This window comes from Aquirhabdus sp. (assembly GCF_046462495.1).
Taxonomy (GTDB): Bacteria; Pseudomonadota; Gammaproteobacteria; order Pseudomonadales; family Moraxellaceae; genus Aquirhabdus.
This window is the reverse complement of the sequence record NZ_JBKGVE010000004.1, coordinates 173014-288356: the sequence shown is the minus strand read 5'-3', so window position 1 is coordinate 288356 and position 115343 is coordinate 173014. Positions and strand designations below refer to the sequence as shown.

Annotated in this window: 98 protein-coding genes, 2 tRNA genes and 1 pseudogene (2 of these 101 only partly in view); 43 read left to right on the top strand and 58 right to left on the bottom strand. The window is 49.6% G+C overall.

What is annotated here, in order from left to right; translation table 11 throughout:
- Positions 1–640, top strand: partial view of a putative solute-binding protein gene (locus ACLHG7_RS04815; protein ID WP_410210387.1) — the 3' portion only. Its footprint begins 356 nt before the window's first position; the window shows 640 of its 996 coding nt (coding positions 357–996); the start codon falls outside the window, past its left edge; it ends in the stop codon at positions 638–640.
- Positions 641–685: 45 nt separating this feature from the next.
- On the opposite strand, the gene ACLHG7_RS04810 is transcribed toward ACLHG7_RS04815, so the two are convergent.
- Genes ACLHG7_RS04810 through ACLHG7_RS04795 form a run of 4 tightly spaced genes read right to left on the bottom strand, consistent with a single transcriptional unit; the run spans position 686 to position 4488 of the window.
- Positions 686–1588, bottom strand: coding sequence for an alpha/beta hydrolase (locus ACLHG7_RS04810; RefSeq protein ID WP_410209903.1), 903 nt, complete (start codon positions 1586–1588; stop codon positions 686–688).
- 26 nt (positions 1589–1614) lie between these two features.
- Positions 1615–2463 carry an SDR family oxidoreductase gene (locus ACLHG7_RS04805; protein WP_410209902.1) on the bottom strand — a complete coding sequence of 283 codons (849 nt, stop codon included), beginning with the start codon at positions 2461–2463 and terminating at the stop codon, positions 1615–1617.
- A 57-nt stretch (positions 2464–2520) separates the two neighbouring features.
- Positions 2521–2937, bottom strand: coding sequence for an SRPBCC family protein (locus ACLHG7_RS04800; protein ID WP_410209901.1), 417 nt, complete (start codon positions 2935–2937; stop codon positions 2521–2523).
- 54 nt (positions 2938–2991) lie between these two features.
- Positions 2992–4488, bottom strand: a complete 1497-nt coding sequence (locus ACLHG7_RS04795) for a flavin-containing monooxygenase (RefSeq protein WP_410209900.1) — start codon at positions 4486–4488, stop codon at positions 2992–2994.
- 206 nt (positions 4489–4694) lie between these two features.
- Here ACLHG7_RS04795 and ACLHG7_RS04790 point away from each other — a divergent pair, with 206 nt between their 5' ends.
- Both ACLHG7_RS04790 and ACLHG7_RS04785 read left to right on the top strand, forming a co-directional pair.
- On the top strand, positions 4695–5327 hold the full coding sequence (locus tag ACLHG7_RS04790) for a TetR/AcrR family transcriptional regulator (RefSeq protein WP_410209899.1): 633 nt from the start codon (positions 4695–4697) through the stop codon (positions 5325–5327).
- Between the two features lie 111 nt (positions 5328–5438).
- The gene (locus ACLHG7_RS04785; RefSeq protein WP_410209898.1) at positions 5439–6479 is read left to right on the top strand and encodes an SDR family oxidoreductase; all 1041 of its coding nucleotides are present in this window, start codon (positions 5439–5441) and stop codon (positions 6477–6479) included.
- Positions 6480–6549: 70 nt separating this feature from the next.
- Here the strand turns inward: ACLHG7_RS04785 and ACLHG7_RS04780 are convergent, their stop codons facing one another.
- Positions 6550–7647, bottom strand: a complete 1098-nt coding sequence (locus tag ACLHG7_RS04780) for a fatty acid desaturase family protein (protein ID WP_410209897.1) — start codon at positions 7645–7647, stop codon at positions 6550–6552.
- A gap of 59 nt (positions 7648–7706) precedes the next feature.
- Entirely contained in the window at positions 7707–8819 is a 1113-nt protein-coding gene (locus ACLHG7_RS04775; protein ID WP_410209896.1) for a ferredoxin reductase, read from the bottom strand.
- A 116-nt stretch (positions 8820–8935) separates the two neighbouring features.
- On the opposite strand from ACLHG7_RS04775, the gene ACLHG7_RS04770 reads away from it, so the two are divergent.
- Positions 8936–9616 carry a TetR family transcriptional regulator gene (locus ACLHG7_RS04770; RefSeq protein ID WP_410209895.1) on the top strand — a complete coding sequence of 227 codons (681 nt, stop codon included), beginning with the start codon at positions 8936–8938 and terminating at the stop codon, positions 9614–9616.
- Between the two features lie 32 nt (positions 9617–9648).
- Here the strand turns inward: ACLHG7_RS04770 and ACLHG7_RS04765 are convergent, their stop codons facing one another.
- Positions 9649–12258 carry a TonB-dependent receptor gene (locus ACLHG7_RS04765; protein WP_410209894.1) on the bottom strand — a complete coding sequence of 870 codons (2610 nt, stop codon included), beginning with the start codon at positions 12256–12258 and terminating at the stop codon, positions 9649–9651.
- A gap of 228 nt (positions 12259–12486) precedes the next feature.
- Positions 12487–13737, bottom strand: coding sequence for a lytic murein transglycosylase (locus ACLHG7_RS04760; protein ID WP_410209893.1), 1251 nt, complete (start codon positions 13735–13737; stop codon positions 12487–12489).
- Between the two features lie 262 nt (positions 13738–13999).
- Between ACLHG7_RS04760 and ACLHG7_RS04755 the strand changes: the two genes are divergently transcribed.
- Positions 14000–14614, top strand: a complete 615-nt coding sequence (locus tag ACLHG7_RS04755; protein WP_410209892.1) for a LysE family translocator — start codon at positions 14000–14002, stop codon at positions 14612–14614.
- Between the two features lie 41 nt (positions 14615–14655).
- Complete coding sequence (locus ACLHG7_RS04750) at positions 14656–15138, top strand: YchJ family protein (RefSeq protein WP_410209891.1); 483 nt, start codon at positions 14656–14658, stop codon at positions 15136–15138.
- Between the two features lie 9 nt (positions 15139–15147).
- On the opposite strand, the gene rpe is transcribed toward ACLHG7_RS04750, so the two are convergent.
- The 8 genes from rpe to ACLHG7_RS04710 form a co-directional block, all read right to left on the bottom strand.
- Positions 15148–15840 (bottom strand): ribulose-phosphate 3-epimerase, encoded by a 693-nt coding sequence (gene rpe, locus ACLHG7_RS04745; protein ID WP_114900276.1) that lies wholly within the window; start codon positions 15838–15840, stop codon positions 15148–15150.
- Positions 15841–15982: 142 nt separating this feature from the next.
- Positions 15983–16354: a 5-carboxymethyl-2-hydroxymuconate Delta-isomerase gene (locus ACLHG7_RS04740; RefSeq protein WP_410209890.1), complete on the bottom strand. Its 372-nt coding sequence runs from the start codon at positions 16352–16354 to the stop codon at positions 15983–15985.
- An 18-nt stretch (positions 16355–16372) separates the two neighbouring features.
- Positions 16373–17581 carry an MFS transporter gene (locus ACLHG7_RS04735; protein ID WP_410210386.1) on the bottom strand — a complete coding sequence of 403 codons (1209 nt, stop codon included), beginning with the start codon at positions 17579–17581 and terminating at the stop codon, positions 16373–16375.
- Positions 17582–18080: 499 nt separating this feature from the next.
- The gene (locus ACLHG7_RS04730) at positions 18081–19358 is read right to left on the bottom strand and encodes a dicarboxylate/amino acid:cation symporter (RefSeq protein ID WP_410209889.1); all 1278 of its coding nucleotides are present in this window, start codon (positions 19356–19358) and stop codon (positions 18081–18083) included.
- A gap of 304 nt (positions 19359–19662) precedes the next feature.
- A complete protein-coding gene (locus ACLHG7_RS04725) occupies positions 19663–19941 on the bottom strand; it encodes a peptidylprolyl isomerase (RefSeq protein ID WP_114900279.1) in 279 nt (92 codons plus the stop codon).
- A 29-nt stretch (positions 19942–19970) separates the two neighbouring features.
- Entirely contained in the window at positions 19971–20609 is a 639-nt protein-coding gene (locus ACLHG7_RS04720) for a LysE family translocator (RefSeq protein ID WP_410209888.1), read from the bottom strand.
- Positions 20610–20728: 119 nt separating this feature from the next.
- Positions 20729–22324, bottom strand: coding sequence for a flavin-containing monooxygenase (locus ACLHG7_RS04715; protein WP_410209887.1), 1596 nt, complete (start codon positions 22322–22324; stop codon positions 20729–20731).
- A 47-nt stretch (positions 22325–22371) separates the two neighbouring features.
- Positions 22372–23043, bottom strand: coding sequence for a TetR/AcrR family transcriptional regulator (locus tag ACLHG7_RS04710; RefSeq protein ID WP_410209886.1), 672 nt, complete (start codon positions 23041–23043; stop codon positions 22372–22374).
- 282 nt (positions 23044–23325) lie between these two features.
- Between ACLHG7_RS04710 and ACLHG7_RS04705 the strand changes: the two genes are divergently transcribed.
- On the top strand, positions 23326–23928 hold the full coding sequence (locus ACLHG7_RS04705) for a glutathione S-transferase family protein (RefSeq protein ID WP_410209885.1): 603 nt from the start codon (positions 23326–23328) through the stop codon (positions 23926–23928).
- 5 nt (positions 23929–23933) lie between these two features.
- Here ACLHG7_RS04705 and putA read toward each other — a convergent pair whose 3' ends face one another.
- Positions 23934–27656, bottom strand: coding sequence for a bifunctional proline dehydrogenase/L-glutamate gamma-semialdehyde dehydrogenase PutA (gene putA, locus ACLHG7_RS04700; protein WP_410209884.1), 3723 nt, complete (start codon positions 27654–27656; stop codon positions 23934–23936).
- Positions 27657–27810: 154 nt separating this feature from the next.
- On the opposite strand from putA, the gene ACLHG7_RS04695 reads away from it, so the two are divergent.
- From ACLHG7_RS04695 to ACLHG7_RS04680, 4 genes are all read left to right on the top strand, one after another.
- A complete protein-coding gene (locus ACLHG7_RS04695; RefSeq protein WP_410209883.1) occupies positions 27811–28278 on the top strand; it encodes an Lrp/AsnC ligand binding domain-containing protein in 468 nt (155 codons plus the stop codon).
- A 53-nt stretch (positions 28279–28331) separates the two neighbouring features.
- On the top strand, positions 28332–29075 hold the full coding sequence (locus ACLHG7_RS04690) for an SDR family oxidoreductase (protein WP_410209882.1): 744 nt from the start codon (positions 28332–28334) through the stop codon (positions 29073–29075).
- A gap of 87 nt (positions 29076–29162) precedes the next feature.
- Positions 29163–29654, top strand: a complete 492-nt coding sequence (locus ACLHG7_RS04685; protein WP_410209881.1) for a DUF1772 domain-containing protein — start codon at positions 29163–29165, stop codon at positions 29652–29654.
- A gap of 41 nt (positions 29655–29695) precedes the next feature.
- Positions 29696–30082, top strand: a complete 387-nt coding sequence (locus ACLHG7_RS04680; RefSeq protein WP_410209880.1) for a VOC family protein — start codon at positions 29696–29698, stop codon at positions 30080–30082.
- A gap of 157 nt (positions 30083–30239) precedes the next feature.
- Here the strand turns inward: ACLHG7_RS04680 and guaA are convergent, their stop codons facing one another.
- Positions 30240–31829 carry a glutamine-hydrolyzing GMP synthase gene (guaA, locus tag ACLHG7_RS04675; protein ID WP_114900288.1) on the bottom strand — a complete coding sequence of 530 codons (1590 nt, stop codon included), beginning with the start codon at positions 31827–31829 and terminating at the stop codon, positions 30240–30242.
- A 251-nt stretch (positions 31830–32080) separates the two neighbouring features.
- On the opposite strand from guaA, the gene gpmI reads away from it, so the two are divergent.
- Both gpmI and ACLHG7_RS04665 read left to right on the top strand, forming a co-directional pair.
- On the top strand, positions 32081–33676 hold the full coding sequence (gene gpmI / locus ACLHG7_RS04670; RefSeq protein WP_410209879.1) for a 2,3-bisphosphoglycerate-independent phosphoglycerate mutase: 1596 nt from the start codon (positions 32081–32083) through the stop codon (positions 33674–33676).
- 193 nt (positions 33677–33869) lie between these two features.
- Entirely contained in the window at positions 33870–35384 is a 1515-nt protein-coding gene (locus ACLHG7_RS04665) for a S41 family peptidase (protein WP_410209878.1), read from the top strand.
- Positions 35385–35434: 50 nt separating this feature from the next.
- Here ACLHG7_RS04665 and ACLHG7_RS04660 read toward each other — a convergent pair whose 3' ends face one another.
- A complete protein-coding gene (locus ACLHG7_RS04660) occupies positions 35435–36028 on the bottom strand; it encodes a hypothetical protein (RefSeq protein ID WP_410209877.1) in 594 nt (197 codons plus the stop codon).
- Entirely contained in the window at positions 36003–37514 is a 1512-nt protein-coding gene (locus ACLHG7_RS04655; RefSeq protein ID WP_410209876.1) for a sigma-54-dependent transcriptional regulator, read from the bottom strand. Before ACLHG7_RS04655 ends, ACLHG7_RS04660 begins: the two co-directional genes overlap by 26 nt.
- Before the next feature lie 380 nt (positions 37515–37894).
- On the opposite strand from ACLHG7_RS04655, the gene rsmH reads away from it, so the two are divergent.
- From rsmH to mraY, 6 genes and pseudogenes are all read left to right on the top strand, one after another.
- Positions 37895–38866 carry a 16S rRNA (cytosine(1402)-N(4))-methyltransferase RsmH gene (gene rsmH, locus ACLHG7_RS04650; protein ID WP_410209875.1) on the top strand — a complete coding sequence of 324 codons (972 nt, stop codon included), beginning with the start codon at positions 37895–37897 and terminating at the stop codon, positions 38864–38866.
- A complete protein-coding gene (locus ACLHG7_RS04645) occupies positions 38863–39348 on the top strand; it encodes a cell division protein FtsL (RefSeq protein ID WP_410209874.1) in 486 nt (161 codons plus the stop codon). The genes rsmH and ACLHG7_RS04645 overlap by 4 nt, the downstream gene beginning before the upstream one ends.
- Complete coding sequence (locus ACLHG7_RS04640) at positions 39345–41180, top strand: peptidoglycan D,D-transpeptidase FtsI family protein (protein WP_410209873.1); 1836 nt, start codon at positions 39345–39347, stop codon at positions 41178–41180. Before ACLHG7_RS04645 ends, ACLHG7_RS04640 begins: the two co-directional genes overlap by 4 nt.
- Positions 41181–41241: 61 nt before the next feature.
- Positions 41242–42855, top strand: a complete 1614-nt coding sequence (locus ACLHG7_RS04635) for a UDP-N-acetylmuramoyl-L-alanyl-D-glutamate--2,6-diaminopimelate ligase (RefSeq protein ID WP_410209872.1) — start codon at positions 41242–41244, stop codon at positions 42853–42855.
- 155 nt (positions 42856–43010) lie between these two features.
- Positions 43011–44453: pseudogene (gene murF / locus ACLHG7_RS04630) on the top strand (UDP-N-acetylmuramoyl-tripeptide--D-alanyl-D-alanine ligase); the annotation flags it as partial.
- 113 nt (positions 44454–44566) lie between these two features.
- Positions 44567–45649: a phospho-N-acetylmuramoyl-pentapeptide-transferase gene (mraY, locus tag ACLHG7_RS04625; protein ID WP_410209871.1), complete on the top strand. Its 1083-nt coding sequence runs from the start codon at positions 44567–44569 to the stop codon at positions 45647–45649.
- A gap of 79 nt (positions 45650–45728) precedes the next feature.
- Here mraY and ACLHG7_RS04620 read toward each other — a convergent pair whose 3' ends face one another.
- The gene (locus ACLHG7_RS04620; protein WP_410209870.1) at positions 45729–47351 is read right to left on the bottom strand and encodes a sensor histidine kinase; all 1623 of its coding nucleotides are present in this window, start codon (positions 47349–47351) and stop codon (positions 45729–45731) included.
- 45 nt (positions 47352–47396) lie between these two features.
- On the bottom strand, positions 47397–48032 hold the full coding sequence (locus ACLHG7_RS04615; RefSeq protein WP_114900810.1) for a response regulator: 636 nt from the start codon (positions 48030–48032) through the stop codon (positions 47397–47399).
- A 676-nt stretch (positions 48033–48708) separates the two neighbouring features.
- Here ACLHG7_RS04615 and ACLHG7_RS04610 point away from each other — a divergent pair.
- The 3 genes from ACLHG7_RS04610 to ACLHG7_RS04600 all read left to right on the top strand — a co-directional run bounded on the left by ACLHG7_RS04610 (position 48709) and on the right by ACLHG7_RS04600 (position 52478).
- Entirely contained in the window at positions 48709–49878 is a 1170-nt protein-coding gene (locus ACLHG7_RS04610; RefSeq protein WP_410209869.1) for a serine hydrolase, read from the top strand.
- A 355-nt stretch (positions 49879–50233) separates the two neighbouring features.
- Positions 50234–51910 (top strand): glutamate--cysteine ligase, encoded by a 1677-nt coding sequence (gshA, locus tag ACLHG7_RS04605; RefSeq protein WP_410209868.1) that lies wholly within the window; start codon positions 50234–50236, stop codon positions 51908–51910.
- 58 nt (positions 51911–51968) lie between these two features.
- Positions 51969–52478: a disulfide bond formation protein B gene (locus ACLHG7_RS04600; RefSeq protein WP_410209867.1), complete on the top strand. Its 510-nt coding sequence runs from the start codon at positions 51969–51971 to the stop codon at positions 52476–52478.
- Between the two features lie 163 nt (positions 52479–52641).
- On the opposite strand, the gene ACLHG7_RS04595 is transcribed toward ACLHG7_RS04600, so the two are convergent.
- The 9 genes from ACLHG7_RS04595 to ACLHG7_RS04555 form a co-directional block, all read right to left on the bottom strand.
- Positions 52642–53232 carry a YidB family protein gene (locus ACLHG7_RS04595; RefSeq protein ID WP_410209866.1) on the bottom strand — a complete coding sequence of 197 codons (591 nt, stop codon included), beginning with the start codon at positions 53230–53232 and terminating at the stop codon, positions 52642–52644.
- Positions 53233–53465: 233 nt separating this feature from the next.
- Positions 53466–53924 (bottom strand): hypothetical protein, encoded by a 459-nt coding sequence (locus ACLHG7_RS04590; protein WP_410209865.1) that lies wholly within the window; start codon positions 53922–53924, stop codon positions 53466–53468.
- A gap of 8 nt (positions 53925–53932) precedes the next feature.
- A complete protein-coding gene (locus ACLHG7_RS04585) occupies positions 53933–54184 on the bottom strand; it encodes a succinate dehydrogenase assembly factor 2 (protein ID WP_410210385.1) in 252 nt (83 codons plus the stop codon).
- A gap of 29 nt (positions 54185–54213) precedes the next feature.
- Complete coding sequence (locus tag ACLHG7_RS04580) at positions 54214–54918, bottom strand: ABC transporter ATP-binding protein (RefSeq protein ID WP_210009656.1); 705 nt, start codon at positions 54916–54918, stop codon at positions 54214–54216.
- A 14-nt stretch (positions 54919–54932) separates the two neighbouring features.
- Positions 54933–55805 carry an ABC transporter ATP-binding protein gene (locus ACLHG7_RS04575; RefSeq protein ID WP_410209864.1) on the bottom strand — a complete coding sequence of 291 codons (873 nt, stop codon included), beginning with the start codon at positions 55803–55805 and terminating at the stop codon, positions 54933–54935.
- A complete protein-coding gene (locus ACLHG7_RS04570) occupies positions 55798–56886 on the bottom strand; it encodes a branched-chain amino acid ABC transporter permease (protein ID WP_228254835.1) in 1089 nt (362 codons plus the stop codon). Before ACLHG7_RS04570 ends, ACLHG7_RS04575 begins: the two co-directional genes overlap by 8 nt.
- Complete coding sequence (locus ACLHG7_RS04565; RefSeq protein ID WP_114900307.1) at positions 56886–57815, bottom strand: branched-chain amino acid ABC transporter permease; 930 nt, start codon at positions 57813–57815, stop codon at positions 56886–56888. The genes ACLHG7_RS04570 and ACLHG7_RS04565 overlap by 1 nt, the downstream gene beginning before the upstream one ends.
- Before the next feature lie 235 nt (positions 57816–58050).
- On the bottom strand, positions 58051–60417 hold the full coding sequence (locus tag ACLHG7_RS04560; protein WP_410209863.1) for a GSCFA domain-containing protein: 2367 nt from the start codon (positions 60415–60417) through the stop codon (positions 58051–58053).
- A 306-nt stretch (positions 60418–60723) separates the two neighbouring features.
- Complete coding sequence (locus ACLHG7_RS04555; RefSeq protein WP_114900309.1) at positions 60724–60999, bottom strand: metal/formaldehyde-sensitive transcriptional repressor; 276 nt, start codon at positions 60997–60999, stop codon at positions 60724–60726.
- 95 nt (positions 61000–61094) lie between these two features.
- Here ACLHG7_RS04555 and dmeF point away from each other — a divergent pair, with 95 nt between their 5' ends.
- A complete protein-coding gene (gene dmeF / locus ACLHG7_RS04550; RefSeq protein WP_410209862.1) occupies positions 61095–62147 on the top strand; it encodes a CDF family Co(II)/Ni(II) efflux transporter DmeF in 1053 nt (350 codons plus the stop codon).
- Between the two features lie 62 nt (positions 62148–62209).
- On the opposite strand, the gene folP is transcribed toward dmeF, so the two are convergent.
- From folP to rlmE, 3 genes are all read right to left on the bottom strand, one after another.
- The gene (gene folP, locus ACLHG7_RS04545) at positions 62210–63058 is read right to left on the bottom strand and encodes a dihydropteroate synthase (RefSeq protein ID WP_410209861.1); all 849 of its coding nucleotides are present in this window, start codon (positions 63056–63058) and stop codon (positions 62210–62212) included.
- Positions 63059–63145: 87 nt separating this feature from the next.
- Positions 63146–65050 (bottom strand): ATP-dependent zinc metalloprotease FtsH, encoded by a 1905-nt coding sequence (gene ftsH / locus ACLHG7_RS04540; RefSeq protein ID WP_114900312.1) that lies wholly within the window; start codon positions 65048–65050, stop codon positions 63146–63148.
- A 221-nt stretch (positions 65051–65271) separates the two neighbouring features.
- On the bottom strand, positions 65272–65964 hold the full coding sequence (gene rlmE, locus ACLHG7_RS04535) for a 23S rRNA (uridine(2552)-2'-O)-methyltransferase RlmE (protein WP_410209860.1): 693 nt from the start codon (positions 65962–65964) through the stop codon (positions 65272–65274).
- A 281-nt stretch (positions 65965–66245) separates the two neighbouring features.
- On the opposite strand from rlmE, the gene yhbY reads away from it, so the two are divergent.
- Both yhbY and ACLHG7_RS04525 read left to right on the top strand, forming a co-directional pair.
- The gene (yhbY, locus tag ACLHG7_RS04530; RefSeq protein ID WP_410209859.1) at positions 66246–66569 is read left to right on the top strand and encodes a ribosome assembly RNA-binding protein YhbY; all 324 of its coding nucleotides are present in this window, start codon (positions 66246–66248) and stop codon (positions 66567–66569) included.
- 31 nt (positions 66570–66600) lie between these two features.
- On the top strand, positions 66601–68337 hold the full coding sequence (locus ACLHG7_RS04525; protein ID WP_410209858.1) for a dienelactone hydrolase family protein: 1737 nt from the start codon (positions 66601–66603) through the stop codon (positions 68335–68337).
- Here ACLHG7_RS04525 and ACLHG7_RS04520 read toward each other — a convergent pair.
- The gene (locus ACLHG7_RS04520) at positions 68306–68683 is read right to left on the bottom strand and encodes a hypothetical protein (protein ID WP_410209857.1); all 378 of its coding nucleotides are present in this window, start codon (positions 68681–68683) and stop codon (positions 68306–68308) included. The two genes, ACLHG7_RS04525 and ACLHG7_RS04520, sit on opposite strands and share 32 nt — an antisense overlap.
- A gap of 270 nt (positions 68684–68953) precedes the next feature.
- On the opposite strand from ACLHG7_RS04520, the gene ACLHG7_RS04515 reads away from it, so the two are divergent.
- Positions 68954–71788 (top strand): aconitate hydratase, encoded by a 2835-nt coding sequence (locus tag ACLHG7_RS04515; RefSeq protein ID WP_410209856.1) that lies wholly within the window; start codon positions 68954–68956, stop codon positions 71786–71788.
- A gap of 51 nt (positions 71789–71839) precedes the next feature.
- On the opposite strand, the gene ACLHG7_RS04510 is transcribed toward ACLHG7_RS04515, so the two are convergent.
- The 5 genes from ACLHG7_RS04510 to ACLHG7_RS04490 form a co-directional block, all read right to left on the bottom strand.
- Positions 71840–72883, bottom strand: coding sequence for an EamA family transporter (locus ACLHG7_RS04510; protein ID WP_410209855.1), 1044 nt, complete (start codon positions 72881–72883; stop codon positions 71840–71842).
- Positions 72884–72953: 70 nt separating this feature from the next.
- Entirely contained in the window at positions 72954–73742 is a 789-nt protein-coding gene (locus ACLHG7_RS04505; protein ID WP_410209854.1) for a crotonase/enoyl-CoA hydratase family protein, read from the bottom strand.
- 44 nt (positions 73743–73786) lie between these two features.
- A complete protein-coding gene (locus tag ACLHG7_RS04500) occupies positions 73787–74872 on the bottom strand; it encodes an AraC family transcriptional regulator ligand-binding domain-containing protein (protein ID WP_410209853.1) in 1086 nt (361 codons plus the stop codon).
- Between the two features lie 37 nt (positions 74873–74909).
- Complete coding sequence (locus ACLHG7_RS04495; RefSeq protein WP_410209852.1) at positions 74910–75671, bottom strand: SDR family oxidoreductase; 762 nt, start codon at positions 75669–75671, stop codon at positions 74910–74912.
- On the bottom strand, positions 75671–76459 hold the full coding sequence (locus ACLHG7_RS04490; protein WP_410209851.1) for an SDR family NAD(P)-dependent oxidoreductase: 789 nt from the start codon (positions 76457–76459) through the stop codon (positions 75671–75673). The genes ACLHG7_RS04495 and ACLHG7_RS04490 overlap by 1 nt, the downstream gene beginning before the upstream one ends.
- 329 nt (positions 76460–76788) lie before the next feature.
- On the opposite strand from ACLHG7_RS04490, the gene ACLHG7_RS04485 reads away from it, so the two are divergent.
- The gene (locus tag ACLHG7_RS04485; protein ID WP_410209850.1) at positions 76789–77466 is read left to right on the top strand and encodes a glutathione S-transferase family protein; all 678 of its coding nucleotides are present in this window, start codon (positions 76789–76791) and stop codon (positions 77464–77466) included.
- A 239-nt stretch (positions 77467–77705) separates the two neighbouring features.
- The gene (locus ACLHG7_RS04480) at positions 77706–78569 is read left to right on the top strand and encodes a metal-dependent hydrolase (protein WP_410209849.1); all 864 of its coding nucleotides are present in this window, start codon (positions 77706–77708) and stop codon (positions 78567–78569) included.
- A 110-nt stretch (positions 78570–78679) separates the two neighbouring features.
- Here the strand turns inward: ACLHG7_RS04480 and ACLHG7_RS04475 are convergent, their stop codons facing one another.
- A complete protein-coding gene (locus ACLHG7_RS04475; protein ID WP_114900320.1) occupies positions 78680–79258 on the bottom strand; it encodes an FMN-dependent NADH-azoreductase in 579 nt (192 codons plus the stop codon).
- 165 nt (positions 79259–79423) lie between these two features.
- On the opposite strand from ACLHG7_RS04475, the gene ACLHG7_RS04470 reads away from it, so the two are divergent.
- Entirely contained in the window at positions 79424–80359 is a 936-nt protein-coding gene (locus tag ACLHG7_RS04470) for a LysR substrate-binding domain-containing protein (RefSeq protein WP_410209848.1), read from the top strand.
- Positions 80360–80427: 68 nt separating this feature from the next.
- Here the strand turns inward: ACLHG7_RS04470 and ACLHG7_RS04465 are convergent, their stop codons facing one another.
- Complete coding sequence (locus ACLHG7_RS04465; RefSeq protein WP_410209847.1) at positions 80428–80832, bottom strand: OsmC family protein; 405 nt, start codon at positions 80830–80832, stop codon at positions 80428–80430.
- A gap of 119 nt (positions 80833–80951) precedes the next feature.
- Positions 80952–81818: a pirin family protein gene (locus ACLHG7_RS04460; protein ID WP_410209846.1), complete on the bottom strand. Its 867-nt coding sequence runs from the start codon at positions 81816–81818 to the stop codon at positions 80952–80954.
- A 295-nt stretch (positions 81819–82113) separates the two neighbouring features.
- Between ACLHG7_RS04460 and ppc the strand changes: the two genes are divergently transcribed.
- The 6 genes from ppc (at position 82114) to ACLHG7_RS04430 (ending at position 88464) form a co-directional block, all read left to right on the top strand.
- A complete protein-coding gene (ppc, locus tag ACLHG7_RS04455; RefSeq protein ID WP_410209845.1) occupies positions 82114–84822 on the top strand; it encodes a phosphoenolpyruvate carboxylase in 2709 nt (902 codons plus the stop codon).
- 166 nt (positions 84823–84988) lie between these two features.
- A complete protein-coding gene (locus tag ACLHG7_RS04450) occupies positions 84989–85462 on the top strand; it encodes a VOC family protein (protein ID WP_410209844.1) in 474 nt (157 codons plus the stop codon).
- A gap of 60 nt (positions 85463–85522) precedes the next feature.
- The gene (locus ACLHG7_RS04445) at positions 85523–86374 is read left to right on the top strand and encodes a YfaP family protein (RefSeq protein ID WP_410209843.1); all 852 of its coding nucleotides are present in this window, start codon (positions 85523–85525) and stop codon (positions 86372–86374) included.
- 146 nt (positions 86375–86520) lie between these two features.
- Positions 86521–86808, top strand: a complete 288-nt coding sequence (locus tag ACLHG7_RS04440; RefSeq protein WP_410209842.1) for an ArsR/SmtB family transcription factor — start codon at positions 86521–86523, stop codon at positions 86806–86808.
- 90 nt (positions 86809–86898) lie between these two features.
- Positions 86899–87648 (top strand): SDR family NAD(P)-dependent oxidoreductase, encoded by a 750-nt coding sequence (locus ACLHG7_RS04435; RefSeq protein WP_410209841.1) that lies wholly within the window; start codon positions 86899–86901, stop codon positions 87646–87648.
- 252 nt (positions 87649–87900) lie between these two features.
- Positions 87901–88464: a 1-acyl-sn-glycerol-3-phosphate acyltransferase gene (locus ACLHG7_RS04430; RefSeq protein WP_410209840.1), complete on the top strand. Its 564-nt coding sequence runs from the start codon at positions 87901–87903 to the stop codon at positions 88462–88464.
- Positions 88465–88584: 120 nt separating this feature from the next.
- On the opposite strand, the gene ACLHG7_RS04425 is transcribed toward ACLHG7_RS04430, so the two are convergent.
- On the bottom strand, positions 88585–89271 hold the full coding sequence (locus tag ACLHG7_RS04425) for a phage tail protein (RefSeq protein ID WP_410209839.1): 687 nt from the start codon (positions 89269–89271) through the stop codon (positions 88585–88587).
- Positions 89272–89853: 582 nt separating this feature from the next.
- Positions 89854–90354, bottom strand: coding sequence for a nuclear transport factor 2 family protein (locus ACLHG7_RS04420; RefSeq protein ID WP_410209838.1), 501 nt, complete (start codon positions 90352–90354; stop codon positions 89854–89856).
- A gap of 191 nt (positions 90355–90545) precedes the next feature.
- Between ACLHG7_RS04420 and ACLHG7_RS04415 the strand changes: the two genes are divergently transcribed.
- The 3 genes from ACLHG7_RS04415 to ACLHG7_RS04405 are packed head-to-tail and all read left to right on the top strand — an operon-like array spanning position 90546 to position 91981.
- Positions 90546–90899: an ArsR/SmtB family transcription factor gene (locus ACLHG7_RS04415; protein ID WP_410209837.1), complete on the top strand. Its 354-nt coding sequence runs from the start codon at positions 90546–90548 to the stop codon at positions 90897–90899.
- Positions 90880–91404, top strand: coding sequence for an SRPBCC family protein (locus ACLHG7_RS04410; RefSeq protein ID WP_410209836.1), 525 nt, complete (start codon positions 90880–90882; stop codon positions 91402–91404). The genes ACLHG7_RS04415 and ACLHG7_RS04410 overlap by 20 nt, the downstream gene beginning before the upstream one ends.
- Positions 91397–91981: a dihydrofolate reductase family protein gene (locus tag ACLHG7_RS04405; RefSeq protein ID WP_410209835.1), complete on the top strand. Its 585-nt coding sequence runs from the start codon at positions 91397–91399 to the stop codon at positions 91979–91981. The genes ACLHG7_RS04410 and ACLHG7_RS04405 overlap by 8 nt, the downstream gene beginning before the upstream one ends.
- Positions 91982–92179: 198 nt before the next feature.
- Here ACLHG7_RS04405 and ACLHG7_RS04400 read toward each other — a convergent pair.
- From ACLHG7_RS04400 to ACLHG7_RS04350, 11 genes are all read right to left on the bottom strand, one after another.
- A tRNA-Glu gene (locus ACLHG7_RS04400) sits at positions 92180–92255 on the bottom strand.
- Between the two features lie 36 nt (positions 92256–92291).
- Positions 92292–92367, bottom strand: a tRNA-Ala gene (locus ACLHG7_RS04395).
- A gap of 59 nt (positions 92368–92426) precedes the next feature.
- Complete coding sequence (gltX, locus tag ACLHG7_RS04390) at positions 92427–93950, bottom strand: glutamate--tRNA ligase (protein ID WP_410209834.1); 1524 nt, start codon at positions 93948–93950, stop codon at positions 92427–92429.
- Positions 93951–94061: 111 nt separating this feature from the next.
- Positions 94062–94856, bottom strand: coding sequence for a YfaP family protein (locus tag ACLHG7_RS04385; RefSeq protein ID WP_410209833.1), 795 nt, complete (start codon positions 94854–94856; stop codon positions 94062–94064).
- Entirely contained in the window at positions 94846–96585 is a 1740-nt protein-coding gene (locus ACLHG7_RS04380; protein WP_410209832.1) for a DUF2300 domain-containing protein, read from the bottom strand. Before ACLHG7_RS04380 ends, ACLHG7_RS04385 begins: the two co-directional genes overlap by 11 nt.
- Positions 96586–96589: 4 nt before the next feature.
- A complete protein-coding gene (locus tag ACLHG7_RS04375) occupies positions 96590–101266 on the bottom strand; it encodes an alpha-2-macroglobulin family protein (protein WP_410209831.1) in 4677 nt (1558 codons plus the stop codon).
- Positions 101191–101940 carry a DUF1175 family protein gene (locus ACLHG7_RS04370; protein ID WP_410209830.1) on the bottom strand — a complete coding sequence of 250 codons (750 nt, stop codon included), beginning with the start codon at positions 101938–101940 and terminating at the stop codon, positions 101191–101193. The genes ACLHG7_RS04375 and ACLHG7_RS04370 overlap by 76 nt, the downstream gene beginning before the upstream one ends.
- A gap of 30 nt (positions 101941–101970) precedes the next feature.
- Positions 101971–103932, bottom strand: coding sequence for a DUF2138 family protein (locus tag ACLHG7_RS04365; RefSeq protein ID WP_410209829.1), 1962 nt, complete (start codon positions 103930–103932; stop codon positions 101971–101973).
- A 278-nt stretch (positions 103933–104210) separates the two neighbouring features.
- On the bottom strand, positions 104211–104537 hold the full coding sequence (locus ACLHG7_RS04360) for a chaperone modulator CbpM (protein ID WP_410209828.1): 327 nt from the start codon (positions 104535–104537) through the stop codon (positions 104211–104213).
- Positions 104538–104590: 53 nt separating this feature from the next.
- A complete protein-coding gene (locus ACLHG7_RS04355) occupies positions 104591–105598 on the bottom strand; it encodes a DnaJ C-terminal domain-containing protein (RefSeq protein ID WP_410209827.1) in 1008 nt (335 codons plus the stop codon).
- Positions 105599–105693: 95 nt separating this feature from the next.
- Positions 105694–107460 (bottom strand): NAD-dependent malic enzyme, encoded by a 1767-nt coding sequence (locus ACLHG7_RS04350; protein WP_410209826.1) that lies wholly within the window; start codon positions 107458–107460, stop codon positions 105694–105696.
- Between the two features lie 183 nt (positions 107461–107643).
- On the opposite strand from ACLHG7_RS04350, the gene ACLHG7_RS04345 reads away from it, so the two are divergent.
- The 5 genes from ACLHG7_RS04345 to ACLHG7_RS04325 all read left to right on the top strand — a co-directional run bounded on the left by ACLHG7_RS04345 (position 107644) and on the right by ACLHG7_RS04325 (position 113078).
- Positions 107644–108138, top strand: a complete 495-nt coding sequence (locus ACLHG7_RS04345) for a GNAT family N-acetyltransferase (RefSeq protein WP_410209825.1) — start codon at positions 107644–107646, stop codon at positions 108136–108138.
- Between the two features lie 371 nt (positions 108139–108509).
- A complete protein-coding gene (gene pgaB / locus ACLHG7_RS04340; RefSeq protein WP_410209824.1) occupies positions 108510–110480 on the top strand; it encodes a poly-beta-1,6-N-acetyl-D-glucosamine N-deacetylase PgaB in 1971 nt (656 codons plus the stop codon).
- A 9-nt stretch (positions 110481–110489) separates the two neighbouring features.
- Complete coding sequence (gene pgaC, locus ACLHG7_RS04335; RefSeq protein WP_410209823.1) at positions 110490–111779, top strand: poly-beta-1,6-N-acetyl-D-glucosamine synthase; 1290 nt, start codon at positions 110490–110492, stop codon at positions 111777–111779.
- The gene (gene pgaD, locus ACLHG7_RS04330; RefSeq protein WP_410209822.1) at positions 111772–112194 is read left to right on the top strand and encodes a poly-beta-1,6-N-acetyl-D-glucosamine biosynthesis protein PgaD; all 423 of its coding nucleotides are present in this window, start codon (positions 111772–111774) and stop codon (positions 112192–112194) included. The genes pgaC and pgaD overlap by 8 nt, the downstream gene beginning before the upstream one ends.
- Before the next feature lie 248 nt (positions 112195–112442).
- Positions 112443–113078: a CC0125/CC1285 family lipoprotein gene (locus ACLHG7_RS04325; RefSeq protein WP_410209821.1), complete on the top strand. Its 636-nt coding sequence runs from the start codon at positions 112443–112445 to the stop codon at positions 113076–113078.
- A gap of 66 nt (positions 113079–113144) precedes the next feature.
- Here the strand turns inward: ACLHG7_RS04325 and ACLHG7_RS04320 are convergent, their stop codons facing one another.
- Together ACLHG7_RS04320 and parC are read right to left on the bottom strand one after the other, a co-directional pair.
- On the bottom strand, positions 113145–114815 hold the full coding sequence (locus tag ACLHG7_RS04320; protein WP_410209820.1) for a long-chain-fatty-acid--CoA ligase: 1671 nt from the start codon (positions 114813–114815) through the stop codon (positions 113145–113147).
- A 300-nt stretch (positions 114816–115115) separates the two neighbouring features.
- Positions 115116–115343: the 3' portion of a DNA topoisomerase IV subunit A gene (gene parC, locus ACLHG7_RS04315; RefSeq protein ID WP_410209819.1), read on the bottom strand. 1989 nt of this gene lie beyond the right edge of the window; only the last 228 of its 2217 coding nucleotides appear in the window; the start codon falls outside the window, past its right edge — the gene reads right to left on this strand; it ends in the stop codon at positions 115116–115118.

Sequence of the window (115343 nt, the reverse complement as noted above, 5' to 3'; positions counted from 1 at the left end):
ACTTGCCCCCGATATGGTCTATAAGAACTATGAAGTTGCAGGTGTAACGTCATACGGTCCTGCTTATATTATGATTCGAGACCGTAAAATTAATTCCCTCATGAAAGCTACCGGAATCAAGTTTGGCGTGTATGACTACGATAAAGCGGAAGCCCTCATGGTTGAAAAGATGGGGGGACAGCCCGTTGCCAGTGATTTAATGAATATTGGCGGTAAGTTTAACAATGGACAGATTGATGCATTGGGCATGCCTGCCATTGGATTCCGGCCCTTGGAACTGGCTAAAGGACTCGGGACTAAAGGGGGTATATTCCGCTTCCCTGTGGTTCATGTCACATACGACATTATCATTCAAAAAAATAAATTTCCTGACGGCTATGGTCAAAACAGTCGAAATTGGGTCGTGGGACTGATTGGTCGCACCTTTGAGACAACCAACAAAATCGAAAAGAGTATTGACCCTAAATATTGGGAAGAACTCCCGGCCAACGATAAACTCGGCTACATCAAATTGATGCGTGAGGCTCGCATCAGTCTGACCAATCAAGGTTTTTACGATAAGAAAATGATGGGGCTACTTAAAAAAGTACGCTGTGCCTTGGACCCAAGCAGCTTTGAATGTTCTTTGGCGGGAGAGTAAGTACGCTCAAGCACTTACTGATTGATGATGATCCTAGAGGCCTCATCACCCTCCCATATATTGCTTAACAAACACTGCGATCTGATCCACTGCACGATCAGCAACAGGTAAAATTGCATTAAACATTTGAAAGTTATGCCACATACCATTAAAAATCTGGCAATCCACATAGACCCCCGATATCCCTGCATACTCAGCCAGACGCAGGGCATCATCCAGCAATATCTCCTCACTACCCGCCTGAATCAGTAAAGGTGGGAGTCCATAGAGATCGGCAAAAAGTGGCGAGATACGAGGATCACATGTCGCAATCGAATCGCGATAGCCATCTGACCCTCGCTGCAAGGCATATTTGGTCAACATCGGATCGCGTTTTTTTAAAGTCGTGATGGACCGTGCGCTCAGCGTCATATCCACATATGGTGAAATCATGAACAGCGCGGCAGGCAACGCCAAACCTTGATCACGGAGATTCACGGCAAGACTCAGTATGTGTGCACAGCCTGCTGAGTCACCACCTAACACGATATGCTGCGGTTTATACCCCAAAGTAAGCAATGCACGATACGCCGCCACCCCATCATCCAGTGCGGCAGGATAAGGATGCTCAGGAGCCAGTCGGTACTCCAGCATATAAACGACCGCTTGTGCACGTGCCGCTAGCTCTGCCCCTAAGGCACGATGGGTCTTTGCCGAACCGGTAAAAAAAGCACCACCATGGAAGTGAAGAATAACTTTGTTTGTTCTTTTCTCTGGACTGAGACGTTCGGCGCGGACACCACCTAGGGTCACGGATTCCACTTGCACATCACTACGAACCTTAAACAATTGCGCACTGTGCTCCATTCCACTTCTTAATACCGTAACAGGAAGTGGTAAAAGACTAGGCAACTTAAAAGAAAGTCGTAAGCCTGCTTTGATGGCTTGAAGTGCAAGATTGTTTTTCATACGGTTCTTCTTAGTAGTAGTAAGCTTTATTTTTTGACCGCAAGCTTGGCTATACGCTGCTCATAACCCGCATGCGCTTTATGATCCAAGTTGGTCAGGATTCGATTGTCCCCCAGTATACGACGACCACGTTCCTGCAACCAGCTGGGTACTAACCCATAAAGTGCATGGGCCGTCTGCAAATAGTCCGGTACCGCGACCATCAAGCGGGGTTGACGGACAGCATTCACCACAGCTTGTGCAACCTCTTGCGGACTCACTGCTGGGATACCGCGACCCGCATCATCTGTGCCAGAGGCTAACTCCGTGGTCACTTTAGAGGGCATGATGATGGTGAAATTCACCCCCGAACCACGATTCTCTGCAGCGACAGCTTCAGTCATCCCAACTACTGCAAATTTTGTTCCCGTATACACTGCGGCACCAGGAATCGCAAAACGCCCAGCCAGAGAGGCGATATTAACGATATGCCCGCGATGACGCGTCAGCATCCCCGGTAACGCCAGTTGCATCCCATAGAACACGCCGCGAAAGTTGATGTCGATCTGCGCCTCGGCAAGCGCTGGATCTTCATCGGTAAACGCACCCATCGGCATAATACCCGCGTTGTTCACCAATACATCGATCGGTCCCAATGCAGTCTCTGTAGCATCCAAAAATGCGACAAAAGACTCGCGGTTACGCACATCCAGCCGTGCAGCAAAAATGCCGAGACGCTGAGCTTCTTTCTCAGCCAGCGCAACATCGATATCCCCGATACTGACTTTTGCACCCGCAGCAAGCATAGCTTCCGTGATCGCAAGTCCAATCCCGCGCGCGCCGCCCGTAACGGCAACCACGGCCCCTTTCAGATTCAATGCCTTAGTGCGTGCCATATCAGTTTCCTTAGAATTTATAATGTTATTAAAAAACCTACCATTGATTACTAGCTCTTACTTCAACCGTTTTAAACCCAGTGTTAAACCCAGTTTCAGAACTTGCTGAACGGCCGCACCCACGAACGGCAGCGATGAATCATATTTAATCCGCCAGACCACCTGTGAACCCGAAGCGGTTTGATCAAAAACCAATGCCCCGATATGATTTTTGAGTGGAGCGCCGCCGCGACTAATCCGATAATCTATCGAACGATTCGGCTCAACCGCCACTACCGTTTCTTCAACCGTGAAAGGCCAAAGTCCCATACGACGTACCGAGCCAGCACCATTGATCTCGTCATTGCCATTGATCACACGTTTAACCGGAATACCCAGTACCCGCCCTAGCTGATTGTGGTCGGACAAGGTTTGAAAAATCGCTTCAACTGGTTTTTGATAATTTTGAGTCACTTCGACGAAGTACTTTGTCATGGCTTTCTCCAGCATCGTTGGCTGTAAGGATGAATCAATTGAATGAGGATTTATTTACTTGACGTCATAATCCGCAAGCTGGACGTGATGCAATTTATGTTTGATCACAAGTCCATACTCCGGCCAGACAAAATGATTACGACCTGCATCATCTAAATAATAACTTTTACAGACTTCAGGACGGATCGGCATCCGTTCGAGCAATTTGTCGATACGGGTATTAAAGTCATCTTGGACGTTTTTTTTGACTTCAATCCGTTTAATCCCCACGTCATGAATCGCCTTAATGGCTTTTGAGATATAGACGGCCTGTTGCTCCGCAGTCCACATGACTGAGCCTTGTACATTATTGGAGTTCGGGCCCAGCATCATGAACATATTGGGAAAGCCGTGGATTGCCATGCCTTGATAGGCACGCGGCTGCCCTTGCCAAACCTCGCTTAGCGTGTGACCGTCTGCGCCTTTAATGATGCGATAAATTGCAGGTTCCGCCACCGCATAACCCGTACCAAATATAATGGTATCCACAGGATATTCACGGCCATTGTCAGCAACCACACCGCTTTCGGTAATGTGTGACAAACCTTGAAAGACCACATGGACATTCGGTTTCGCAAGAGCCGCATACCATTCATTGGAGAACATCGGGCGCTTGCAGCCCAGCGTATGATCAGGAATAAGCTTCTCACGCATCCCAGGATCGGTGATGGAACGACGGATGTTATACAGACCAATGGGGTGTGTTGCTGCACGGAGTACACGCTCGCGCATAAAGATGGGTAGTGATGGCTCCAGTCCCAGTAACGCGGTTTCTCTGACTAATTTTTGTACTACTGGAATCTTTTTGAAAATCTGACTCACCACCTTCGGCATCGCAAAATCAGGCTTAGGTAGCACCCAGGATGGCGTACGCTGAAAGCTAATCAGGGTTTTGACCTTGGGCTGTATTGCAGGTAAAAACTGAATTGCCGAGGCTCCACTACCAATCACTGCAACGCGTTCCCCCGTCAGATCATGTTCATGATTCCACATCCCCGAGTGAAAAATCGTGCCTTTAAAACTGTCTTGACCCGGGAAAGATGGCATTTTAGCTTCGCCGATAAAGCCCGTTGCCGACACCAATATCTTGGCAGAGTACGCATCACCTGCCGTGGTCGTGATCTGCCAGCGCTCGGCTTTGCTATCCCAGTGCGCGTCATTAACTTCAGTGTTTAAACGAATGTGATCGACGATCTCGAACTGATGCGCAACATCTTCCAAATATTTCTGAATCTCCGCCTGCGGCGCATAAGTGCGCGACCAGTTCGGATTAGGCGCAAAACCCAGTGAGTACATTTCACTTGGAACATCACAGCGTAGACCCGGATAATCATTGAGTGCCCATGTGCCACCAATGCGACTCGCCAGATCCAGAATCACGGTATTGGTGATGCCAAGCTCCTTGAGCTTGATACAAGCGCTGAGTCCTGAGGGTCCTGCACCGATGATCAGTACATCCACAGGCTGGGGTGATGTTTTTTTAGGGCGTACCGCTTTACTACTCGCAGTCATGGATTTACTCCGGTGGATCCAATAATCAGTTTCGATCAGGACATCTTGCTGTGCTCAGCAATCAATGTCATTCACGCAAATCACCATAATGTCACTTGATCTGGAACATCAGACCAATTTCGGAACAGTTAATCAGTTTCGGAATGATGTGTCAATTTTATTTAACAAGGGTCGCCATTCCATCTACAATCAGCTATGATTCCCTCATGAACGATACCCCCACCCTCTCTCGAGCCGAACGCAATCGCCTGCAACTGCGCGCGGATATCATCCAAACCGCTTTTGAAGAGTTCTCTGCCAAGGGCTACCACCAGACTGCCATTTCCGATATTGCGAAACGGCTGGGCATCGGACATGGTACGTTTTACCGCCACTTTGAAAATAAACGCGATATCCTTGAACACGTGATCAATGATGTCAGTGCCAAAATCATCAGTGCGCTCTCAGCGGAAAACGCACCCACCGCAGTAGCCACTCTTGAGGGTTATCGCGAGCAAACGGCGCGTATCGCCAAAAGCCTCACCGCCATTTTTGCGGAAAACCCCGGCGTTGCCCGATTGATCCTTTTTGAAGCGACCTCCATTGATGAAGAGATGACCCAGCGCTTGCTCAACCTGTTGGACTGGGGCGGGCGCCTCACGGCAAGCTATATGGAAAATGGCGTAAAGTTAGGCTTTTTCCGTGCTGACCTTGATACTGAAGCGACGGGGCATGCCGTTATTGGGATGATTCTGATGAGCGTTGTGCGATTCTTGAACACGCCGGATGATCGTGAAGCGCAGAAGAAATTTGGTGATGCAATCCAGCGTTTGCTGGTTGATGGCGTTGCACGACGGTAAGGCTTAAAGAACTACCCCTTATATGTCATATAGATGACTCATCTATCGCGTTAAACTGCGGTGACCTACACAAAATTTATAATGCCTTAAACTTATTTTTGGGAATCAAGTATGAGCACCATTTTGGTCACCGGTGGTTCGGGTTTTATCGCCAATCACATATTGATTCGGCTACTCAGTCAGGGACATCAAGTTCGCACCACCGTCAGAAACATCAACCGCGCAGCCGATGTCCGTGCCATGATCCATGAAGGCGGCATCGATCCTAATGAGGGTCTCTTTTTCTTTGTCGCAGATCTTGAACAAGATCAGGGCTGGACAGAAGCCGTGGCAGGCTGTGATTACGTACTGCATGTCGCATCACCTTTTCCTGCTCAGGCCCCTCAAAACGAAGACGATCTGATTATTCCCGCACGCGAGGGCACCCTGCGTGTGCTCCGCGCAGCACGTGATGCCGGTGTCAAACGCGTCGTACTCACCTCGTCTTTCGCAGCGATTGGTTATGGTCATCCCGAGCAGAGCTTGCCGTTTGACGAAACCACATGGACCAATCTAGATAGTCCACATGTCACGGCTTATGCCAAATCAAAGACCATTGCAGAACGAGCGGCTTGGGATTTCATTGCCCAAGAAGGTGGCAACCTTGAACTGTCGGTCATTAATCCAGTCGCCGTATTCGGTCCGGTTTTAAGTGCAGACTACTCATCGTCCATCACTCTGATCTATAACATGCTGACTGGCAAGCTTCCCAGTTGCCCCAAACTCTATTTTGGCAGTGTGGATGTCCGGGATGTGGTGGATTTGCATCTGCATGCCATGACTCACCCCGCGGCAAAAGGAGAGCGCTTTATTGCGGTTGCTGGCAATTTCCTGACGATACGCGAAGTGGCGCGGATGCTTAAATTGGGTTTGGGACATGCCGCAGACAAAGTACCCAGTTCAGAGTCACCCAATTGGCTCGTACGTTTAACAGCGTTGTTTAATCCTACCGTCAAACAAATTTTGCCGGAGCTCGGAAAATTCAAAAATGCCACCAGTCTCAAAGCTCAAGAACGCCTAGGCTGGCAGCCTAGGAGCAGCGAAGTAGCTATCATTGCTTCGGCACAAAGTCTGATCCAACTGGGACTGCTGAAGAAAACCAAACCGAATTAACACCCATTTTATCCACCATAAAGAATACCGCGACTGATCGCGGTATTCTTTATGGCAATGACGCTCTGGCTTAAGCAGCGGTCATATTCGGGAATAATCCCACATGCTTCACTTTCGATGGGAACGCGTGACGCAAAATTCGCCAGCCCACTTGGGCATATTGACGGATAAATGAGCCTTCATTGTAGTGCTGATCATAGCGCTTACAGATGTCTTTGATATCAACCGATAACGACTCATAGCGCCAAGCAGGGATATCAGGGAACAGATGATGCTCAATCTGGTGGCTCAGATTACCCGACAGAATATTAAATATCTTACCACCCGTCAGGTTGGATGATCCCCTAATCTGACGCATATACCAATGTCCGCGGCTTTCATTCCTGAGCACATTTTTTGAGAAAATCTCGACATCCTGAGTAAAGTGACCACAGAAAATAATCGAGAAGGTCCAGACATTACGCATGCCATTAGCCACAAAATTACCGGCAAAGACCGGCAAAAACATCGGCCCAGCCAGCGCAGGGAACACCACATAGTCTTTAAGCAATTGGCGAATCATCTTTTGCTTGGTGGGTTCAAATTCCTCTTTAAACTGATCAACCGAGGTTTTACCCTTGAACAATAATCCCAGTTTCAGCTCTTGCATCGCCACGCCCCACTGGAACAAGAGTGCAAAGATCACCGCATAAATCGGCTGCCCCAAAAAGAACGGTTTCCAGCGCTGCTCAGGGAACAAGCGCAGCACCCCATAGCCCACATCATCATCTACCCCTTTGATATTGGTATAGGTATGGTGCATATAGTTATGAGTTTTACGCCAGTGATCACTGGTGCCGACAATATCCCATTCATAGGTTTTACCATTCAGCGTTGGATCGCCCATCCAGTCATATTGACCATGCATGACATTATGGCCAAGTTCCATATTCTCAAGGATCTTCGACACGCCAAGCACTGCTGTACCTGCGACCCATGCGGGTGGAAAAAAGCTAGCCATCAGGAGCGCGCGACCTGCGGCGTTGCTATAACGCACCGCCTTCACAATCCGACGGATATATTTGGCGTCTTTCTCACCGAGATCTGCCAGCGTGCGGGCACGCAGAGCATCAATCTCTGCGGCGAATTGGACTAGCTCTTCTTCACTTAAATTTCTGCTTAATGACATAATGGATTCGCTCTTCGCCTAATTTTATGATTCAAATGTTGTAATAGTTCATCGCTGGGTTACAGATCCAGTGTGAGGTCAGAACATGCACTACTGACACAGATCCGCACACTGTCGCCCGCCTCGGTATGACGATCTTTCGTCAGGACATGCTCCGTGGTTCCGGCTTGTTTGATACAGGCACAGGTATTACAAATGCCCATGCGGCAACCTGATGCCGGTTTTAATCCTTGCGCCTCTAGCGCAGCAAGCAGCGGCTGGCCCACGGGAACACTGACTGTGCGATTGCTGCGCGTTAACTGGACATTAATGTGTGCACCATCCATCTCTGCCAGTAGTGGTAAGCTAAATGCCTCACCATAAAAACCATGTGCCTGTGCTTCGGTCAATTCTCGAGCCTGCTCAACAAATCCCGCAGGACCACAAGCATAGACAATCTGTTCATCCAGATCGCTGACCAGACTTGCAAATAATTCCGCGTTAATACGTTCATTCAACTCATGCGGTTGAACACGATCTTCCTGGGTTAATGCGTAATGAACACTAAAATTGGGATATGCCTCGGCCAGTTGGTTGAACTCCAGAGTGTTACATAGTTCATCACGTGTCTGCGCCCAATAGACTAAAGTCAGTGACCCTACAGCCCCTTGCGCCGCCCAATGACGCACCAGACTGATAAACGGGGTAATGCCACTACCCGCCGCTAAAAACGTATGCTTCAACTGCTGATCAGAGAGCGTCATGGCACCAAAGGCCTCGCCCACCTCAATCACATCACCGATACTTGCTTGATCAATCAACCAGTTACTCACCTTACCACCCGTCATGCGCTTGACGGTGATGGTGAAGACACCTTCCTGCTTCGGGATAAAACTTGGACTATAACTGCGACTCAACCGTACGCCATTAATCTCAGCCACGATATTGACGTGTTGTCCCGCCAAGAACGTCTGGACATGGCGATTAGGTTTTAGAGTTAGCGTGACGGCGTCTTTTGCCGCCGTTTCTTTCGCGACAATCCGCGCCAATGGACGCTGCCATGACCATGCAGCGTTTAAATGACTCGCCCAAAAATCAAAGGTGGTAGGCGAGAAAACAGACTCAATAACGGATTGGAGCAATGAACTGTTTTGGATGTTCTGATTTTGTTTTGGAATTATCTGTTGATTCAATTTTATCAATCCTCATGCGATTACCAATTATTATACACATGTATAGACAATCGTAAACTAATTTGTTTATTTTATGTTTATAATGTGACATCTCCATGACTCAACCGTAGACATTTATGCTGTCACCTGCACCCGTAGCGACTGATCCATCGACCGCTTTATTGGCAACTCCGGCGACACTGCCGCGTGTGCCACAAGGGCGTAAGGCTGTGATTTCTAGTGATGAATTGATCGCGGCTGCCCTCAAGTTGGTCGGGCCGCACCGCAGTATTTCGACCATTAGTCTGCGCGAAGTCGCACGAGAAGCCGGCATAGCCCCCAATAGTTTCTATCGTCATTTTCGTGATATGGATGAGCTCGCCATCGCACTGATTGAACTGGCGGGTAGTTCTTTACGTAAAATTTTCAGCGAAGCGCGTCAGCACAAATCGCTAGAACCCAGCATCGTACAAATCTCGATTAGGATTTTTATGGATCAACTGCACAGTGGAGATGGTTACTTGCCAATTCTGCTGCGCGAAGGAAAAGCAGGATCTGCGGAGTTTAAAGAGGCGGTTGAACGTCAGTTAGTGTTCTTTGAAGATGAACTACAGCAGGATTTAATCCGCATTGATCAGGCCAATGGCAGCAGCATGTATCAACCTGCACTTGCCGCCCGTGCGATCACACGATTGGTCTTCACCATGGCTTCAGTTGCCATGGATCTACCACCAGTTGAACAAGAAGCACGCATGTCAGAAACCATTGCGATGATACGCATGATTCTAGAAGGCGCACGCGCTTTGGCGAAGAAATAAGTTTCTCCGCCAAAGCGCGTGCCTATAGTCAATTAGAACTTATAGCTCGCACCCAGTGTGATGAAACGGCCACGAGGATCATATAAGGATGAATCAAAATACGGCGCACTGGCATCCCACGACGGTTTTTGATTCAGCAGATTCTGAGCTGCCAAGGTCAGCGTTGTATTTTTAATCCCGGTATACGCGATACTGAGATCAAAGGTCGTGTTACTTTTAACACTCGTTGGAAAATCATCTTGACGCGCATCTTCATCAATCTTATAACCGCCCGTGTAATACCAGCTTAACGTACTGGAGACATCGTGGTAATCCCACGTCAAGGCGGTCGTCCCACGCCACTTCGGTAGTGCAAAGAAAATATTCGTTCCGGTCGCATCAACTGCATCCAGACCCGCAGCACGAGGCTTCTTATAACTGAGTACGGATGTCCAACCACCTGACAAGGAAAACTTGCCTAAATCACCGGTATGTAAAATCTGACGCAGATTAAAATCTAACCCCGACGTAGTCAGAGAACTCTGATTCTGGAACTGGTTATATACCGTCTGGAGATGACCTTGTGCATCACGCTCAATACGACCGGGATACAGATCAGGATGCTGCACGATATAACTGTCACTATCCTGCCCAATCACATCAGTTTGATTAATACGATAGAAATCTACTGACAAACTGGTATTCACCCAAGGCGACAATACCACACCAAAATCAAAGTTTTTTGAGCGCTCTGGCTTGAGTTTTGGATTAGAGGCAATGATCCCAGTATAGCTATGCGGCTTGTTTGGGGTCACTGGATCATAAGGGTCGACGGCGGAACTATAGCCTACCCCTGAACTGTTAGTGATTTCAAGCAAGGATGGCGCACGGAACCCCCGCGAAAGCGTACTGCGCAGCAGCAACCAATTGGTAGGCTGATAACGCAAGCTCAGTTTTGGTGAAAAAGCAGTTCCAAAATCGCTGTAGTGATCTAAACGACCCGCGACATTGGCTTCCAACGTCGACAATAAAGGGACTTTAAACTCGCCATAGGCCGCTGAAACATTGCGCGATCCACGTGCAATACTGATTGCGGGGCGCAGTTCAGTTCCCGAAAGAATAGCAGTCGAGGTATTGGCATTGATAGATTCATTACGGAATTGAACGCCACCAGCAAAGCCTAAATCACCCGCAGGCAAGGTCAGAATAGGTCCGGTAATCGTCGCATCCACCGAGTTCAAACGCGACACTGCAGGGCGTAGCGTGATCAAACGCAATGCGTCGACTGCACTGCTCGGGTTATTGGTTTTGGTAAAATCATAGCCGCCATCCGCAAGCAATTGCTGAAAGACATAACGATTGCCAAAGTTCGTGACACTTTCCTGCAAACGACTTTCGGAATGTAATGCCGAAGTATCCCAATCCCAATTGCCAACACTGCCTTTGGCGCCGACAAGCACACGCCCAAACTCAATGCTATCGGTTTTATTTCTTAAGCCGACATCCCATAAGTTGGTCGTGATCGGAGTCGGCTGCCCATAAGGATTAGCCGGATTGCCAACCGGTAAGGTCGTATTAATATTGGTGAGACTTTGGGTGGCATTATTCCATGCCCGTAGCCCTGTACCAACCGACAAAGGAGGCCCAAAAACAAAGCTGGTATTACTATGGCTATAGAGCAACTCACTATAGGCTTGTACCTGATCATTGATTTGCAAAGTGCCATGTAAAAGGGCATGGTAGCGATTAATACTCGGCATCAGCGTATTATATTCCGCAGGATTATAGGCCCAAACATCGCCTTGTTTACCGGGAGAGACTGCACTCCATGGGACACGCTGCACCGGACCTACGGCATGAGCAAAGCCTTGGGTTTGATCATTGTTATAGAAGTTGGTCACATTCCAATTCAAGCGCCCGCCTTGCTGGTTGCGATAATCACTATCTTTTAAATAACTCACATCACTTTGGTCTAACTGATCGCGCTGCTGACCGTCGAGCGAAAAGAAGATATTGTAGCCATCTTTATTCAGATCGCCCTTTCCAGCGAGAATATGATAGTCACGCTCAGTTTGCCCCGTCCCACTGGCGGATCGACTGGCACTGCCACCGACTTCCACCCCTTGATAGTTTTTCTTCAAAATGATGTTGACCACCCCTGCAACAGCATCAGAACCATAGACAGCTGAAGCGCCATCTTTCAGTACTTCTATTCGCTCTACAGCAGCGAGCGGCAAGGAGTTAATATCGACAAAGGTGTGCTGTTGATCATAGGATGTCGCATAGTTTGCAACACGCTTGCCATCCAGTAAAATAAGCGTACTCCCCTGACCCAGTCCACGGAGTGAAACGCCTGCCGTACCTGCTGAGAAACTCCCCGTTAGGGTCTCATCAAAGCTATTGCCTGAATTCGCAGAGACTGAGCGTAGAATATCGGTTAAATTGGTTTTTCCGCTGGCATGAATTTGCTTGGCGGTAATCACTTGCACAGCGCTAGCGCCCTCTTTTTGTACACCGCGAATGTTTGATCCAGTGACCACGATTTGCTCTACGGGTTGATCATCCTTAGGTTTGGATGGTGGTGCATCGCTGGCCTCTTGAGCCGCAGCGATTTGAGCCGCGAGCAACGAGATGATCGTTGCAGCGAGTAAATTTAATTTCATGATGACAATCTTTCTTAAAAAAAGGCGGATAAAAACAAAGACCTTTCAAAATGAAAGGTCTCGTCAATGGATTGTGTTTGAATTATGGAGAATTACTTACCGAATGGTAAATAATGATTTTAGATGCCGATATACGCAGAAATGGAAAACGCACCAAAAAAGATCATCAAGCATAAAAAAAGAGCCTTATAGGGCTCTTCTCCAATTACACTTTTTGGATTCTGATGACTAGGAAGCAGGTTGTTGTGGCGGCACCACCACCTTCTTCGGTTCTGCACGCAGTGCCTGCAATATCTTCTGACCACCACGACCATTCACAGTTAAACCCAGACGCTGCTGCTCTGTGCGAATTGCTTCACGGGTTTTATCCCCGATCATGCCATCAGGTGCGCCAATGTCGTACCCCTTGGCCAGTAGCAAGCTTTGAATCTCTCGACGCTCGGCACGCGAAGTACCCGCATCATCTGTGGGCCATGGCGTAACAAAGGGTACACCGCCGCGCAGACGATCTGACAAATGCGCAATGGCCAACCCATAGCTCTCTGCGGCGTTATAACCATAAATCGCATCGAAATTTTTAAACACAAGGAACGTCGGACCATTAATCCCTGCGGGGGACATGAGACCTGCAGAGGATGAGTCACTGAGGCCACCTTGCACCAGTGGTGAACCATCGATACGGGTGAAGCCACGATCAGACCAGATGGAAAGCGCACGCTTATTACGCCGACCTTCACCATCCGCACTAAAGCCAGCGGGGACCTTCACCTCAAAACCCCATGGCTGCCCCGTCTGCCAACCGGCTTTTTTCAGGAAATTCGCGGTCGAAGCCAGCGCATCGGGCACACTGTCAATCAGATCACGGCGTCCATCGCCATCAAAATCGACCGCAATGCGTTCAAAGGTTGAGGGCATAAATTGGGTATGTCCAAAAGCGCCTGCCCAAGAGCCTTTGAGGCGATCCGCAGAAATACTGCCGGATTGCAAAATGCGCAGTGCGGAGAAAAACTCGGAGCGAAAATAAACCTGACGTCGCCCATAGCAACTCAGCGTGCCAAGCGCCTGCACCAGAGGGTATTTTCCTGAAATATCACCATAATTACTTTCCACACCCCAGACTGCAACCACGGTCGCAGGATCAACACCATAAGTCGATTGTACTTTCTTGAGCACATCGGCATATTTGCTGAGCATCTTTTGGCCTTGCGCTACACGTTCATCATCGACCAAGCCAGACAAATAATCCCAGATGGGCGTACTAAACTCGGGCTGATAGTTGAGCTTCTCGATCACGCTTAGGTCGGGCTCCAAGCCTTCGGTATAACGACTATAGGTTTCATTGGAAACTCCTGCGGCCTTTGCAGCGCCGCTGAGTTGCCCAAGGCAGGTATTAAATTCAGGGTCTGCATAAACCTGCACGCTCGCCGTCATCGCAACGAGCAAACCGCTCGCCCAGATGGTGTTTTTGGTCAATACCATGAATCAGTCCACATTTTTGATCAACATAATGCAACCATAACACGCGTAAGACACCAGTATCATGATCTGATCGAACGACATTGTTTAATTTTGGCAAAGTTGGAGTATCACCATGTGCTTGAGGATTTAACGACGATCCGTGCCATTATTCTTCAGCATCCATCGCAGAATGATTTCTGCATATATTTTAGAAATCCTGTGCCAAAAGCCTTCTCCACAGGCATAATCCGTTGTCTCTTTGGTAAAAAATCCTGATCCTGCTATGACCGAGCTATATCTGGCTATGGTGCTGTTCGCCTTCTCGACCAGTATCACTCCCGGCCCAAACAACATGCTGATTTTAAGCTCTGGACTCAATCATGGGGTCAAGCGTAGCTTGCCGCATCTGCTCGGCATCGCCTTTGGCTTTCCGGTGATGATCATTATGATCGGCATAGGCCTCGGCACCCTCTTTGAACGCCTCCCGATCCTGCATGAAATCATCAAGGTGCTTGGGGTGCTTTACATGCTGTATCTGGCGTGGATGATTGCGACTTCAAAGCCAAAGGATCTTGCCATCAGTCGTGGTAAACCGATGGGATTCTGGCAGGCATTTTTCTTTCAGTGGGTCAATCCCAAAGGCTGGATTATGGCGCTCGGTGCAATCGCGGCGTATACCTCACTGAGTCACGACATGATTGTGCAAGCGATGATCATTGCCTTGGTATTTTTACTGGTGGGGCCACCTTGTACGGCGTGCTGGCTATTCTTAGGGGCCAGTCTGAAGCATCTTTTGCAAAAACCGCATCAACAGCGCATCTTTAATATCACGATGGCGTTATTATTAGTCGTCTCGATTGCACCTATTATTCAAGAGTTAATCATGAAATGGTTCTAGATCGATGCCGTCTTATTTTTCACAACTGATCGCTCATCACTATGCTGACCTGTCCATGTAATCCCAATCATCTGCTTAGTCACTGCTGCGGCGTCTATCATGCGGGCACACCTGCCCCGGATGCAGAGCGCTTAATGCGCTCGCGCTATAGTGCCTATGCACTAGGTCTCATTGATTATTTAGTCGCGACCACGCTGCCCGCGCAGCAATCTTTGATTGACCGTGCGGGGATTGAAGCGTGGTCAACCCGCAGTACGTGGCTGGGTTTGAGCGTTGAAAATCACACCGCGCTTACCGATAAACGCCATGCGACGGTCACTTTCACTGCGCGTTGGGCTGAAGACAAAGCGCCTGATGCCGCGGCAAGAGCGGTGACACATCGCGAACAATCAGGCTTTGTCAAAATTGCGGAGCGTTGGTATTTTCTGGACCCTACAGCACCGCTCAAAATGGGCCGCAATGACCCATGTCCTTGTGGGTCGGGTCAGAAGTTCAAGAAATGCTGTGCAGCTTGGCTGGAGTAAGACCCCGCATTAATCGGCTTTAGGTGTACCGACCAGCGCCAGTTCAGCACGCATGGCGTCAATCACAGTTTTATAATCAGGCTGATTAAAGATCGCGGAGCCTGCCACAAACATGTCGGCACCCGCTTCAGCAATCGCACGAATATTTTTCACATTTACCCCGCCATCGACTTCCAGACGAATATCGGTACGACCACTTTGCTCGATTTTTTGGCGGGCAAGACGTAACTTGTCCAGCGTACCCGGAATAAAGCTTTGCCCACCAAAACCGGGGTTCACACTCATTAAGAGCACTTGATCAACCTTATCCATCACGTAATCAAGATAATGCAGCGGCGTTGCTGGATTAAACACCAAGCCCGCTTTTGCGCCACCTGATTTGATCAATTGCAATGAACGATCAATGTGATGAGAGGCTTCAGGATGGAAGGTGATGATGCTGGCACCGGCCTCTAAAAAATACTCAATCATGCGGTCTACAGGTTCAACCATCAGATGCACATCAATCGGTGCGGTGATCCCGTAACTCCGCAGCGCGGTACAGATCATCGAACCAAAGGTCAGATTCGGCACATAATGATTGTCCATCACATCAAAGTGCACCACGTCAGCACCCGCCGTCAAAACACGCTCGACATCTTCGCCTAAACGTGCAAAATCAGCAGACAAAATTGAGGGGGCAATCCAATAAGGTTGAGTCATAGCAAGCTCGGAGATCAGGATCTAGATCGGGAAATGATGAGCGACACACTAACAGAAAACACCGCGATTGGGGAACCAATACGCGGTGCTTTTCAGGTCTTGATGGATGATTGCTGTGCAGTTGACCGATCCTCTTGATAGGTTAACGCAGATGTGGATTGATCACCGCTTTGGCATATGACTCTGCTGCAATCTCCGTAATCTCGACACACAGTTGTAAATGCGCTGCACGATATCCGACAAAAATACCATTCAGCTCATTCAGCAGCCGCTGCGATAGCGCCTGCTGAACCTCCAGCGTCCGACCTTTTAAAATTGAAAGCGTGACATGAACAAAAGCACGAGCTTCCAATCCCGCACCCACTTGAAATATCGCAAATGGGATAGCACGACTCTTGATATCGACCTCGTCAAACAAACCCGATTCGACGAGTGAGAGATTCAGGTTGTTCAATGCATCTCTCACATCAGCATCAGTTAAGTTATCCGTATATTCAAGCGTCAAATGCGGCATAAACAATCACCCACTCCATTAATGCGATGCCACAGGCTGGGCTTCGACAGTCTTGGGCAAACCACGACCGAAAGAGACTACCGTCACCAACGCCAAGAAAGCAAAAGCACCACCCATCCACATCACACTGGGAATATTTAAATGATCAACCACGCCGCCGCCAAGCAACGAACCCACGGCTATCCCAACTTGGAAAGTTGATACCACAATCGCGGCTCCACTTTCCATCGCTTCAGGCGCTGCGGCAAACATCCACATGTTCGCACAAACTGGTAAACCACCAAACGCTAACCCCCACAGTGCAATGGTTAACACGGCACCGAGTGTAGTCACTCCAAATAAGGGGAAAATCATCATCGCTGCACCCATGAGGAGCACCACGACAGCAAAGGTCTTGCGAATATCACGTGATGCCGCCATACCCGCCAAGATATTACCGACCACGCCAGCCAGACCATAGACCAGCAACAGTGTACTGATCAGCTCAGCATGAAAACCTGAAATAACTCTAAAGAACGGTGTGACATAGGTATACGCTGCAAAATGTGCGGTAACCAAAAAGACCAGACCGAGTAAACCGACACGTGCATATTTATGACGGAAAACATGAGGCAGATCGGCGAGTCGCACTGCTGTTGTCGCGGGCAAGGATGGCAGCATCAACAACTGACCGAGCAAGACAATCGCGCCCAAAAGTCCAGTGATACCAAAAGTTGCCCGCCAGCCAAAAATATCACCAATCCATGTTCCTAGCGGCACACCAAACACCGTTGCCATAGTCACACCGGTAAAGATGATCGAAGATGCGCGTCCCATGGATACGCCGGCTGGCGCCAGTCGACCACTAAGCGCAATCGCTGTGGCCCAGAAGCCACCAATCCCGATCCCTAGCAATAAACGGCCAATGACTAGGACGGTAAAGTTCGGTGCAAATGCAGAAACAAGATTAGCGACTACCATGAGCAAGGTCAGTAAACACAGTAAGATACGTCGATCCAGCTTACCCACAGAAACAGTAACCAACGGTGCGGCAAAAGCGGCAATAATCCCCGGTGCGGTGACCATCAGCCCCGCTGTGCCTACAGAAACATGTAAATCAGCTGCCACGCTAGACAGTAAACCCACAGGCAAAAACTCACTAGTAACCAGTGCAAATGCACCAATCGCCACAGACAATAGCGCAAACCAAGATTTTAAAGTTGCTTTAGGCGGTGCATCGATGGCAATGCCGCCATCCGTAGGAATCGCCAATTCGGCGCCATGTTGAGGTGTCGTCACAAGAATCTCCAACCGCGCAAGATGTAAATAAATAAAGGAGGGATGAACATGATCATTTTTATAATGATCATCACAGAATATTGCAACTTTATGCCGAGGAATCAGATTCGTCAATCTTTTATATATTGACCGTTACAAATATAAACGTTGCAAATTGATGACATCACGAACAACTTAAAATCTGCGACCTAAATATCCGGCATTAACTGATCGCACACAGGTGCAGTCAAACCATACATTTTGATACGTTCAACCTGTCGCGATAATATCTCTGGCGGCAACGTATGCAAAAGAAAACGGACTTAACAAATTAATCCAAACGGATAAAACAAAGCAGCATGATAACAGGATAATCAGAACAATATATTTTCAAAAGCTGAGATCGAAGGCTTCAGCAGAAATAAAAAAGAGCGATAAATCGCTCTTTTTTATTTGCACCAGACTCAAATCAAATCGCATCAATCCCCGTTGGGTGCTTCAGTTCTTTATCGAGCTGATCATGATCCAGCTCCTTGGCCCATTTGGCAACCACTAAGGTGGCTACACCGTTGCCAATGGTATTGGTCAATGCACGGCCTTCAGACATAAAGCGATCAATACCCAAGATGATGGCCAGACCCGCCACAGGTACACCGCCCACTGCCGACAGAGTCGCCGCCAGAACAATAAAGCCACTACCCGTTACGCCCGCCGCACCTTTAGAGGTAAGCAACAACACCGCAAGTAAAGTCACCTGCTGCAGAATGGTCATTGGTGTATTGGTTGCCTGCGCAATAAACACTGCAGCCATGGTTAGATAGATCGCCGTGCCGTCTAGGTTAAAGGAATAACCGGTAGGGATCACCAAACCGACCACGGATTTCTGTGCACCCAGCTTCTCCATCTTGATCATCATACGAGGTAGAACCGACTCTGAGGAGGATGTTCCAAGCACGATCAACAGCTCTTCTTTAATATAGTTCACAAAGCGCAAAATACTAAAACCATGTGCCCGCGCGACAATGCCTAAGATCACAAAGATGAATAATAGACAAGTGATATAGAAGGTGCCCATCAGCTTCGCCAATGGCAACAGGGAGCCAATACCATATTTACCGATGGTAAACGCCATGGCACCAAAAGCACCAATAGGTGCCAACTTCATGATCACCGTGACGATAGAAAACAGTATTTTAGAGAAACTTTCAATCAGTTCAAAAATCGGGTTTTGACGCCCACCCAGATGCTGCAAAGAGAAGCCAAACAAAATCGCAATCAGCAGAACTTGCAGAATCTCACCTTTGGCAAAGGCATCGACCATAGTACTGGGGATGATATTCATGAAGAAATCGGTGGTGGTCTGCATCTTGTGCGGATCGGTATACGCAGCGATCCCATGCGTATCCAGCAGCGCGACATTAATATTCATGCCCTCGCCTGGTTTGATCACATTGATCATCACCAGACCCACAACCAGCGCCAGCGTACTCATGATCTCAAAGTACAGTAGCGCAAGACCACCTGTCTTCCCGACCTTTTTCATATCCTCCATACCCGCGATGCCAAGGACCACGGTACAGAAGATGATCGGTGCAATCAGCATCTTGATCAGTTTAATGAAGCCATCACCGAGCGGCTTCATCGCAGCGCCGGTTTCAGGCACGAAGTGACCGAGCAACACGCCCAGACAAATCGCAAAGATCACTTGTACATAGAGTGATTTATAAAACTTCTTGCCGCTCGCCATAACTCACTCCTTGACGCGATATCATTCCATTTTTATTGGTTAAATCATTCATAGAACCAGAATCCTGATTCGAGCACATTTCTCAATGTGGTATTCGGTATAGATGCACAATCTTTATGATTGCTTGAGAGACCATCCCTGCACTTTGATTTCGTGAAAACCAAATCGGGGATTGGACAAATAAGAAGCTGAATTATGCCGTGACTTTTTGCATAAATTGCATATGAATATCAGTCTTATTGTAAAAGAATACCTGATTTCATGGCCTAGGTGGTCAACGAATCACGGTATCTACGACTAAAGTCTAATAGCGGAATTTGATCTCAACCAAATGAAAACCGAACTGGCTTTTGACCGGACCATGAACCACATGCTCCGCCTTGGTAAAGACCACTTGATCAATCGGACGGACCAATTGCCCTTTACTGATCTCACCCAACTCCCCGCCGCGCTTGGCTGAGGTACAGGTCGAATGCTGCTTGGCGAGCTTAGCAAAGTCCTCTCCAGCGGCTATCCGTGTTTTGAGCTGCTCACACAGCACACGATCCTTGACCAAGATATGACGGACGATGGCTTTGGCCATAAAAACACTCGAAAAGATGAAGAAAAGAATTAAGCCATTTTACGCTGTTCGATCAGCAAGCGTAATGCCAATCCCAATAACACAATCCCCATCACATAGCGCTGAATCATGAGCCAAAGCGGATTTAAAGCAAACCAGCGTGCAAGGCCAGCTGCAGTCAAGATCACGGTCAGATTGACCATAAAGCTCACCCCAATTTGGGTGAATCCCAGCGTCAGACTCTGCGTAAAGACCGAGCCTTGTTGTGGGGAAATAAACTGGGGCAAGATGGACAGATAGAAGATGGCAATTTTAGGATTTAAGAAACTGGTCATAAAACCCATGAGCCATAACTTGGGACGTGAATCAGGGGCTAAATCCCGTGCCTCAAAGGGTGACTTGGCATTCGGCCTCATTGCTTGCCAAGCCAGCCATAGCAGATATCCAGCACCTAACCATTTCAAGATGATATAAGCAATCGGAATCGTCAGGAATAACGCAGTCAAGCCAATCGCTGCGGCAAACATATGCACCAAGAACGCCGTCACGACGCCAAACAGCGAGATAATCGCGGCATTACGTCCCTGACAGATGGATCGCGAGAGCAAATAGATCAAATTGGGTCCCGGTGTAATCGCCATGATCAAGGCTGCGCCGATAAAAATAAACCAATGGTTCAACTCAATCATCGACGATGACTCACTTTAAATGCCATATGTGTCGTGAACATAGCATAAGCATGAATCGCCAACAATGAAAAACCGCCACACTCAGGTGACGGTTCATTGTCATATCCGCTTAAAAATACTTAGGCCGTCAATGCCATCCGCGCAGTGCTCAAGTGATCTTTGAACGTTGCTTTAACGGGCTGACCATCTTGACCCACCAATATGTAACTGGATGGATTAAAACGCAGGATACGCATGCGGTATTCCGCATTGAAGCCAGGGTAAAGTGTGTTGTTACGACCATTCGGGCTCAAGTACCAGCTTGCACAACCCGATTTCCACACCGTGTGTTCGCTACGCTGGTCCATGATTTTCACAAACTCGGCTTCAACTTCAGATTTGACAGTGATGTATTTCAGTTGACGGGCGCGGCGCAGCTCAATCGCTTGCCAGACATAATCAATCTGCGCTTCGGAGTAGGCAATCACTGAAGTATGACCGGGACCGGTAAAGGGACCGACGAGGAAATACAGGTTCGGGAAACCATGCGTGGTGATACCGTCAAACGCTTCAGCACCATCCTTCCAGCGTTCACCCAAAGACTCATTGTTTAAGCCGCGGACTTCAAACGGGGCGCCAGTACTCCGTACCTCATAGCCGGTTGCAAAGATGATCACATCCAATTCATAGTGCTTACCATCTACTGTCTCAATACCGGTTTCGGTAATGCGTTTGATACCGTGATCTTCCAGTGTCACATTGTCGCGTTGCAGTGTTGGATACCAGTCGCTAGAGACCAAGACCCGCTTACAACCAAACTTGTATTTTGGGGTCAGTTTTTCACGCAGTACGGGGTCTTTCACTTTACGTTCAAGATAACTGTGCGACATCTTTGCAGGAAAGGATTTGAAGGCATCGTACTTTAAGATCAGGAACGGCGCAGTGGCTTCATTGATCCAGTAGTTTTTCAGACGATCCACTCTCATCTTAAGGGGATTTTCACGACTGTCTTTTTTTTCGGCATCCGTTCGGTCGCGATTCGGACGTGGCATAATCCAGTTCGGGGTACGCTGAAATACAGTCAGATGCGCAACTTTCGGTGCAATAGCAGGACCAACTTGTACACCGGTTGCGCCAGTGCCAATCAGCGCAACGCGTTTACCAGTAAGATCAACACTATGATCCCAGCGTGCGGTATGAATCTTGATGCCTTTAAAATCATTGATGCCATCGATCTTGGCCACAGATGGCTCCGCAAAGGGGCCGGGTGCAGCAACCACATTCTTGGCGCGGACGATTTCGCCGCCATCCAATGTCAGCACCCACTCACCGGCAGCCTCATCAAACTTGCCGCTCACGACTTTAGAGTTAAATTGGATGTGCGGGTACATCCCGTATTTCTCTGCGCAAAAACGGATATAACTAAAGATCTCACCTTGATTGGCATACGCATTGGACCACTCAGCAGAAGGCTCAAAAGAGTAGGAATACAACGCTGACTTCACATCACAGGCACAGCCTGGATAGGTGTTATCACGCCAAGTACCACCGACTTCGCTGGCTTTTTCAAAGATCTTAAAGTTGGTAATGCCTGCTTTTTTCAGACGAATACCCATTCCTAGCCCAGAAAATCCGGTCCCAATCACCGCGACTTCCAGAACTTCTGCGGGTGACACTGATTTTGCTGGAACGGACTTTCTTGCGGCCGGCTTCTTTCTTGGTGTTGTGCTTTGCATGGTCGTGCTCACTGGTTAATCTTTAGCGATGGCGGAATGCCGTCAACTCAGATGACATCTGCTGGGATGGCCGCCCAGAGCGGCATGAGGTGTTGCAACTTGTCTTTGGGGATACTCATGATCAAACTCCCAATCGTATATTGCGTGCACATTTTTGCGGCCTCAATCGGGGCTGGCGTACCTTGTAACACCATCCGGTATCCCAAGTGCTGCACCATCCCGATCATGGCATCGGACATATCACGATGACTGCCGATCTTCAGTAAACCTGCGCTTTCTGCATGTTGATAATCCTGACTCAGCGCCGCAGCTACTGCATCACAAATCTGCCAATACAGCGCCTCAAATCCAGGAATCGCTGAGAAGCCTGAGCGAAATACCGATAAGGTAATCTCCTTATGCTTCATCAGCGTTTCAAAAATCAGGACATAGATCTGCTGCGTGGCCATGATGGATTCCAGTGGCATTTGTAAATTCACACCACGACGCACCTGCATCACACCACTGTGCAGCTCGGTGAAAACCTCATTGATGATATGCAGAAATAGCTGACTCTTGTCCTCAAACTGACCATAAAACGCACTCATCCCCACGCCTGCATTCTGGGCGATTTCGGCGACTTGCGTGCGCGCAAAACCTTTATCCGAAAACAACTGCTTGCCAGACGCGATCAGCGCCTGCCTTGTTTCTGCCAGTTGTGCTTGGGTGCGACGTGCCATGACTGAGTCTGCTTGATCAATGGGTCTAAACATATGGAATATATATTCCAATTAATTTTAAGTGTTGTCAACTGCTTTCGTCGAGATCATTTAATGATCATAGCAGCCGTATGATAGTAAAGGGTTTATAGTTATAAAATATGCAGAAGATCATGATAACGATATGCATATCCGTCATAAAACAGACAACAATTTTGCTCTAAAATGCATGTCACACTGCCATTAGAATCAGTCTGAACACCCGTCTAGCTTCCTCAAAACTGATCTCAACAAGGAATGATCATGCCCAAGCTCTACTACACCCCGCTGTCTGGACACAGTTATAAAGTGCGTTTGTTATTGTCTTTTTTGAAGATATCTTTTGAGCCTGCAGTACTGGATTTCAGCACGGGCTATCACAAGAGCCCGGAGTATCTGCAGATCAACCCTCTCGGACAAGTGCCGCTCTGGGTGGATGGTGAGGTGGTGGTGCGCGACTCACAGGCGATCTTGGTTTATCTTGCCCAGCACTATGCCGATCCGGCTTGGTTACTGCCCACCGATGCTTTAGAACTCGCCAAGATTGTGCAATGGCTATCGGTTGCTGCCAATGAAATCACCCATGGTCCAACCCAAGCGCGCGGCTACTGGCGCAAGCAACCCAGCACCATCGATATTGATGCCGCGACAAAACGCACCCATGCCATCTTAAAGATCATCAATGACCATCTCGCGACACGCCAATGGCTCGAACTCGAACGTCCAACCATCGCGGATGTCGCCTGCTTCCCCTATATCTCGCTGGTTCATGAAGGCAAAGTGTCTCTGGATGACTATCCGCATGTGCAGGCATGGATAGAGCGTTTTAAACAGATTGATGGCTATATCCCATTAGTCTCGGCATAAAAGCCTCATCCATTCTGGGCAGTATCCGCCTGCAACATCATGAGGCTGGCATTACCGCCTACAGCGGTCGTGTTGACACACAGTGCCCGTTCGATCATCAGACGCCACAGTGGAATGGGGCCATAGGTCGTCGTCTGCTGATATGATAGGAGGTGACCTGTTTGCTCAGATAGGCAAAATATTGTCTCTGCAAGCGACGGCGTGAGCGGGGTATCACTTAAGATTAGCCCAATGATCGCGGAATGATCAGACTCCAACCGAATGGCGCTCTGAAGTGATGGTGGTAATGCTTTTGGCAATAAGGCTTGGGCTGTCGCATCCAGCACGGGGGTATTGCCCGTGAGCAACACGGCAAGCAACTGGTTGATCAGTGTAGGCAATGTTGTGGCATGACAGAGAATGGCACCCCGCGGAACAAAAGATAAGGTGTTTTGCTCCCCTGTCGAGCTCACAAGCCCGAAAGACGTACCGAGTAGACTCGTCCGCTGATAAGCGGCGATAAAATTGAATAATACCGGGTCTAGAGCCCTGACCCACAGCTCTAGATCACCCAAAACACTGTGCTCCACAGCGCTTTGATCTTTGATCACGGCAGCATGATGCGTACACACCTCAGCCGCACTAGACCGCTGTAAGCGTTTGAGATACAGCGGCCCACCCGCTTTGGGTCCTGTTCCAGATTTGCCTTCACCGCCAAAGGGTTGCACCCCAACCACCGCACCTACAATATTGCGATTGATATAAATATTCCCGACATGGGCATGTTGCACCACATCCTGTATCATTTGATCAATCCGTGAATGCACGCCCATCGTTAGACCAAAACCGCTGTTGTTGACCGCCTGTACCACGTCAGGCAATTGATCCCGCTCATATCGCAAGATATGCAGCACTGGACCAAAGACCTCGCGCTTGAGCTCTGCAATCGTATCGATCTCAATCAAGGTCGGTGCGATGAAAAAGCCGTGCTGGCAAGATTCTGGTAAATCCTGCTGCGTCACGACTTTGCCCGCCGCACGCTGTGCTTCAATATAATCCCGTAAATCACGCGCGGCATCGGCATCAATCACCGGACCAATATCCACGGCCAATTGATCAGGACGACCGATTTGTAGCTCTTGCATCGCCCCTTTTAGCATCGCTACGGCCTGATCAGCAATGTCCTGCTGTAAGCACAAAACCCGTAGCGCTGAACAACGCTGACCCGCGCTGTCAAAAGCGGATACCAACACATCCTGCACCACTTGTTCAAGCAGTGCACTGGAGTCAACGATCATGGCGTTCTGCCCGCCAGTCTCGGCAATGAGCGGAATATCACGCCCTTCTTGCACGGCACGCTGGGTCAGTGTGTGATGAATTAACTGCGCCACCTGTGTCGATCCGGTAAAGACCACACCATCGACTCGTGAGTCTGCGACCAACGCCGCACCAATGGTTTCACCGTGCCCCGGTAGCAACTGTAATGCATGGGCAGGAATGCCCGCTTCATGCAGCAAAGCCACCGCACGAGCAGCCATCAGCGGCGTTTGCTCGGCAGGTTTTGCTAAGACCACATTGCCTGCTGCCAGCGCGGCACTGACCTGCCCAACAAAAATTGCCAACGGAAAGTTCCATGGACTGATACAAACCACCAGACCCAAGGCCTGTGGGTTCGTTTCCGCCTCAAACCGTGTTTGTGCCGCATAATAGCTTAAGAAATCAACCGCCTCGCGCACTTCATCCACCGCATTGGCCCACGTTTTGCCCGCTTCACGAATTGCCAGCATACAGAGCTCAAGACGATGCTGCTCAAACAAATCCGCCGCGCGTTCAAACCATGCGGCACGACTTTTCGGTGCTTGCTGCGACCAATCAGTCTTTGCCTGCTCCGCAATCGTCAGTGCTTGCTCAACATCGGAAAGCGTTGCATCAACCACCAGCCCCACCACATCACGACGATCCGCTGGGTTATAGATGTGCTGTCCGTTAGCCTTACGATCATTTTCCAAAGTCGGGAATGCCTGCCATGATTCACTCGCACATATTGCGGCATGGTCAGCAAGATCACGCAAGACGTGTTCATTACTCAAATCCAGCCCCGCAGAGTTTTTCCGGGCTGGCGCATAGAGCGCTTTGGGCAATACGATCTGCGGGTGCGGTTGACCATTCAGCAGTCGCGCTTCATTAAAAGGATCTGCGATTAAATCCTCTACCGGAATTTGCTCATCGACGATTTGATTGACAAAAGAGGAGTTCGCGCCGTTTTCCAGTAAGCGCCGCACCAGATATGCCAGTAGCGTGCGATGCGATCCAACTGGGGCATAGATACGACATGGTCGATCAAGATGATCGCTACCAACCACCTGATCATAGAGCGTTTCTCCCATGCCATGTAGGCATTGGAACTCATAATTCTCAATACCTTGTGACTTCGCCCACTGATAAATGGTCGCAACGGTATGGGCATTATGGGTAGCAAACTGGGGGTAGATCAGATGACTGGCATCCAAAAGTTTCTGGGCACAGACCAGATAGGACACATCGGTATGCACTTTACGAGTAAATACCGGATAACCAGATAGCCCATCGACCTGCGCCCGTTTGATCTCGGCATCCCAGTACGCCCCCTTCACCAGACGGATCATCATTTTCCGTCCACTGCGCTTGGCGAGATCAACTAAGTAGTCGATCACATAGGGACAGCGCTTCTGATATGCCTGCACCACAAAGCCTACCCCAGCATAACCCGCGAGCGACTGATCAAAAGCAACCCGCTCCATCATTGCCAGCGACAGCTCCAAACGATCCGCTTCTTCGGCATCAATATTCAGACCAATGTCATAGCTTTTTGCCAACCGCAGCAATTGCAATAAACGCGGCAACAATTCTGCCATCACCCGCTCGTGCTTAGCGCGGCTGTAACGCGGATGCAGCGCAGAGAGCTTGACCGAAATCCCCGCCCCCTGCTGTATGCCACGTCTTTGGGAAGCCTGCCCAATGGCATGAATAGCTTCCTCATAGGCGGAAAAATAGTACGCTGCATCCTCTTTTGTTAGCGCGGACTCACCCAGCATATCGTAAGAATAGCGATAACCCCGCTCCTCCTGAGCTTGGCTATTTTGTAAAGCCTCCTCAATGGTTTGCCCCAGTACAAACTGATTGCCCAGCATCCGAATCGCCATGGCAACCCCACTGCGAATCAAAGATGCACCCCAACGGGCGACCGCTTGGGTCAATAAGGTCTTTAGCGTCTGCTCGGGAGGAGTGCGCACAATCCTGCCTGTAACTAAGAGCCCCCATGTCGCGGCATTGACAAACATCGACGAGGATCGCCCCAGATACTGCTCCCAATCCGCTGGCCCAATCTTATCCGCGATCAAGCGATCCACCGTACGCTGATCCGGAATACGCAGCAGCGACTCAGCTAGACACATCAGTGCAATGCCACCTTCGGATGACAAGGCGAACTGATGCATCAGCGCATCAATCCCTGAAGCATGCACCCGCGCCTGCCGCACGGCCAGCACCAATCTTTTGGCCAAAATCTGACTATCAATCCGAGTAGGGTCACTGATTTGCTCTTGTGCAAGTAATGCCTGAACCGCTTCGGCCTCAGGCATGCGATAGGTCGCACTAATGGCCTGTTGCAGGCTACACGGAGCGGCCTGAATATCGGATTGCAGGGAGGAAAAGAGCACTGAAAAATCAGAGGATAACGGCAGTGAAGATTGAGGGTCTGGCTGAGGCATGGTCGGGAACTCAAGTGCGCGGCGGGGCGCGAGAGGATGATGAAATATGCTTTAGATTCTAGAGACGAAACCCCTATATTAATTCTGTAAATATGCGCTTATATTTGAATTTAATTTGACTAAAACTCTTTCTACCAAATTATATTCAGATGAGATGCCCCTCATGCTCGATAAAGTGAATAAAAGAATTCTCACCGAACTTCAGAACGACGGACGGATGAGTAATATCGATCTTTCCACCAAGGTCAACCTCTCCCCCGCCGCCTGTCTAGAACGGGTTAAACGCTTGCAAGAAGCGGGCTATATCATGCATTACAGCGCACATCTAAATCCCAAATTATTAGATGTCTCGCTCTTAGTCTTTATCGAAGTCGTACTCGATCGTACGACTTCCGATGTCTTTGAAGAATTTTCGCGAAGTATTCAGGATATCCCTGAAGTGTTGGAATGCCATATGGTGGCCGGCGGCTTTGATTACTTAGTGAAGGCTCGTGTCAAAGACATGGATGCCTATCGTGATCTACTGGGCAAGACGCTCTTACAGTTACGCGGCGTACGCGAAACTCATACCTATGCGGTCATGGAAGAAGTCAAAAATACGACTAAACTGCCGATCAAATAGTTAACATCAAACCATCATTTCACGTCATTGCTCTCACTCAAGGAGGATCTCTTATGTCTACCCCTAATACTCTCAAAACTGCCATCGTCACCGGTTCCTCCCGTGGCATTGGTCGCGCGATTGCCTTGCGTCTGGCGCAAGAAGGCTATGCCGTCGTGGTCAACTATGCGGGGCGTGTTGAGGAAGCTGATCGAGTTGTCGCTGAGATTCATGGACAAAGTGGCCAAGCGATTGCGGTACAAGCCGATGTCTCTAAAAAAGACGATTGCATCCGTTTATTTGCCGAGGCTGAGCATGCCTTTGGACAAGTTGATGTTCTGGTGAATAGTGCAGGTGTCTTTCACCTAGCGACTATCGCTGCGGCTAGTGATGAGGACTATCACCAGACCTTTAACATTAACGTGCTGGGTACGTTGAATACCATGCAACAAGCGGCGTTACGCTTACGCGATTTTGGTCGTATCATTAACTTTTCCACCAGCGCGATAGCCATTGCCCGTCCGGGTTATGGTTTGTATATCGCCTCTAAAGCCGCTGTTGAACAACTGACTCGGGTGATGGCTTCCGAATTACGGGGTCGGAATATCACGGTTAATGCCATCGCACCGGGGCCCGTCGCCACCGAAATGTTCCTATCGGGTAAGAGTGATGAGTTGATTCAGGAGTTTGCCAAAATGCCACCGCTGGAGCGTTTGGGCGAGCCTGAAGATATTGCCGGTGTAGTAGCGTTTTTGGCGGGTGCCGATGGTGCTTGGATCAATGGGCAAGTGTTGCGGGCAAATGGCGGATTGGCTTAAAAGATAAGGCATAAAACCGACATTGTTTTGTCTTTAATTTGCTCTACACTGTGTGTCTAATAAGAGTGATGCGCAGTGGAGGTCAAAATGACAATCATCGATAAAATCATCTTTCCATTTACCTTGTTTGGCGCACTTGGTTCGGGTCTGGTTGCGGGAATCTTCTTCGCTTTCTCCAATTTTGTGATGACCGCTCTTGCACGCATCCAGCCCGTAAGTGGCATCGCAGCGATGCAATCAATCAATATCGTTGTGCTTAATCCGCTATTTATGTTTATCTTTATGGGAACGGCGCTAATTAGCATTGTGTTCATCATGCTTGGATTCACACCTTGGCGCTCTCCGAATGCCGTCTGGCTTGGTATCGCAAGCGTGTTGTATTTAGGCTGCTTCATCATCACTGCAACCGTCAATGTCCCACTTAATGATACTTTAGCTGCGGTTGACCCAAACAGCGTGGGCGTTGTAGAAACTTGGCGTAATTATGTCGAGAAATGGACACTGTGGAATCATGTAAGGACGATCTGTTCATTGGCGGCTTCAGGAGCGTTTGTGATCGCCATTTGGACGGAGAAATAGATCATCACATTAGCTGACCCTACTCAATTGCGGAGACTCAAATGAAACGTGTAACCGGTATTGGCGGTATTTTCTTTAAAGCCAAAGACGCAGCAGCGCTACGAGGTTGGTACAAAAGACACCTCGGAATCGATGTCCAAGCGTGGGGTGGCACAGCATTCACATGGACCGACGATCAAGGTCAACCGGTTGCTGGATCAACCGTCTGGTCGATTGGATCACTGGATAGCGACAGCTTTGCACCCAGCATCGCCCCCTTCATGATCAACTACCGCGTAGACGATCTCCACGCATTGGTGAAGGTTTTACGTGACGAAGGTTGTAATGTGCTGGAGAAGATTGACGAATCCGAATATGGCAAGTTTGCTTGGGTGATTGATCCGGAAGGGAATAAGGTGGAGCTGTGGCAGCCGCCTATCGGACAATAATAAAAAGCCCGCAAGGATGCGGGCTTTTTTATGATTTCAGGCAAGACGCAATGCATCTTGAAATCCCTTCATTGTAGTTTGAGCATCAAACGCTCTGCCGCGGGCATAGCCCTTGGCGTAAATCTGGCTGGAGGCAGCGCCTCCAGAAACCCCAGATTTACTCCCATTCAATCGTCGCTGGTGGTTTGCTCGACACGTCATACACCACACGGGATACTTCAGCGATTTCGTTCATGATGCGGTTGCTGATTAGCTCCACCAAATCGTAAGGCAGATGAGCAAAACGCGCGGTCATAAAGTCGATGGTTTCAACAGCGCGGAGCGCAATGACCCATGCGTAACGACGACCATCACCCACTACACCAACCGACTTCACGGGTTGGAATACCGCAAAGGCTTGTGCCGTTTTGTCATACCAGCCGCTCTTACGCAGCTCTTCCATAAAGATCGCGTCGGCACGGCGCAGGATATCGGCATACTCTTGTTTGACTTCACCCAATATCCGCACGCCCAGACCTGGACCTGGGAAAGGATGACGATAGATCATTGCATGCGGCAGACCCAATGTGGTGCCCAGCTTACGCACTTCATCTTTAAACAAATCACGGAGGGGTTCAACCAAGTCAAAGTTCAGATCCGCAGGCAGACCGCCCACGTTATGATGCGACTTGATCACATGCGCCTTGCCTTGCTTGCTAGCAGCAGATTCAATCACGTCGGGGTAGATGGTACCTTGTGCAAGGAACTTCACGCCATCCAGCTTACGTGCTTCTTCGGCAAAGACTTCGATGAACACACGACCAATAATCTTGCGTTTGGCTTCTGGATCAGTCACCCCTGCGAGTTCTGACAAGAAGCGATCTTGCGCATTAGCACGGATCACTTTCATACCGTGATCGCCAGCGAACATGGTCATCACATCATCACCTTCGTTCAGACGCAGCAGACCGTTATCCACAAACACACAAGTCAATTGATCGCCAATCGCTCGGTGCAACAGCGCGGCAACGACTGAAGAATCCACACCGCCAGACAGACCCAAGAGTACTTTTTCAGAGCCGATCTGAGCGCGGAGTTGTTCGATACGGAGGTCAATAATATGTTCAGGTGTCCACAGACCGTGCGCACCACAGATGTCGATGACAAAGCGCTTTAGAATCGCTTCGCCTTGCTTGGTATGTGTCACTTCGGGATGGAACTGCACGCCGTAGAAATGACGCGCTTCATCGCTCATCGCTGCAATCGGACAGGTCGGTGTGCTGGCGTTTACGGTAAAGCTCGGTGGCAAAGTATTCACTTTATCACCATGACTCATCCACACATGCAATGTGTTTGGCTCGTCTTGAATATCTTTAAACAGGCCATCCGCTTGTTCGATTTTAACATCTGCACGCCCAAACTCATGCACCAGACCATTTTCAACCGAGCCGCCCAATTGCTCCGCCATGGTTTGCATGCCGTAGCAGATCCCGAGCACAGGCACACCGAGATTGAAAACCACTTCAGGCGCACGTGGGCTGTTATCCGCAGTCACGCTCTCAGGACCACCAGACAGAATGATGCCGTTTGGATTGAAGGCACGGATGTCCGCTTCATCCATATCATAGGCATACATCTCAGAGTACACACCGGCTTCACGCACACGACGTGCGATCAGTTGGCTGTATTGCGAGCCAAAATCAAGAATCAGGATACGGTCTTTGGTGATGGTCGTTGCGGGAGTAGTGCTATCGGCGGGACTGGTCATAAGGGCGCTTTATTCGGGCTAAATATAGGACGCGGCATTTTAGCAGTTTTTTCACACAAAACGGGAGTGTAAGCGACCTAAATCACTTCGATTCGAGAGGTTTTCTCATTTACAACTCTTTAACCGACGAACTTTACCCAATCTGCATCGGCTTAGCGTAAAATAGCACCACTTATGAATGATCTTTAGTATCGCCTTTCAGCGCATGATGACGACTGAATATTTTTTGATAGTCCTATTAGAGCCTAGTTATGACTGCTGCCTTAACCACAGAAACGAAACCTGAAGCCCATACAGAAACCACAACAACTAAAAAAGTTCCGCATGTCTTGGTGATTTTAGATGGCTTTGGTCATCGTGATGAGGTTGCAGACAATGCCATCCTTGCGGCAAAAACACCGCATATTGATGCCATCAAAGCCAAACACCCTCATGGTTTGATCTCTGGTTCTGGCGAAGACGTCGGTCTACCTGATGGTCAAATGGGCAATTCAGAAGTCGGTCATATGAGCTTGGGCTCAGGACGTGTGCTGTACCAAGACTTCACCCGCATTGCCAAAGATATCCGCGAAGGAACTTTCTTTGAACACCCGGTACTGACCAAAGCAGTCGATGATGCCTTGGCAAACAAAGGCGCCGTGCATGTGATGGGCTTGCTATCTGATGGCGGCGTCCACTCACATGAAGATCACCTCGTCGCCATGTGTCAGTTGGCCGCGCAGCGCGGTGCGACCGTGTATGTCCATGCCTTCTTGGATGGGCGCGACACCCCGCCAAAAAGTGCGGATAAATCACTGGCCAAGATGCAAGCGGCACTGGATGCGGTATCAACCCCTGAACATCCAGCGCGTATCGTTTCCTTGTGTGGTCGCTACTATGCGATGGATCGCGATGAACGTTGGGATCGGGTTGAATTGGCGTATCGTCTCTTGACCGAAGGCGTCGCAACCCGCCATGCCGATACCGCCGAAGCTGGACTTGAGCTGGCCTATGCGGCAGATGAAAAAGATGAGTTTGTAAAACCGACCAGCATTGGCGCACCCGTTCATATTCAAGATGGCGACAGCGTTGTGTTTATGAATTTCCGCGCCGATCGCGCGCGCGAACTGACCCGTGCATTTGTCGAAGATGACTTTACTGGCTTTAGCCGTAAAGCGCGCCCACAGCTTGCCAGCTTCGTGATGCTGACCCGCTACTCGGCCAAGATCAACGCACCAATTGCCTATCAACCGCTTGAAACGCATAACTCACTGGGTGAATACCTATCAACACTGGGCAAAACTCAACTCCGCATCAGCGAAACTGAAAAATATGCCCATGTCACTTTCTTCTTCAGCGGCGGTCGTGAAGATTTGTATGACGGTGAAAAACGCATCTTGATCAAATCACCCGATGTCGCCACTTATGATCTCAAACCTGAAATGAGTGCGTTTGAAGTCACCGATGAACTAGTCGCCGCAATTGAATCGGGTGCGTATGACGTGCTGATCGTTAACTTTGCCAATGGCGACATGGTCGGTCATACCGGTGTGTTTAGCGCAGCAGTGAAAGCGGTTGAAGCCTTGGACCTGTGTGTGGGCCGTGTCTACGATGCCGTAATCAAATCACACGGTCATATGTTGATCACAGCCGATCACGGTAACGTTGAGCAGATGATGGACTATGACAGTGGTCAGGTGCATACCCAGCACACCACCGAACATGTCCCGCTGATTTATGTTGGAGATGAGCGAGTTCAGGTTCGCACGGGCGGTATTCTTGCGGATGTAGCACCGACCATTCTAACCCTGATGCATTTGCCGATCCCTGCTGAGATGACCGGGAAAACGCTCCTTACCCCTGTGTGAACATGACCACTAAACATGCCTAAATTGTTTTGATTGCAGAGTACGCATTGAAATTGAATACGATTTAGGCATAAGCTCCAAGGGTCGCATGCTTTTGCATACCAGCGGTCATGCACAAAATATAAAAACCCTGGGGATGACCTGCTTTTAGAGAGGATGTCGACCCTATTCATTTTTGGGATGAGTGTTATCCATGATTTTGTTCGATGTGAATGATTTAACGCCATCCAATGAACAATATTTGACGTCCGTACCTCCCGTCAACACGGTGCCCGCAAAGCATAGTGCGGTAAAGCTCGCCCTTGCGCTCTCCCTCATACCGACCATTAATCTGGCATTTGCAGCACCCGCAGCGCCGACCACGACTACAACACCAATCTCTTCAAACACTGACGTGGACAATCACCCCCTGCCGATTGATGCTATGCGCCGTTTTGTCGACGTCTATGAAAAAGTACGCCAAAACTATGTGGAACCGGTGAATGATGATATGCTGTTCGATAATGCCTTAAGCGGACTACTGAACAAACTCGACCCCTACTCTGATTATTTAGATGCAAAAACTTACGATGCCATCGTCGATTTTACCGATGGTGAGATTGGACAAACTGGCCTCAGCATCAGCCCCGTCAACAATCCAGAGACCACCGATCAAACCACACCCGTCGGCACGCAAAGCGCACCACAGTGGCAAATCACCGCAGTACCTAAAGGCTCTCCAGCCGCCAAAGCAGGCGTACAAGTCGGTGATATCCTGCTGAAAATTGAAGGGAAAAGCGTTAAGACGTTGACCCAAAGTGATATCGAACAACAGTTGCGTGGTCCGCGCAATAGCGCTGTGCGTTTATCTGTCATGCAGCCTGGACGCCATGCGCGTGACATTCGCGTGCTATTGGCCATCCCAGAAGATAATGCGGTCAAAACCTTTATCCAGCCTAATGGTCTCGCCGTTTTACAGCTCCGTGCCTTTCAAACGCAGACTGGTGAGCAAATCAGTGAGTTCCTTGATCCGCTCTTTAAATCCGGCAAGTTAAAAGGCATCGTGCTCGACTTACGAGACAATCCGGGGGGGCTACTGACCTCTGCGATTGAAGTCGCCAACTATTTCTTGAATGATGGACTCATCGTCTATACCCAAGGTCGCGGTGAGCCGGAGAAATACTATCGTGTGGTAACTGCGGAACGCTATCCCGCGATTCCGGTCTCGATCCTGATTAATCACTATTCGGCATCGGCGGCAGAAGTGCTGACCGCCGCACTACGAGACCACCAACGTGCTACGGTATTTGGAGTGACCAGTTACGGAAAAGGGTCTGTACAAAAGATCTGGCCGATCGGCCAAGGACGCGCAATCAAAATGACCGTGTCACGCTACTTTACGCCCAATGGCCGCATGATTGAAGGTACAGGTATAGACCCTGATGTGATGATCCCAGAAGCGGAAAGCAAACCGATTAAGAGTACAGGCGATATCATCGACCCCAAAGACATTGCGCTGCAACAAGTCATCACTACGCTCGCCACCTCGCTCAAACTGAATGCACTGCCTGATGGCAGCAAAAAAGCGGATACTAAGGCCAGCGAACCCGCCAAGCCACTGCCTAAGCTTGTACCCACCAATATGGCCAATGGCAAAACGATGAGCCTTACTGGTGCACCCAAAACCCGCAGTAGCAATACACAGCCCGTCACTGAAAACGTTGAATAATAACGAAAGAGCAGACAAGTCGTTTTTTTATTTTTGACAACCGACCTGATCTACAGTGGGTTCGCCGCGCAGACAATTGCCAGATCCGCTAAAAACTTCATATTTTCATCCAGCTTTGCCGAAGCAGCCACATCCAGACGGGTTGCAGGCAAATTAGCAAGGCTTTCTGCCTGACGGTATTGAACACAGCTTGCTGCAATCTGATTCGCCAGTAGTTGGGCATTCGCCGCGCCCATATGTGCGGATGCCGCAAGCGCAGTACGTCCTTGCGACTCATAGAGTTCTGCGGCGGTTTGAAAGAGCTCGGCTGAGTGCTGATAGCCTTCGGTGGTTGCAGGTGGGGTTTGTAAATCTTGATAGCGTTTGGATTTATAGAGTTCAGCCAGCGCCCAATTGGCCTTGGCCTGACCGATCACATCCCCCGCTTCGGTATAGCCGTGCAGTGCACTTTGCAAGAAATGCTCAGCGGAATCGATATGCGCCGACTGGGCAAATCCAAGACCCTGATGCAACTGCTGATCCGCGGTCATCGGCTGTGGTGCTTGGCACGCCGTCAAGGCGAACATCAACGCAAGGCAAATCCCTCGACCAGCGACAGACACTCGTGCAAGCTTAGAATTAGGCGCTTTGGATTTCTTCATCATCGATATCGTCTTTATCAAGATCAGTGCCCAGACCCAGCTTCTTCAACCGGTAGCGCAGTGAGCGGAAAGACATGCCCAGTTTTTTGGCGGCGGCTGTTCGATTCCACAAACTGGCATCAAGCGCCTGCTGAATAATATGACGCTCAATATCTTGCAGATAAACCTCAAGACCTTCCGGCGGCAGATTTTTTAAAGAGGGGATCGCGGAAATCGTTGCAGCAGGCACACCACCATAGACCGCATTGCCCGTCGACACCTGACTGAGACTCGATAGACCCGAAACATACGAATCACTTACATCAGAAACACGCCCAATCTCTGCCAACTGATACGCGGCATTCAATTTCAAATGCTCAGGCAAAATCATGCCGTCATCACATAACGTCAGTGCGCGCTCCAGCGTATTTTGCAGTTCACGCACATTGCCTGGGAAAGCATAGGTCAGCAATTGCTGTTGTGCGGCTTTGGAAATTTTGGGCGGGGTGATGCCCCAGTCAGCACACAAACGCTGTAAGAAGGTATCTGCCAGCAACAAGATATCGTCGCCACGATCGCGCAATGGTGGGACTTGAACTTCAATGACATTAATACGATAGAACAAATCCTGGCGAAAGCCGCCTGCATTGACCTGTGCCTGCAGGTTCTTATGCGTGGCACTGAGCAAACGGATATCAACTGGAATTTCAGTCTGGGTACCAATCGGACGGACTTTCTTCTCTTGAATAGCGCGCAGCAGCTTGACCTGCATCGCCAGTGGCAGATCGGCAACTTCGTCCAAAAACAAAGTGCCACCATTGGCCGATTGAAACAGACCCAATTTATCTTCGGTGGCGCCAGTAAAACTGCCTTTTTTATGACCAAAAAATTCGCTTTCCATCAGTTCCGCAGGGATCGCACCACAGTTCACGGGAATAAAAGGACCGCTACTGCGTGGACTGAGCAAATGAATCAGACGCGCAACCACTTCTTTACCCGTTCCCGACTCACCGCTGATATAGACGGGCGCCTGTGAGCGGGCCAGCTTGGTCAGGGTGGTGCGCAGAGCCAGCATGACGGGCGCTTTACCGATCAGCAAACTCTCACTGAGCTGCGCTTCTTCATTGGCTGCAGCTGACGGTGCATTGACTTGCAATGCCCGCTCGACCAACACTCGTAACCGCGCCAGTTCCACTGGCTTGCTGACAAAATCAAACGCGCCTTTTTTCAAGGCATCAATCGCCACATCCATACTGCCATAGGCAGTAATCACGGCAATCGGCATATTGGGGTAATCACGCGCAACTTCACTGACCAGACTAAGGCCACTGCCATCAGGTAAATTCAAATCGGTGAGACAGAAATCAAAACTCTGCTTTTTCAATAAGCGTTGGGCATCTTTCAAGGTCGATGCCGTTTCTGCATCCACACCCATGCGCAGCAAGGTCAAGCGCATCAGCGTCAGCAAATCTTCTTCATCATCAACAATCAGCGCTATAGGACGTGTCACAAGAGAATCCTTTCAAAATAGAGTTTAGCCAGCACACATCACTGTGCGCACATGAAACGGCTATGGGGATAGCATCACCCAATGATCAGGCAATAGACGATATCCCCGATGAATATCGATATCCCAGCATGCTAGTGCATTTTATTTTAAACATGCAATCAATTTTTAACGCGCAATTTTAACGGAAGTGTCTTGACGCACCATCTGTCGCTGCGATAATGCTAGATTGTGTGACATGATACGGAGACTCATCCGTGCACATTCGCTATTATGGGTAATACAATATCGTGATCCACATCACAGGGTCAGGGTATTCATGGCGCGATTTCGCCCCTTGACTTGAAGTCACACACCATTTTTCTCAAAGGTAAGACAACCGCATGACAGAGGCAACAACACCGGCAACGACGACATCAAGCGAGTCAAGCGCCCATCTGTCAGTGTTACTTCATGAAACCATTGATGCCCTGCTGGCTGATCGCACCAGCGGTGTCTATGTAGATGCCACGTTTGGACGAGGTGGACACACCCGCGCACTGTTAGCAAAACTGGATGCAAACAGTCGTGTACTCGCCTTCGACAAAGATCCCGATGCACAGGCTGAAGGCGCACGCCTTGCTGCTATCGATCCTCGCCTGACGATGATCCATGCCAGTTTCTCCGACTTAAAAGCACAACTCCAAAAACTTGGTATTCCGCATGTCGATGGCATCATGGCCGATTTGGGCGTGTCCTCCCCCCAACTCGATGTTGCGGAACGCGGCTTTAGCTTTATGAATGATGGTCCACTCGACATGCGTATGGACAACAGCCAAGGCATCACTGCTGCCGATTGGCTCATGCAAATTGAAGAGTCGGATCTTGCCGATGTGCTCTATCAATATGGTGATGAACGCCATAGCAGACGCATCGCACGCGCGATTAAACTCGCTGGCCGTATGGAAACTACTGCTGAACTGGCTGAAGTAGTCAAGGTCGCCCACCCCAAATGGGAAAAGCACAAACATCCTGCGACACGCAGTTTTCAGGCGATCCGTATCGTGATCAATCGGGAACTGGCCGATTTAGATTTATTTTTACCGCAAGCGGTGGAGAGTTTAGTTGCGGGTGGACGCCTTGCCGTGATTAGTTTCCACTCGCTGGAAGATCGCCGCGTCAAACAGTTCATACAGCTTGCCTCTACCGCCAGTATCGAGAATTCAAGCTGGACACCGATGCCGCTGATTACCAAGACCAAAACTTTAAAGAAAATTGCACGTATCGCGCCCTCCGATGCCGAAGTTGACGCTAATCCAAGATCACGCAGTGCTTGGCTACGCGTCGCGGAACGCACCGATGAGGCGATCACATGAGTACAGCACGCCCTATGTCGACGAATCCTAGCACCCCTGCCAAAAAGACACCTGCGAATGCAGTTTACCAGCCTCGTATTGCCTTATTCGATGCCGTATTAGTGTCGCTACTGGTTGCAGGGATCATCGGCAGCGCGCTGAGTGTGGCGTTTCAAGTGCATGCGACTCGTCAAGAATTCAAAGTTTTACAAAAATCCAAGCAAGTGCGTGATCAACTTGAGGTGGAATGGGGTCGTTTATTGATTGAACAGCAGACCTTTGGCGCTACGACCCAGATTGGCAGTCGTGCCGTGATTTACCTGCATATGTTTTCACCGCCTGCCAGTCAAGTGATGACCGTGGACATGACTGATCACAACGCACAGACTACGGCACAGTTTTCCAATCCAGACAGTAAAGTCGTTGCCGCACCAGAATCGGCAGCCGCAGCAAACTTGCCCCCCGAGTCTCCACAGCCTACAGCGCAAGGAGACATGCCATGAAATCACCTGTAGTCGCATCACGGCGCACCGCCAATCGCCCCAGCAGTGTTTCACAGCGTTCAACCGTTGAGCGGGACAGTTGGCGATTCCGTATTCTATGGGGCGTTACGATTTTCATTTTTGTGCTCGTTATCGGACGTGCATTTCTGCTGCAAGTTGTACAGCACAAATTTTTGCAGGCCAAAGCCGATGCCATGGTCCTGAGTGTGGATACCATCCCCGCCCACCGCGGCATGCTCCTTGATCGTTTTGGCACACCGCTCGCCATCAGTACTCCGCTGACCACGCTGTGGCTGGACCCGAAGGAATACTTGCAACAAAAAGCAGAGATGGAAGACACTCAAGCCAAACTGCGTAAAGACCCGAACAGCAAATCGTTAAAACTGAAACTGCCCAAGACCAACTTCGATCTGGGGGCACTGGCGTTGGCGGTCGGTATTGATCCGAATCAGTTGAATGCCCAAATCCAAAGCAAACCCCGCTCACGCTATCTGTCGCTCAAGCGCCAGATGCGCCCGGAAGATGCCGATGTGGTGATGTCACGCAAATTCCAATCGGTCTACAAACAAACCGATTATCAGCGTTACTACCCACAAGCCCAGCCTAATGCGCAAATCCTCGGGCTCACCAACCGTGCTGGCAAAGGCATTGAAGGTCTTGAGGCCAATTTTGATGAGGCATTAACCGGTCATGATGGCAAAATGCGTGTCATGCATGACAAACAAGGCAATCGCATCAAAGATGTGGATCTGATCGAATCCGAACGTCCGGGTGAAGATGTCAAACTCAGTATTGACGGGCGTATTCAATACATCATGTATCGCGAGCTTGCGGCTTCAGGCATCGCCAATAATGCCCGTTCGGCCACCGCAGTTGCGCTCGACCCACAAACAGGTGAAGTGCTCGCCATGGCTAGTTGGCCGTCTTATAACCCCAACGACCCTGATGGCTTGAACAACAAAGACGCCATGCGGAATCGTGCGGTGATTGACAGCTTTGAACCGGGTTCGACCATGAAACCGTTCACCATTTCAGCAGCACTCGAATCAGGTAAATACCAACCCTTTACCCAGGTCAACACGTCGCCAGGCTCACTAACGATCGCTGGGCACACCATCCATGACCACGGCAACAACGGTATGCTGGACTTAAAGGGCATCATCGTTAAATCCAGTAACGTCGGTGCGGCCAAAATCGCCTTGTCACTCCCCAGCAATACCTTGCCGCTTTTTTATGAGCGCATCGGATTTGGTAAAAAAACCACACTCGGCTTTCCCGGTGAAAGCCGCGGTTTGATTCTGCCCGAAAAACTGTGGAATCCAGCCGAAGTTGCCACCATGTCCTATGGCTACGGGATTAACGTGAGTCTCATCCAACTGGCTCAAGGCTACGCCACGATTGCGGCGGGCGGTGTTCAGCACCCCGTCACCTTGCGCAAAGTTGAAGGAACTGCACCGGGCAAGCGTCTGTTTGATGAGAAAATTGCTTCTGAAGTCATCACCATGATGGAAGGGGTGACTGCACCGGGTGGTACCGCCAAACAAGCTGCGATTCCAGGCTATCGCGTTGCGGGTAAAACCGGAACGGCACATAAATTGCGTCCAGATGGTCGCGGCTATTCTGAAACCGAATATCGCGGACTGTTTGTCGGTCTAGCCCCTGCCAGCCATCCGCGCATCGTCATCGCGGTCGTGGTCGAAAACCCCGTTGGGCAATATTATGGCGGCTTGGTCGCTGCGCCGATTTTTGCCAAAATCATGACCGAATCCTTACGCCTCATGAACGTCCCCATGGATAAATCACTGGCGGTCGAAAAAAAAGCGGGTAAGTAAAGCTGGGAAATAAGCATAGCAATCATCGTGTAATGATCGGATGAGTGAACAGGAAAGCATGATGAGTAATGAGATCCAGAAGCAAGAACATCAGGCCGCAACTGAAGGGGTACTCCTCTCAGCACTGCTGGAAACTGGCCTCTTGCCAGAACCCTTAAACCCTGAGCTCGCCAAAGTCCGTATTCAATCCTTGGCGATTGATAGCCGTCAGGTTCAAGCGGGTACACTGTTCTTCGCCATCAAAGGCACTGCACCCACTGCAACGCTTGAAAGCTTGCACGGCAAGATCGCAACGTTCATTAAAAGTGCACTGGATCACGGTGCGGCGGTGGTCTTATCAGAGGTCAAACCCGATCTTTTGGGTCTGCAGGCGTCACAAATCATCTACGTTCCTCATTTGCGTCAGCATATCGGTGCCATCAGCAAACGTTTTAACCAATTGACGCGTCCTGTGCAAACCCCACTCCGGGTTGCTGCCGTGACGGGCACCAATGGCAAAACCACCGTGACCAGGCTACTGGCCGAACTCCTAACCCTTTCAGGACAACGCAGCGCGGTACTCGGAACCACAGGCAACGGTATCTTGCCCAATCTCGTTCCGTCCAGCCACACCACCGTCGATGCCCTACAACTGCAAAATAAACTGCATGACTATGCCGAGCAAGGTGCAATCTTTGCCTGCTTGGAAGCCAGTTCACATGGTCTAGAGCAAGGTCGCCTTGCAGCCACCCCCATTGAAGTCGCCATCTTTACCAATCTGACGCGTGACCATCTGGATTACCATGGCACCTTTGAAGCCTATGCTGCAGCGAAGGCGATCCTCTTTGATCCGGCACACTTTCCCGATTTAAAATACGTGGTGATCAATGCCAACGATTCTGCCAGCGAGCGCATGCTCAGTAACTTATCGACCGATATCGTGGTCTGGCGTTACGCCACCAACCTGTCGAATGCGGAAAGCAAACCTGATTTCTATGTCTTAAGCTCAACCTTCAGTCTAAAAGGTGCCATCCTTGAGGTGCAAACACCGTTTGGGATAGTCACACTGCATAGCCCACTGCTCGGTCGTTTCAATGTTGCCAACTTATTGGCGGCTGTGGCTGGTGCTTTGGCATTGGGTTTAACGTTGCCAGAAATCGTCAGTGCCGTGCCCCAGATCGTTGGTGCAGCGGGGCGGATGCAACTCATTGCAGATGAATCACTGTTGTTGATTGTGGACTATGCTCACACGCCCGATGCCATCACCCAAGTATTGGCAAGCCTTAAACCCCATACCGCAGGCTCACTCACCTGTGTTTTTGGCTGTGGCGGGGATCGGGATCGCGGCAAACGTCCACTCATGACCCGTGCTGCACTAGAGGCGGCGGATCGTGTCATCGTCACTTCAGATAATCCACGCACTGAAGCCATCGATGCCATCATTGCCGATATGCTGCATGGCTTAAGTGCGGCAGAGCTTGCACGAATTACTGTTGAACCTAATCGCCGACAAGCCATCCAGTTGGCAGTACGGGATAGTCATGCCGGAGATGCGGTTGTTGTCGCCGGAAAAGGGCACGAGGACTATCAAGAAATCGACGGTGTCCGCCATTGGTTTGATGATGCCGTTGAGTTGGCTCAGGCACGACAAGCCCTGCTTGCATTGCCGAACACATCAGATGCAGCTCAAAATTAAACCATGATATAAAGCCTGAACGGATAAAATCACAAAATACGCGAGAAGTCGTCCAACCCAAGACTAGCAAAATAGGGGCTAATCAAGGACAATTCAGACCTATTAGATAAAAGCGATTCAGATATTTTTATTCTTTTTGAGACGATTGATTTTACATGACAGACTTATCAACGCCACCAGATACTTTGCCGCTTTGGACGGCTACAGCACTCGCAGCAGCGACTGGCGGCACATGGCATGGACTACAGCCAGATCATACTCCTTCAATCGCTCGTATTATTTCCAATACCCGTCAAATTCAGGCACAAGATGCATTTCTGGCACTGATCGGTGAACGCTTTGATGCGCATGACTTTGCACAGGATGCTATTGCCAAAGGTGCAGTAGCACTGATTGTTTCACGCCTGATCCCGGATGCATCCGTACCGCAACTGCTGGTCGATGATACCCATCTGGCCTTAGGCCGTGCAGGTGCAGCTAGGCGGGCATCCTTCCCCACGCTGCAGACCACCGCACTCACGGGTTCGAGTGGCAAAACTACCACTAAAGAAATGCTGGGCAGTATCCTGCGCGCCCATTCAAGTAGCGCGGAAGTATTGGTCACTCGGGGCAATCTGAACAACGATCTGGGCGTACCCATGATGCTGCTCGAACTGACGCCACAGCATCAGTACGCGGTCATGGAGCTCGGTGCCAATCATCTGGGTGAAATCGGCTATACCACCGCCATGGTTAAACCCCATGTGGCTGGCGTACTGAATATCGGCACCGCTCATGTCGGCGAGTTTGGCGGACGCGCGGGTATTGCGCGCGCCAAATCAGAGATTTTTCTAGGCCTAGATCGTGATGGCATTGCCATCATCCCTGCACAAGGGGATTTTCATGACGTCATTGCTGAAGCCGCGAAATCGTTTAGATCGATTCGCTTTGGCGGAGATGCCGGCAATAGCGACGTTTATGCCAGTGATATCCAGTTGCTGCCGACATCCAGTACCTTTACCTTAAATGCTTCACTGTCGACGGATCAGCAGAGCATCACTGTCCATCTGCCTTTTGCCGGTGCACACAATGTTGAAAATGCCCTCGCCGCAGCCGCATTTGCACAGGCGTTAAATATTCCGCTGACCACCATTGCCGCAGGTCTGGCAGAGGCACAAAGCACCAAAGGTCGCCTGAATTTTATTCAGCATACCTTAGCCGATACCCAACTGACCCTGATTGATGACACCTATAACGCTAATCCCCATTCGATGCGTGCAGCGGCTCAGGTTCTCACCGCACAGGCAGGCGCACGCCTTATGGTGTTGGGCGATATTGGAGAGCTCGGTGACAGTGCGGCCACGGAACATCGTCTACTGGGTCACGATCTCGCCAAGCTGCCATTGGATGCTGTGTTTGCTGTCGGTCAATTTGCACAGGATACGACTACCGATATTCAAGGCAGCCCGGTTCAGACTCAAGCCTTTACCAATAAAGACCAACTCTTTGTCAGCCTCACCGAATGGCTTCAGCAACAGCGCGATGCCAAACAAACCCAAATTACGATCCTGTTTAAAGGATCGCGTTCCACGCAAATGGAAACGCTCATCACCTCTCTTGAGACGTTCTTAAATGAAGAGCGTTTACAACAAGACTTAAAACAAGAGCATGACTTGCCGGCGACTTCGCCCAAGCACCTGACAACCGACCCCGCTGTAACGGAGACACGCTAATGTTACTTTTGCTGTTTAATTTTTTGGGGCAATTCCAACGTACTTTTTTAGTCTTTGATTATTTAACAGTTCGTGTCGTGTTTAGCATCCTGACCTCTTTAGGTTTAAGCCTACTGATTGGTCCCGCCATGATTCGCCGTCTGCATGCCCTGAAATATGGTCAAGCCGTGCGGAACGATGGTCCACAAACCCATCTGGTCAAAACTGGTACGCCCACCATGGGCGGGATCCTAATTTTATTCAGCATCGCGGTGAGCACCTTACTGTGGTGTAATCTGTCTAATCCTTATGTCTGGATTGTGCTTGGTGTGATGGTGGTCTTTGGTACCGTCGGCTTTATGGATGACTGGCTCAAGATCAAGCATAAAAATCCCAAAGGGCTATCCGCCAAGAAAAAATACTTCTGGACCTCGGTGGGTGCTCTGGGTGCAGGGATCGCCTTGTTCTATCTGGCCAAATCCCCAGCCCAAACCGATCTGTTGCTCCCCTTCCTCAAGAACTACTACATTCCTCTCGGTGCGGGTTTTATTATCTTCACGTATTTGGTGATTACGGGCAGCAGTAATGCCGTTAATCTCACCGACGGTCTAGATGGCTTGGCGATTATGCCTGTAGTGCTGGTCGCAGCGGGTCTTGGCGTCTTTGCCTACCTATCAGGCAACGTTGGATTTTCTCATTATTTGCACATCCCTTATATCGCCGACAACAGTGAGCTGGTGGTGATCTGTGCGGCAATGGTCGGCTCTGGGCTTGGCTTCCTCTGGTTCAACGCTCATCCCGCGCAAGTCTTTATGGGTGATGTCGGTGCGCTGACCTTGGGTGCGATGCTTGGTGTGATCGCGGTCATGGTGCGTCAAGAAATGGTGTTGGCAATCATGGGTGGTTTGTTTGTTGCCGAAGCCATCTCAGTTGTACTACAAGTCGGTTCCTACAAACTGCGTAAGAAACGTGTGTTTCGTATGGCACCGCTGCACCATCACTTTGAAGAGCTGGGCTGGCCTGAGACCCGTGTGGTCGTGCGCTTCTGGATCATTACCATCATGCTGGTGTTATTGGGTCTGATGACCTTAAAGTTCCGCTAAGAAGCCCAACCTGCAAAACTTGCGTCAACAAAAAAAGCCTACTCTCTCGTAGGCTTTTTTTTATGCGCAACTTGCGTTTCTATACGCCAAAGGAGATACGAAAACATGCGCCTTTCTCTTGGGGCACACACCATAAGGACGCGCCATTGGCCTCGCAAAATGCCCGCGACAGATAGAGTCCCAACCCCGTCCCGCCTGACTCCGTGGTGAAGAACGGCTCAAATAAAGAGCTTGTCACATGCGCAGGAATGCCTCCGCCTTGATCCACGACATCCAACATCACCAAACCCGACTCCAAGGTTTTGACTCGGAACAAGACTTTGGGCTGTTCATGTTTTTTACTGCCATGATGCAAGCCATTATTGACCAGATTGGTCACGACCTGTTCCAGTTGCATCGGGTCAAAGCTGACATGAAGTTGCGTAACCTCGGGGTCCAACAGCTTGATACGCAGTTGTTCCGCACTATAGGTCTGTGAATTAATGCGCTCAGTGGTATTGGGAACGAAATCGCGACAGAACTCATTTAACCACCCCAAAAGCTCAATTGTTTGCGGCTGGGAGGTATTACGTCGGGACAATTGCAAGATGTCCTCGATCATACGATTGAGGCGTACACTTTGCTTCTGAATCATGGCCAAGAGCGCGCGCTCATCGGGCTGAGTAATCGTCTCGGTCAAGAGTTCACCCGCCTGACTAATCGCGGCTAGAGGATTACGAATTTCGTGCGCGATACTTGCAGTCAAACGTCCGAGTGATGCCAGTTTCAATTGCTGAGCTTGCTGATTGGCTCGACTTAGATTTTCCAGAATTACCACGGTGGGTGCGGTTTGCATGGGCTTGATGTGTTGGCTAAGTACGGTCTGGTCAAGGGTAATCAACTGTACGCTGAGTGCTACCCCTTTTTCATCCGCAACCATGATAAATGGCGTGAATTGTTCGCGGGACAATGCCGCATTGATCTGCTGATCCAATACCGTGGACAGTTGCGACAGGGTCCAGCCTTTTTCTGCATCTGGCTGGTGTAGCCATTGGCGCGCCGCATCATTGATCAGCATGATGTCCTGAAACTGATCCAGAACCAGAATCCCAGTATGCATCTGCTGAATAATATGCTGATTGATCGCTTGAAACTGGGCCGCATGCTCGCTCTGGATCTCCGCCTCTCGCTCAACCACTCGCAGACGACGCGTAATCAACTGTCCAAGCAAGGATGTCGCCACAAAACTGACCGCCAACAGTCCAACTGAACTGGCCATTTGCAACTGGCTGCCTTGCAGTAGGGAAAAGTACAACTGCTGGTAAATGACGGCCAGTGCAGCGAGCAGCGCAATCACCATCGCACGGCCTTGCGTAAGTAAAACACTCGCCGCCATCACCACCACCAGATACAGCATGGACAATTGCAGACTCGGTCCACCATTGGCATACAGCATCAAGGTCATCGCTGTGACATCGATCACCAGCATTAAAAAGAGCTGGGTATCCTCATAAACGGGCCAGTAACGCAGCAACAAATAGCCCAGCAGTGTCGCAACGCAATAACTGGTTATGGTTTGCAGGTAGAGTTCAGGATCATTTGCACCGAGAATCGAATTATTTTGCGCCAGCAGAAAAAGCATGATCAAGAAAAATGACAGCGCAATCCGATAACAGGCATAAATAACATTGATACGCTGTTGAGGCACACTTGCAGACGGCATAGACATCACCGAAGAATGAATAATAGAATCAAGTCCGACTGATGTTTACGGCGTGATCAACCGATAGCGCATCGCCAGATGGGTCAGTTTCACATCACTATCAATCTGCAGTTTCTCAAAAATGCGGTAGCGATAGGTATTTACCGTTTTAACACTGACGAACAAGCGATCGGCAATCTCTTGCGCGCTGACACAGTTCACCACCATCATGGCGACTTGCATCTCACGCTCAGACAATAAATCGAACGGTGAGTTTTGTTGATCAGATAAATAACTCGATGCCAACTGCTCAGCAATATCCGCACTGAAATATTTACCACCCTGCATAACTTTACGAATGGCGCGCACCATTTCATCAAGCGGTGCGCCTTTGGTGATATAGCCACTGGCGCCTGCTTTGAGTAATAAAGAAGGATACGGTTCTTCACTGAGTCCACTGACCGCCAAGACTTTGATGCCTGTGACCGATTGAATCAATCGCCGTGTCGTTTCTACGCCACCAATGCCGGGCATGTTGACATCCAGAAGCACGACATCAGGTTGATGCTGACGCGCAAGCTCAATGGCCTGCTCACCAGATTCCGCCTCACCAACCACCTGAATCTCCGGGGTATCCACCAGCATCCGGCAAATGCCAGTGCGTACCAGTTCGTGATCATCTACCACTAAAACTTTGATCAATTGTGCCTCTCCATTTGCATGACTTTCAAATACCGCCATTTTTGATGAGCTTGTATTGATCAAAATGACCCTGTTTAGACAGTCCATTGTGAACAAATCGGCTGTTTCAAAAAATTATTGTTCTAATCGGATTTCTTTGTTTATCCCAGACGCAATATAGCACCACCATCCATCAATTATCTATGCTATCGCCGACTTAATCCGCATGATTTAAGTGGTGTAACGATACAATCCATGACCTCGCGTTTACATGTCATCTGCTTAAATCATTTCATGATGTATTATTTTGCAGATTGTAGTTGATATTCGACTCAGTTGTATGCTATTTAAGCAGCATTAGATGCGATTTGTTTCATGAAACAAACATTGTGTAAAAGTGCTTCATGTAACAATACTGATTAAACGTCTCTCCCGCGGAGGCGGCAGCAAAAAACGCAAGACAGCGCAACGTGCGCTCAGCGTTTTTTTTGTGATGGATCACAACATAATCTGATGACGTAACCTATACACCTCACCAGCAGAGTTCATGAATGGAAGTCCCTATTCTGTCGGGCTTCATACTGCATTTTCTGGTGCTAGACACTTGTTTTTAATTGATTAGACGGAATCTATAGAGTAAGAGCAGATCAAATGTGCGGCGACCTATAGATGATGTTTTTGCAAGGAACTGAAGCCCATGAACACGCCTTTATTGCAAGATGCAGCAACACTTCCGGGCAGTATTGCTGGTCAACTCATTGATCGTGGTCAAATCACGCGCCCGTTGCTCCGTGGCACTGTAGCCTTGGGGCTAATCTCTTGGCTCTTTGCAGCACAAGCACACGCCAACTTACAGATTAGCCAAAGTACGGTCCATCCAACGGCTGCGAACAATGGTCAGATCACGTGGTCCGATGATTCCAATAGTCGTGCCAGTCGTCTGATGCATAACGACAGCGATGAAGATGATGATTCACCGCCAGCCAGTTTAACGGTTGATATTCGCACCCTACCCAAAACACCCGTCAGCCGATCTGGATCGCTATCGGGACTGATCGAGAGCGTACGCGACAAAGTCACAGGCAATACCAGCGATACACAAACCGCACTGTCATTGAATGCCAATGCTGCGCTGGTAATGGACAGTAATACCGGTGAAGTGCTGTATGGTAAAAATGTGGACCTCGTCCGCCCAATGGCCTCAATCACCAAGCTGATGACCGCGATGGTCACCTTGGATGCACGCATGCCGATGGATGAAAAAATTACCCTGCAGCCTGAAGACTTTGAAGGACCGAAAAGAGCCAGCTCAAGTCTACGTCCTTTCCAGACCTATAACCGTGCAGAAGTGTTGCTGCTTGCACTGATGAAGTCTGAGAATCCCGCCGCTGCAGCACTGGCACGCACCTATAGTCAAGGTCGCACCAGCTTTATGGCGCATATGAATAGCAAGGCCAAGACTTTGGGCATGAACACCGCATTCTTTGGTGATCCGACTGGTCTGGACAACCGTAATTCAGCCTCACCGCGCGACTTGGCAAAAATGGTGAAAGCCGCTTATGAGTATGAAGTGATTCGTCGCTTTAGTACCACAGCTGAGCATGATTTCTTCAATGACAATGGCATCCTGCATGCACGCAATACCAATGCTCTGGTCCGCGAAGGACAATGGGATATCGGTCTGTCCAAAACTGGATATATCAGTGAAGCAGGTCGCTGTGTCGTGATGCAGGCTCGTGTTAACCAACGTCCCACAGTGATCGTGCTGATGGATGCCCAATCCTCACAAGGACGCACGGGCGATGCGAACCGCATCATGTCTTGGCTGGGTAATATCTTCCAAGGCAATGCGTCAAACGCCAATTAAGACCTCGTCAAGCTTTAACACGTCTAGCTTCATCATCTTGGTGAGGCTAGACGCTTCTTCTAAAAAACACCTTCATAAATAAACACTCCCTCTCTATTTTCATGCGCATCACCTTGCATTCATTCCCATCGCCTCAAAATAAACCATGTAGTACACTCGTTTGAGACTATCCGTAAAGTCGCCAGTGTAATATGCTTTGCAGTTCTAGATGTTTAAACGATTTGATAACAGTCGCATGAATCCTTTGATCAGAAGCGATTGAATGCTTTCACCTTTGCCTTTAGGCATGCATGATCCGATTGGTCTGATTCAGACCAGACTGGACGATATCCATGAACACGATGAGTGAACCACAATGAGTGAATCGATGGCCAATCAGACCACCACAGAACAATCACCGATTATTCCCCAGTGGCTAAAGCCTGAACACCTCAAAGGCATGAAACGCGGTATCGAAAAAGAATCGCTACGTATGCAAGCCAATGGTCATGTCGCACAGACCGATCATCCTGCACAACTGGGCTCCGCACTCACTCATCCACGGATTACCACGGATTATTCTGAAGCCTTGCTGGAGCTGATTACACCGCCTTGCGACACGCCGCAAGCCGCGCTGGATTGTCTACGCGATTTGCATCAGGTCACAGCACAAGCATTGCCTGAAGGAGAAACCCTCTGGCCACTGTCCATGCCGTGTATGCTGGATAAAGACGAGGAAAAGATCCGCTTAGCCGCCTATGGCTCATCGAATTTGGGAAAATTTAAAACCCTTTACCGTCGAGGCTTGGGTGTGCGCTATGGTCGTCGTATGCAGACCATCGCCGGGATTCATTATAATCTCTCCTTCCCCACGACCTTATGGCAAGCATGGCAGCAAGAACTGGCAATTCATCCTGTCAATACCAATCCGACTTATGATGCCGAATGCACTCCGGCATCAACAACACCTCTATCCCTGCAAGACTTTGCCAGCGAAAAATATTTCGGTTTAATCCGTAATTTTATCCGCATGACACCGATGGTTATTTATTTGCTGGGTGCCAGCCCTGCGGTTTGTGCCTGTTTCTTAAAAGGCCGTGAGCATCATTTGCAGCAACTGATGGATGGCACCTTGTACTTACCCTACGCCACAGCGTTACGAATGGGCAAACTAGGCTATCAAAACAATGCACAGCGAAGTCTTGGCATTCACTATAACTGTCTGCGGGCGTATGTCGCGGGACTCAAGCGGGCAATTGGTGATGTCTACCCCCCATTCACCACGCTTGGACTGGATGATGCACAAGGTCAACCGCTGCAAATTAATGACCACATTCTGCAGCTTGAGAATGAATACTATAGCCTGATCCGTCCTAAGCAAATTGCTGAAGCCGGTGAGACGCCCTCTGCCGCATTAGCAGCACGCGGCGTGGCCTATGTCGAACTGCGTGCCGTAGATCTGGATCCGTTTACCGATGTCGGAATCAGCTTGGCGACCGCCAGCTTCTTAGAGGTACTTGCGCTGTACTGCCTGCTCTCACCGAGCCCGCTCTTGCTATTTGGTGAAGAAGAACGCATCGCGCGCAATCAAGCACGCGTTGTGGATCAAGGACGTCTGGCAGGTTTGGCCGTCGAAACAGCAACTGGTGAAGAAGTGTTTAGCACGTGGGTTGCTCAGCACTTAAGCGCCATGCTGCCTGTCGCCGCACTATTGGATAGTGCACACGGCGGGAGTGACTATCAAGACAGTCTGAAGGTTATGCAAACCCGTCTGGATCATCCTGAGCAAACCCTGTCGGCGCGTGTCTTGGCCAAAACGGAATCCAAAGGCATCTGGCGCTTTGGCTACGAACTGGCTCAACAATACGGCACCCAGTTTAAAAATCTTCCCCTACCTGAATCGGTCGCGGCGGAATACGCAGAGTTCGCAAAACAATCAAGAATACAACAGAATGCCATCGAAAATAGCGATACGATCAGCTTCCGCGAATATCTTGAACGCTGGCGTACTGTGCCCGTTTCTGACGCTGAAAAGATCGTGCAGAATGCTTAATTGCACGCTTAACCTTTAATCCGTAATCGATGCATTCGTATTTTTGAGGACTACCGCTATGGCCCGACGCAGCACACAGGGACTGAGTTATCGACGTGTCAGCTTTGGTCTATTTTTAGCCAGCGTTGCGGGCATGGGTTTCGCGCTCTATCTTCAGCATTTCCAGCATCTTGATCCCTGCCCGCTGTGTATTTTTCAGCGTATCGGCTTGATGATCATGGGCATCGTTGCGCTGATTGCCGCGCTACACAACCCCAAGAGTCTATTTGGCCGCCGTTTCTATAGTCTGCTCGCCACACTGGGCATTTTATGGTCAGTAGGTGTTGCTGGGCGTCATGTTTGGCTACAGCACTTGCCGCCACAAGATGTCCCCGCCTGTGGTCCTGGCTTAGACTACTGGCTACAGGTCTTCCCACTGCAAAGCGTTGTACAGAAAGTACTCCATGGTTCGGGTGAATGCGCCAAAGTGGATTGGACATTACTCGGCTGGTCCTTGCCGCATTGGGGATTGCTGTTCTTTACCGGATTATTGCTCATCAATCTTTGGCAACTGACCCGTCGTAGCTGATACATATTTTTTATCGCTCCCTGAACATAAAAAAACCGCCCAAACAGGACGGTTTTTTTATGGCTTATAGCTCTGGCCTCAAGTCAAGCTCATCAGCAATCCAGACTTGAGGAATTACAGCCCCTCACCGCAGAGAGGACAAAGTAGCCAAAGCCTCAACCGCTTATTTACCAAACAAACCACCGAGCTGACCTAAGATCGCACCGATTTCATTGTCTGCGGCACCTGCGGTTGAGGTATCGCCATTCGGTGTTAATTGATTGATCACATGGGGCAGCAGTGAAGCCAGTCCATTTTGCACGGCTTCCGGGCTCACGCCAACTTGTGAGGCAACTTGTGCAATTTGATCCGCACCGAAAACCTGACCCACCGCTTGTGGATCAACAGGGTGATTCTCACCACCGCCAATCCATGATTGCGCTTGAGCACCTAGGCCTGAATTAGACAAGGATGACAGTACATTACCGATACCGCCTTGTTGCTGTACCCAGCCCAAAACCAACGGTAATAACGCAGCCAGTAACTGAGGACTGTTACCCCCTAGACTAAAGCCACCACTTTGACCATCCGCTTGCGCAGGTTGTTGTCCGCCACCAAGCAAACCACCCAATAGACCACCTAAACCACCTCCGCCAGCCTGTTGCTGTTGTCCGCCCAGCAAACCACCCAGTAAGCCCCCTAAACCGCCCTGTTGGCCGCCTTGTGCAAGCGCTTGCTGTGCAATTTGACCGACTAATCCGTCTAACATTCCCATGATGATCGTCCTATTATTTCGCTCTCAAAGCGGTATGAATAATGATTGGCACAACAATGACCGTCTGCCAAAACGTGTTGCCCTAGATGCATATTGCAAAATCACTGCAATCTACAAAGCGCTAGTAAGAATGTTATTGCGAGGAAATACAACAGAAATTTGGTATGAATTAGTAACAACAAAACGATAACTACATCACACTATATGCAATAATTCGTTTCTTCGATGCTTGATCAGTGCTTTGGCTGATCCATCTCCAAAGGCATCCAAAAGCGTGCCAGCACCATCAGGCGTCGCCAATCATCAGCACACACTTGATCACGCCAGATCACCCAATATCTGATTTGACGTTTAGACGAGGTCTGCATCCTAAACCCAAGAAGCATCACCCAGCCCACGCGGTGTAGACTGTGCAAATCTCCTTCTTCTTTATCTTCTGCCAATGGGGCCTTAGACAGCACCGTCACCCAGCGCCAAACGTGACGATCCATATGAATCAGTTGTACAATCCGTGGCTGATGGTTATCAACATGATAGGTATAAAAAGCATAACCCGCCAATCCCAACAAAAGAACTACTTTGGCTAAAAGAGGTAATGCGCTCAAAAGACCGAGGAGCGCCACAGCTAAAAACGCCACAATCGTCACCCCCCTCTGCATCTTGCTGGGCTGAATCGTGGCGTTGATTTGCATGGAGTGGCTTAAGCTCTCAGCGATTTCAAACGGGCAATAATCGCGGTCAAACTGACTGGCGGTTCAGTAACATTCATAAACCAATCGAGCAAATCAGGATCTTCCTGATCGATCAGTTCTGAAAATGCTGCTTTCTCCGCGCTATCGGCTTGCAAAAAATGCTCACGCACATAAGGATCAAAATAATAATCCAGTTCTTTCAAGCCGCGTCTAGCGCGGTAAATCACTTTACGATCTGCAAGATTAATTTCCGCAGGGATCTCTGAATTGCTGACATCTTGATTCGACATTACGCTTCTATTCCTGCACCGAGATAAGCCGCTTGGACGCGGGCATCATGTAATAAATCTTGTCCTGTACCACTCAAGGTCATTTCACCATGTTCCAGCACATAAGCGCGGTCTGCCAATTGCAATGCCCCGCGCGCATTTTGCTCAACCAACAGGATGGATAAACCTGTTTCTTTGAGCTCTGCCAAAGTCTTAAAGATCAACTCGATCATGAGTGGCGCAAGCCCCATAGAAGGTTCATCCAGCAACAACAACTTGGGGCGCGAAAGCAACGCACGGCCAATCGCCAGCATCTGCTGCTCCCCGCCCGATAAAGTTCCCGCCAATTGGTCGCGGCGCTCTGCCAAACGCGGAAAGCGTGCAAAGATGGATTCCAGCTCACTCTCGCGCCAATCATGCAGATAAGCACCCATTTGCAGATTTTCCAACACGGTCATTTTAGAAAAGACACCGCGCCCTTCCGGTACCAGTGCCAAGCCCTGACCGACACGCTGGTGACTGGCAAGCGTACTGATTTCCTTGCCTTGATAGATCACCGAACCCGTAGAGGGCACCAAGCCTGCCAAAGCATTCAAAGTCGAGCTCTTACCTGCGCCATTGGCGCCAATCAGACAAACCAGTTCGCCTTGATTGACTTCAATATTCAGACCCTGCATCGCATGGATGTTGCCATAGCGGACGTGCAAATTACTTACACTTAACAGTTTTTCATGTACGCTCATGATGTCGTTCCTGCGTGATCATCTTGTAGAGAGCCCTGTGTCGTCTCGGCGATGAGCTTCGCCCCTTTTCCCGAGTTTGGCATATCATCACCGCCTAAGTAGGCCTTGATCACCCGCTCATCACGGCGGATCTCTTCTGGGGTGCCGTCTGCAATCTTCTCACCAAAGTCCAGTACACTAATGCGCTGACAAAGACGCATCATCAATCCCACATCATGTTCAATCAGTACGATTGTCATGCCATCGACATGCAGACGACGAATCAAATCTTGCAGTTGTGCGGTCTCGGTGGGATTCATACCCGCTGCAGGTTCATCCAGTGCAAGTAAGCGCGGTTTAAGCGCCAGCGCCCGTGCAATCTCCAAACGACGCTGATCCCCATAAGACAAGGTGCGCGCAACGCGGTCCGCGACATCTTTGGATAAGCCCACATATTCCAGCAAGCGATAACCTTCTTGGCGAATCAAGCGCTCTTCACGTCTTGCTGCAGGAGTCCTGAGCACGGCACCAATAATCCCGGTTTTGGTTTGGCTATGTTGCCCGACCATGATGTTTTCCAGCGCCGTCATTTCACTGAATAAACGAATATTCTGAAAGGTTCGTGCAAGTCCCTTCACCGCCAACACCTGTGGACTGGTTTTCAGACTTAAGGATTCGCCATCAAAATTGAAGCGGCCGGAGTCGGCCTGATACATGCCAGTCATCACGTTAAACAGCGTCGTTTTACCCGCACCATTGGGACCGATCAGACCATGTATGGTGCCTTGCTGAACGCTTAAACTGACATGTTTTAACGCATGTACACCGCCAAAGGATTTATTGATCCCTTCAAGCTGGAGTAGCGGTTGATGTAGGCTGGGATTAGTCATGATGGAACTCCTCTTTGCGGCGACGCGATGGCAGTAAGCCCTCGGGTCTAAAGAGCATCATGCCCACTAGCGCAATACCGAAAATCAGCATTCGCACATTGTCTGGATCGACCACTTGGCGTCCAAACAGCGCCTCTTGCAATGGATGGATGACTGCACGTAGCGCTTCTGGAGTCAGCGTGAGCAATACCGCACCCAAGATAACACCAGCAATATTGCCCATACCGCCGAGCACCACCATACACAGCACCATGATCGATTCCATCAAACCAAAGCTAGTCGGATCGATAAAACCTTGAAAGCTGGCAAACATCCCACCCGCAACCCCGCCAAAACTGGCACCCATCGCAAAGGCCAGTAGCTTGATATTTCGAGTATTGATGCCCATCGCCTTAGCCGCCAGTTCATCTTCACGAATCGCGACCCATGCCCGGCCAATGCGGGAGTTTTCCAGACGCATACACACGCCGATGATGATCAGCACCAGAATTAAAAACAGGTAGTAATACAGATAAGCGCCGTTGAAATGCTGGCCAAAAAGATCAAAACCCGAACCAAAGGAGTGACCAAAGAAGGCGAGATTATCAATTCCACTGATCCCTTGTGTACCATTGGTGATATTGACAGGACGATCCAGATTTTGCATAAACAAACGCACAATCTCACCGAAGCCCAAAGTCACGATCGCTAAATAATCACCACGCAGCTTTAAGGTCGGTGCGCCCAAGATCGCACCCGCAAGACCGGCAAAACCCGCGCCTATCGGAATCAAGAGCCAAGGCGAGACATGGATATTTAAATGTGGCGATGCCAGCACGGCTACCATATAGGCACCCAGCGCATAGAAGGCGATATAACCAAGATCAAGTAAACCCGCATAACCGACGACGATGTTCAAACCCAGCGCAAGCATGCAGTACAACAGCGCATAGTCCGCTGTCCGTACCCAAGAAGGTCCCATCAGACCCAATGCGAATGGCAAAAGGATCAATGCCAGCGTGAGGATAAAAAATGCCGATTTCTGTTTGACCGAACGTGGCTTCATTTTTTTCGGTGCTAGTGTGTCATTGATTGTTGTCATTATGCGCGCTCCGACTCACGTTCACCCAGTAAGCCCGAAGGACGCACCATCAGTACCGCGATCAATACGATAAAAGCAAAGATATCTTTGTATTCACTGCCCATCAAACCGCCAGTCCAATCCGATAAATAACCCGCCCCCATCGCCTCGATAATCCCAAGGACAAAGCCACCCAATACTGCACCACGAATATTGCCAATACCGCCTAATACCGCCGCAGAGAAGGCCTTTAGACCGAGCAAGAAACCCATAGTAGCACTGGCCTGACCATAGCTCGCGGTGTACATCACCCCCGCTAAACAGCCAAGGCCTGAACCCAGCATAAATACGCTGCTGATGATGCGATTGACATTGACACCCATCAGCGCCGCTACACGATCATTCTGTGAGGTGGCACGCATGGCACGTCCTAGACGGGTTCGCTGTACGAGTATCCAGAGACCAATCATAAGTACAATTGACAGCACAAAAGTACCCATCTGATACGCGGTAATGCGAGCACCCAGAATATTAAACGGATCGCTGGTCAGTACTTCAGGGAAACGCTGATAACCGCGTCCCCAGATCATCATCGCCAGATTCTGCAATACGATGGACACACCAATACCCGTAATCAACGGTGCAAGACGCGGCGCACGGCGCAGAGGCCGATAAGCAATACGCTCAATACTAAAACCAAGTAAGGCACAGACAGGCAGTGCAAGCAGGACAGCAACCACGAGAAGCAGATAAGGCGGAATGCCTAAATTTAAACCAATTAATGTCGTGAGAATCGTAACCGTGGACATTGCGCCCACCATCACCACGTCACCATGTGCAAAGTTGATCAAACCGAGAATCCCATAGACCATGGTATAACCCAGTGCAATCAATGCATAAATACTGCCAATAATCAAACCATTAGCAAGCTGTTGAATGAAAATATCCACGAATACTTGAATTCCTAAAAACGTATAGGGCGATCATCTAAACGATCAATTAGAGCTATTTTAAAGCATGAAGTATGCCGTTTTTATTGAATTCGCGATATATAGATTGTTTTCTATTTTTATAACTGACCATTTGGTTTTATTTAAGAGATCAATATGGATGCCGATGTCATTGAAAAACCGCGCATCATGGATGCGCGGTTCATATCCGAGAACGACAATTCAAACGCTTATCTCAACGATCCAACGCCTCTTCATCACAGACAATCGAGGCAAGTCGGGCATTCTGCTCCAGCAGTTCCTCACTAAAGGATTTAGCATGATGCGTAATGTCCGATTGCTCAGTAAGAACCGAAGCAATAGAAGGCGCATCGCTTGCATAGTGCTGCAGGAAGAGCCGCATCACATGCTCCACGCCTTCCGGTTTCACCGAACGCAGATCACTTTCAAAATACTCACCGCGGGTGTAACTGCCCGTGATGATCTCATAAGACGGAAAGTATTCGCACATGCTGTGCTGCAATGAGATTTCTTCGGCAGCTGCACGGAGCGCTGACTTACTATAGGTTGTGGACACCAGTACGTGGCGGTCCTCATAGGTCGCAATCAATGGCACCGGTGAAACTGTAATTAGCATTTTGGCTTTGGGATTAACACCCAGCAATCGACCAATAAAGCCCTTCAGGTCGGCAACGACATCAGCGACTTGGAAGTTAACAAATTCATAGCGTGTCGTATCCATCTCACCCGCCACAACCCCAGGCGCTAAAGGGAATACTGCACCATCGGTTCGACTTTGCCATGACTCGGTCAGACCCAGTGTAAAGACCAGCACATCAAGACTTTCAAACATATCGCGTACCGAAGCAAAATGCTTCTCGCGGTCAGCGTTTAGATCTTCTATCGATGTAAAACCTTCGGGCTCAACTTGCGGCCTAAACGGATCAACCAGCTTGCCATCATCCCGCACCCAATAACTTTCTTCTGGCGTGTAATGACCATACGCACGATCAAACAATTGCAGCAATTGTCGTGCCGTATAGATATTGCCGAAACGCGCTGAGAATACCCCATAATTACGGCGCTGGGCTTCATCGGCAGTCAGATCAATTTCAGAAAGATCACCCTTTTCACTGATGAAGTAATTAAAGCCCTTCTTCTGCAATGTGCGTGAGATGTGCTGAGCAAAACAACTGCCGGCAGTAGCCACTTTATCTTGGCGATCAATTTTAAACCCTGAGCGCAGCACAGGATCAATCGTATGCATAGCTGACTTTTCTATGGCGAGGCGCCAAGCAGAATCAACATCCTTCATGGCGGGTCGTTCTATCGCACGGCGCCAGAATTGATAATCCGCCAAACCTCGATAAGGATTACCACTCGGTGCAAACACGGGTGGTGCTTCACTGTGCACAACGTCCACGCTTACAGTCGCCTCAACCACAGGCTCTATAGCTTCTGTACGTGGCGCTGCATGTAGGTTCGAGGCAAATTGGGCTAAATTCTCAAAGCGAGCGTGACTAAAACTATCGCAGGTTAAATCATCGCGATTGAAGGTCTCAAAAATCTCAAAAGAACCGTGGACAAACTCTTCAAGTCCCAGCATATCCACTTGGCGACCCGCAGCGTTGCCACGTTTAAAATGCAGCGAAGTAAACTCAGGTTTCATCCCGAGCGCACGGCCAATTTCAGGATAAACCGGCCATGCCGTCAAACTGCCGAGGTCATCTTTAATATAATCTTCCACATACGGCAGCGTGCTGATTCCTTCACGCGCAAGCGCAGCCCGTGCTACATCCGCCAGCACAAATAATTTAGGATGATTCATGGTATGCATCCAGCAACCACGCTTCGACCAATTGGCAATATGGTCGCCCAGTGGAATCCCACAGCGCTCCCACTCATTATTCAACCATGCAACCGACGCATCCCAATAGTCAAAGAAACCGAGCGCTTCATAGACATCGGGGTTGTACAAACTAATGGTTTTTTCAGGACTAAAGCCATTTTTCCAGCTATAAAAGGCCAGCGATGAGCCATATGGACCGATAGGACTGGGTACATGATAGCCTTCACGGTGAATATGCACGCAATCCGGCTGGAACGCATTGAAGATCACGATGGGCAGGGCTTTGCTTTTTTTACGGATATCTGGATAGTACGCTTCAATCAGATTGACCGTATCCCAACCAGACTGGACCAGCACCAGATCGGCTTCCATGAAATAACTGATATTAAACTGCCCCATACGGAGGCCCTGTAAAAGCTCGGGCGTATGGCAATAGAATTTGGTCACAACTTCGGTTGAGATATAAGGCATGAGTTTGGCCATACCGCGTCCATGACAGTTGCCAACCACGACAATACGCATCTTACCCGGCGTATGCCAAAGCTCATCTTCATTTTCGGCTACGGTATGAAAGTCTGCGACCCCTGAGCCGACATTATTACGAATCTTATATTCTTCGGATTGCATCAAGAGATTGATGAGAGAACCTTCATCAAAATTCTGCATATGAGTGGCAATGACTGCAGGAGACTCTGGCAGTCTTCCCAACATAAATCGATATGCCCAGTTGACGGCTTCTTCACTTAACGCCATGTTAATACCCCAAAATATTAATTCGGCGCTTAAGCTCACACAGAGTCCTTTGTCTTTAGAGCCTAATTACGCAGAATGACTAATAAAATTTTCTTAGATTTAATTGTTTTTTAATGATTAACCTTAACCATCTATCTCCACTTGTATCATGACAATCTCTGATAAACAAGTCCGATTTTCAGCTTCTTTGAAACACATCTTGATTCCTGTAAGCCATGATCTGACCATGCATCAACTTTAAATTAAACGCGTCATGCGCTGAACGAAACATCCAGCATGACTTAGAACATTTAGCGCCTATCCGGCTTATTTTAAATACGACTTCAAAATGCCTACAACCTGCTCCACCTCAAGCTGGCGCTGCTCAGTCGTTAGATCATCAACCCCTAGATGCTCACGAATATGTCCATCCAGCACCTCAACCATCAGGCCATTGGCGGCACCCCGAATCGCAGCGATCTGCTGAAGAATTTCAATACATTCAACTTCTTGATCAAGGACTTTTTCAAGTGCTTCGACCTGACCTTTGATCCGGCGAATGCGGGTCATGATTTTCTTTTTGTCATGGATCGTGTGGGGCATAGCAACCTCAATTAAGTTTCATTATACTAGGGGGGAGTATATACTCGAACGCCTAAATTCGCGACTCTCCCCTCTACCGCTTTGGAGGCATAACCATGCCAGCACCGCTATCATCGCATCATTCGCATGAGACAGTCACGTCCATACAACACGCTCGGCCCAAAACCTATTCATTCAACATCAGTAACCCCATGGCCGAAAAGAAAATTAAATGGGCGGTGATCCTAACTGCGCTAATGATGGTTGCAGAAATCGCGGGCGGTTATGTTTTTAATTCGATGGCGTTGCTGGCCGATGGCTGGCATATGAGTACCCACGCGATGGCTTTGGGGCTGTCGATGCTGGCTTATGTCTTGGCAAGGAAGCTCTCGCAAGATGCACGCTTTACCTTTGGCACGTGGAAGATTGAGATTCTTGCCAGCTTTACCAGCTCAATCCTATTGATTCTGGTTTCAGCATGGATGCTATTTCAATCCACCGATCGCCTGCTCGCCCCAACACCGATTCGCTATGATGAAGCCATTTTCATTGCCATCATTGGACTTGCGGTCAATCTCATTTGTGCTTGGCTGCTCAAAGATAACCATAGTCATGGGCATGGCTCTTCACATGATCATGGGCACGGACATGACCATGCATCGCATCACGATCATGACTTGCATGGGCATGCATCGCATGGCGGCAACCACGATCTGAATCTGCGCGCTGCTTATATCCATGTCATCACCGACGCTGCAACATCTGTGCTGGCCATCATCGCTTTGATCGCGGGTAAACTTTGGGGCGCGAACTGGCTTGATCCGGTGATGGGTATCATCGGCGGCATCTTAGTGGCAATCTGGTCATACGGCTTGATTCGTGACTCTGGACGCATTCTGCTCGATGCGGAAATGGATGCGCCTGTGGTTCGTGAGGTCATCGAAGTGATTCAGCACAGTCCGATCCCCGCCACCATCAATGACATCCATGTCTGGCGCGTGGGCAAAGATCAATATGCCTGCGTCTTGAATCTCTGTACTGATCATATTGATGCCAATTCAGATTATTTCCGTAAACAGCTCAGCATTCATGAAGAACTGGTGCATATCATCGTCGAGGTCAATCAACCCTTGATCAATAATGAGCAACATCTCCATCCTCATGCATAAGCAATAAGCCATAAAAAGCCTGATTCATCATGTATCAGGCTTTTTTATGCGTTCAAATCCAATCAGGGTAACTGACTAAAAACGGACAGCATCTCAACCGTCGCCCGTACATCATGAGTACGGATGATCGACACCCCCTGCTGGACACCGAGCAATGCCGCACCCAGACCCGCATAGATCCGCTCATCCACAGCGGCACCATTGAGAATCTCACCCAGCACCCGCTTGCGCGAGATACCCATCAGCATCGGCAGTTCTAAAGTATTCAGCTTCCAGATTTCATTGAGTAGTTGCAGGCTCTGCGGCGTATCTTTGGCAAAGCCAAAGCCCATATCAATAATGAGGTTATCGGCCAGAATCCCGGCGGCAAACGCCTCTTCGATGCGAAAAGACAGCTCGGTATGCACCTCACGCGTCACATCATGATAAACCGCCAGATCATTCATGGTGGCTGGCTCTCCACGCATATGCATCAGGATCACAGGCAGTTTTAGCCGTGCCGCTGTCTCCAGTGCGTTGGGGCGGGTTAGAGCCCGCACATCGTTCCAGATCGTTGCCCCGGCGTCTACAGCCGCACTAAATACCTCCGGACTACTGGTATCAATCGAGATGATCGGATCAAAACCTTGAGTAAGCGCCTCCACTAAAGGAATCACCCGATCCAGCTCTTCTTGCACCGACACTGACGTAGCATTCGGTCGCGTCGATTCCCCACCAATATCAATAATACTCGCCCCTTCACTCAGCATTTGTTCCGCATGCTTAAGCGCAGTATCTAAATGATTAAAGCGTCCACCATCTGAAAACGAGTCAGGCGTAACATTCAAAATGCCCATCACCTGTGGACGCGAAAGATCAAGCGTATGCTTGCCACAGTGCAGAATACGTTTAGGTAAAGGGTGCAGTTTCATCTCAAAGTTCCTTTTTTATAATCTAAGCCATTTTATAAAATAAAAAGCCCTCGTTTTCACGAAGGCTCTTTGATCACATCTTCAAGATTACATCGCTGGTAGCGGGGGCGGTAAAACCGCACCTTCTGGTGGGACTACAGTGACTGGCACAGGGTTAACTGGCTCATATACTTTAGGCTCACGTGGCTTACGCCCTTCCATGATGTCAACCACTTGATCACGATCAATGGTTTCCCATTTCAGCAAGGCTTCCACCATCACTTCAATCTTGTCTTTGTTGGCTTCAATCAGATCACGGGCAACAGTATATTGCTCTTCCAAGATTTTACGAATCTCTTGATCGATCAATTGCTGTGTTGCTTCGCTGACAGAACGATTACCGATCTTGCCAAAGTAACCACCATCTTGTGAGTCATCTTCGTAAACCATGATGCCGAGTGCATCGCTCATACCGAACTTGGTGACCATTGCACGGGCGATTTTGGTCGCACGCTCAAAGTCGTTTGAAGCACCGGTTGATTTCTGATTCACAAACACTTCTTCAGCAATACGACCACCAAACAGGATCGACAGCTCATTCAACATCTTGTCTTTGTAGTTGCTGACTCGGTCGAACTCAGGCAACTGCCAAGTCACACCCAGTGCCCAACCACGCGGCATGATGGTGACTTTATGCACTGGATCAGTGTTTGGCAGTAGCTCTGCAACCAAGGCATGACCCGCTTCGTGATAAGCGGTATTTTTACGCTCATCTTCACGCAGAACCATCGACTTACGTTCTGGGCCCATGAATATCTTGTCTTTGGCATCCTCAAAGTCATGCATATCGACCGTGTTCTTGTTGCGACGTGCTGCAAACAAAGCCGCTTCATTCACAAGGTTTGCCAAATCCGCACCACTCATGCCTGGCGTACCGCGTGCAAGCACTTTGGTTTCAACACCCGTGGCTGAAGGCAATTTCTTCATGTGAACGTTTAGAATTTCTTCACGGCCTTTAATATCAGGCAAGCTCACCGCAACTTGACGGTCAAAACGACCTGGACGCAGCAAAGCTTTGTCCAATACGTCTGCACGGTTGGTCGCAGCAATCACGATCACGCCTTCTGAACCTTCAAAACCGTCCATCTCAACCAACATCTGGTTCAGCGTTTGTTCACGCTCATCGTTACCGCCACCCATACCTGAACCGCGATGACGACCGACTGCATCAATCTCATCGATAAAGATGATACATGGCGCATGGCGCTTGGCTTGTTCAAACATATCACGCACACGTGATGCACCAACACCGACAAACATTTCGACGAAGTCAGAACCTGAAATCGAGAAAAACGGTACTTTCGCTTCGCCAGCCACTGCTTTTGCAAGCAAGGTTTTACCGGTTCCCGGTGGGCCAACCATCAGCACACCGCGTGGAATCATCGCACCCAGACGTTTGAATTTAGTCGGATCACGTAGGAAGTCCACCACTTCAACCAATTCAGCTTTTGCTTCATCACAACCTGCGACATCGGCAAAGTTCACTTTGATCTGATCTTCAGTCAGCATCTTGGCTTTGGATTTGCCAAAGCTCATCGGACCACGACCGCCGCCGCCGCCCGAACCGCCGCCTTGCATATTACGCATAAAGAACATGATCAACAGGATGATCAACAGTACAGGAAAACTGGCCACCAGCAGTTGCATCCAAACGCTTTGACGTTCTGGAGCCGCACCTTGGATTTCCACTTTCTGTGCAGTCAGACTTGGCATCAGCGCATTGTCAGCGATACCTGGACGCACGGTTTCGAAAGGGGTCTTATCCTTGCGCTCACCCGTGATGCTCTCGCCATCAATCTTAACGCTCTTGATTTGCCCTGCGTTAACCGCAGTCACAAACTCAGAGTAGCTCAGAGGATCGGGCTTCTTTTTGTTCTCGAAATTGCTGAATACCAGCACGACAATGCCAATAATCACCAACCACAGTACTGTATTCTTGACGATATCGTTCAAGGCTTTTCCACCTATGGTTACTTAATTAAATAAAAAAGTCAGTCAAACTTTTTCAAACCTACACTCATCATTTGTTTGACTTACATTAACGTGATTACAGTCCAGCAACAACCTTATTCCGTGGTCATTACGTCGGATTTTGTCACGTTTTGTACATCTACGCGTTACATAACTTCACAATTCTATTGCTACCAATCGTCCATTACGGCAACTCAGATCCATCAATCTTCGGCATCCATCGCATCAGATTCGGCATCGTTTGATTTGATCGCGCTGACCTTCCGCCCTTGCGCAAGCAAATACACTTCAGGTGAGCGTGGACGTGAAGCCTTCGGTTTGACCGCTTTAATGACCGTAAACTCTTTAAAAATCGACTTCCGGTACTCATCAAAGCCTTCACCCTGAAAGACTTTTACCAGAAACTGACCTTTTTCATCCAGCACCTTGCTGGCAAAGTCGAGCGCCAATTCGCATAGATACATCATGCGCGGCTGATCGACAGCACTATTACCTGATGTATTGGGTGCCATATCCGAAATTACAATGTCTACTCGTCGGCCATCTAAGATTTCGAGCAATTTATTAAAAACACTTTCTTCACGAAAGTCGCCCTGTAAGAAGGTCACCCCGCCCAGATGATCCATTTCTAAAATATCCGATGCAACAACCATACCGCGCTCACCGGTCAACTTGGCAGCGATTTGCGACCAACTACCTGGTGCCGAGCCCAAGTCCACCACAGTCATGCCGGGCTTAATCAATTTATATTTTTCATTGACCTCGAGCAGCTTATACGCTGCACGTGAACGGTAGCCATCCTTATGGGCTTGCTTCACATAGAAATCATCCAAATGCTCACGCATCCAAGCCTTACTACTTTTGGACAGTTTGTTATTGGTAATACGAGTTGCCATGTGTTGCGTTCCATTTGAATATACGGGTGCTTTGCTGCGCTGGGCTAAAAACAGTCAAGAGTTGGTTTTTAAATGAACAGCGCAAATTGATGCAAAAACAACGAAAAAATTTTGTGATATTTGTCTATTTTAAGCCAAAAGTCGTTTGGATGCTTGATTGATGTGATGATCTGTCATATTTAAGCGCGTTTTTAAGCTACAATAGGCATCACTTATTTTTTAAACGATTCTTTTGCCTCACAGCAAGGATCGGTTGTTTTACATACTACAAAGGTTTTGCTATGCCCGCTCTTACCACTCATGAACGCAAACGCTTACGTCGCATTGGGCATGAACTCAGCCCCATCGTGATGATCGGCAACCATGGCCTGTCGGATGGTGTCATTGAGGAGCTCCGCCGTGCATTGGCTGACCATGAGCTGATCAAGGTTAAAGTCGCTGGCGAAGACCGCGAACTGCGCCAAACGCTGATCGACAGTGTGGTTGAAGTCAGTGGTGCAGACGTTGTGCAACAAGTCGGCAAAATCATCCTGATGTTTAAAAAAGCCGAAAAACGCAATGTTCATCTTTCAAACTTAGTCCGCTTTGCGCATTTGGATGATTGATCTTAAGAGTCTATAGATTAAGAGTGTGATGATGATGTGGAATGCTTTGTCTCGCCTATTCATCATCGGTTTACTCAGTACCCTATCCTGTCCTTTAGTGCTTGCTGCAATGCTAGACCCTGCTGAAGTTGATCGTAACGCCAGTGCACTTCAAGCGCAGTTGCCCAATGTGCATGAACGTATCCTCCAGATTCCGATGGATGATCCATCCGTCAAGCTACAAACCACAGTCTATACCCCAGATGGCTTAGGGCCGTTTCCACTGGCGATCATGAATCATGGCAGCAGTGGCTATAGTGATCCGCATAAGCAGGGACGCTCACAGCTATCGTATGCGACGATTTATTTTCTGTCGCGCGGCTATGCAGTCGTGCAGCCAATGATGCGCGGATTTGCTGGATCAGGGGGGAAAATCCCCGCCGTTGGGTGCGATATCACCGCAGCCATGGTGAACAATGCGCTTGATATCCAGCGGGTGATTAATTATCTCGGCACAGCCCCGCTTGCAAGCGTCCACATCGACACCAGTCAGGTGATCGTTGCGGGGCAGAGCTTTGGTGGCTATAACACGCTCGCAGTGGGCACGCTAAATATCCCAGCGGTTAAAGGCTTGGTCAATTTTAACGGGGGTCAGGGCTTTCGAGGGTGTCAAGATAAACAAGAGAATGTGGTCAATGCGGCAGGCTACTACGCCGCACGCACCCAAGCACCCTCCTTGTGGTTCTATGGTAGCAATGATTCTCTGATCAAAGAGGAGGAATGGCGTGCTGCCTATCACCGCTACACTCTGCTCGGTGGCAAGGCAACTTTAGTGCCGTTTGGCAATTTTTTTGATGACTCGCATAATCTGCTGGGTCATAGTGAATCGATCGCTATTATTACCCCGCCACTGGATGCTTTTTTAAAGCAGGTGGGCTTGCCCTCAAAGATCAAGTTTGCGAATTACTTGCCGATGGCAACGCCAGATGGCACTCCTTCATTGAATGGGGCTGCTGTGCCATCGCCTAGCCATTTCGCCGATCTGCATGATCTAAAGGCCGTGCCCTTGGGTGCGACCGCCGAATATCAGCGTTTTTTGACTCTGCCAAAGCCGCGCGTCTTTCTGATCGGTGAGAACAATAGTGTGAGCGTGATCAGCGGTGGCTATAACCCGCTACAGTTTGGTCTCGACAAGTGCCAGCAGAACGGTGTTAAGTGCTGGCCGTATGCCATTGATGATCAGGTGGTGTGGGTACGACCTATATTGACTCCAATTCCACCAGCCAGTCACTTTGCAGATATCAAGGACGTCAGTGCGGTTCCGATCCCGGATAATGCACGGAGCAACTATCAAAAATTTCTGGACTCGCCTCTGCCCCGTGTTTTTATGATCAGCAAGAATGCCATCTCAGCCACGAGTGGTGGGCTTGATCCTCTGGGTGCAGCATTAAAAGCCTGTGAGCAAAAGCAGATGCAATGCTGGCCCTATGCGGTGGATGATCAAGTGGTGTGGGCACCGACGCAAGATTTCTTTCGCCCCAGCCATTTTGCGGATATTCACGATAGTGAAGCGATCCCTTTTCTCACCAAGTCAGGCAAAGCGAGCTATGCCAAGTTTCTGACCTTACCAAATCCGCGCGCCTTTGTACTTGCGCCGAATGGCGCGTTCGGCATGGCCAGCGGTACTGAGGCATTGGCGCGCGCCACCAGTCAGTGTCAGGGTACTCAGCATTATCCCGGTTGTACTGCGTATGCGCTTAATGATGATGTGGTTTGGGTGAATCATTGAAATAGCGCTGAGCCATGCTTGCCACAAGCCAAGTTAACTCAAGAATTGCCACACCAATCCCAAAACTCGCCAAATGAATCATGCCACCTGCTCGATCCGCACTACACTGATGCGAATCCACAAGACATAGATAAAGTCTAGGCACACTGTAAAAGCCTATAAAAACGGCAAATACCATTGCACAAATAACAGATAAGGTCAGCAGAATATCCATGGGTTTAGTGGTGATGGGCAAATCAATCCTGCGCCGATAAATTAACCGCCATAGCCGCAAAGGAATCAAGCTAAATCCTAGCGCACCAAAGAACCCAAGCAATCCGAAAACGATGATAAATAAGTTATCCATCCGATAAAAACGCCTTGTGCTTATTTTCCTGATCATAGTCCAACCGCTATTGAGAAGCTATGCAGTAAATCAGTCTGACTAAAGTCTTTTCTCAAAATATCTGCCGGAGACTGATCGTTTGCATAAAGAAACAATCCAACTACTCTCCAAGCCTCTCTCGTCCAAAAATGAAGCGTAGAATAAAGCGCACAATCTGCAAATCATTGCAGGTTAATGAATTCGTCTAATGTCGCTCGCCTGAAATTTTGCCAGCAAAACCCAGAGGTCATCATGTCATTACACAATCTGCACGACACCCTAAAAACAATTACCTTAAAGAATGGCGAGAGCAGACAGCTCTACTCGCTCCCGGCACTGGAAGCCGCAGGTGTGGGGCCGATCTCCAAGCTGCCGGTTTCGATCCGTATTGTCCTTGAAGCCGTACTGCGTAATGTCGATGGCAAAAAAATCACCGATGAACACGTCAAACAACTCGCCAACTGGGAACCTCTCGCCAACCGTGTTGAAGAAATTCCCTTCGTAGTCGCACGCGTAGTGCTACAAGACTTTACTGGTGTGCCGCTACTGGCTGACCTAGCCGCAATGCGCAATGTCGCCGCGCAAATGGGCAAAAATCCAAAAGCCATTGAACCGCTGGTGCCTGTTGATCTGGTGGTTGATCACTCTGTGCAAGTGGACTTCTACGGCACCGCAGACTCACTGCGTAAAAACATGGAATTAGAATTCAAACGCAACAATGAACGCTACCAGTTTATGAAGTGGGGCATGCAAGCCTTTGATACCTTTGGCGTGGTCCCACCCGGCTTTGGTATCGTGCATCAGGTCAATCTAGAGTACCTATTCAACGGCGTGCAGAACAAAAATGGCGTGCTCTATCCCGACACACTCGTCGGTACTGACTCACACACCACCATGATCAATGCCGTCGGCGTGGTCGGTTGGGGCGTCGGTGGGATCGAGGCCGAAGCCGGTATGCTCGGTCAGCCAGTCTACTTCCTGACCCCAGATGTAGTGGGTGTAGAGCTGAAAGGCAAACTGCGTGAAGGCGTGACCGCAACCGACTTGGTGCTCACCATCACCCAGATGCTGCGTAAAGAAAAAGTGGTTGGTAAATTCGTTGAATTCATTGGTGAAGGCACTTCCTCACTGTCGCTCACGGATCGTGCCACGATTGCCAACATGGCCCCTGAGTACGGCGCAACCATGGGCTTTTTCCCCGTCGATGAAGTGACTGTGGAATACATGCGTGGTACGGGTCGTAAAGAAGAGGACATCGACGCATTTGAGTCGTATTTCAAAGCGCAAAATCTGTTTGGAATTCCAAAGGGCGGTGAGATCCATTATAGCAAGAGTCTTGCTCTAAACCTCGATACCATTGTGCCTTCACTGGCTGGACCGAAGCGTCCGCAAGATCGTATCGAATTGCCGAACATGCAAAAAGACTTTGATCATCTGTTCAGTGCCCCGCTACCCGATAACGGTTTTAATAAGAACCAAGGTGACCTGCATAAACGCTACGCGACCAAGCGTACGCTGCCGCATAACGTCGAAACACCGCATAAGTCTGACTATCAAGGCACGATCATTCGCGGTGAGGCGGACATGATTGCCAATCGCCCAACCGCAGATGCCTCAGCACCTGTCGCACATGCAGGTGATCAGTATCTAGATCTGGGGCATGGTGATGTACTGATCGCGGCTATTACCTCCTGTACCAATACCTCAAATCCTAGCGTGTTAATCGGTGCAGGCTTACTGGCGAAAAAAGCCGTGGAAAAAGGTCTACAGGTTAACCCACGGGTCAAAACCTCCTTCGGTCCCGGTTCACGCGTGGTTCCAGAATATTTAACTGCGGCAGGTCTGCAATCCTCACTGGATAAACTCGGCTTTAACGTCGCGGCGTTCGGTTGTACAACGTGTATTGGTAATGCCGGTGATCTGGCGGCAGAGTTTAATGAGTCGATTATCGAAAATGACATCATTGCAGCGGCGGTGCTCTCAGGTAACCGAAACTTCGAAGCGCGGATTCATCCCAATATCCGCGCCAACTTCCTCGCCTCCCCGCCGCTAGTCGTCGCCTTTGCAATTGCAGGACGGGTCAATATTGATATGAGTAGAGAACCACTCGGCATAGGCAGTGATGGTCAACCGGTCTATCTCAAAGACATCTGGCCGACGAGTGAAGAGATCAGTGCCCTAATCAAATACGCACAAGATCCAGCTGTCTATCGTGAAAAATACTCCGACTTCACCAAAGATAACGACCTGTGGAACGATATTCAAAGTGCCCATGGCGATGTCTACACATGGCCGACCTCGACCTATATCGCCAAGCCTCCGTTCTTTGAAAACTTTGCCATGACCCCAAGTCCGGTTAAAGAAATCAAAAATGCCAAAGCTTTGCTGGTGCTTGGCGACTCGGTCACCACTGATCATATTTCACCAGCGGGTTCATTTCGTGCAACCACACCAGCAGGTACGTACTTGACTGAACACGGTGTGCAATTGGCAGACTTCAATACTTACGGCTCACGTCGTGGTAACCATGACATCATGATTCGCGGCACCTTTGCCAATGTGCGGGTAAAAAATCTGATGCTGCCGCTACGCGACGATGGCTCGCGCATCGAAGGTGGTTTCACCCTGCTGGATGGCAAGCAAACCACCGTCTATGATGCTGCGATGGAATACATCAAACGCGGCATCGCAACGGTGGTCTTTGCGGGTGAGGAATATGGCACAGGCTCCAGCCGTGACTGGGCGGCAAAAGGGACGCAATTGCTCGGTGTCAAAGCCGTGATTGCCCGTAGCTTTGAGCGCATTCACCGTTCGAACCTAGTGGGTATGGGCGTATTGCCACTGCAATTTAAAGGCACGGATTCGATCGAGTCGCTGAAGATAAAAGGCGATGAAACCTTTGATGTGATCGGTGTCAACGATCATATGACTCCACAGTCTGACATCACCTTGAAAGTCACTCGCCCTGATGGTTCAACCTTTGATGTCGTGCTGCTATCGCGAATTGATACCGCCATCGAAGTAGATTATTTCCGTCATGGCGGCATTCTGCCATTCGTGCTGCGTGAGATCTTAGCCAAAGCTTAACCAGACCATGACGACTCAAATAGGCAGCTTTAAGCTGCCTATTTTTATATCTTAGTGGTGGTGAACATGATGTTGATCAGGCACATGCGGATGACGATGGGTCATGGGTTCATGGTGGTGCGCATGACTATGCGGACCGACAGGCATCGGGTCATGAGTGTGGTTATGGTGGCCATCATCATGGCTATGGGCATGCTCATGATCCATATCAAGATGGAGATGCTCATGTTCGTGCTGCTCTAGCAAATGTAAGATCACACCGACCATCATCAAAACCGCTGCAAGTCCCATCCATAAACTGAAACTGCGTTCTCCCAATGCAAACGCAATCGCCGCGCCAATAAAGGGTGCCGCAGCAAAGACCGAGCCTGTCCGTGCTGCGCCAAATGAGCGCTGCGCCAGCAAATACAACCGTAAACTTAATCCGTAGCCACTGGCACCGATCAACAGTAATCCGAGGGCCACACCCGCCGACATATTCATATGCCCACTGATGGCTGCGATGATGAATGACGCACTGGCACCGAGCGTCGCTTTAGCAACCACCACCTGACTTGGATCAACATCCGCCAATGCGCGCGATAAGGTATTGTCAATCGCCCATGCCAGCGTTGCAGCCAAGACAGCGACCAAACCCCAGATCTGCGTCTGATCACCGCCGAGATGATCAACCACCAGAATCGCGCCGCCACAGGTCATCAACGCAATCGCACTAACCACACGTCGATCTACGCGTTCGTGATAGAGCAGAGCCGCCAAAACCACGGTAAAAACTGCTTCGAGCGTCAGCATCAACGATGCACTGGCCCCGTTGGTATGCTGTAAACCCCATGCTAATAGCGTTGGTCCCAACAGTGCGCCAAACAATGCCATGAGTAATAAGCGAGGGAGGTGGATTCGTGCCAATGCCGCTTCACGACTGACATGCGATAGACTGAATAGACCTGTGAGTGCGGCGCCCGCATAGAGCAGGCCCGCAACCATCCACGGACTGACATCCTTGCCCAACACTTGAATGAAGGGCGTACTTGCACCAAAGAGTACAGCCGCGAATAAGGCGAGGAATGCGCCTTGAATGGCAGGAAATTGACGCATCGGATATTCATCGAGAACTGAAGAATCTTTATTCTAATCCTTTATGATGACGATGCCATCACGGTCAGAATCAGTTGCCTTCAAATTTCGCCGTCGTGCGGTTTTTAAAAGCTTCCACACCGCGTTTTGCATCCTTACTCAAGAATAATCGCAAAATCTGCCATTTAATCCGCGACAAAGCCGTTCGGCTACCTTCGGCTTGTGCCAAACGCGTGGATTTTAAAATGGCTTGTACACCCAGCGGTGCTTGTGCAGCTATTTTCTCTGCAATCTCAATGGCCGTTTGTAGCTCCTGACCATCAGGCACAACTTGCTGCACTAGCCCCAGTCGATAAGCCTCATGGGCATCAAACCAATCACCCGTCAGAATGTAGCGATAAGCATTATTCAAACCCACCGATTGTGGCCAGCGCACCGTCCCGCCACCAAAAGGAAACAGTCCACGGCTGACTTCGTATTGGGTAAATTTTGCCGACTCGGATGCCACACTGATCTGACCACTCAGCATCAACTCAATACCGAGCGTAAAGCAGCGACCTTGTACAGCAGTCACAATCGGCTTGGGACACTGCGGCGTACTAACACCCCACGGATCAATCATGCCGCGCGGCACCAGAGGTTTAATCAGGCTTTTCGGGAGATATTTGGCGATAGCAGGCATGTCGAGACCCGCCGTAAAGTCCTTACCCTGCGCCCAGACCACACCGCAGCGCAGCTCGGGATCCTCTGCCAATTGGGTATAGGCGGCAGCAAGTTCATGAATAAGTTCTGGAGTAAACGCATTGAGTTTTTCGGGACGGTTAAAGCCGATGAGCAAGAGATGCCCACGCTTTTCAACCAAAATATGCGATTGATCCATGACACGATCTCCTTGATCTTAAAGTAGACAAAACCATTCGCTATTTAACTTATCAAGCAGTCTTCTTCATTTTGACCCGGCTGCATAGGGTGTTTACGTAAGTCGCCGGGGGTTCGTCCCGTGGCTTGTTTAAAAGCGCGAGTAAATGCGGCCTGGCTGCTAAAGCCCAGTTGCTGCGCCACTTTGCTGAGAGGTAACTCACCACTGGTCAGCAGCCACTCCGCCCGCTCCATACGCACACTTTTGGTCAGTTCCAGCAAAGAGGATTCCTCTTCACTAAGACGCCTCGCCAAGGTGCGTACCGACATCGATAATTGACTGGCGATTTCAGCGGCATCCAGCTGCTGCCCATGAATAATCCCTTGCGTCAGCAAACGCTGCACGCGCTGGGTCAATGGTCTGGCTTGCGGGATACTTTTGAGTTGACGGGTGAGCGTAGTCAGCAGCATCTCGTGGGTAATACGGTTATGGGTCAGTAAAGGCTGATTTAATATGCTACGACTGATGGTAAAACCATTTCGGGCACTGCCAAACTGTACAGGCTTACCAAAAAAGTGTTCATAGGCCTCCAGATTTTCAGTGCGTATATGCGTCAGTTGCACCTGAGTGTCTTTTCTGACCTGAGGACGAGCATTCAACTGCGTACCACTCACAAACTCTGTCATGCGCGCAAAACCAGCAATGACAAATTCAATCTGCACCTCGTCATACGGTGAACCAAATTCATATAACCGCTTGATATGGATACGCGACTCATGATGCAAGTCTTCACGATGTAACTCCATCGAAGGCAGCAGCAGAGGAAAGAACTCAATTGCAACATTGAGCGCATCCCCAAGCGTTGCCGCAGTCAGTGCCGCAATACCCACTAAACCATGGGCCGTTGGTGGAAAATGGGCCAGTAATTGCAAAAAATGTGGCTCCCCCGGCAGCATATACTCGGACCCCAATTGCATGGCCGTTTTAAACTGGGTCAGCGTCAGATATTGATTGGGATCGACCAGATCTTCAGGGGTGAGCCCCATTCGCTCAAAGTATTGTGTCTCATTGCCCTGACGAGCACGGATCAAAGACAGCGTAAGCTCAGCATGGGACACCGGAAACAAAAACTCTTGAGTCGTCTTACGCATACGTTCTACATCCCATTTTCATATCGCGCATGACAAATCACCATGCCGCCGAACTTGGACGCAGTTCAAGCTCTTGCGTCCATGCTTCTTTCGCTTGCGTATGGAGCTGCCAACACGTCGTGGCTACGGCTTGTGCAAATCGCTCTGCTGTTTCTCCGCTCATATCTCCCTCTTCCAGCAAAATATGCGCGATGTGAACGCCTTGAGGGTCAAACTCTCGCGCCATGGATTGTGCCAAAGCACGCACTCCGGCTTTCACCGCCCCAAAACCACTGAAGTTCGGCTGGCTGTGGATCGCATCCGTTGCCCCAACAAAAATAATCGTTGCAGGGCGCTGAGGCTGCTTTGAACGATGATTTAACATCGCTTTAAGCGCTGTCTGCCCGATCACAAAGGCACTCAACCCATGCACACGCCACAAGGACTCTAATTCAATCGGGAGCATCGCCAGTGTAGTGAACGCAGTTGATCGCGCTGGCGCATGCACCACCCACTCCGGCACCAGACCTGCATTGGCTAGATCGGCAAACATCGATTGAACGGCATCTACTGAGCAGATATCCAGACGGATTGCATAAATACTCGGTGTATTAATTTCGAGGGGTAATATGGTTCCGGTTGCCTTTGGCACATCGGGATCATGAATCACGCGATAGGTCACCAGACCCGAGCGAATAGCCTGTGCACAGAGTGCAGAGACCACTGCTGAATCCTGATCCATATCCACAATTACGGCACAACCACGTGCGGACTTGGACTTGCTAGAGAAAATGCTTGGTAAGGAGATTTTAAGGGTCATTAGAATTTCTCCTTAAATGGCCGCAAATCCAGCTCATGGGTCCACGCCTCAATCGGCTGCTGATGCAGATGCCAATAGTTCTCCGCTATCGCTTCAGGTTTTAGGCTACCGGATGTACCCTTGATCAAGGTTCGTACCACACGACCAACACCAAACCCAAGCTGATTGATCCGATCACCATCTACGGCGCCGTCAATCACGACATGTGCCACATGCAGACCTTGCCCAGCAAATTCACGCGCTAGACTCTGGGCAAAATTGCGTAGGCTCGCCTTGCCCGCCGCAAACGCGGCGAACATCGGTTTACCACGCAGTGAGGCCGAAGCTCCAGTGAAAATCAACGTACCTCGACCTTGCGGCAACATACGACGAATGGCTTCTTGGCCCACCAGCGCACCCGCCAGAAATGTGGTGCGCCAGAGATGCTCATAAAAGCTGGCTTCTGTATGCAAAAACCGCGACGGGGTATTGCCACCCACATTGTGCACCACCAACTCAGGGACTCGCTGCTCATCGGCAATATGCTGGAATAACGCAGTGACCTCAGCAGGCTTCGTACTATCAATCACATACGCAGAGGCTTGTCCCCCTTGTTTGATAATTTGTGCCACAACCTGCTCAATTTTGCTTGCGGTGCGACCCGCCACATACACGTGTAATCCCGCTTTGGCACTGCGTAAGCAGACCGCGCCGCCTATCCCCTGTACGGCACCAACACCGATGACGACAGCGCAAGGTGTCATGCTAATGCTTTGATTAGTCGAATTTTCTATAATTAAAGGAGCCATATCATGTTCTATCCTACATCCCGATGCGTCGCCATGCTGATCGATAAGGAATGATTATTTTCATTGAGTTCTTATTTGGAACTTTAGTATATTATGTTGGGGATCACAAGCTGAATATATGCCGATGTCGGTCAAGCAGCAATGTTTTGGCAGACAAAGGTAAGTGATGGCAAACGAAGTCTAAACATTTCACCAGAAGTGAATCCTTCGTTTCATCAGTTCATCATAGAATACTTCACACCTAGGGCGAGGTGGTTTAAAGTCAGCCACGGACAACAGGCGACCCACAGACCTAAAACACTTATTAAAACTTCACAGGACTATCGAGCATGAGTCAAAATATCGTTCTTCATCAGTGGGAGATCTCCCCTTTTTGCCGCAAGACGGCATTAACGCTCGACCACAAAGGGCTGGCTTATGAAAAACTCGATTACTTAGGCCTACAAAGTACCAAAGTCGTTGGTCTAAGCCGCACAGGAAAACTGCCCGTACTGGATATCGATGGCAAGCGGATTCAAGATAGCACCCGCATCGCGCGTTACCTTGATGAGCACTATCCCAAGCACCCACTTTACCCTATTGATCCCATTGAAAATGCACAGGCAGCCGTTTGGGAAGACTGGGCAGATGAGTCGCTGTATTGGTTTGAGGTGTACTTCCGCTATATCGACAATAACGCCATGGAGCAAGTGCTCGATATCGTCTGCGCAGGCCGACCCAAGTATGAACGCATCGCGATTAAAGCGGCCCTGAAAGTCGATTTTGCCTTAAAACTCCGCATGCAAGGCTTAGGCAGACTGAGCTACGACGATATCGTGGCCGAATTCACCCTACATCTAGATCGGATTGAGGCGGTACTCGCACGCCAAGATTGGCTGGTTGGATCTGAGCGCAGTATCGCGGATATTGCCGTGGGTGCACAGCTGGCTGAAGTTGTCCGTACCAGCCAACTGCGTGATGTCATTTTGGCGAGGCCCAATCTTGGAAAATGGTTAAAGCGTATTTAATACAAATAGTTGTTCGAAATAATCATCAATGACGATCATCAAGATCATGATCAAAAATTGGCAGACTTCGCCTACACATGGCGACACAAGCTAATCAGGATTCGTTGTAATGACTATATTCAGCGCATTCTAGAAATTATCATCTCGATAATGCCAGATCGCCTCAGACATCATGATTCAAACATAAAAACTCGCTTGAATCATGATGAAGCCGAATCCTTATCCTTGTGAGGTTAGCCATGACTGCCATGTTCTCGCACCAAATTGAAGTCCGTAGCCATCTGGATTTTCAGTTGAATGAAGTTCCTAAATTTTGGTTCGGCAATAATCCCTATGCCACCCGCCTATTCGATTCGATCTCGATGCTATTTCCGGTCGGTGAGCGTTTCTTTATCAGCAGTATTCGCCCCTATCGCGCGCAAATTCAAGACCCCGCACTCGCTGAAGCCGTCGCCGACTTCTGCAAACAAGAAGGGCAGCATGGTATACAGCATACGCTCTATAACGACCTCTTGATTCAGCAAGGCACCCCCACAGCAGAAATCATTGATAAGTTTTCAGAGCGTCTCGAAGAAATTAAGAAGTCTGCACCACTAGAAATGCATCTAGCGACCACCGCTGCCCTTGAACACATGACCGCCTTAATGGCTGAAGCCATGTTTAGTCGTCCTGAGATTATGGCTAATGCCCATCCAAACATGCGTGCGTTGCTGGCTTGGCATGCCATTGAAGAAATGGAGCATCGTGCCGTCGCCTTTGATGTGCTGACCAAAGTCGTCAAAACCAGCTATCGCAAACGGGTGCTGGCGATGACCATGGTTGTACCCCGTTTTTGGCGGGATGCACTGGTCCACACCGATCAAATGCTAAAAGCCGATGGCTTTAGCCGTCTGGAACGTCTCAATATGGCACGCAAGACCTTACCTTTGTTCTTTGGACGCAAAGGCATCTTGACCGCGGTCTCCAATGAGTTTTTTCAATACTACCGCCGTGATTTTCACCCCAATGATATCCCCGTCCTCAAACACTATCCGCGCTGGTTATCCGCATTCGAAACCAGTGGTGATCCGATCTATGCCTCACAGCAGATGTATGCAAATTAAACCCTGCTATTCATCCTGATCAGCATGCATAAAAAAAAAACGGTGAGTCATTAAGACTCACCGTTTCTTGTTGAAAATCACACCGCAGTGATATTGATCTTCAATAAATCTTAGCTCGCTTTCGCTAGGCTTGGAATAGCAGCATGCGCAGCAGCCAAGGCATCAGTACGATGTTGTGGCGAGTAAGCAATGCCTTCTGCACGGATAAATTGCACATCAGTCACGCCGATAAATGCAAAAATCTGTTTCAGGTATTTTTCCTGAAAGTCCGCTGGGCTATCTTCACCAAAAGCACTGCCACGACCACTGGCAATAATCACTTTTTTGCCAGTCACCAAACCTTTAGGGCCAGCTTCGCTATAGCTGAAAGTACGGCCTGCAACCAGCACACGGTCTACCCATGCTTTCAAGGTTGAAGGGATACCAAAGTTGTACATTGGTGCACCGAGCACCAGGATGTCAGTATCTAAAAACTGCTGGAGTACGGCTTCAGCCGCCGCCGCTTCTGCAGCATCTACTTTTGCCAAGCTTGCACCAGTCAAATGCGGTACAGGATCTTTATCCAGGTCACGATGAGTAATGGTGAGGTTTGGAACGGCTTTGTTTAAATCAGCAACAATCGCTGCGGTCAACTCACGTGTAACTGAATGATCGCCGAGTGCACTTGAATCGATATGTAATACTTTCATGGAAATCTCTATATTCTGGTTTACGGAAGTACCGCGTTGGAGTCACTATAATCGTTTGATTAATGCTATCCAATACCCTAAAATAAGACGAACCGTTGCAATAATAGAACATCATTACCTTGCAGCCTCAACCGCATAATCTCTGCATGCCGTTTGGAGTTTCTTATGGATAACCTCAATGATCTCTACCTCTACGCCATGGTGGTGGAACATGGCGGGTTTAGCAAAGCCGAGCGCGCACTAGACATCCCAAAATCACGCCTCAGTCGACGGATCTCCCAATTAGAATCGGACCTGAACGTACGCTTACTGCAACGTGACTCCAGACACTTCACCGTCACCGATGTCGGGCAACGGGTCTATCAGCATGTGCAGTCGATGCTCACCGAAGCCCAAGCCGCGCGCGATGTGGTGGATGAGCTGAGTGCAGAACCACGAGGCATCCTGCGGGTTAGTGTGCCTATCGATATCGCGGAACAGCAGATGCCGTTGATCCTGCCTGAATTCATGCGCCTCTACCCCCATATCCAAATCCAGCTCACCGTCACTAATCGACGGATTGATTTACTCAATGAAGGGATCGATGTGGCATTACGTGTCCGTGACAAGCTTGATAACGATGGTAATCTGGTGATGCGCAAATTCGGTCAATCTGAATCGGTATTGGTTGCCAGCCCCGCTTACTTAAACCGCATGGGACGCCCACAACATCCCGAGGAACTGCTGCAACATGTCACCCTCAGCCACAATGAAAACGACATTAAACAGCAATGGCCACTGCACGGCCCTCAAGGCAAAGTGTTATTTGACGTCAAACCGCAAGTGATCGGATCGAGTTTTGCACTATTGGGCGCACTGGCTGAGCAAGGGGAAGGGATTGCATTTTTGCCGCTCATGCGCTGTATCGATCAGATCAGGAGTGGCAAACTGGAAGTGGTGCTTTCGGACTGGCGTTTACCGCAAGGCATCTATCATGCGGTGTTTGCCTCGAGACGAGGGATGCTGCCTGCGGTGCGGGTGTTTATCGACTTTCTGGCCGAGAAGATTCCACCCATGCTACAAGAGCTGCATGCTAACTGCCCTAGCCATCCTGCCGAATGACATGCTTAAGTAGCAATTTGTCCTGTCATGTGTTTTTGGTGCATGGCAGGACAACGAGACATCATCTATTAATCCGCAAGATCCGTATCAATAGAGACTGTGCCGGTCAGGACCTTATGGATCGGGCAAGCATTGGCGACTTGCAACAACCGTTCGCGCTGCTCATCACTCAAGTTTCCGGTCAAGGTAATGTGACGTACGATCACATTGGTACCCGCCGTTTTGCCATTAGGGTTAAGCTCCAATTGGACATCGACTTCATCCAGCGGCCACTCTTTGCGCTTGGCATACATTTTCAAAGTGACGGATGTGCAGGCACCCAAACTTGATAGCAACAGCTCATGAGGGCTGGGACCCGCATCCAAACCACCCAGATCGGTAGGCTCATCGGCATACCATTGATGGTGATCATTGCTTAAGGTCACCAAGTAAGGCGTGTCTTGAATGGAGGCTTTCACGGTAAAATCACTCATAAGGGTTATCCTTTAGCAAATGCTACGTTGTGTCGTCTAAATATCAATCTATTCTTCAATGTTCCAATCCATGCAAAAGCGCCTAGCCCACCTGAATGGACTAAGCGCATGTCATTGCATTAGTGTGCAATTTTTCCAAAGTTTCCGCTATTGAAGTCTTCCATCGCTTCATGAATCTGCGCGGCAGTATTCATGACGAAAGGTCCATAACCTTCAATCGGCTCATTCAGCGGTTGACCACTCAAAATCAGAAAACTCGCATCACTGTTGGCTTCAATCATAAACTCAGTGCCGACCTGATCCAGCACCACCATTTGCGCATCACGCGCAATCTGGGTGTCATTGACCTGTACCGTACCGCGGAGCACGATCACAGCCAGCGTATGTCCTTCGTTGACGGTGAAGTCGGCACGTTTGCCCGCATTCAGACGCACATCCCAGACATCAACCGGTGAGTAGGTTTCGGCAGGACCAACAAAGCCTTCAAACTCACCAGCAATCACGCGCAAGGTTCCAGCGCCATCTTTAAGTTCAACGCTTGGAATCTGTGCATTCTGGATCGCTTGATAATGCGCAGGGGTCATTTTGTCTTTGGCAGGCAGATTGACCCACAATTGCACCATCTCAAAATCACCGCCAGTTTTGGTGTATTCATGAGAATGAAACTCTTCATGAATAATCCCACCACCTGCGGTCATCCACTGCACGTCTCCGGGTCCGATCACACCGCCGCCACCGCTAGAATCCCGATGTTCGACTTCGCCTTTGTAGACGATCGTCACGGTCTCAAAACCACGGTGCGGATGCTGACCCACACCACGCGGTGTAGTGGTCGGTTTGAACTCGGTTGGACCCGCATAATCGAGCAATAGAAATGGACTCAATTGCTGTCCAAACGTGTTATAAGAAAACAACGAACGTACGGGAAAACCATCACCGACCCAGTGCTGACGCGGGGCACTATAGGTACCTAATACTTTTTTCATTTATTTCTCCTGTGTAACGGCTTATTGAATGTCACACGATTTAAGCCATCATACAGCGGTAACGATATTGCGACTAGATAGCCAAACTGCGCATCAGCGTTTCATTGATAGAACGATATAACCCTTGAAATCTGATCACTCTAGATTGCGCGCCTGCATCATGAATAACCAGCGGCACAGAGCGTATAGATACGCTTTTGATACAGAGCCGGCGGCTCATTCTGATCAAGAATGAGCGATAGATCTTGTGATCAACCTGTTGTATAACGTATAGATTCTCGATTGGAGACTCCTCATGAATGCGCCCTCATCATCACCCGCTTCTGATCCCCATGCCCCCCTGCGCGATGATGTCCGGCTACTGGGTCATCTCTTGGGCGACACACTACGCCAGCAAGTTGGCGAGGCGCTGTATGACAAAGTCGAAGCCATCCGCAAACTCGCCAAACAAACCCGTGATGGCGATGCCAATGCTGGAATTGAACTCAATCGGGTGCTGTCTGCACTGGAAGACCATGAGCTGTCTCCTGTGGCCCGTGCCTTTACCCAATTCTTGAATCTGGCCAATATCGCCGAACAATACCACCGTGTGCGCCGCCGCCGCGCATGGCAATCGCTGGAATCCGCAGCGCCGCAGCATGGCTCTACCAGTGAACTGTTTCCACGCTTAGCTGCTAACGGGATCGATGCCGAGACCATTTGGGAAAGTGCACAGTCTTTAGACATTGAACTGGTCCTGACCGCGCATCCCACCGAAATCAGCCGCCGCACCTTGATTCAGAAATATGATGACATTACCAATAGTCTGGAACGCTTAGATCGCCTGAACCTCACTCCTTTTGAGCGTACTGAGGAACTGGCCAAACTCAAACGCGACATCATCGCCGCATGGCATACCGATGAAATCCGGCACCACAAACCCACGCCCGTCGATGAAGCCAAATGGGGCTTTACCGCCATTGAGCAGAGTTTATGGTTTGCGGTGCCGCAATTCGTTCGCGAGTTTGATAACAGTATTTTTCAACATACAGGCAAACACTTACCCCTAACCAAAACCCCAATTCGCTTTGCCTCTTGGATGGGCGGTGACCGTGATGGCAACCCGAACGTCACCCATCAAGTCACCGAAGAAGTGCTGCTCCTGTCGCGCTGGCAAGCAGCGGATCTGTATTGGCATGACATTGACGCACTGCGCTGGGAACTATCGATGGATGTCTGTAGCCCCGCGCTCCTCACTCATCTGGCGGCACAAGGCATTACCAACAGTAGCGAGCCCTATCGCGATATCTTGCGTGAAGTGCGCCGTCGTCTGGGGAGAACACGGGATTGGGCCAATGCACGACTACGTAAGGAAACAGGCGTTGATGACAGCGATATCTACCTGCATGCCCATGAATTAATGGCGCCGCTAAAACTCTGCTATGAATCTCTCATTGACTCCAATATGGAAGATGTCGCCAATGGCGATCTGATTGACATCATCCGCCGTGTCGCCTGCTTTGGCGTAGAACTACTCAAACTCGATATCCGCCAAGAGTCCGCACGGCATGCTGAAGTTTTAAACGCAATTACCACATATCTCAATATCGGCAGCTATGGGGAATGGGATGAAGCGGAGCGCCGCGCATTCCTCGTCCGTGAACTGAAAAACCCGCGTCCGCTTTTGCCGAAGACTCTCAAAGCCGCGCCCAATGCCCCGATTCTGTCCGCCAACGTCGTCGAGAGCTTGGCGACCTTTGATGTCTTAGCTGAACATCCGGGTGAAGCGCTGGGCGCGTATGTCATCTCGATGGCGCAGAACGCCAGTGATGTTCTTGCAGTGCTGCTCCTGCAAAAGAAAGCCGGTGTACAGAAACTGCTGCGTGTCGTGCCACTGTTTGAAACTTTGGATGACTTAGACCGTGCACCCAGTGTACTGGAAGCGCTGTTTTCCATCCCAGAATACATTGATGAGATTCATGGTCATCAAGAAGTGATGATTGGCTACTCGGACTCCGCTAAAGATGCAGGCTTCCTCACCGCCAACTGGGCACAGTACCGTGCTCAGGAAGCATTGACCGCCGTTGCAAAAAAACATGGCATCAAGCTCACCCTCTTTCATGGTCGAGGTGGCTCGGTCAGTCGCGGCGGCGCACCGACACATCAAGCCCTACTGGCTCAGCCTCCAGGCTCGGTTCAAGGCTCGATCCGCGTGACGGAACAAGGTGAGATGATCCGCTTTAAATTTGGTATGCAAGGCATTGCCATTCGCAATCTTGAACTGTATGCCACCGCCACCATGGAAGCCTCGCTGCTGCCGCCACCAGCGGCAAAACCCGAATGGCGTAAACTAATGGATCAGATGACTCAAGTCTCAGTCGCAACCTATCGTGAAACCGTGCGCGAGACACCTGACTTTATTCGTTATATGCGCACGGTCACGCCCGAACTGGAACTGCAATTGCTACCGCTGGGCTCACGCCCTGCACGTCGAAATACGGGTGGTGGCATTGAATCACTGCGGGCAATTCCTTGGGTGTTTGCATGGACACAGATTCGCTTGATGTTACCTGCATGGCTGGGTACAGGCCGTGCGCTGAATACAGCCATCAAAGACGGCAAAGCGGATCTGATCCAAGAGATGAGCCATGACTGGCCGTACTTTCATGCCCTGCTCGACATGCTGGAAATGGTCTTGGCTAAGGCCGACCCCGCCATCGTGGCCTACTATGAATCACATCTGACCAAAGACCCTGCCCTGCTGCAACTGGGTACTGAACTCCGCCGCCGTTTAGGCAGTGCCACGGCAACGTTGCTTAACGTCACCAATCGCAAGCAACTACTTGAAACCGCACCCGTGCTCAAACGCTCCATCACGGTACGGACCCCATATATCTTGCCGCTACATATGCTACAAGCCGAACTGATGCGACGTCGGCGTGAGGTAGAAGGCTCTAAAGTTTATGATCATGCCTTGATGGTGACGATTGCGGGGATTGCGGCGGGACTGCGTAATACGGGTTAAATAGAAAAGAAACCTGCTGGTTAAATAAACAGCAGCATGCTAGATTATTCCGCAAGGTTTCCCTCGTGCGGAATATCCGTATGAATCAGAATCTGTAATCAACACGGATGTATGGGACATAGAATTGTCTTTAAAGATACCTAGAAGTAGATAGGGAGTCAGAATCATGCAAAAAATCACCCCATTTTTATGGTTCGATGGCAATGCAGAAGAAGCCACTCATTTTTATACCTCGATTTTCAAAAACGCTGAAATCCTTAGCATCTCACACTATAGTGAAGGTGGTCCGATGCCCAAAGGCACCGTCATGACCACCAAGTTTCGCTTAGATGGTCAAGAATTCGTTGCGTTAAATGGAGGTCCCCAATTTCCCTTCACACCTGCGGTGTCCTTTGTCGTTGACTGCGATTCGCAAGAAGAGGTCGATTACTACTGGGAACATCTTTCTCAAGGCGGAACTCCGAATCAATGCGGCTGGCTGCAAGATCGATATGGTCTATCATGGCAAATTGTGCCTAGGATACTGATTCAATACATCAATGATCCAGACCCCGTAATCGCTCAGCGCGTTATGAATGCGATGTTACAGATGGGAAAAATAGATATTGCGCTGATCAAACAAGCATATGAACAGCGCTAAAACTAAAATAAACTTGATATTTATTTCCATGACACTGACTTGCTGTTAAGGGCGATATCCATGCAGTATGTGACCGCTGTCGTCAATGATCAGAAATCGAAGATCGGCACCAAAATTGCCATCCCTCTTCTTATCATGACTTGTCTAGCCAGTGACTATGCTATTGCTGCTTCGACAACAGTGCCTGCGACACTACCCAAAGATGGTCCCAAAGGCGGCTGGAATTATTCGGGACTCACAGATCGTTCAACCGACGGCACGATGAGCTACCCCACCCCGCCGATTTATCGCGGGCTCACCCGAAACCGCACCCCGATCAAAGGCACCATCCCACTTGCTGACCAGCAAATTCCTGAGCTAATCGTCAATGGCAATGCCATGCGCCTCAACACCGACAAGAGCGGACACTTCGAACGCTTCTATGCGTTTGGCTCAGGCTCAAACAGTATCGAAGTCAAAGCGGCCAGTAACAAAGCCGGACACCGCACCCAATTTTATGAGTCTAATCCCAGTCAAGTCACGCCACACTTACGCATCATTTGCTCATGGGATGCCCCTGAAGCAGAAGTCGATCTGCATATTCTGACCCCTGATCGCCAGCATGTGACTTGGAGCAGCCCACTGCTTAAAGAAGGTGGCGGGCTTGATGTTGATAGCGTCGATGGACCGGGACCGGAAATGTTTACTGTCGCCAGTCCTTTACACGGCACCTATCAGGTTTATATCAATTACTGGGGTAACCTTGACGAATCCGGTTATAACTTTGACAAAACCAAACTTAAAAAACCAATCGTCACCTCCACCATTACCCTCGTCTTCAATGAAAACACACCGAATGAAAAACGGGAAAGCTTTATCGTGCCGCTACGCAAAATCGGTGAACTGACGATGGTGAAATCATTTTTGTATTAAAAGTGCCCTCCGCCCGCCTACGTTGCTACTTGGGCCCATTGCGCTATATTTACGAATCCAAAAGCATTTATAATAACGGCTATGCTTGTTAGCAAAGAATAAAGAGTACTGATGTCACACGCCTATACACCTCTACTGGTTTTAAAATGACGAATGCAGATCAACTGTCTGATCAACAGTTTGCTCGTATTTCGCGAGCACTCGCTGAACCTCGACGTTATCAGATCCTGAAAGAGATTGGTGCTGCCTCCAAGTGCCTGCCTTGTGCAACATTACTCCAAAGCCAAAAAATTACTGCAGCGACGCTGTCTCATCATATAAAAGAACTGGAAACTGCGGGTTTAATTCGAATTACTCGTGAAGGTAAATGCATGAGCATCAGTATCCAGCGTGATGTTTTACATCAATACTTAGATAGACTCGCAAATATTTAACAAACGATACAAAAATAGCGCTTGATTTCTTCGTCACACACTTCGATACTTATCTAACTATTGAAGTGTTATCCCATAGAGAAGACTATCATGAGTAAGTTAACTGGTAAGGTTGCAATCGTCACCGGTGCATCCAAAGGAATTGGCGCAGCAATTGCAAAAAGTTTAGCCGCCGAAGGTGCATCCGTTGTCGTTAATTTTTCTTCAAGTCCTGAAGGTGCAAATCGCGTCGTTGAGGACATCAAAAGCAAAGGCGGTCAGGCCATTGCTGTTCAAGGTGATGTAGCGTTGTCTGCCGATGTCTTGCGGATCTTTGAAGCATCCAAACAGGCATTTGGCAAACTGGATATTTTGGTCAACAATGCTGGGGTCTATGAATTTGCCCCCTTGGAAGAGGTGACTGAAACTCACTATCATCGCCAATTTAATATCAATGTTCTTGGCACGTTACTCGCAACTCAAGAAGCCCTGAAACATTTCGGCGTTAATGGCGGCAGTGTGATTAACTTGGGTTCCATCGTCAGCCATAATCCGCTGCCAGGCACCGCAGTTTACTCTGCGACCAAGGGTGCAGTTGATGCGCTCACAGTCACATTCGCAAAAGAGCTTGGCGCACGTAAAATTCGAGTCAATGCCATTGCCCCCGGTCCGGTTGTTACTGAAGGCGTCGAAAAACTCGGCTTTCTCGACAGTGATGCCGGCAAAGCGATTGTCGCTCAAACACCGCTAGGACGCTTTGGTCAACCCGACGATATCGCACAGATCGCCGTCTTTTTGGCATCTGATGATTCCTATTGGCTCACTGGTGAACGAATTGTTGCATCAGGTGGCGCAAGATAAAGCGAATACACCGTAACTGCCTCATCTACAGCTCTGCTTTACACCAAAAGCCCTATTCATTGTGAAAGGGCTTTTTTAATGCTACCTACACACAAAAAATGCTCATAGACCGTTGATGTAGTCTTTCAAAGACAACAAATAACGTTTTATCCCACTGAAGAGTATTTTCAAGCCAATCTCAAGCGCCTCAATATCAGTTAAAATGCTTAGTCAATAAAGCGCCATCGCGATTTACAACAAACGAGAAAAATCATGATTGATCAACAGCTGGGAAAGCTTATTTTTAAACTGAATGGCTGGAAGTACGAAGTCAATCCAGAAGCACTTAGCGATGCCAAACAGGTCATCATCGGTTTTCCGCATACCACCAACCTCGACACCGTTCGTGCAGCGATCTTTTTTCATATTTTGAAGCTGAACTACCATATCTTGGTCAAGAAAGAACTGTTTAAATTTCCACTGGCACCGATCTTAAACCGCTTGGGTTTTATTCCTGTCGATCGCGCTAAATCACAAAATGTGGTACAGCAGATGGCGGATATCTTCGCCAAAAGTGAGCGCTTTAGTCTAGTGATTGCGCCAGAAGCGACGCGGGGAAAAAATGGTGAGAAACGCCCGATTCGGACTGGTTTTTGGCATATAGCCAAAGCCAGTGGCGTGCCAATTGTACTGATGCTGTGGGATGAAGCGCTTGAAACTGGACGAATCTTTGCCAAGATCATGCCGAGTGAGTCGATGGAAGATGACCTGAAAGAAATTCAACGTCTCTATGCGAGCTATGGTACGCAGATTGAATTACCGCAAAAGACGATTTAAGACGCATTTCAACAACCCCAAACGCCCACTCAGCGCGAGTGGACATATGCTGGCATTGATAGCGGCTGAGCAAAGGTCTATATCAAGGCCTTACTCATCCCGCCTATAATCAATAAATTTTTAATTTTGCGAAGGAAAAATCCCTTGTAGTGCAATACAATACGTCAGTCCCAATGAAGGGGGTTGGATGGGAATCGGCTGATTCCCGCCAGTTGCACCTACGGTACCATTGGTCAAGCCTGTCGCGGTCGCGCCGCCCAATGCAACAACGCTCGAGTGGGTTCCCGTGTAGAGTTTTGGAGCCCCTGCCGTTGCGTTGACTGCCCCTAAATAATTAGCAGCATTGCTGGGAACACTTGCCGTACCCGCAGCAGTACTGACATTGACATTCACTTGTAAAGCCGTACTAGATGGATTAAAGGTATGAGTATGAGCCGGCAATTGACTCGTCGTCAGTGTCGCTGTTGAGGCCCCGAAGGTTTCTCCGACAAAGACCTGCGGCAAACCTGGACCCTGCCCCTCACCAACAACCACACGCCCTCTTAAATCTGGCAGTGCAAAGGTGGTCTGACCATTACCGCCATAGTTCGTTCCAAGCAATGCAAACAGTGCAGTATTCTGACTAATGGGTAAAATCTGACCTGCAGCTTCCGCAAAGCCCTTTGGGCAGAAGTTAGTTGCAAAGGTGCATACCTCACCAAGGAACGGTTGGGAGCCACACGCAAAGACCGATTGTGCGCCCATACCTAATAGCGCTACGACTGCATAGCGTGCCGTTTTTACCGCAACATTTTTCTGGATACTCATTTTTTTCCCCTATTTATTAAATAAACCCACTTAAAACCACTTCATTATTAAAACAACAACATCCATCTACAGCACAGAACACCCCGCACACACTCATCAACGACCACACCAACCGCAAAACACAAAGCTTGGCCTCGTGCTTATGGAGCAGATAAAGGCATCAAAAAAAGATAGGAACCAACAGAAATCGTGAGCGCACCCATGGTGGATCGCAGATGAGCAGAGGAAATGAACAGAGATTCAAACATTTAAAAAAAACCCTTGCTTCAACATTATTCTTCATGTGATGGCGATCCATCCCGACGATGATCGCTACTGTATTTTTATTTTCCTAAATGCTTAATTAAAACATTTGATTTATCTACACTCTTTTTTATTAATATTGTGGTTAATTTTTTATCGTTATCATTATTGAAAATAATGAATTTGATTATATTTTGATCAAAAACTTACTCAGAATAGTGCTCCAAATCATTCAGGATCGCAAGATAAACTTGAGCTTGAGCGAAGATATTGATCGATTCCACGAATACAGAATCTTATACGCTGTATTCATGTCTGAGCCTTTGAGGAGAGCGTGATTCAGAACATCGCATTACCACTTGCAGTCTTTTCAGGTATAGCCTGCGTCACATCCCAATGCTCGACAATCTTGCCATGCTCCAAACGAAAGATATCGACGATGGCAACGCCACGATCCGTAGGGCTCGTAGTTTTATGCACATGCAAGATGACGAAGTTACCATCCACAAAAGCCTGTTTAATTTCACTATGCGATGTCGGCACTTTCTCTTTCAGGAAGCTGATGAAGTGTTTGAATCCTTCTATCCCATCTGCCGCACCTGGATTATGTTGCTTATAGTCAGGCCCAAGGTATTGGCTTGCAGCCGCAAAGTCCTTTTGATTCAATCCCGCATCGTAAAATGCGAGCACGGCTTGCTTATTGGCTTGTTGCTGGACTGCGGAAGGGACTTCGATATTGGACGTCGGAGTGACTCCAGAAGAAGGTATAGCTGTTGTTGATGTAGCCGCACTCGATAGTGAAAAACTAGTCAATAACACAAAGTACCAGACACGGTTCATCGTAACTTTTCCTGTGATCGATATCTCCTGATCATGATCGTTTCATGACGAGTCTTCTAGTAGAGATTGTTTAATGCCAACGGATCTCACGTGAAAGATGTCAGCACGGAAATGAATATCTATATTGACAAGCGGTTTTAAAACATTTTATATTTAACCTCAAGGTTAATTAACCATTAAGTGTAATATATATGACTACCGACTCTCTAAGTACCACCTTTGCTGCGCTCGCTGATCCAACACGTCGCGCGATACTTGCGCAGCTTGCACTGGGAGAGGCCACGGTCGCCGAGTTGACCAAACCATTTTCAATCAGCGCGCCCGCTGTGACCAAACACCTCAAGGTGTTGCAACGTGCAAAACTGATTACGCAAGGTCGCCACGCGCAATGGCGACCCTGCCAACTCAATGCCACGCCATTGCGCGAGGCTGCCGATTTTATCGAGCAATACCGCCAGTATTGGGAGCAAAGCCTAGATCGCCTGGAAGCATATCTAAAAATACTCCAAACCGAGGAGATGCAAAGTGCAGGAAAAAAAGACTAATGCCGCAAACGATACGGACACCAGCGACCGCGAGATCATCATAACGCGTCTGATTGATGCACCGCGCGAACTGGTCTGGGACGCCATGACCAAACCTGAGCATGTGGTGCATTGGTGGGGTCCTAATGGCTTCACGAATACACTGGAGAAAATGGATTTTCGCGTGGGCGGTGAATGGCATCACATCATGCACGGCCCAGATGGAAGGGACTATCCTAACCGTAGCATCTATACGGTCATCGACAAACCACAGCGCATTGAGTTCTGCGTGGGGGGCACCCATAAGGGCGACCCAAATGCGATTTTTGAATCGACTTGGACGTTTGATCTGGTAGATGGAAAGACCCAAGTGACCATCCATATGATTTTTCCAACTGCGGCAGCGCGCAACAAAGTCGTCGAGGAATTTGGCGCGATTCAAGGCGGAAACCAAACACTGGCACGCCTTGCAGACTATGTTAATAAAAGCGAATCAAAGGATCACCAAGGAGAAGATCATGCGTAAAATCGTTTCGTTCGTCCATGTGTCACTGGATGGTTTTGTGGCCTCTATCGATGAGGGCATGCATAGCCTAGGCTGGATCAGTATCAGCGAGGATCTGTTTGCATATGTCGAGCAGCGGATTCAGCAGACCAACACTGCGCTTTACGGGCGCGTTACCTACGAGATGATGGAGTCGTATTGGCCAACCGCCGCCGACGCGCCCGATGCCAGCGCCCATGACCATGCGCATTCACGCTGGTATAAAGCCGCCCGTAAGATAGTCCTATCAAGAACCATGACAGAAAAGGATCATCTCAATACTCACATCATCAGCAGCAATTTAAGCGATGAAATCAACACACTCAAGCAGAGCGCGGGCAGCGATATTTTAATATTTGGCAGCCCCTCCGCCGCGCACGCGCTGATGACAGAAAATTTAATCGACGAGTATTGGTTATTTGTCAATCCGATTCTGCTGGCACGGGGTATCCCCTTATTCCAAAACATTCAGGACAGAACTGCACTCTCGCTGGTAAAAAGTCACATTTTTGCGTCGGGTGTGGTGTGCTTGCAGTATGAGGTAAAACGCAATGAGTGAGGCAAAACTGAGCAGAAAGCTTAATTTAGTTGTCTAGTTTTCTGAGTCATGGCAGCACCGATTAGCGATATATTCTGATCCCGTTAAAAGACTTCGATTTTAGTCGTATTCTGTGAGCAATCGCGGACAACAAAAAAGCCTAGAATCTAATGATTACTAGGCTTTATGTACTGTAATAGACTACAGCGATCTCGAATTTGGCGTCCCCACGGGGATTCGAACCCCGGTACTCACCGTGAAAGGGTGATGTCCTAGGCCTCTAGACGATGGGGACTGGACGTGTAACATCTGCGTTTACCAATTTGACGTTTGGTGGAGCCTAGCGGGATCGAACCGCTGACCTCTACAATGCCATTGTAGCGCTCTACCAACTGAGCTAAGGCCCCGCACGGCAACGCAGGCGCACATGTTAGGGATTCAGAACAGCCCTGTCAATCGTATCTGGTTACTTTTCGACCCCTTCGTCAATGATTTTTGGTTCATTTAGCGAAATATCGAGCTTTTGCCACTCTGAGGTCTCTTTTTTGCTAATGCCTCCAAGAATTTCAACCGCTTGGCGTAGACGTGCATAGGTCAAATCCGCACCCAAGATCGCCATCGACTCCATGACGGGGGTCGAACTCGAACTACCCGCAATGGCAATAAAGAATGATGGCATAAAATCACGCAATTTGATTTCCATCTGTTCAGACAGCGTCATGAGCGTCGCTTTCACCGTCTCTTCATTCCACTGCATCAAACGCTCAAGGCGCCATAGTGACAATTGCAATACCTGACGGACTTGGTCTTGGGTCAGTTTCTTATGTGCAAACGACTCAGCCGTCAGTGGCTGCGCCGCTTTAGGTGAACCATTAAAGAAGAATCCTGCCCAATCGGCGGCATCAGACAAGGTGTTGATCCGTGGCTGGATCGCGGCAGTAATCTTCTCAAGCTGTGCACGGTTACCGCGCCATGACAGGATTTTATCCAGTAATGCCGCCGGTGATAGATCACGAATCCACAGGCCATTCAGCCAAGTCAATTTCTCGACATCAAAGATCGGCCCACCCAATGAGACACGCTGGATATCAAAGTGCTCAATCATCTCACTCAAGGTGAACTGTTCACGTTCATCAGGCATTGACCAGCCCATACGGCCTAAGTAATTGAGTAAGGCTTCAGGCAAGAAGCCCATATCACGGTAATAGGTGATACTGGTCGGATTCTTGCGTTTAGACAGTTTGGATTTATCCGGATTACGCAGTAGTGGTAAATGACAGAGCACGGGCATGTCCCAGCCGAAGTATTGATAGAGCAATTTGTGCTTCGGGGCTGAAGAAATCCACTCTTCACCACGCAGCACATGGGTGATTTCCATCAAGTGATCATCGACCACGTTAGCCAAGTGATAAGTTGGCAAACCATCTTGCTTGAGCAGGACTTGCATATCCACTTGCTCATAGGGTATCTCGATCGCACCGCGCAGTAGGTCGTCAATATGGCAAATACCCTCTGTCGGTACCTTCATACGCACCACATGTGGCTCACCCGCGGCAATGCGCTGACTAACTTCTTCAGCGGTCAAATGCAAACAATGACCATCGTAACGTGGCGTTTCTTTATTGGCCATTTGCGCATTACGCACTTCGGTCAGGCGTGCTTCGCTACAGAAGCAGTTAAAGGCATGGCCTTTTTCCAGCAGGATATTGGAGTGCTGGGTGTAGATCTCACGACGTTCGCTCTGACGATACGGGGCATGTTTACCACCAATATCCGGACCCTCAGCCCAGTTCAACCCGAGCCAACGCAGGGAATCCAGAATCATCTGCTCGGATTCAGGTGTGGAGCGGGTTTGGTCGGTGTCTTCAATACGCAGAATGAACTCACCGCCATGCTGACGGGCAAAACACAGATTAAACAGCGCAACATAGGCGGTGCCGACATGCGGAAAGCCTGTCGGAGAAGGAGCAATACGAGTACGAACGGTCATAAGAGTCACGTCAAAAAAAACGAATAGGGTAATTTGGGATAGATGATAACAAATGTAGCGCGGCTTGGCTTTTGTTTAGGTGTATGGATGATACCTAAGCGCTGCACCGCTTTAATAAATAAACTGCGCGACCTGTGTCAGTTCCCCAACCTTACGCAGCGGTACAATATAAGTTTGCTGCTTCTCATTCGGGGTATTTTCATTGGTAGTCACGGTCACCGTGACCGTGGTAATCACTTTGCTTGATTCCCCGCCATAATAGTTGGCATAGATCAGATACGTGCCGTGCACCGCATTGGGGGTCGCGAAAATCTCAGGACCATAGCCATCGGTCGCGTCGATATCGATAGAGCCGCCGCTCGGAATGGTTCGCTGACCATACCACGCATGTTCACGATTGGGCGTGACCACGTGCAGATCGACATCGGTATGATTGGTATCCCACGACATTACAACGCGTATTTTGGCTGGCACTTTGCCTGCGTTGGCTTCATAGAACTGGCGTCGTGTTTTGTCGCCATTGGCAGTACGGACTTCGATACTGTTACTGCCCGAACCAAAGGCATAGGGACGTTGATAATGTCCTGACTCATCAATCGAGAGTGGCATCGCAACGCCATTGGCGACCATGGTCGCAGGCTGATCTTTAGATTTCGGCACTGCTTTAATCTGCCCTTCAATCAAGGCACTCCACGCATGCCCGCCGCTATTGGTATGGGTTGCCGGATAATTAACGGTTTGTGAGAAGTTCCCTTGACTGCTGTCGCTAAAGCGCCAGCCATTGGTAGGTCTAGAGGCTGTCGCGCCCTCGGCATCGGCCTGCATCACCAAGCCACTTCCGACCAACGCCATCACGGCGCCTGCAATCGATAGGAAACGAAATCCTGTGATCTTATTATTGTGCATGACGGATTTTCCTGAGGGTCGATGGTGTGGAAGTAAAGGATGACAAGCCTAAGTCATCGGTGAGTTGTCGGGCCTGCTGCTCAATCCAGGCTTCGTCCTGTCCTCCCGGGTGGAAGCGTAGCGCCAGATGCAAATACTCATGCCATAAGGTCACACGGTCATCCTGACTGCGCCAGTCGCGCACATAGATATTCAAGGACTGCTGATCGGCATATGGATTGCCATAGTCTAATCGACAGACATTGACCGATTTTAATGCCTCAAAACCATCAACACTCGCCATACGCTGTTGCACCTTAACCAAATTCCGCTGGAGATACTGCTCAGCCTCAGGGATCGGCTGGCATTGCTTGCCGTCTGTCGCGAGTTGCCAACTGGCCTTGGGGAAAGCCTGCTTTAAAATATACAAATAGTTGTTGCCCTGCTGCGCTTGCTTCACCGCGTTCTGCCAACTGAGCAGCCCCTCTTCAGCCTTGGTCTGATGGTAGCGGATTGAACTACCCGTCAAACTCAAACCCTCGGTAAACGCCACGATGCGCTGTGCATTGACCGTTGCGGGATTGGGGGAGACACGCTGATAGCGACTGTCATCATCGATCTGCAAACAGCCCTGATGGAACTCGGCGTTTTGCAGTAGATAACTACGTGCTGCAATACTCAGTGCCCGCGCCGCCTGTGTGATATCCGCACTCCCCTCACGATCCACCACCCGCGCCAAATAATCTTGCAGCCCTAACCGTCCGATAAGCTGCACCGGCTGATTGACAGGTTTCTGCACCGACAGCTCACCCTGACTGCGAATCACTAAGCTCTGTTGATTTGCAAACAGAACGCGATAATCCCCACGTAAATGGCCACTTAAAACCGCGATCTTTGGATCATCTACGCGACTGATCTGGGCAATCGGATAACGCTTAAAATAATGCACCGACACGCACTGATCATCAAGCAACGTGATCGCTGGCGGTAAACGCTCGGCCAGCATCGGGCTTAAACGCTGTACCACCCGATGACTACCGCCTGTAGCCCCTAACCAAAACGCCGTGCCATCAGCGAGCCAACCTGCCGCACCGCCAAAATACCCGCCCGCCAATGTCGGATGTGCCCACGTATACGTCTTAAAGCGATAGCCCCCACCCAAATTGGGTAAGACATCACTCCACTGCGGCTGCAACACCCGACCCAACAGTGCCTCGCGGGTCAGACTCATCACTTTGGGCGGTACACGATTGAGTGCATTTAAAATATCCGTCACGGGCACCTGAGTCTGGGGTTGTACCCGAGATAAATCCTGCAACCATGGCACATCTGGTGCTTGCTGCTGCCAGTAGCGCTGCCAATCTTTGGCCTGTATCTGCAAACGCTGCGGTTGGAAGTACGCCCCACACGACCGCACCAGTGCCACATTGCGACTGATCGATTCATCATGGGTACAGCAATATTCATCCCCAGTTGCAGCTTGTGTACCCGCATGACAGGCATAAGGTCGATCTGGTACATGCTGATCGACACTATAGGTATACACCCAGAGCTTCCATAAGCTCCCCAGCGGCACGCGTGCCGGCATCTGCTTGGCATCCCCGAGCAACCACACTGGATGGTTAAGGGTTTGCTGACTCACGATCCAACCTTGGTTGGCTACATTTGAAGCGGTATCCGCATAGACATGAGATTGCAGCATCACGCCCACCATGCCAAACACCACGCCATGCCATCGCTGCCAGCGCATCATCCTATTCCACGGTCACACGATTACGCGCAGCCGACTCCAGCACCTGAGCATCAGGGCGATACATGTTGTAAGCCCGTGCAGGCGGCAACACATACTGACCGCGCTGGCTAAAGCGCAGTAGATGTTGCACCGTGGTTGCATCGGTGACTTGGCCTACCGGCACTGCATAACCGCCAGTCATCTCTTGGAAGTTAGCGCGCGGCAACTCATCGCGATCTTTGATTTTGATACCCCACGTGCCCGGCTCAATCTGTGCACCCGCAGGCAGTGGCGCATCGATCACCATGTAATGTAAGGCTTGTTTCGGGGTCAGCGTATAGGTGTCTAAGTACAGACTATCGGTGTGGACCGTGTCTTTAGGTCCCACTTCTTCCGCTTCAAACGAACCATCGCTTTGTGATTTCAGCAAATACAATTGATGGGTCAGTGTGGCTGGTAGCGTGGAAACTGGGCCACGCTGCGCACTGTCATAGCTCAGCACCGCGCTACTGCTACTGGCCAATACGGTTGGTAATGGCGCAGGCGGCGTTGCTGTTTTTACCAAAGAAGCTGATGGCCATTGATACACTTTGCCGCCGGTTCGTGTCGTTTGCAGCGTCCACGGTGAGGGTAAGGTTGTAGGAATCTCTGTCGCAGCGCCTGATGCCAGACTTTGTTCAAGCCATGTCAACATCACGGCGCGGTCGATGGTCGCATACTCGCTGCTGGCTTCGGCAAGCAGTGCATTGGCGTTGGTCTTGCCATCGCCTTGTCCTAGACTCAATAATAATGCCGAGCCCAACAGTGTAGGCTTGGCTTGCAGACGCACGGTCGCTTCGGCTACTTTACTACTGAATTCCGCAGAACCTGATTGGTTTGAGGCTTTCAGTACACGGCTCGTCAGTAGCACAGCCAAATCCTGTGTTTGACCACTGTTGTCACTCAAAATCAGACTATCGCGAGCGCCATAGCGCGCTTCACCGAGCGCGGCACCATTAACTTCCTGAGCCGCCAAAGCCAACGCCATCGAACCCACAGGCAGACCGATCTGACGCATCCAGTCCAGCATCAAGGCACGCTGCCAGAACGATTGCTTCACCCCGTCACTGCTATAAACATCCAATAAACGCTGCCAGTGATCCGCAGGCAGATTGATCCCAAGCACTTGTGCTGTACGCCAATCGGCATAGTAGGCATAGGTGGTCAGGAATGGATCAGCCGCCATGGAGCGACCCCACCAGCCAAATTTAGCCTCGTCACCGGCCATACTCGCGAGGCGAATACGCTGGGTATACAGTTGGCGTGCAATCTCGTTCTTACGCGGATCATCAGCGGATAACGATTGATAGACCAGCGCCAGCGGAATCATACGACTCGCGGTCTGCTCGACACAGCCATAGGGTTGATCAATCAGATTATCCATGACCCGATAGAATCCTGCACGGCTGCTGTCGATCCAGCGCAAGCTGACATTAGTCGCATCCGCAGGCAGTCCAAGCATCAACTGATTATTGACCGGACTCACCAAACGATCGAAATGGGTCAAACGACCATTGGCTCGAGTAGACAGATTGACCAATAAACGATCCCGTACTTGACCCTGCTGGTTCAGGGTTAAGGTGAGTGCCCCGCTTTGCTGCCCCTGACGCGGCACTTCGATAAAGTTAATGCCGGGTTGCAGAGTCACATCTTGGCTATTGGTCAGTGCACCTTGCATCACCAACTGGGCTTTTTGCACTTGATTGGTCTGATTGAAGATCGCAAGGTTTCCGGTCGATTGATCATCGGCACGCAGCCAACGCGGACTCGTCCACTTCAAGTACACGTCTTTATTACTCAGGATATGGGTCGTATTCTGACCCACGATGCCATCCGACGTCATGGCCCGTGCCGTCACACGCCAACGCGTCAATACATCCGGCATGGTAAAGGTGACCTGCGCCTGCCCTTGGGCATTGGTAGTCAATTGCGGTGCCCAGTAGGCGGTATCCACCTCATCCCGACGCGGACGCTCCAGTACTTTGATTGCGCGTTCATGGGTACTGTGTGTACTGGCGGGCTGATCCAGTTGATTGCTGGATAAGTCATAGCCAATGAAGGATGGACTGTATTGCGTACGCACATTATTGCGCCGTGGGTGGTAAAAGAAGTCATGGATGTCTGGTGCAATCTCAGGTTGCAACACATAGATCATCTCATCTACCACACCCAAACTGACCGATGCCGGCACGGGCTGACCCTGTACACGAGTTTGCACATTCAGCTTCACGACTTCACCCGGTGCATACTGAGTTTTGTCCGCAGTCAGGCTGATCTCAACCGACTTGCTAGCAACCACGAGTCCTGCATTCTCAAACACAAATTGATCCTGCTTCACATACGCCACCGAGAGCGTGAGATTCGGTGCAAACTGCTCTGTGACAGGCACCGAGACCCGCCACTGCTGCGGTGATAATTGCTCGGTCTTCAGCCATCCTGCGGGGGTTTTCAGCAGGCTTAGCCCTTCGACCTTATCGCGCTCAAGTGTGATCAGTGCCTGATCCACGGGTTCAGAGAAAGTAATCAAACCACTGGCGGTATCACCGACTTGATAGCGATTCTTGTCCCAAACAATTTCGATATGACCCGTCGGCACTTTCAAGTCTGCACCACTGACCCAATGACTGGTGGCACCTAAAATCGAGCCATCAGCAGCAAGTAGACTGATTACATAAGAACCCGATTTGTCAGGTTTCACGCTAAAGCTATTGCCTGAGAGATCACCCGTTTGCTCGCTGTTGTCTTCCAAACGCACCAGTTTCCAGCGCACCGGCTTCACGCTCACAACCGCTTGCCCCGTTGGACCTGCGGCAGTGGCTTGATGAATCGTGACATTCACCGACTGATGCACTGCGGAAAAACGCACCGGCGTATCCAACTGCCAGGTCGCCAACGCACGTTCAATCAAGAGCTCCTGCGTATGGCGCACGCGGTAGGCTGCACCATCCGTGGCAAGGACCGACACTACATAGCGACTAGGTTGTTTAACTTCGGGCAAGCTGATTTTGACATTGCCACTACTATCCGTCTGGTATTGCTGAGTGGTGAGCTTGATCGGAAATAATCCGCCATAACCCAGATCCCCCTCTACCATGCTCAGTGCTTGTGCCTTGACATCTAGATCCACGCGCGCATTTTTAACTGGCTTGCCATCGGGATAGCGTAATTGCACAACAGCGGGAATCGCTTGTTTGGTTTTAAGCTGATCTTTATCCACCGACAAATTGATTTCAAAATGCGGCTTTTGGAAGTCCGCCACGCGGAACGCCGCGCTGTACACTTCACCCAGATAGGTCAACTGAATTTCATAACCGCCCGACGTACTGCCCGCAGGCAAACGTACGGCGGCATTACCACCGGTCTGACCATCAAAGGTCATACTCTGACTGGCGATGGGCATGCCATTCGGGTCCAGCACGTTGATCTGGATCGGTGCTGAGGTCAGCGCCTTAGACTCACGCGCATTGACAAACTCACGCCCCACCACTTTGATCTGCACCGTATCACCAGCGTGATAGAGCGGACGATCGGTCGTAGCAAACAGCTTGGTGTTGTAAATTTCACTGTCGTAATAGAAATTCTCAGAGATCAGCACACCCCCTTGCGGGTCTTGGGCATAGACGTAGGTTTTCTCGGGGGAGGCATGTTGTAGTTGCACCCAACCTTGCGCGGTGGTCTTGCCTGCGGTGAGATCAGCCGTACCATCGTTCCAGTGCACATTGACATCCGCTACGGGTGCGCCTGTTGCACGATTGACCGTCCATACCGTCAGCTCAGAAGAAGCAATCTTGCTGACCGCCACTGTATTACCCACAAACACCATGGTTACTGCACGCTGTTGCCCCAGCATCGCCTCAACCACATAGAGACCTGGTGCGAGCTTACCGAGCGGAACATAGACATTGCCGTTGGAGAGAGGTGCAGGCTTCGGGGCATCACTGGTTGAGCTCGTAGAACTCGATGCACTATTCGGCACGTCACTATTAAACTCAATATTGCCTTCAATATTGGCACCCGTAAGCTGGGCATCAGCGGGGGTAATGTCTTTGGCAAATTGCACCGGATAACGAAAACGAGATATCGGCGTAAAGCCTGCGAGTGGCTTATAGGCTGATTCCGCCTGCATCGAGTGCCCCGTCATCAGATCAGCACGCTGATGCAGATCTGGTGCAACCTCGACGGTCCCGCGCCGAGCATCCTCAGAAAAAATGGCACGCCACAGCAAGCGCGCTGAACGTGCGACCTTATCCCAGACCGCAACAACAGAATTCCAAAGCCCGGCTTGTTTCGGCACGGCTTTGACATTGATGCGATGCAGATTGTTCTGCGCTTGCAAGAAACCGATCGGATTCGGCACCTGATAGACGGCTACCTCGACCCCAGCCTTGTCATTGACCGCCTGCACATCCTGCATTTCCAGACGCACTTGGGCTTGCTCATTCGGGCTAAAACTGCGATCCGATAGAATAAAAAAACCGGCATTGGCCGAGTCATCTGGCAAATCCTCTGCATGGAGAATTTGCAGGCCAAGCAGCATGATCAACAGTCCGAAGATTACGGTTGCCCCAATCTCTTTGAGTCCCATCACGCTTGATTCGGGCTTAAAAATGCCAAACGATACAGGCCGAGGAAATTTGGATTTTGTGCTTGAGGCTGCCATCGGGTGTCTTTCCAATTTATTAATTTTTCAAGTGGATACGCGCGTAAACCATTATCTGTCTTAGTCACAGTACCGGTGTGGTAGGCCACATATTGACCCATCCAGATCATCAGGTGCTGTGCTTGTCCCTGATCAAACAACAACAAATCCGCTGGTAAGGCATTAATCAAATCACGCCCCACCAAACGGCAATTATATTGAACCAACTCCAGCGCACTGACATAAGCCCCACGCTGACCATCGGCACGGCGCCATTCATGGCGGATTGCAGCCAATTGTGCATCGCTCAAATTCGGCTCAGGCGGTAGACGCCGGCCTTTAAAGCCATTGGCCCGCAGCCACTTTTCATCATGACTACGCAGCGCCTCAGCGCAAGCAAAACGCACCAGCCCCACACAATCATGTTGCTCCCAGCGTGGTGTCGGTCCCTGATTCAGCTGTTGCGCCACAATCAATTGAATCCACTGCCGCACCGCCTGCACTTGACGCGCATCTAAAGCCACCTCTGGCGGCAGCGCATCCGGTGCAAAAGGATTGCTTGCATCGTTCGCCACCATGGCCAACGCCTGATTGGACATGCCAAAGGCTGTCGCCAAGCCCAAAAGCCGCTCCAGACATTGCCGTCGTGTCAGGACAGCTGCTGTTGAGCACTCAAGATCGAAAGGTGTATCCATCATCAATCTCGTTAAATCATCGTTCACCCGCTAAGGCGTACTATGCCAAATCATGGGCTGCCATGCCGTGGTATCACCGCCCGCACTTGCCGAAGGATTTTTCAATGTCACGGCAAAAGGGGCTTGCTGGGCTAAAGCACTCATCCGGCTAGGCATATGGTAGTCAAACGCAGCGCGCAGACGCGGCAGGCTCTTTTGCGGTAACGCATCATGACCAGTCTCCGTCATCAGCGTGGCGACTTTAGCCGGATTGACGTAGAGCAGCGTTATCGCTTTGGGATCAATCAATCCTTTAGACGCTTCTTGGACATTCGGATAGCGCTGGTCAGCGACTTTCATCGCACGTTCAACCAAGGGGCCACTCGGTGAGAAATACAGCACTTGGTTGTTGAACGCCAGCATTGGATTGGTGCTTTGCGTCGGTAGAATCTCAAGCGTGCGTTTGATGGTGATAAATCCACCTTGCTGCTGGGTCGTCAAGGCTTCTGCGGCCTTGATCTCGGGATCTAATTTTTTCTTGGCCTCAATCAACGCATCACGCGCATCATCCTGCTGCTTTTTTAGATCTTCTTTTTCAACTTTCTTCGCCGCCAGTTGATCACTGCGTTCCTGCTCCCGAGCAGCGCGCTCTTCTTTCCCGAGATCCTGCATTTCGGATCGATCCGGTGACTTTTTCAGTGCTTTGATTTCATCATTGACGGCTTGGAGCTGCGCTGCAAGCTGGCGTTTTTTCGCCTGTATCTCGCGAATCGGCTGGTAATAATCACGATTGGTCGATACGCCCCAATTAAACAGTGCCGTGAGGTCTTCAGTTTTCAAGGTGGATTTTTCAGTGCGTAGCCCGATAAATAACGGTTTGGAGACATCGTCACCCGCCTCGGTATACCAGCACACCGCCCCAGTCGGTGCCAGACTCTCCAGCGCCTTACTTTCCAGCATATGATCCACAGGCGCTTTAGCCGACTTCAGCGCGGCTTCCACCTGAGTCCAATCGATCGAAGTACTGGCGCACCAAGCCGCATAGGCCGGAATCTGCGCCCAGATACGGGGATCAACGTGAATTTTGCGGGTATTGGCTTGACTGGTCCATGTGCCATGGTCATAGTCGAAACGCAGTGCCTGAATATCCGGCATAAATGCGCCATAACCTTGAGCAAAGAAGCGATTAGACATCCAGACGGTTTGCGCATGCGTCGTGGTCAGCTCCGGCGCCTGACTGTCATTGATCAATTTGCCGCGTGCTTTGGCATCCTTGGCCAGCAACGTTTGGACAAAAGCTTCTGCGTTGGTGTCCAACTCACCCGCATCACGACTCACCATCGCACTGTCTGAAAATAAAACCAAACGCTTACCATGGGCGGCGAGCACCAGACTACGCTGTGATGACAGTGCAATTTTAAGCAAAGGAATCTCATCACCATCGACGTTGATCCGACCCACCTCGGTAATTTGTCGATCTGCGACCAGCTTCATTTGCGCCAGTTGCTGCGCCACCGTCAGCAACGGATCGCGCTCGATACTGAGCGCCCAATAGCGCAGGGCATGAGTGCCATCGCGCCACAGATAAACATCCGCAGGCGCTGCAGCGATATTTTTAAGCAAGTTATCCGACCAATTCAAATCATGTTCAAAGCTCAAACGACGGATTGCACCTTGCAGGCTGAGCCAATCGACATCTTGCTCATAAAAATATAAAAAATCTTCGGTAAGCACGCTTTTTAGAATAGGAAGTTGCAACAGATCATGCGGCAGTAGCGCTAAATTCTGGCTGTGAATCCAGACATCTGGCGTGCCCAAACTGATTTCCGCTTGATTGTCAGGCTGTACCGGCAGCCGCAAGCGGTACCAAGCAAAAACCGCCACGGCGACGAGTAATACCGCCACAATGGTCAAGGTGCCTTTTAGCTTCCAAGACACTGGTTTTGGCGTGTTTGGGGATGGTGGAATCGGGGCAGGCGTTGGGATATCAGTCGTCAAAGTCGAGGTGCTCATGGGTCAGGCATGCTCAAGTGCAAATCATCATTTTTTCGATCAAAATGATGGCGTTGTATTTATAATCGCGTGATCGCGTATTGTTGTTCAATGCGGATGCAATAATCCTTTTTCCCACAAGAAACGATCTGCTCTAGTAGAGTCGATCTGATGCTGATTTGTCCAGTCCTAGAACATACAAGTTGTAAATATTTCGACGCTTTTACACTAACCAGATGGCAAATAAAATAAAAACGGCATCCAGTTCACGTTCTAACGGATGCCATCCTGAATGCTGATCATGCATTGATCTCATGCACCGCCAAATGCTGTAACTTGGCCCGTAGCCCCGCAATCTCATCCATCAAATCCAGCGCCAGCGCTACTCCAGCAGCGTTGACATCCAAATCCCGGGTTAGACGCAAGGCAAGACGAGCACGGCGCAGCGAAGGCCCTCTAAATCGCCATTCGGTCGGTGTCTGACCTTCGGGCTCAAGCACCCCTTCGACCACCCACACATGAATCTGCTCCACAGGCGCATGGCTAGCGCGGCACAACTCAATCAAGGTCAAGTCGACATTTTCTTCCACAATAACCCCATGAATCAGCGCTGTATATTCACTCATGACTTCTTCATCCTTCTTTCATCTGACCTCAATCTCAAGGTCTGCAATTGAATTTATTGACCACTCTTTAAATGTTGGCGTGGGTTGAAATCAAAGGCCTCTGCCATGGCCCGATAGGCCTCTTTCTCACGATCGGTATTGGCGGGAGGTAAGGCGATCTCCAGAATCACATAGAAATCCCCCGCAGGACTGTTGGCGGAACTACTCGGAATCCCTTTGCCTTTTAAACGCATTTTGCGTCCTGCCACAGATTTAGCCGGAATCGTCAAGCTGACCTGACCATCAGGAGTGGGAACATTGACACTGGCACCGAGCGCCGCTTCCCATGGCGCAAGTGGCAGGGTTAAATACACATCCCGATCTTCAACGCGATACAAGGAATGCGGATTAAAGGCGATTTCAAGGAAAAGATCTCCCGTCTTGCCTGCACCCTTCTCTCCTTGACCAGCAAGACGCAGATGCTGTCCGGCATGAATCCCTTTAGGAATATTGACATCCAGCTTCCGTTCGGTCATCACCACATGGCCACTGGCATCCACACTGGGCGTTTTCAATGAAATGCTGCGCTTGGCACCCGTATACGCATCTTCCAGATCAATCAACACCTTGGCATGATGATCTTGTCCCTGCTCAGGCGGTTGCTGGCTAAAACCTTGGCCGGATTGACGACGCTGACGTCCTTGGCCAAAAAGCGACTCAAAAAAGTCGCTGTGATCATGACCACCACCGAAGCTACCCCCAAAGCCGCCGCCGAAACCACCCATCTGATCATCAGATGCACCGCGTCCACCAAACTCAAATCCAGCATTCCAGTTCGGTGGTGGCTCAAACTGCTGACCACTCTTCCACTGACTGCCCATCGGATCATAAGCCGCACGCTTCTCAGGATCTTTGAGCACCTCATTGGCTTCGCCTAGCTCCTTAAAGCGCTCTTCAGCATCTGGCAGCTTGCTCACATCAGGATGGTACTTCCGCGCAAGCTTACGGTAAGCCTGCTTAATCTCATCTTGTGTCGCGGTACGCGGCACACCGAGTACTTGATAATAATCTTTGTATTCCATGCATTACCCCTATCTACGACGATAATCAAAATACGAACGTACCCACATTAATGGCCGTTGCAATGCGTATTTTCAATGGCGATGGCGATGATTTTTTATACACGCTGATAGGGCCGATACACCGGCTCCCAAACCAATGCTTTGATGCGCGCTAACACTTCGGCATCACTACACTGATCAGCAATTCCATCAGCTTGAGCCTGACGTGCAACCGCTTGTGCAACCGCAACAGACACCGCACGCAGCTCTTCAACGGGGGGCAATAAACGTGCAGTCTTATCCAGCCGTGTCGGAGACAAATCGGCCAGTGCCTTGCCTGCCGCCATAAACATCGCATCGGTGATACGCCGAGCACTTACGGCCAACACCCCTAAGCCCACACCGGGGAAAATATAGGAATTATTGGTTTGGTTGATCTCATGATGTTCCCCATTCCAAAGCACTGGTGGAAATGCGGTCCCTGTGCCGATCAAGGCTTTGCCATTGGTCCAGTTCATCAGATCCTGTGGTTTCGCTTCACTCTTCGACGTCGGATTGGAGAGTGGGAAAATCACTGGACGTTCGACCTGCTGCGCCATCATCCGCACCACAGGTTCACTAAACGCCCCTGCTTGTCCGGACACCCCAATCAATACGGTAGGCTTGGCATTGGTCACCACATCCAACAGGCTAATCCCGTCTGAAGAGGTGCGCACCCAGTTAGCAACATCCTGTTTATTTTGTACAAATAACGCTTGTGCAGGACGAATATCCGCCATCCCCTCAACCAATAAACCATAGCGATCCACTGCATAAAAGCGCTTGGAAGCCTCTGCGGCACTTAAACCCGCATCCACCATAGCCTGATGTAAAAGAGAGGCGATCCCACAGCCCGCAGATCCTGCACCCAAAAAGGCGATACGCTGCTCAGTCAGTGGAATCCCCGTCACGTTAATGGCGGACAACAGGCTTGCCGCGGCAACAGCTGCCGTGCCTTGAATATCATCATTGAAAGTGCAGAGACGATCCCGATAGCGCTCAAGCAATGGTCCGGCATTGGCACCCGCAAAGTCTTCCCATTGCAGCAAGACATTCGGCCAGCGTTCTGTCACCGCAGCGACAAATTCCTCAACAAAGGCATCGTATTCCGCGCCGCGAATCCGCTCATGACTCCAGCCGATATACATCGGGTTATTCAGTCGATCCGCGTTATTAGTGCCAACATCTAGTAAGATCGGTAAAGTTTCCAGCGGATGAATCCCCGCACAAGCGGTATAGAGGGATAACTTACCGATCGGAATCCCCATACCACCCGCGCCCTGATCACCCAATCCCAAAATCCGCTCGCCGTCACTAACCACAATCACCCGTACGCGGTCATAACGGGTATCCGCAAAAATTTCACGGATCTTGTCTTTATTGGTATAACTTAAAAACAAGCCGCGTGGCTTGCGCCAGATTTCGCTTAAGCGCTGACAGCCTTCACCCACCGTTGGGGTATAAACCAAGGGCAACAGCTCCTCCAGATTCTGCACCAGCATCGCATAAAACAGTGTTTCATTACTGTCTTGTAGATCGCGTAAGAAAGCATAGCGCTCAAAGTCCGTGGCAAAACTACGCAGCACCTGCAAGCGGCGCAAGATCTGCTCATCCAAAGTGCCAACATGGGGTGGCAATAAACCATGTAATTGAAACGCATCACGCTCGGCTTCACTAAATGCCATGCCTTTGTTCAGCATGGAATGCGAAATCAGATCAAAACCCGTCAGACTGGTTTGCAGAGGATCATCAGAATGGACAGTCGGTTGATATTCGGGGTGGAGGACATTATCCAGTACGGGATCAATAACGATTTCTTGTTCTAAAGCGGAAGGTTGCGTCATGCTGGCTCTCTCCTGATAATCTTGGCATAGACCATAATTGGGGGTCGACTATGGACGTTTATAAATCCCTGAGGTATCTGTTAAGTGTAGACCGAGTTCATGCAGCTTAATGTTATTCTATGTCTATAAAATGTCGATCTTGATCGTTTTTTAGCATCAAGATGAGTGCACGGTGGAGAATCCATGTTTCAGATCAGAGCAATGCAACACGGTGATATAGAACCGGTGATGCAAATTCAGGCCGAATGCTATGTGTCGGATGCCATCGAACCCCAATCCACTTTCATCGACCGGCTGCACACGAGTCCAGAGACCGCATGGGTAGTCGAAGATACGCTGGGAGTTTGTGCCTATCTGGTTGGCTACTACTCAACTGTAGGCAACATCACCCCGCTGGGTGGTCGCTTTAAACCCACCCTCTCCAATTGTTTATATTTGCATGATTTGGCGATTTTGCCGCGTGTCGCAGGTCAGCGCCTTGGCGTGACCTTGGTCAATGCGGCGTTATCTCAACAACCTGATCATATTCAATATACTGCACTGGTTTCGATTCAAAATTCCATGTCGTTTTGGCAGAAGATTGGCTTCGAAATTCAAGCCCTAGATTCCCATCAAACGGAGAACCTACAGACCTACCCGCAGCCTGCTTTTTATATGCTTAAGCGCTTGATAAAATAATATCTATACTACAAAAATTACAATTTTGTGACTAGATTTTAACCAAAGCTCAAGGTATGTTGTCAGCCGTTCCATAGAGGAGGGATAGGGCTATTTTTAGATTTATGGTTGGTTATTTAGGCGCAAAGATGATAGGTCAGACTGACTGGACTGAACACTTTTAAGTCATGGGTCGATCTTTATTAAAATACCAACGAATTCAACACTTAAAGAAACACCGTGAACAGCTATTAAAAAAGTTTTCCCTAGACCTGACGTTTAGTGAAATTTTTTAAAATGTTCCTGCTAGAATGCGCCACCTTCATTGCACAATTGCTGTGCAGTCTATATATTTAATTTTCTGTATTTTATAACTTTTTCTGTCCGATATCATGACTCGAATTATTGCTTTCATCGCCATCTACGTGCTGTGCTTCACCAGTTCGATAGCCACTGCTTCATTACCGACTGAATTAACAGTGATTAGTTATCATGAAATCGCTGACCCCAAAGACGCGCTGATTCCGCAATATGCCGTGTCACCGACCAATTTTGTCCGTCAAATGGATTGGCTGAAGAATCAGGGCTATCACTTTGTCAGTGTTGATCAGGTGCTCGCAGCCCGTGCAGGCAAACTGCCACTGCCTGAACAAGCCGTGTTGATCACTTTTGATGATGGCTATCGTTCGGTCTATACCAATGCCTTCCCGATCCTAAAACTGTTCAATGCCCCAGCCGTCGTCGCTGTGGTCGGCAGTTGGCTGGATCAAACCAAAGGCGAAGTGGTGAACTTTGATGGTCGCTCCGTTTCACGTCAGGAAATGTTGAGCTGGGATCAGATCAAAGAAATGACCTCGAGTGGTCTGGTCGAAATTGGCAGTCATACCTATGGTCTACACGATGGAATTCTTGCCAACCCGCAAGGCAATATGGAACCCGCAGCAACCACACGCTTATATTTGCCCGCACTTAAACGCTACGAAGATGAAGAAACCTATAAAAAACGTATTTTTACCGATTTAAAGAAAAATAACGAACTCTTACGCCAACACGGTATTCGCGCTCCGCGTGTGATTGCATGGCCCTACGGTAACTACAATATCGAAACCCGTGTCATTGCTGAAAAACTCGGTATGCCGATTGGCTTAACGCTTGATGACGGCCCAAATACCGTATCCACCCCGCTATGGGGTTTACGCCGTATTCTCGTCGAAGGCCGTATGCAATTGTCTGATCTAGACCGTGAGCTGGCCACCCGCATTGCCAATATTTCAGACAACGATCGCCCGCAGAAAATCATGCACGTCGATCTGGACTACATCTACGATCCCGATCCTGTACAGCAAGAAAAAAATCTCGGCCATTTGCTGGATCGCATTCAGGCAATGGGGGTAAATACTGTGTATCTGCAAGCCTTTGCCGACCCAGATGCCGACGGTGCTGCGGATATGGTGTATTTCCCCAATCATGTGCTGCCGATGCGCTCAGACTTGTTTAACCGCGCCTCTTGGCAAATTCGCACCCGTACACAGGTCAAACGTATTTTTGCTTGGATGCCGCTGCTGGCGTGGAAACTGCCCGCAACGAACCCCGCTTACAAAGATGTAGTCGGAACGGAACAAGCCTCTAGCGGCGACCACCTCAACATGGGTTACCCACGCCTGTCACTGTTCTCGCCACGTGCAAAAATGGCAGTGCGTGAGATCTATCAAGACCTAGCGCGCGGCGCACCGATTGATGGCATCCTGTTCCATGATGATGTGACTTTATCGGATTATGAAGATGCGAGTAGCTTCGGCATCGCGCAGAATCAAGCGTGGGGTTTACCAGCCAGAATCAGTGATATCCGCAAGAGTGATGATCTGCTGGGTCGTTGGACTATCTTAAAGATCAATGCCTTGGATCGCTTTGCCAATGAACTGGCGGATATGGTGCGTTCCGAACAGCCAAACTTGCTGACTGCACGTAACCTCTATGCGCAAGTCGTGCTCAATCCACGCTCTGAAGTCTGGTACGCCCAGTCGCTCGACAACTCGCTGGCCAACTATGACTTCACCGCAATCATGGCTATGCCGTATATGGAAAAAGCAGAAGATCCAAAAGCCTTCATGCAAGAAATCGTCAGTAAAGTAAAAGCCTACCCTAACGCCATGCGTAAGGTCGTGTTTGAGCTCCAGGCGGTGAACTGGAGAAATGATCAAAAAATCCCGAGCGCTGAGCTTGCTGCAACCATTCAAAGCCTTTACGATGCAGGTGCACAGCACGTTGCTTACTACCCCGATGATCCAAGCAAAGACCATCCGGATCCTGCGATAATTCGCCCCGTGTTTGATCGCAAACCAAATATGCCTGAATTACGTTAAGGTGCTATAATGGTGATCAACGACTTCATCGCACTTTGGCATGGCATATTAGGCTTTGTCTTCTATTATCCACTGCTGATGTCTTATCTGTGGATGATTGGTGCAATTTTGTTTTACTGGCGGAATGAGCGGACACAGCCGTTATTTAATCATCCGCCTGTTTTAGAGGATACGCCCTCGGTCAGCGTGTTGGTGCCTTGTTTTAATGAAGGCGTCAATGCGGAAGAGACCATTGGTCATGCACTCGCACTCGACTATCCTGACTTTGAAGTCATTGCGATCAATGATGGTAGCACTGACGAAACCGCTGAAGTCCTCAATCGTCTGGCGCAAAAGTATCCCAAACTGAAAGTCGTGCATTTGGCAGAGAATCAAGGCAAAGCTATGGCCTTGCAAGCAGGTAGCTTGCTCGCTAAATCAGAATTTTTGATCGGGATTGATGGAGACGCATTACTCGACCCACACGCTGCACACTGGATGGTTCGCCACTTTGTCGCGCACCCTCATGTGGCTGCCGTCACGGGTAATCCACGAATTCGCAACCGCTCTACCCTGCTCGGTCGGGTACAGGTCGGAGAATTCTCGTCGATCGTCGGAATGATCAAGCGCGCACAGCGTAGTTTTGGTAGGCTATTTACAGTTTCTGGTGTGATTACCGCATTTCGTAAATCTGCGGTACATGAAGTCGGTTACTGGTCGGCAGATATGCTGACTGAAGATATCGACATTACTTGGAAGTTACAACGTGCTGGATGGGATGTCCGTTTCGAGCCGAATGCGCTCGTCTGGATATTGATGCCTGAAACGTTGAAAGGTCTCTGGCAGCAGCGCTTGCGCTGGGCTATGGGCGGTGCCCAAGTGTTGCTTAAAAATATCGATGTATTTTTAAGACCCAGTCAGAATTTTTTATGGCCATTGATGTTTGAGCTTTGCCTCACGCTGATCTGGTCCTATTTGATGTTGATTCTGGTGGTCATTTGGCTCGTGGGTTTGGTTGTGCCGGCAGGCACTTGGCCTGTGGTTGGATCACCACTCATCCCGCAAGGGAGCGGTGTGTTTTTAGGTGCGACGTGTTTGTTGCAGTTTGCCATCAGCAAGTGGCTCGACAGTCGCTATGAGAAAGGCTTAGGCCGAAATTATTACTGGATGATTTGGTACCCTTTAGTGTTTTGGGTGATCAACATCGCCACCACGATTACGGCGTTTCCCAAAGTGCTTTTCCGGCGCGATGGTAAGCGCGCGCGCTGGGTTAGCCCTGATCGTGGCATACACTCTTTGGAGAAGAAAGACCATGAGTAACTCGTTAATCATTAACATCCGACAGCAACTGCACTGGTACCAGCGCTTTTTCTCGGATAGCTCTACCGCACTGATGTGGGGTATGTGGTTGTATCTATGGCGCCCTCTGGTCGTCATCACTGGCGCACACGCGTTCAGTAAACAGCCATTTCTGGTTCACTTTGTGACTAAAATTTCGCCCATGACCATGGGTTATATCATCGTGTCCGTTATGTGTGGCGCTTTGGCGCTCTTGCTGTGGACACTTTTGCCAGCACGTCGCATTATCCCTTCACCGCAAAAAGATCTTGCTGATTATGCCGCGCATTTTCAGTTGCCAGAACAAGAGATCACAGCGGGTCGTGCAGCCAATATTTGTACTGTTCATCATGACGCGTATGGTCGTGTCATCGGCATCCAACCGCAACAAGCTTAAAATCGATATTCGTCCACAGCACCATCATGGGATGGTGCTTTAAGACAATCTAATCCATCATAAAAATCTCCGTGTCATCCCTTCTCTACTTTGATGATAAATCATCATGTTTTCTCCATAATTTGCTCGTTGATTTCACTAAAAAGTCATCGCTGATCACAGATTTACGACATTATTTCAACGCATTCGCGCATAGACTCAAGACATATCCTATCGTTCCACCGCACCTCATGCTTAGGTGAGCCGTCATGTCTAAATTTCTATCACTATCGACCCTACAGTTGAAACGTGCTGCTGTGCTTTCGTTCATGCTCATCGGCTCAGCAGTTGTACTTTCATCATGCGCCACGACGCCAAGCAGCTTTGCTGAACTGGGCAAATACGACCAATTTAAGCTCAACACCAATATCTTTCGAGTGACTTATCAAGCGCGCAATGAAAGCATGGCTGCACGTGCAGAAGAAATTGCGCTGCTGAAAGCCGCACAAGTCACCGTACAAAATGGCTTCCGTTATTTCGAAATCACCGACAAGCTACTCCCCAGTGATCAGCCCAATGTGATTGTCGCCGCAAATCCGATGTTTAATTCTTATGGATCGTTTGGTTACTACGGCGGCTATGGACGCTATCCATTCCGCCATAGTGTTGGATATATCGGCTACGATTACCCACTGTATCCGCAGGCCTATTATGGCGTTCCGCAGAAGGTTATCGTCAGCTATACCATTCACTGCAGCAACACGGCTAAACCCGATGAGAACGGCCAGTATGATGCCACAATCATCCTGACCTCACTGGGCTCCCGCTATGGCTTAAATCCGGATGGTAGCCCCATCCTGCCGCCACCGCCACCGCAAGTGGCACCTGCAAAAGCCACTTCATAAATGCCGCATTAAATGACAACCATAAAAAAACAGCCCGAGGGCTGTTTTTTTACATCTCAGAGATCATTACTTACGCAGTTCTTTACGTAAGATTTTACCCACATTGCTCTTCGGCAGTTCAGCCAAGAACTCAATGTACTTCGGACGCTTGTAACCGGTCAGATTTTCATTGATGTAGATTTTAAGTTCCGCTTCGGTCAGGCTTGGGTCTTTCTTGACGACAAACAGCTTCGGTACTTCACCGCTCTTGTCATCTGGCACGCCAATCGCAGCGGCTTCAAGCACTTTCGGATGATTGGTGATGACTTCTTCGATTTCTGCTGGATATACGTTAAAGCCGGATACTAGGATCATGTCTTTTTTACGATCAACGATTTTGGTATAGCCACGCTCATCCATAATCCCAATGTCACCCGTACGGAAGAAACCATCTGCAGTCATCACTTTTGCGGTTTCATCGGGACGCTGCCAATAGCCTTTCATCACCTGTGGACCACGGATTGAAATCTCACCGCGCTCACCCAAGGCCACTTCTTTACCATCATCATCCAAAATCGCCACTTCAGTGGATGGTAGTGGAATACCAATGGTGCCTGAGTATGCAGTGATATTTACCGGATTTGCGGTCGCAATCGGTGAAGTCTCTGACAAGCCATAACCCTCAAGAATCGGGGTTTTAGTAATCTTCTGCCACAGTGCGGCGGTTGCCGGCAATACAGCCATACCGCCGCCCATGCTAAGCTTAAGCTTGGAGAAATCCAGTTTTTGGAAGTCTTCGTTATGTGCCAGAGCATTGAACAAGGTATTCACCGCGGGGAAGAAGCTTGGCCTGTATTTATCAATTTCTTTGATCAGTCCAGGAATATCGCGTGGATTTGGGATCAGAATGATCAATTGACCGCGTTGCAGACCGTACAGAGCACAAACCATCAATGCAAAAATATGATAGAGCGGCAAGGCACACAGAATACTTTCTTCTGCGTCCGACGCACTATTCCCTAACAAACTGCTAAAGAAAGCATTGGTTTGCAGCAGATTAGAAACCAGATTCGAATGCGTCAGCTCCGCACCTTTAGACACACCGGTCGTACCGCCAGTGTACTGCAAGATTGCCGTATCGGATAAACCGACAACAGGGCGCTGGTATTTACGGGCGCTGACTTTATTTAACGCATGATTAAAATTGACACTACCTGGCAGAACCCAGCTCGGCACTTGCTTGCGTACGCGGCGTACCACCAAATCCACCACAAAGCCTTTGACCAAGCCCAAGAGTTCGCCGGCACTGGTGACGATAGTATGTTTGACAGGCGTATTGGCAATCACTTCTTGCAGTACATGCGCAAAATTCTCAAGTACGATGATCACTTCCGCGCCTGAATCTTTCAACTGATGTTCAAGTTCACGTGCGGTGTAGAGCGGATTGACATTGACCAACACATAGCCCGCACGCAGAATACCGATCAGTGCAATCGGATATTGCAGCACGTTCGGCAGCATGACCGCGACTTTAGCACCTTTTTTAAGACCTAAAGTCTGTAAATACGCAGCAAATTGGCGGCTTTTTTGATCCAGTTCTTTATAAGTCAGTCGTTTATCCATACAGACGAACGCATCGCGATCGCCAAACTGCTGGAAAGTACGTTCAAATACATCAACTAAAGAGGTATTGCTGGCTGGTAATACGATCTCATGTGGCGTCCCTGCTGGATACGCATCAAACCAAGGCTTATTCATACCACTTCTTCTCCGTTTTGATTCCTTCCCCCACCGAAGGAAAGGTTAAATATGATGCAAAGATAAGGGCTTGTCGCGTGCCTCAAGCTTATCACTGCTTTTCGTACATAATCTGTGCATTTGCTGTTGTTCTGATCAGTCATACATGACCCATCAATGCGTTCAAAAGACTACTTTTTGGCTGGCGTAACATTATCACGACTGACCCTAAAGCGGAAACTATTCTCTAACGCTTAAAACGTGTAACCAATCACAATTCTAACGTAATCCGCTCGTTCTCATTGTGAATGACTGCACAGTTCAACCAATCTGCATACTTTCCGCCTTCTGATAACCACGCGGCAGTAAATGGCCGCGCTGACCGCGTTTACCCGAATAATGGCTAATGTCCGCTTCTTTCAGGGTCAACGGACGCGAACCCGACATCAGTACCAGCGAACACCCTGCGACCAATCCGACCATGGCACGCACCACCTCATGACTTTCCAGCGCTATCAGCTTATTGCCTTTACCACGATTCATGACTGG

Coding starts and splice junctions, on each gene's coding strand:
- ACLHG7_RS04810 (WP_410209903.1), bottom strand. CDS start 1,588: ATGAAAAACAATCTTGCACTTCAAGCCATCAAAGCAGGCTTACGACTT.
- ACLHG7_RS04805 (WP_410209902.1), bottom strand. CDS start 2,463: ATGGCACGCACTAAGGCATTGAATCTGAAAGGGGCCGTGGTTGCCGTT.
- ACLHG7_RS04800 (WP_410209901.1), bottom strand. CDS start 2,937: ATGACAAAGTACTTCGTCGAAGTGACTCAAAATTATCAAAAACCAGTT.
- ACLHG7_RS04795 (WP_410209900.1), bottom strand. CDS start 4,488: ATGACTGCGAGTAGTAAAGCGGTACGCCCTAAAAAAACATCACCCCAG.
- ACLHG7_RS04790 (WP_410209899.1), top strand. CDS start 4,695: ATGAACGATACCCCCACCCTCTCTCGAGCCGAACGCAATCGCCTGCAA.
- ACLHG7_RS04785 (WP_410209898.1), top strand. CDS start 5,439: ATGAGCACCATTTTGGTCACCGGTGGTTCGGGTTTTATCGCCAATCAC.
- ACLHG7_RS04780 (WP_410209897.1), bottom strand. CDS start 7,647: ATGTCATTAAGCAGAAATTTAAGTGAAGAAGAGCTAGTCCAATTCGCC.
- ACLHG7_RS04770 (WP_410209895.1), top strand. CDS start 8,936: ATGCTGTCACCTGCACCCGTAGCGACTGATCCATCGACCGCTTTATTG.
- ACLHG7_RS04765 (WP_410209894.1), bottom strand. CDS start 12,258: ATGAAATTAAATTTACTCGCTGCAACGATCATCTCGTTGCTCGCGGCT.
- ACLHG7_RS04760 (WP_410209893.1), bottom strand. CDS start 13,737: ATGGTATTGACCAAAAACACCATCTGGGCGAGCGGTTTGCTCGTTGCG.
- ACLHG7_RS04755 (WP_410209892.1), top strand. CDS start 14,000: ATGACCGAGCTATATCTGGCTATGGTGCTGTTCGCCTTCTCGACCAGT.
- ACLHG7_RS04750 (WP_410209891.1), top strand. CDS start 14,656: ATGCTGACCTGTCCATGTAATCCCAATCATCTGCTTAGTCACTGCTGC.
- rpe (WP_114900276.1), bottom strand. CDS start 15,840: ATGACTCAACCTTATTGGATTGCCCCCTCAATTTTGTCTGCTGATTTT.
- ACLHG7_RS04740 (WP_410209890.1), bottom strand. CDS start 16,354: ATGCCGCATTTGACGCTTGAATATACGGATAACTTAACTGATGCTGAT.
- ACLHG7_RS04730 (WP_410209889.1), bottom strand. CDS start 19,358: ATGGCGAGCGGCAAGAAGTTTTATAAATCACTCTATGTACAAGTGATC.
- ACLHG7_RS04725 (WP_114900279.1), bottom strand. CDS start 19,941: ATGGCCAAAGCCATCGTCCGTCATATCTTGGTCAAGGATCGTGTGCTG.
- ACLHG7_RS04720 (WP_410209888.1), bottom strand. CDS start 20,609: ATGATTGAGTTGAACCATTGGTTTATTTTTATCGGCGCAGCCTTGATC.
- ACLHG7_RS04715 (WP_410209887.1), bottom strand. CDS start 22,324: ATGCAAAGCACAACACCAAGAAAGAAGCCGGCCGCAAGAAAGTCCGTT.
- ACLHG7_RS04710 (WP_410209886.1), bottom strand. CDS start 23,043: ATGGCACGTCGCACCCAAGCACAACTGGCAGAAACAAGGCAGGCGCTG.
- ACLHG7_RS04705 (WP_410209885.1), top strand. CDS start 23,326: ATGCCCAAGCTCTACTACACCCCGCTGTCTGGACACAGTTATAAAGTG.
- putA (WP_410209884.1), bottom strand. CDS start 27,656: ATGCCTCAGCCAGACCCTCAATCTTCACTGCCGTTATCCTCTGATTTT.
- ACLHG7_RS04695 (WP_410209883.1), top strand. CDS start 27,811: ATGCCCCTCATGCTCGATAAAGTGAATAAAAGAATTCTCACCGAACTT.
- ACLHG7_RS04690 (WP_410209882.1), top strand. CDS start 28,332: ATGTCTACCCCTAATACTCTCAAAACTGCCATCGTCACCGGTTCCTCC.
- ACLHG7_RS04685 (WP_410209881.1), top strand. CDS start 29,163: ATGACAATCATCGATAAAATCATCTTTCCATTTACCTTGTTTGGCGCA.
- ACLHG7_RS04680 (WP_410209880.1), top strand. CDS start 29,696: ATGAAACGTGTAACCGGTATTGGCGGTATTTTCTTTAAAGCCAAAGAC.
- guaA (WP_114900288.1), bottom strand. CDS start 31,829: ATGACCAGTCCCGCCGATAGCACTACTCCCGCAACGACCATCACCAAA.
- gpmI (WP_410209879.1), top strand. CDS start 32,081: ATGACTGCTGCCTTAACCACAGAAACGAAACCTGAAGCCCATACAGAA.
- ACLHG7_RS04665 (WP_410209878.1), top strand. CDS start 33,870: ATGATTTTGTTCGATGTGAATGATTTAACGCCATCCAATGAACAATAT.
- ACLHG7_RS04660 (WP_410209877.1), bottom strand. CDS start 36,028: ATGATGAAGAAATCCAAAGCGCCTAATTCTAAGCTTGCACGAGTGTCT.
- rsmH (WP_410209875.1), top strand. CDS start 37,895: ATGACAGAGGCAACAACACCGGCAACGACGACATCAAGCGAGTCAAGC.
- ACLHG7_RS04645 (WP_410209874.1), top strand. CDS start 38,863: ATGAGTACAGCACGCCCTATGTCGACGAATCCTAGCACCCCTGCCAAA.
- ACLHG7_RS04640 (WP_410209873.1), top strand. CDS start 39,345: ATGAAATCACCTGTAGTCGCATCACGGCGCACCGCCAATCGCCCCAGC.
- ACLHG7_RS04635 (WP_410209872.1), top strand. CDS start 41,242: ATGAGTAATGAGATCCAGAAGCAAGAACATCAGGCCGCAACTGAAGGG.
- mraY (WP_410209871.1), top strand. CDS start 44,567: ATGTTACTTTTGCTGTTTAATTTTTTGGGGCAATTCCAACGTACTTTT.
- ACLHG7_RS04620 (WP_410209870.1), bottom strand. CDS start 47,351: ATGCCGTCTGCAAGTGTGCCTCAACAGCGTATCAATGTTATTTATGCC.
- ACLHG7_RS04610 (WP_410209869.1), top strand. CDS start 48,709: ATGAACACGCCTTTATTGCAAGATGCAGCAACACTTCCGGGCAGTATT.
- gshA (WP_410209868.1), top strand. CDS start 50,234: ATGAGTGAATCGATGGCCAATCAGACCACCACAGAACAATCACCGATT.
- ACLHG7_RS04600 (WP_410209867.1), top strand. CDS start 51,969: ATGGCCCGACGCAGCACACAGGGACTGAGTTATCGACGTGTCAGCTTT.
- ACLHG7_RS04595 (WP_410209866.1), bottom strand. CDS start 53,232: ATGGGAATGTTAGACGGATTAGTCGGTCAAATTGCACAGCAAGCGCTT.
- ACLHG7_RS04590 (WP_410209865.1), bottom strand. CDS start 53,924: ATGCAAATCAACGCCACGATTCAGCCCAGCAAGATGCAGAGGGGGGTG.
- ACLHG7_RS04575 (WP_410209864.1), bottom strand. CDS start 55,805: ATGACTAATCCCAGCCTACATCAACCGCTACTCCAGCTTGAAGGGATC.
- ACLHG7_RS04570 (WP_228254835.1), bottom strand. CDS start 56,886: ATGACAACAATCAATGACACACTAGCACCGAAAAAAATGAAGCCACGT.
- ACLHG7_RS04560 (WP_410209863.1), bottom strand. CDS start 60,417: ATGGCGTTAAGTGAAGAAGCCGTCAACTGGGCATATCGATTTATGTTG.
- ACLHG7_RS04555 (WP_114900309.1), bottom strand. CDS start 60,999: ATGCCCCACACGATCCATGACAAAAAGAAAATCATGACCCGCATTCGC.
- dmeF (WP_410209862.1), top strand. CDS start 61,095: ATGCCAGCACCGCTATCATCGCATCATTCGCATGAGACAGTCACGTCC.
- folP (WP_410209861.1), bottom strand. CDS start 63,058: ATGAAACTGCACCCTTTACCTAAACGTATTCTGCACTGTGGCAAGCAT.
- rlmE (WP_410209860.1), bottom strand. CDS start 65,964: ATGGCAACTCGTATTACCAATAACAAACTGTCCAAAAGTAGTAAGGCT.
- yhbY (WP_410209859.1), top strand. CDS start 66,246: ATGCCCGCTCTTACCACTCATGAACGCAAACGCTTACGTCGCATTGGG.
- ACLHG7_RS04525 (WP_410209858.1), top strand. CDS start 66,601: ATGATGTGGAATGCTTTGTCTCGCCTATTCATCATCGGTTTACTCAGT.
- ACLHG7_RS04520 (WP_410209857.1), bottom strand. CDS start 68,683: ATGGATAACTTATTTATCATCGTTTTCGGATTGCTTGGGTTCTTTGGT.
- ACLHG7_RS04515 (WP_410209856.1), top strand. CDS start 68,954: ATGTCATTACACAATCTGCACGACACCCTAAAAACAATTACCTTAAAG.
- ACLHG7_RS04510 (WP_410209855.1), bottom strand. CDS start 72,883: ATGCGTCAATTTCCTGCCATTCAAGGCGCATTCCTCGCCTTATTCGCG.
- ACLHG7_RS04505 (WP_410209854.1), bottom strand. CDS start 73,742: ATGGATCAATCGCATATTTTGGTTGAAAAGCGTGGGCATCTCTTGCTC.
- ACLHG7_RS04500 (WP_410209853.1), bottom strand. CDS start 74,872: ATGCGTAAGACGACTCAAGAGTTTTTGTTTCCGGTGTCCCATGCTGAG.
- ACLHG7_RS04495 (WP_410209852.1), bottom strand. CDS start 75,671: ATGACCCTTAAAATCTCCTTACCAAGCATTTTCTCTAGCAAGTCCAAG.
- ACLHG7_RS04490 (WP_410209851.1), bottom strand. CDS start 76,459: ATGGCTCCTTTAATTATAGAAAATTCGACTAATCAAAGCATTAGCATG.
- ACLHG7_RS04485 (WP_410209850.1), top strand. CDS start 76,789: ATGAGTCAAAATATCGTTCTTCATCAGTGGGAGATCTCCCCTTTTTGC.
- ACLHG7_RS04480 (WP_410209849.1), top strand. CDS start 77,706: ATGACTGCCATGTTCTCGCACCAAATTGAAGTCCGTAGCCATCTGGAT.
- ACLHG7_RS04475 (WP_114900320.1), bottom strand. CDS start 79,258: ATGAAAGTATTACATATCGATTCAAGTGCACTCGGCGATCATTCAGTT.
- ACLHG7_RS04470 (WP_410209848.1), top strand. CDS start 79,424: ATGGATAACCTCAATGATCTCTACCTCTACGCCATGGTGGTGGAACAT.
- ACLHG7_RS04465 (WP_410209847.1), bottom strand. CDS start 80,832: ATGAGTGATTTTACCGTGAAAGCCTCCATTCAAGACACGCCTTACTTG.
- ACLHG7_RS04460 (WP_410209846.1), bottom strand. CDS start 81,818: ATGAAAAAAGTATTAGGTACCTATAGTGCCCCGCGTCAGCACTGGGTC.
- ppc (WP_410209845.1), top strand. CDS start 82,114: ATGAATGCGCCCTCATCATCACCCGCTTCTGATCCCCATGCCCCCCTG.
- ACLHG7_RS04450 (WP_410209844.1), top strand. CDS start 84,989: ATGCAAAAAATCACCCCATTTTTATGGTTCGATGGCAATGCAGAAGAA.
- ACLHG7_RS04445 (WP_410209843.1), top strand. CDS start 85,523: ATGCAGTATGTGACCGCTGTCGTCAATGATCAGAAATCGAAGATCGGC.
- ACLHG7_RS04440 (WP_410209842.1), top strand. CDS start 86,521: ATGACGAATGCAGATCAACTGTCTGATCAACAGTTTGCTCGTATTTCG.
- ACLHG7_RS04435 (WP_410209841.1), top strand. CDS start 86,899: ATGAGTAAGTTAACTGGTAAGGTTGCAATCGTCACCGGTGCATCCAAA.
- ACLHG7_RS04430 (WP_410209840.1), top strand. CDS start 87,901: ATGATTGATCAACAGCTGGGAAAGCTTATTTTTAAACTGAATGGCTGG.
- ACLHG7_RS04425 (WP_410209839.1), bottom strand. CDS start 89,271: ATGAGTATCCAGAAAAATGTTGCGGTAAAAACGGCACGCTATGCAGTC.
- ACLHG7_RS04420 (WP_410209838.1), bottom strand. CDS start 90,354: ATGAACCGTGTCTGGTACTTTGTGTTATTGACTAGTTTTTCACTATCG.
- ACLHG7_RS04415 (WP_410209837.1), top strand. CDS start 90,546: ATGACTACCGACTCTCTAAGTACCACCTTTGCTGCGCTCGCTGATCCA.
- ACLHG7_RS04405 (WP_410209835.1), top strand. CDS start 91,397: ATGCGTAAAATCGTTTCGTTCGTCCATGTGTCACTGGATGGTTTTGTG.
- gltX (WP_410209834.1), bottom strand. CDS start 93,950: ATGACCGTTCGTACTCGTATTGCTCCTTCTCCGACAGGCTTTCCGCAT.
- ACLHG7_RS04385 (WP_410209833.1), bottom strand. CDS start 94,856: ATGCACAATAATAAGATCACAGGATTTCGTTTCCTATCGATTGCAGGC.
- ACLHG7_RS04380 (WP_410209832.1), bottom strand. CDS start 96,585: ATGCGCTGGCAGCGATGGCATGGCGTGGTGTTTGGCATGGTGGGCGTG.
- ACLHG7_RS04375 (WP_410209831.1), bottom strand. CDS start 101,266: ATGGCAGCCTCAAGCACAAAATCCAAATTTCCTCGGCCTGTATCGTTT.
- ACLHG7_RS04370 (WP_410209830.1), bottom strand. CDS start 101,940: ATGGATACACCTTTCGATCTTGAGTGCTCAACAGCAGCTGTCCTGACA.
- ACLHG7_RS04365 (WP_410209829.1), bottom strand. CDS start 103,932: ATGAGCACCTCGACTTTGACGACTGATATCCCAACGCCTGCCCCGATT.
- ACLHG7_RS04360 (WP_410209828.1), bottom strand. CDS start 104,537: ATGAGTGAATATACAGCGCTGATTCATGGGGTTATTGTGGAAGAAAAT.
- ACLHG7_RS04355 (WP_410209827.1), bottom strand. CDS start 105,598: ATGGAATACAAAGATTATTATCAAGTACTCGGTGTGCCGCGTACCGCG.
- ACLHG7_RS04350 (WP_410209826.1), bottom strand. CDS start 107,460: ATGACGCAACCTTCCGCTTTAGAACAAGAAATCGTTATTGATCCCGTA.
- ACLHG7_RS04345 (WP_410209825.1), top strand. CDS start 107,644: ATGTTTCAGATCAGAGCAATGCAACACGGTGATATAGAACCGGTGATG.
- pgaB (WP_410209824.1), top strand. CDS start 108,510: ATGACTCGAATTATTGCTTTCATCGCCATCTACGTGCTGTGCTTCACC.
- pgaC (WP_410209823.1), top strand. CDS start 110,490: ATGGTGATCAACGACTTCATCGCACTTTGGCATGGCATATTAGGCTTT.
- pgaD (WP_410209822.1), top strand. CDS start 111,772: ATGAGTAACTCGTTAATCATTAACATCCGACAGCAACTGCACTGGTAC.
- ACLHG7_RS04325 (WP_410209821.1), top strand. CDS start 112,443: ATGTCTAAATTTCTATCACTATCGACCCTACAGTTGAAACGTGCTGCT.
- ACLHG7_RS04320 (WP_410209820.1), bottom strand. CDS start 114,815: ATGAATAAGCCTTGGTTTGATGCGTATCCAGCAGGGACGCCACATGAG.